The 82,058-nt window shown below is 40.7% G+C and carries 67 protein-coding genes and 1 pseudogene; 36 read left to right on the forward strand and 32 right to left on the reverse strand.

The features are described 5' to 3' along the window. Nucleotides 1-182: pseudogene (locus R2R28_RS25880) on the forward strand (type I methionyl aminopeptidase); the annotation flags it as partial. Nucleotides 183-685: 503 nt separating this feature from the next. On the opposite strand, the gene R2R28_RS25885 reads toward R2R28_RS25880, so the two are convergent. Then, nucleotides 686-940: a hypothetical protein gene (locus R2R28_RS25885; protein WP_316828554.1), complete on the reverse strand. Its 255-nt coding sequence runs from the start codon at nt 938-940 to the stop codon at nt 686-688. 534 nt (nt 941-1,474) lie between these two features. Here R2R28_RS25885 and R2R28_RS25890 point away from each other — a divergent pair. The 6 genes from R2R28_RS25890 to R2R28_RS25915 all read left to right on the forward strand — a co-directional run bounded on the left by R2R28_RS25890 (nt 1,475) and on the right by R2R28_RS25915 (nt 10,608). Further along, nucleotides 1,475-1,708, forward strand: coding sequence for a hypothetical protein (locus R2R28_RS25890; protein WP_316828555.1), 234 nt, complete (start codon nt 1,475-1,477; stop codon nt 1,706-1,708). A 212-nt stretch (nt 1,709-1,920) separates the two neighbouring features. Continuing rightward, on the forward strand, nt 1,921-2,487 hold the full coding sequence (locus tag R2R28_RS25895) for an RNA polymerase sigma-70 factor (RefSeq protein WP_316828556.1): 567 nt from the start codon (nt 1,921-1,923) through the stop codon (nt 2,485-2,487). Between the two features lie 77 nt (nt 2,488-2,564). Beyond that, the gene (locus R2R28_RS25900) at nt 2,565-3,728 is read left to right on the forward strand and encodes a FecR family protein (protein ID WP_316828557.1); all 1,164 of its coding nucleotides are present in this window, start codon (nt 2,565-2,567) and stop codon (nt 3,726-3,728) included. A 206-nt stretch (nt 3,729-3,934) separates the two neighbouring features. Then, nucleotides 3,935-7,333 carry a TonB-dependent receptor gene (locus tag R2R28_RS25905; protein ID WP_316828558.1) on the forward strand — a complete coding sequence of 1,133 codons (3,399 nt, stop codon included), beginning with the start codon at nt 3,935-3,937 and terminating at the stop codon, nt 7,331-7,333. 11 nt (nt 7,334-7,344) lie between these two features. Continuing rightward, nucleotides 7,345-9,126 (forward strand): RagB/SusD family nutrient uptake outer membrane protein, encoded by a 1,782-nt coding sequence (locus R2R28_RS25910; protein WP_316828559.1) that lies wholly within the window; start codon nt 7,345-7,347, stop codon nt 9,124-9,126. 552 nt (nt 9,127-9,678) lie between these two features. Next, on the forward strand, nt 9,679-10,608 hold the full coding sequence (locus R2R28_RS25915; protein ID WP_316828560.1) for a metallophosphoesterase family protein: 930 nt from the start codon (nt 9,679-9,681) through the stop codon (nt 10,606-10,608). Between the two features lie 190 nt (nt 10,609-10,798). Here R2R28_RS25915 and R2R28_RS25920 read toward each other — a convergent pair whose 3' ends face one another. Together R2R28_RS25920 and R2R28_RS25925 are read right to left on the reverse strand one after the other, a co-directional pair. Continuing rightward, nucleotides 10,799-11,038: a hypothetical protein gene (locus R2R28_RS25920; protein ID WP_316828561.1), complete on the reverse strand. Its 240-nt coding sequence runs from the start codon at nt 11,036-11,038 to the stop codon at nt 10,799-10,801. A gap of 69 nt (nt 11,039-11,107) precedes the next feature. Beyond that, nucleotides 11,108-12,592: an alpha-amylase gene (locus tag R2R28_RS25925; RefSeq protein WP_316828562.1), complete on the reverse strand. Its 1,485-nt coding sequence runs from the start codon at nt 12,590-12,592 to the stop codon at nt 11,108-11,110. Nucleotides 12,593-12,954: 362 nt separating this feature from the next. Between R2R28_RS25925 and R2R28_RS25930 the strand changes: the two genes are divergently transcribed. The 7 genes from R2R28_RS25930 to R2R28_RS25960 all read left to right on the forward strand — a co-directional run bounded on the left by R2R28_RS25930 (nt 12,955) and on the right by R2R28_RS25960 (nt 18,618). Continuing rightward, a complete protein-coding gene (locus tag R2R28_RS25930; RefSeq protein ID WP_025143589.1) occupies nt 12,955-13,188 on the forward strand; it encodes a hypothetical protein in 234 nt (77 codons plus the stop codon). Between the two features lie 262 nt (nt 13,189-13,450). Beyond that, entirely contained in the window at nt 13,451-13,684 is a 234-nt protein-coding gene (locus R2R28_RS25935) for a hypothetical protein (RefSeq protein ID WP_316828563.1), read from the forward strand. A 74-nt stretch (nt 13,685-13,758) separates the two neighbouring features. Further along, nucleotides 13,759-13,974, forward strand: coding sequence for a hypothetical protein (locus R2R28_RS25940; protein WP_316828564.1), 216 nt, complete (start codon nt 13,759-13,761; stop codon nt 13,972-13,974). Nucleotides 13,975-14,057: 83 nt separating this feature from the next. Beyond that, nucleotides 14,058-15,263 carry an HlyD family secretion protein gene (locus R2R28_RS25945; RefSeq protein WP_316828565.1) on the forward strand — a complete coding sequence of 402 codons (1,206 nt, stop codon included), beginning with the start codon at nt 14,058-14,060 and terminating at the stop codon, nt 15,261-15,263. Next, nucleotides 15,260-17,467 carry a peptidase domain-containing ABC transporter gene (locus R2R28_RS25950; RefSeq protein ID WP_316828566.1) on the forward strand — a complete coding sequence of 736 codons (2,208 nt, stop codon included), beginning with the start codon at nt 15,260-15,262 and terminating at the stop codon, nt 17,465-17,467. Before R2R28_RS25945 ends, R2R28_RS25950 begins: the two co-directional genes overlap by 4 nt. 408 nt (nt 17,468-17,875) lie before the next feature. Next, nucleotides 17,876-18,136: a hypothetical protein gene (locus R2R28_RS25955; RefSeq protein ID WP_316828567.1), complete on the forward strand. Its 261-nt coding sequence runs from the start codon at nt 17,876-17,878 to the stop codon at nt 18,134-18,136. Between the two features lie 59 nt (nt 18,137-18,195). Further along, nucleotides 18,196-18,618: a hypothetical protein gene (locus R2R28_RS25960; RefSeq protein ID WP_316828568.1), complete on the forward strand. Its 423-nt coding sequence runs from the start codon at nt 18,196-18,198 to the stop codon at nt 18,616-18,618. Between the two features lie 181 nt (nt 18,619-18,799). On the opposite strand, the gene R2R28_RS25965 is transcribed toward R2R28_RS25960, so the two are convergent. The 3 genes from R2R28_RS25965 to R2R28_RS25975 are packed head-to-tail and all read right to left on the reverse strand — an operon-like array spanning nt 18,800 to nt 21,143. Then, a complete protein-coding gene (locus R2R28_RS25965) occupies nt 18,800-19,405 on the reverse strand; it encodes a ketopantoate reductase family protein (RefSeq protein WP_316828569.1) in 606 nt (201 codons plus the stop codon). Further along, nucleotides 19,327-19,719 carry a ketopantoate reductase family protein gene (locus R2R28_RS25970; protein WP_316828570.1) on the reverse strand — a complete coding sequence of 131 codons (393 nt, stop codon included), beginning with the start codon at nt 19,717-19,719 and terminating at the stop codon, nt 19,327-19,329. Before R2R28_RS25970 ends, R2R28_RS25965 begins: the two co-directional genes overlap by 79 nt. Before the next feature lie 20 nt (nt 19,720-19,739). Continuing rightward, nucleotides 19,740-21,143 (reverse strand): MFS transporter, encoded by a 1,404-nt coding sequence (locus tag R2R28_RS25975; protein ID WP_316828571.1) that lies wholly within the window; start codon nt 21,141-21,143, stop codon nt 19,740-19,742. A 195-nt stretch (nt 21,144-21,338) separates the two neighbouring features. Between R2R28_RS25975 and R2R28_RS25980 the strand changes: the two genes are divergently transcribed. Together R2R28_RS25980 and R2R28_RS25985 are read left to right on the forward strand one after the other, a co-directional pair. Beyond that, nucleotides 21,339-21,677 (forward strand): cupin domain-containing protein, encoded by a 339-nt coding sequence (locus R2R28_RS25980; protein ID WP_316828572.1) that lies wholly within the window; start codon nt 21,339-21,341, stop codon nt 21,675-21,677. A gap of 49 nt (nt 21,678-21,726) precedes the next feature. Beyond that, entirely contained in the window at nt 21,727-22,476 is a 750-nt protein-coding gene (locus R2R28_RS25985; RefSeq protein ID WP_316828573.1) for a sulfite exporter TauE/SafE family protein, read from the forward strand. A 42-nt stretch (nt 22,477-22,518) separates the two neighbouring features. On the opposite strand, the gene R2R28_RS25990 is transcribed toward R2R28_RS25985, so the two are convergent. Then, a complete protein-coding gene (locus R2R28_RS25990; protein ID WP_316828574.1) occupies nt 22,519-23,976 on the reverse strand; it encodes a PLP-dependent aminotransferase family protein in 1,458 nt (485 codons plus the stop codon). Between the two features lie 156 nt (nt 23,977-24,132). Here R2R28_RS25990 and R2R28_RS25995 point away from each other — a divergent pair, with 156 nt between their 5' ends. Further along, entirely contained in the window at nt 24,133-25,338 is a 1,206-nt protein-coding gene (locus tag R2R28_RS25995) for an aminotransferase class V-fold PLP-dependent enzyme (RefSeq protein WP_316828575.1), read from the forward strand. A 109-nt stretch (nt 25,339-25,447) separates the two neighbouring features. Beyond that, on the forward strand, nt 25,448-26,854 hold the full coding sequence (lpdA, locus tag R2R28_RS26000; RefSeq protein WP_316828576.1) for a dihydrolipoyl dehydrogenase: 1,407 nt from the start codon (nt 25,448-25,450) through the stop codon (nt 26,852-26,854). 124 nt (nt 26,855-26,978) lie between these two features. On the opposite strand, the gene R2R28_RS26005 is transcribed toward lpdA, so the two are convergent. From R2R28_RS26005 to R2R28_RS26020, 4 genes are all read right to left on the reverse strand, one after another. Next, complete coding sequence (locus R2R28_RS26005) at nt 26,979-27,449, reverse strand: PaaI family thioesterase (protein WP_316828577.1); 471 nt, start codon at nt 27,447-27,449, stop codon at nt 26,979-26,981. 100 nt (nt 27,450-27,549) lie between these two features. Continuing rightward, a complete protein-coding gene (locus R2R28_RS26010; protein WP_316828578.1) occupies nt 27,550-28,833 on the reverse strand; it encodes an MFS transporter in 1,284 nt (427 codons plus the stop codon). Nucleotides 28,834-28,903: 70 nt separating this feature from the next. Continuing rightward, nucleotides 28,904-29,410, reverse strand: coding sequence for an N-acetyltransferase (locus tag R2R28_RS26015; RefSeq protein WP_316828579.1), 507 nt, complete (start codon nt 29,408-29,410; stop codon nt 28,904-28,906). A 92-nt stretch (nt 29,411-29,502) separates the two neighbouring features. Further along, nucleotides 29,503-30,906 carry a PLP-dependent aminotransferase family protein gene (locus tag R2R28_RS26020; protein WP_316828580.1) on the reverse strand — a complete coding sequence of 468 codons (1,404 nt, stop codon included), beginning with the start codon at nt 30,904-30,906 and terminating at the stop codon, nt 29,503-29,505. Between the two features lie 79 nt (nt 30,907-30,985). Here R2R28_RS26020 and dxs point away from each other — a divergent pair, with 79 nt between their 5' ends. Beyond that, nucleotides 30,986-32,902 (forward strand): 1-deoxy-D-xylulose-5-phosphate synthase, encoded by a 1,917-nt coding sequence (gene dxs / locus R2R28_RS26025; RefSeq protein WP_316828581.1) that lies wholly within the window; start codon nt 30,986-30,988, stop codon nt 32,900-32,902. A 227-nt stretch (nt 32,903-33,129) separates the two neighbouring features. Here dxs and R2R28_RS26030 read toward each other — a convergent pair whose 3' ends face one another. The 3 genes from R2R28_RS26030 to R2R28_RS26040 all read right to left on the reverse strand — a co-directional run bounded on the left by R2R28_RS26030 (nt 33,130) and on the right by R2R28_RS26040 (nt 36,128). Beyond that, nucleotides 33,130-34,281, reverse strand: coding sequence for an NAD(P)/FAD-dependent oxidoreductase (locus R2R28_RS26030; protein WP_316828582.1), 1,152 nt, complete (start codon nt 34,279-34,281; stop codon nt 33,130-33,132). A 76-nt stretch (nt 34,282-34,357) separates the two neighbouring features. Beyond that, entirely contained in the window at nt 34,358-35,215 is an 858-nt protein-coding gene (locus tag R2R28_RS26035; protein ID WP_316828583.1) for an AraC family transcriptional regulator, read from the reverse strand. Between the two features lie 301 nt (nt 35,216-35,516). Then, nucleotides 35,517-36,128 carry a metallophosphoesterase family protein gene (locus tag R2R28_RS26040; RefSeq protein WP_410479198.1) on the reverse strand — a complete coding sequence of 204 codons (612 nt, stop codon included), beginning with the start codon at nt 36,126-36,128 and terminating at the stop codon, nt 35,517-35,519. A 216-nt stretch (nt 36,129-36,344) separates the two neighbouring features. Here R2R28_RS26040 and R2R28_RS26045 point away from each other — a divergent pair, with 216 nt between their 5' ends. Both R2R28_RS26045 and R2R28_RS26050 read left to right on the forward strand, forming a co-directional pair. Then, a complete protein-coding gene (locus tag R2R28_RS26045; protein WP_316828584.1) occupies nt 36,345-36,632 on the forward strand; it encodes a helix-turn-helix domain-containing protein in 288 nt (95 codons plus the stop codon). A 5-nt stretch (nt 36,633-36,637) separates the two neighbouring features. Then, a complete protein-coding gene (locus tag R2R28_RS26050) occupies nt 36,638-36,844 on the forward strand; it encodes a hypothetical protein (protein ID WP_316828585.1) in 207 nt (68 codons plus the stop codon). 106 nt (nt 36,845-36,950) lie between these two features. On the opposite strand, the gene R2R28_RS26055 is transcribed toward R2R28_RS26050, so the two are convergent. Both R2R28_RS26055 and R2R28_RS26060 read right to left on the reverse strand, forming a co-directional pair. After that, nucleotides 36,951-38,246: a site-specific integrase gene (locus R2R28_RS26055; protein WP_316828586.1), complete on the reverse strand. Its 1,296-nt coding sequence runs from the start codon at nt 38,244-38,246 to the stop codon at nt 36,951-36,953. 984 nt (nt 38,247-39,230) lie between these two features. Then, nucleotides 39,231-39,974 (reverse strand): hypothetical protein, encoded by a 744-nt coding sequence (locus R2R28_RS26060; protein WP_316828587.1) that lies wholly within the window; start codon nt 39,972-39,974, stop codon nt 39,231-39,233. 233 nt (nt 39,975-40,207) lie between these two features. On the opposite strand from R2R28_RS26060, the gene R2R28_RS26065 reads away from it, so the two are divergent. Next, a complete protein-coding gene (locus R2R28_RS26065) occupies nt 40,208-40,840 on the forward strand; it encodes a DUF6680 family protein (protein ID WP_316828588.1) in 633 nt (210 codons plus the stop codon). Between the two features lie 316 nt (nt 40,841-41,156). Here R2R28_RS26065 and R2R28_RS26070 read toward each other — a convergent pair whose 3' ends face one another. The 13 genes from R2R28_RS26070 to R2R28_RS26130 all read right to left on the reverse strand — a co-directional run bounded on the left by R2R28_RS26070 (nt 41,157) and on the right by R2R28_RS26130 (nt 57,435). Continuing rightward, nucleotides 41,157-43,295, reverse strand: a complete 2,139-nt coding sequence (locus tag R2R28_RS26070; protein ID WP_316828589.1) for a DEAD/DEAH box helicase — start codon at nt 43,293-43,295, stop codon at nt 41,157-41,159. Continuing rightward, on the reverse strand, nt 43,292-44,605 hold the full coding sequence (locus R2R28_RS26075) for an ATP-binding protein (RefSeq protein WP_316828590.1): 1,314 nt from the start codon (nt 44,603-44,605) through the stop codon (nt 43,292-43,294). Before R2R28_RS26075 ends, R2R28_RS26070 begins: the two co-directional genes overlap by 4 nt. Further along, nucleotides 44,602-46,344, reverse strand: a complete 1,743-nt coding sequence (locus R2R28_RS26080) for a tellurite resistance TerB C-terminal domain-containing protein (RefSeq protein WP_316828591.1) — start codon at nt 46,342-46,344, stop codon at nt 44,602-44,604. The genes R2R28_RS26075 and R2R28_RS26080 overlap by 4 nt, the downstream gene beginning before the upstream one ends. 351 nt (nt 46,345-46,695) lie before the next feature. Further along, nucleotides 46,696-47,040, reverse strand: a complete 345-nt coding sequence (locus tag R2R28_RS26085) for a hypothetical protein (protein ID WP_316828592.1) — start codon at nt 47,038-47,040, stop codon at nt 46,696-46,698. A 284-nt stretch (nt 47,041-47,324) separates the two neighbouring features. Further along, nucleotides 47,325-48,344: an ATP-binding protein gene (locus R2R28_RS26090; protein WP_316828593.1), complete on the reverse strand. Its 1,020-nt coding sequence runs from the start codon at nt 48,342-48,344 to the stop codon at nt 47,325-47,327. 80 nt (nt 48,345-48,424) lie between these two features. Next, on the reverse strand, nt 48,425-49,297 hold the full coding sequence (locus R2R28_RS26095) for an HNH endonuclease (RefSeq protein WP_316828594.1): 873 nt from the start codon (nt 49,295-49,297) through the stop codon (nt 48,425-48,427). Then, complete coding sequence (locus R2R28_RS26100) at nt 49,290-49,766, reverse strand: group I intron-associated PD-(D/E)XK endonuclease (RefSeq protein ID WP_316828595.1); 477 nt, start codon at nt 49,764-49,766, stop codon at nt 49,290-49,292. The genes R2R28_RS26095 and R2R28_RS26100 overlap by 8 nt, the downstream gene beginning before the upstream one ends. A gap of 102 nt (nt 49,767-49,868) precedes the next feature. Further along, nucleotides 49,869-50,465, reverse strand: coding sequence for a hypothetical protein (locus R2R28_RS26105; protein WP_316828596.1), 597 nt, complete (start codon nt 50,463-50,465; stop codon nt 49,869-49,871). A gap of 30 nt (nt 50,466-50,495) precedes the next feature. Beyond that, nucleotides 50,496-51,341: an AbiJ-NTD4 domain-containing protein gene (locus R2R28_RS26110; RefSeq protein WP_316828597.1), complete on the reverse strand. Its 846-nt coding sequence runs from the start codon at nt 51,339-51,341 to the stop codon at nt 50,496-50,498. Between the two features lie 216 nt (nt 51,342-51,557). Then, a complete protein-coding gene (locus R2R28_RS26115) occupies nt 51,558-51,878 on the reverse strand; it encodes a hypothetical protein (RefSeq protein ID WP_316828598.1) in 321 nt (106 codons plus the stop codon). Between the two features lie 281 nt (nt 51,879-52,159). Then, nucleotides 52,160-53,077 carry a DUF4238 domain-containing protein gene (locus R2R28_RS26120; RefSeq protein ID WP_316828599.1) on the reverse strand — a complete coding sequence of 306 codons (918 nt, stop codon included), beginning with the start codon at nt 53,075-53,077 and terminating at the stop codon, nt 52,160-52,162. 9 nt (nt 53,078-53,086) lie between these two features. Next, the gene (locus tag R2R28_RS26125) at nt 53,087-54,937 is read right to left on the reverse strand and encodes a hypothetical protein (protein WP_316828600.1); all 1,851 of its coding nucleotides are present in this window, start codon (nt 54,935-54,937) and stop codon (nt 53,087-53,089) included. 182 nt (nt 54,938-55,119) lie between these two features. Next, nucleotides 55,120-57,435, reverse strand: coding sequence for a restriction endonuclease (locus tag R2R28_RS26130; RefSeq protein ID WP_316828601.1), 2,316 nt, complete (start codon nt 57,433-57,435; stop codon nt 55,120-55,122). 187 nt (nt 57,436-57,622) lie between these two features. On the opposite strand from R2R28_RS26130, the gene R2R28_RS26135 reads away from it, so the two are divergent. The 9 genes from R2R28_RS26135 (at nt 57,623) to R2R28_RS26175 (ending at nt 70,139) form a co-directional block, all read left to right on the forward strand. Beyond that, on the forward strand, nt 57,623-58,942 hold the full coding sequence (locus tag R2R28_RS26135) for a hypothetical protein (RefSeq protein WP_316828602.1): 1,320 nt from the start codon (nt 57,623-57,625) through the stop codon (nt 58,940-58,942). 189 nt (nt 58,943-59,131) lie between these two features. Further along, on the forward strand, nt 59,132-60,151 hold the full coding sequence (locus R2R28_RS26140) for an FRG domain-containing protein (protein ID WP_316828603.1): 1,020 nt from the start codon (nt 59,132-59,134) through the stop codon (nt 60,149-60,151). 253 nt (nt 60,152-60,404) lie between these two features. Next, nucleotides 60,405-61,016, forward strand: a complete 612-nt coding sequence (locus tag R2R28_RS26145) for a hypothetical protein (RefSeq protein ID WP_316828604.1) — start codon at nt 60,405-60,407, stop codon at nt 61,014-61,016. 45 nt (nt 61,017-61,061) lie between these two features. Next, the gene (locus tag R2R28_RS26150; protein ID WP_316828605.1) at nt 61,062-61,688 is read left to right on the forward strand and encodes a hypothetical protein; all 627 of its coding nucleotides are present in this window, start codon (nt 61,062-61,064) and stop codon (nt 61,686-61,688) included. A gap of 15 nt (nt 61,689-61,703) precedes the next feature. Next, nucleotides 61,704-62,510 carry a hypothetical protein gene (locus tag R2R28_RS26155; RefSeq protein WP_316828606.1) on the forward strand — a complete coding sequence of 269 codons (807 nt, stop codon included), beginning with the start codon at nt 61,704-61,706 and terminating at the stop codon, nt 62,508-62,510. Between the two features lie 252 nt (nt 62,511-62,762). Beyond that, entirely contained in the window at nt 62,763-65,396 is a 2,634-nt protein-coding gene (locus R2R28_RS26160) for an AAA family ATPase (RefSeq protein WP_316828607.1), read from the forward strand. Beyond that, complete coding sequence (locus R2R28_RS26165; protein ID WP_316828608.1) at nt 65,380-66,453, forward strand: hypothetical protein; 1,074 nt, start codon at nt 65,380-65,382, stop codon at nt 66,451-66,453. Before R2R28_RS26160 ends, R2R28_RS26165 begins: the two co-directional genes overlap by 17 nt. Before the next feature lie 687 nt (nt 66,454-67,140). Further along, complete coding sequence (locus R2R28_RS26170) at nt 67,141-67,674, forward strand: hypothetical protein (RefSeq protein WP_316828609.1); 534 nt, start codon at nt 67,141-67,143, stop codon at nt 67,672-67,674. Between the two features lie 383 nt (nt 67,675-68,057). Beyond that, nucleotides 68,058-70,139 (forward strand): hypothetical protein, encoded by a 2,082-nt coding sequence (locus tag R2R28_RS26175; RefSeq protein ID WP_316828610.1) that lies wholly within the window; start codon nt 68,058-68,060, stop codon nt 70,137-70,139. A gap of 290 nt (nt 70,140-70,429) precedes the next feature. Here the strand turns inward: R2R28_RS26175 and R2R28_RS26180 are convergent, their stop codons facing one another. Continuing rightward, a complete protein-coding gene (locus tag R2R28_RS26180; RefSeq protein ID WP_316828611.1) occupies nt 70,430-71,611 on the reverse strand; it encodes a hypothetical protein in 1,182 nt (393 codons plus the stop codon). A gap of 228 nt (nt 71,612-71,839) precedes the next feature. On the opposite strand from R2R28_RS26180, the gene R2R28_RS26185 reads away from it, so the two are divergent. Continuing rightward, nucleotides 71,840-72,346 carry a MauE/DoxX family redox-associated membrane protein gene (locus R2R28_RS26185; protein ID WP_316828612.1) on the forward strand — a complete coding sequence of 169 codons (507 nt, stop codon included), beginning with the start codon at nt 71,840-71,842 and terminating at the stop codon, nt 72,344-72,346. Between the two features lie 203 nt (nt 72,347-72,549). Here the strand turns inward: R2R28_RS26185 and R2R28_RS26190 are convergent, their stop codons facing one another. After that, nucleotides 72,550-73,902, reverse strand: coding sequence for a serine/threonine-protein kinase (locus tag R2R28_RS26190; protein ID WP_316828613.1), 1,353 nt, complete (start codon nt 73,900-73,902; stop codon nt 72,550-72,552). 302 nt (nt 73,903-74,204) lie between these two features. On the opposite strand from R2R28_RS26190, the gene R2R28_RS26195 reads away from it, so the two are divergent. The 3 genes from R2R28_RS26195 to R2R28_RS26205 all read left to right on the forward strand — a co-directional run bounded on the left by R2R28_RS26195 (nt 74,205) and on the right by R2R28_RS26205 (nt 79,395). Beyond that, nucleotides 74,205-74,708: a MauE/DoxX family redox-associated membrane protein gene (locus tag R2R28_RS26195; RefSeq protein ID WP_316828614.1), complete on the forward strand. Its 504-nt coding sequence runs from the start codon at nt 74,205-74,207 to the stop codon at nt 74,706-74,708. A 132-nt stretch (nt 74,709-74,840) separates the two neighbouring features. Further along, the gene (locus R2R28_RS26200; RefSeq protein WP_316828615.1) at nt 74,841-75,158 is read left to right on the forward strand and encodes a hypothetical protein; all 318 of its coding nucleotides are present in this window, start codon (nt 74,841-74,843) and stop codon (nt 75,156-75,158) included. A gap of 421 nt (nt 75,159-75,579) precedes the next feature. Further along, nucleotides 75,580-79,395 carry a hypothetical protein gene (locus R2R28_RS26205; protein ID WP_316828616.1) on the forward strand — a complete coding sequence of 1,272 codons (3,816 nt, stop codon included), beginning with the start codon at nt 75,580-75,582 and terminating at the stop codon, nt 79,393-79,395. 288 nt (nt 79,396-79,683) lie between these two features. On the opposite strand, the gene R2R28_RS26210 is transcribed toward R2R28_RS26205, so the two are convergent. Further along, nucleotides 79,684-81,054, reverse strand: a complete 1,371-nt coding sequence (locus R2R28_RS26210; protein ID WP_316828617.1) for a RagB/SusD family nutrient uptake outer membrane protein — start codon at nt 81,052-81,054, stop codon at nt 79,684-79,686. 235 nt (nt 81,055-81,289) lie between these two features. Between R2R28_RS26210 and R2R28_RS26215 the strand changes: the two genes are divergently transcribed. Next, the gene (locus R2R28_RS26215; RefSeq protein ID WP_316828618.1) at nt 81,290-81,544 is read left to right on the forward strand and encodes a hypothetical protein; all 255 of its coding nucleotides are present in this window, start codon (nt 81,290-81,292) and stop codon (nt 81,542-81,544) included. Nucleotides 81,545-82,058 lie beyond the last annotated feature (514 nt).

The following is an 82,058-nucleotide window of genomic DNA, read 5'->3' on the forward strand; positions in this document are numbered from 1 at the left end:
AGAATTCGGTTGTGGCAATAGAAACATTTATCTCTACGCGTTCTACAATTGCCGATACACAAGCCGATGGCTGGACACTGTGTGGCAATAAAGGTGGTTTTGTTGCTCAACACGAACATACCATAATGGTAACTGATGGGTTATCCGTAATATTTACCACAAAAAACGGTATTTGGGATTAATTTAAAATTGGTTCGTGGAGACACGAACCAAGGCGACAAAGGATGCAGAGAGATATAAATGCGTGTTTATCTGCATTCATCTGTGGTTAAAATGCTTAATTTAATGGCTAGGCCGTGGAGTCGCGAACCAGGGCACATAATCTTTCAGCGCCTTGGTTCGTGGAGACACGAACTAAGGCGACAAAAAGGATGCGAGATATAAATGCGTGTTTATCTGCGTTCATATGTGGTTAAAACACTTAATTTAATGGCTATGCCCGTGCGGTCGCGAACCAGGGCACATGATCTTTCAGCGCCTTGGTTCGTGTCCTCACGAACCAAAAGAAGGAGCTAGAAATGATGTAACAAGTTACTCAAATTATAAAAATGCACATAGAAATAAATGCGTGTTTACCGGCGTTCATCTGTGGTTAAAACGCTTAATTTAATGGCATTGCCCAATCTTTTGGCTATGTTAAAAGATCACGCTATTCCATTAAAATACACGCAAAATGATGAATTTCTTATTGAAATCCGTCAATTTTTGCAGAAATTTCGTTTAAAATATTTAGACTAAAAGTATGCCTGCCTGAGAGCCATCTTTCAATTTCTACGGGATTAATATCAACCCATACAGCAAGATCTTTTTTGGTAAACCCTTTATTTATTAATGCTTTTACCGCATTCGCAGCCACTTCAAAATTAGCACGTGTAAGTTCCTCAATAGCTGGATTTCCATTTTCTTCCAGCCAGATAGACACAAAATCGTTCTCTTCCATTCAATTTATTCCTTGATGTTCGCTTAAGCTAAACGTATTTAGCCTGTTAAATCTATTTATAGTCAATGTTTATTAAGTAATGCGCTTTGCACTGGTAAACCTAATTAGCAACACTTGCCCGGATTATCACGAGATAAAAATCCGTATTTATCTGTATGCATTTGTAGTTAAAAACCTTTTAACCTAACTACATTGATTTTCGGGCGAAAATAACAATATTCATTTTGAATAGCTAAAAAGCTGCAGATTTTTACAAGGAATTGTGATATGGTGGAAAATAACAAAGTCCGGAAACCACCCCGGACTTTACACTTCAACTAAATTGCTAACCAAATATATGATGCCGCAAAAGTAAACCTCTAATGTTATGGAATTGTTATTTGGCTATGAATTAATATGGATATTCAAATGTATAATTCCATTAAAAACCGAATTTATTTTTTACCATGCAGGGTGTTATTTCATAACATAAACTGACCAATAAGTTTAAATGGGTTGCCTTGCTTTGCGCTCAATAATAAGATTAGATTCTACATGGAAAAAACACAGACAAAGATCAGTTCAGATCTGCAGAAATTCATTGATAAATTTGAACCGAATAAATTTAAAATGATGGCAAATGGAATCGAAATCAGAGGGGTTAACGACATACACAGGGGGATTACCGGCGCAAAAGAACTCATTAAAAGATTACAGCTCAATCTTATTGTGGCTCACAATGCAGAAATGCTGAGCTACCGTGGATTTGAGGTTAATAACCTCGTATAAGTAATTATAAAATGAAGGCTATAATGTAGCTAATAACTTTATGTTTACGGTATAGCCTTTTTTATCATCCAAAAAATAGAAATAGCTATTTTGGATTAACTATTTTTTTATAAAATTCTCATCTCGATTTTCGCCTTAACAAATTGATAATATTAGAAGAATTGTATCTTTAATATCTAAATGGTTTTTTTGTATTGAAAATATGTTAGGTAATGGGCAATTATAATATGCATACCGATGATGAACTTTTTCTTCTGTTGAAGAAAGGAAATCACCGTGCTTATGCCGTACTTTATGAGCGTTACTGGGCAATATTATTTAGGTATGCCCGGAAGATTATCCAAAACGATGAAGAAGCCAGGGATGTGGTACAGGATGTTTTTGTAATGCTTTGGTCGAAAGCCGAAACCCTTGAAATACAAATTTCCCTCTCCTCATTTTTATATACTTCTACGCGTAACAGCATTTTAAAAATTTTCCAACGTGGAAAAGTAAAAAACAATTACCTCAGTTCTCTTGCAGAGTTTATCGAACAGGAGAATAATACCACTGACCATCTTGTACGCGACCGGGAACTGGCCAACCGTATTGAAACAGAAGTAGCTTTATTGCCACCAAAAATGAGGGAAGTTTTCCAGCTTAGCCGAAGGTTTTACCTGTCCCACCGGGAAATTGCTACTCAAATGGAAATATCAGATCAAACAGTAAAAAAACAGATGGCAAATGCCTTAAAAATTCTCCGTTTAAAGCTGGGAACGTTTTTCTTTTTATTTTTTTAATTTTTTTTCATTTCGTCTACTCCCTCAGGGCGGGCAAACGTTCATAGCCATACATTCACCAATTGAGGAAAAATAGTATGGAGCATAAACGGGCAAAAGAGTTGCTTGATAAATATCTGGAAGGGAGGTGCAGCCCTGCAGAGGCTGATCTGGTCGAATCCTGGTATTTACAGGAAACCGAAAATCCAGAAGCACTTCAGTTTGAGCCTGATTATGATGGCTTGAGAAAATCGATGTGGCGTAACATACAACAGCAGAACAACAAGACTAAAAAACTTACACCTTATTATAGATGGGCTGCCGCCGCCATATTTGTTGTATTGGGAATTGGCTTATATCATTTTGCCAATACGCCTGATTTTACGGCTCAATCAGCAGAAAATTTAATCATTCATGATATTGCACCAGGGGGAAATAAAGCATTTTTAACCCTTTCGGATGGTAAACGTATTGCTTTGGACGATCTAAAGAATGGAAAAATAGCAGAGCAAGCTGGCGTAATCATATCTAAAACTGCAAACGGACAGCTGGCATACACTGTTTCTGGTATCGGTAAATCATCTACAGCCGATTTTAATACCATCGAAACCCCAAGGGGAGGACAATACCAGGTTAATCTTCCAGACGGAACTAAGGTGTGGCTAAATGCGGGTTCATCTTTACGTTATCCGGCTCAGTTTGCTGCTGCCAAACGGGAGGTTCAGCTTCAGGGTGAGGCCTATTTTGAAGTGGCTAAAAAAACAATACACGAAAAGGAGGCCTCAAGGCGATCACCTTTTATTGTAAAAACCAGTTCACAGGAGGTGGAAGTGTTGGGCACCCACTTTAATATCAGCAGCTATCAGGAGGAAGATAATACCAAAACCACTCTCCTGGAAGGTATGGTTGCCGTACATCCGCTTTCTAATGGAACATCGGGCACAGATAAAATACTTAAACCTGGCGAACAAGCTGTTTTAAATGGCGAATCAATTAAAGTGGCTGCTGTTGATACCGAACAGGTAATGGCCTGGAAAGAAGGTTTTTTTATGTTCGATGATGAAGATCTGCAAAGCATTATGCATAAGGTTGCCAGGTGGTATGATGTAGAAGTAGATTTTAAAGATGCCGGTTTAAAAACCAAAGGATTTAGCGGTACCGTTTCCAGGTTTTCCAATGTATCTCAGCTACTTAAAAAAATAGAATTAACCGGTTCTGTACACTTTAAGATTGAAGGAAGGAGGATTGTAGTTATGAGATAAAAACCCATCACTGCAGTCAAAAAAAAAGTCAGCAATGCTACGAACATTACTGACCCTTAACCGGCATAACCGGGAATGTTTGGGCTTCAGTTGAATACCCTATTTGCGATAGAATAATTTAAACCAAAACAAACAAACAAATGTATACAAATTCTGCTAATATTCTTTGCAGGTATCGACCCTGCATGGCCAAATTTTTGCTAGTAATGAAACTCATAATAGTTTTGATGGTTACTTGCCTGCTGCAAGTACACGCCACAACAAGCAATGCCCAGAGCCTCTCTTTGGTCCAAAAAAATATAACCATCAAGCAGGTTTTCAGGGCCATCCGAAAACAAACCGGTTATAACGTGCTTTGGGAAGCCGATAAACTCCAAATCAATAAAACCATTAATGCCAGATTTGAAAATGCTTCTTTAAATGAAGTAATGGATAAATGCCTGGAAGGCAGGAACCTTACTTATGCCATTGATGAGAAAACGGTTATTATTAAAACCAAACCATTGTCTTTATTGGATAAACTGATCAATATTTTATCAGCGGTAGAAATTACCGGAAAGGTGCTCGACGAAAAAGGCGGTACACTACCAAATGCCTCTATCCTGATCAAAGGAACTAAAACTTATTACAAAACCGACGAAAACGGAAATTTTAAATTCAGCATTCCTGATGAAGGTGTGATACTGGTAGTTTCTTATTTAGGTTATAAAACCCAGGAAGTACCTGCAACAAAGGCTACCGCGATGACGATTACCTTACAGCCCGATCTGGCCGACCTTGAGGATGTAGTAGTGGTGGGTTATGGAACGCAGAAAAGGGCCAATCTTACTGGCGCTGTAGATGCAATCACAGCTAAACAACTCGAAAACCGCCCCATTGCAAACCTGGGGCAGGGTTTACAGGGATTAATTCCCAACCTGAATATTTCCATTGCCAATGGCAGGCCAAATACCGCACCTGATTTTAACGTGAGGGGATTTGCTTCCATTAATGGTAGTGGTGCACCACTTATCCTGGTTGATAATGTTCCTTTCAGCGCCTCCGAACTTTTAACCCTTAATCCTGCCGATATAGAAAGTGTAACCGTACTTAAAGATGCGGCTGCTTCGGCCATTTATGGTGCCAGGGCACCTTTTGGTGTTGTGTTAATGGTAACCAAATCGGCCAAAAGCAATAAACTCAATGTAAGTGTAAACAGTTATATGGCTTACCGCACGGTTGGTAAACTGCCCGAAGTAGTTACCGACCCTTACCAGGTATTGATGGCAAAAAACGAAGCCGCATTTCCACTGTATAACCCCGCATACAGCGCCGCGCTTGTAGAAGCCGCCAGGTTACGTTCGCTCGATCCTTCACGACCAGATGTTATTGCAGACCCAACCGATCCAAATAAATGGTTTTATATCGGCTCTACAAACTGGTTAAAAGAAGCTTACGAGCAATCGGCACCAACCTATAATGTAGGTGTTAACATCTCTAAAAAAGCCGATCAGCTAAGCTATTACCTTTCTGCAAATTATTACAAACAAAAAGGGATGATCCGCGGGGCCGACGAAAACAATAATATCTATAATTTAAGGGGAAAGGTTGATTTTAACGTGACCAAGTGGCTTACCGTTTCGAATAACACCATGTTAACCTCTACAACTTACGAAGCACCAACGTTTATTGATGGCAATTATTTTTGGAACATTAACCGTACCAATGTAACCGATATTCCACGTAACCCTGATGGCTCATGGACTTCTGCCGGGGCATCACTATTAGGTGCCGTTCAGGAAGGGGGAAGAAAAACCATGACCGCAAATACGGTTCAGACTACCTTTTCTTTCGATGCTTCACTGATCAAAAATATCTGGACTTTAAAGGGGGATGCAACCTTTAGAAGGGTAGATAGTTTGGGTAAATCTTTTGAGATTCCGGTTCCTTATAAAACAGGACCAAACCTGGCACCGCCACTAACCAGCTCTACCTCTGCAACAGATCAGAATGGAAATGTAAAATACAACGTTATTAACCTGTACACCCAAACACAAAAACAACTGGGAAATCATTATATCTCAGGCCTTGTGGGTTACAACCAGGAGCAGTTCAGAAATGCCAGATTTTTAGCCTCACGCAAACAATTAATTTCTACCAGTCTTCCTTCTGTTAATTTGGCCACGGGCGATCAAACCATAACAGAAAATATTGCTGAATGGGCAGTTCAAGGGCTTTTTTACCGCGTTAATTATAATTTCAAGGAACGTTACCTGCTAGAACTTAATGGCCGTTATGATGGATCTTCGCGTTTTGCTCCTGGCAAACGCTGGTCATTCGTACCATCGGCCTCTGCAGGCTGGATGATTTCGCAAGAAAAGTTTTTTGCGCCTGTAAAAGAATCATTATCCATGGATATGTTTAAGGTGAGGGCATCTTATGGCGTTTTGGGTAATCAGGCTTCTGCCAATGAATATGATTACCTGGCCAAAATGACCAGTGGAAAAACGAGTCAGATATTAGGCGGATCTCAACCTACTTATGTGAATCCACCGTTGGCAATATCCAATAATTTCACATGGGAAAAGGTTTCGACCATTAATCTTGGTGTTGATATGAGTTTCTTTAAAAACAGACTGGAACTGAATTTCGACCGTTATACCCGTTTTACCAAGAATATGCTGGTACCCGGAAAACCGCTTCCTGGAGTTTTTGGTACCGGATCTCCAAAGGCAAATGCTGCCGACCTGAAAACGAAAGGCTGGGAACTGAAAGCAGGATGGAAAGATCAGCTGATGCTGGGTGGTTCGCCACTTACCTACAATTTTGTAGTTGCCGTTAGCGATAGCCGATCGTACATCACACGTTTTGATAACCCGAATAAATTGCTGAGTGATTATTACGAAGGAATGGAAATAGGTGAAATCTGGGGCTTAGAGTCAGAAGGTTTTTTCCAGAATGCAGATGAACTGAAAAATCATGCCAATCAAACTGCAGTAGGAACCGACGATCAGCGCTATCAGTATTTTGTTGGCGATATGAAGTTTAAAGACCGGAATAATGATGGAAAAGTTGATTTTGGTGATAAAACAGCAGGAAATCCAGGTGATTACTATAAAATTGGCAATAAACTTAATCGCTTGCCATACAGTATTGATTTATCTGGCGCCTGGAAAGGTTTTGATTTAAGGGTATTTATCCAGGGAGTGGGTAAAAGAGATTGGTACGCAGCAGGAAGCAACATTTATTTCTGGGGCATTTACGCGCAACCCTGGACCAACGTAACCGTACAAAACCTCGATCACTGGAGTCCGGAAAATCCTAATGCCTATTTTCCGAGGATAAAAGCTTATGCGGCTGAAGATACAGGCGAAGAACTGGGCATACCCAATACCCGTTTTTTACAGGATGCATCTTACTTAAGGGTAAAAAACATCACCCTGGGCTATACTTTACCTAAAAGTTTGCTCAAAAAATTAAAGCTGGAAAATGTACATTTTTATGTAAGTGGCGAAAACCTATTCGAATATTCCAACCTTAAAGTAAAACTCGATCCTGAAGGACTTGATGGGAATATCTATCCTTTTCAACGAACATATTCATTCGGTTTGAACTTTAATTTCTAATACTAAAACAGATGAAAACAAAATATTACATTCATATCTTCCTGATTGTATTGATGATAGTAGCTTTGGCAGGTTGCAAGAAAGATTTCCTCGACCGGATTCCGGAAACCACTATTACACCCAATCAGTTTTTTAAAACCACTGCCGATCTTGAAACTTATACCAACGGATTCTACGGCATGTTTGGCCCCAGCACAGATGATCTTTTTTCTGATAATATCTCCGTAAACCTTGGTGGGAGCGAGCTGGATAATATGATTAGGGGGAAAATCAGTCCAACAAATGTTGGAGGATGGAGCTGGGCGAACCTTCGTACCATTAATTATATGCTTACTAACCTGCAACAGGTTCAGGGAGATGTGGCTACCATTAAACATTTTGTTGGTATTGCCCGCTTTTACCGGGGGATATTTTATTTTAATATGATCCGTAGATATGGCGATGTGCCATATTACAATACGGTGTTAAACCCTGATGACCAGGCGCAGCTGTACAAAGCCAAAGATCCACGTACTTTAGTCGCAGATTCTGTTAAAGCTGATCTGGAATATGCAGCTGCCAATGTATTGGCTACAGGAACCAATACCCGTATTACCAAATGGGCAGCTTTAACTGTACTGGCCAGATTTTGTTTGTTTGAGGGCACATTCAGGAAATACCATGATGAACTTGGATTCCAGGCCACAGCTAATACTTTTTTACAAAGGGCCGAATCGGCCAGTAAAGAAGTAATGAGTGGAGGTTTTAGCATTTACAATACCGGTAAAAAAGGAGAAGATTATCAAAAACTTTTTACCAGCACAGATTTGAGCGGGAATAAGGAAATGATCTTTTATGATGATTATGATAAAGCGCTGAACCGCGCTAACAGCACGCATTATGTGTTCGATTGGCAGTGGGCATTAAGCAAAAGCCTGATCGATACTTATTTGATGACAGATGGCACGCCATTTACATCAACCGCTAATTTTGACAAGAAAACCTATGCAGAAATTTTCAATAACCGCGATCCCCGGATGGCGGTAACCGTAATGCCGCCAGGTTTTTCTACTACTCTTGGCGGTATTCCCAATAAAACAAGGCCAACTTTTGGGGGGTATCCTCAAATTAAATTTTATGCAATAGATCCAGCCACTAAAGTTTATACCGAATTTACGGATTTGCCGATCTTGCGTTATGCTGAGGTTTTATTGATCCAGGCTGAGACCAGGGCCGAATTGGGAGTACTTAACCAAACGGATGTTGATAATACCATTAATGTTTTACGTAACCGTGCTGGCGTAGCAGGTCTAAATATGGCTGTAGCAAATGCTGCACCTGACGCCGTTTTAGCAGCCATGTATCCACAGGTTAACAATGCCAATAAAGGAGTGCTTTTGGAAATCCGCAGAGAGCGTAATGTAGAACTGGCGTGCGAAGGTTTCAGGTTTGCAGATTTATTGCGCTGGAAAGCCGGGAAACTGCTCGAAAAACCAACACAAGGGATGTACTTAGCCAAACTTGGCGCTTATGACGTAACAGGAGATGGGATAGAAGACATTGCTATTTTACAGGCGCCAAACCAGGAAACACCGCTTGATGGTCTGCCTGCTGATGTTAAATCGAAATTGGTTAAATATTACCTTAGCGATAATAGTTTTTATTTAAGCAACGGGAGTTCCGGGTTCATTATGTTCCCTGAAAACCTGAGTGCGCCAAGATCATTTATCGATCCGAAGTATTATTATTTCCCGATACCCATGCAACAGATTTTGCTTAACCCACAGCTTAAACAACCAACAGGCTGGCAATAACAGATTAGAGAATTTAAAAACAAACTTGTCATTCTAAGGAATAGTTATGGTATAAAAACCAAGATAAATCGTCAAATGCGAGAAGGCTTTTTCAGCCGGCGAAGCAATCTTTGTTACAAAGATCGCTTTCCCGAAAATTCGGGATTCCTTCTCGCAATGACGATCTTATTGTTTAATCTGTCATCCTGAGGGATAATCTATGGTATAAAATCAATATTAATGACAGATGGGTAAAAAGGTAAATGGCTTCGTGGTATCGTCATTTCGATCGCAGTGGAAATGACGACCTTACTATGGTGTCTGTCATTGATAGAGCTTAGAATTTTGCAAATACATTGGAGGTTTAATGATAGTGCGTAGAATCGTCATTGCCAGCCCGACTGGCAATCGTAATGCCTTGGTAGGGGTTGCAGGTTGCATTAGATTCCCGCCTGCGCGGGAATGACGACCTTACTATGGTGTCTGTCAATGGCAGCCTGTCGAAGGACTTAATTAGATTCTGATAAGCAATGCTTTTATGAAAAATCCTCAATTAAAACAAATAACACACATATGAAAAGAAGAAATTTATTAAAGTCGATTCCGCTGGCTACGGCAGCACTCGTACTTGGTGATTTAAAAAATATAGCTTTAGCAGCCCCGGCAGCAGAAAAAAGCAACAACCGTAAACCTGTATTAACAATTGCACACGTTACTGATGTACACATTAGAAGTGGCGATGATGCACCTGCAAGGTTTGAAAAAAGCCTGAAAGAAATTAAAAAGTTGAAAGTTGATTTCTTTTTAAATGGTGGCGATAGCATTCATGCGGCTGATTACAAAGATATTAAACGTGAAAGCGTAACCGAACAATGGTCAATCTGGGATAACTGCATCAAGCAAATTGACGGGTATGAAGTGCACAGTTGTATTGGTAATCACGACATTTGGTGGGCAGCACCTTCTACCGCCGATGAAATGTATGGTAAAGATTACGTGGTTAAAAGGTTAAAAATTCCTAACCGCTATTATAGTTTTTCTAAAAAAGGCTGGCACTTTATTATTCTGGATGGCAACAATAAAAACACCAGTTTAGATACCGAACAGTACAAATGGCTTGAAAATGAACTGGAACGTTTACCAGCCAATACCCCGGTGCTGCTGATGTCGCATTACCCGATCTTAACCGTTACCGGCACATGGGAGGGTGGCCAGCACGGCGACCATAAAGAATTAAAACAGTTGTTCTACAAACATAAAGATAAAGTGAAGGTTTGCCTCAGCGGTCACCAGCATTTGTTGGATCGGGCCTGGTATAACGGCGTAGAATATTATTGCAATGGCGCCATGAGTGGATTTTGGTGGGGTAAAGGAGATAAAAAATCTGCAGCACCCTATTATTATCAGGAAACTGCTCCGGGTTATGCTATTTTAAAGCTTTATAGCGATGGTACTTTGGAGAATAGATACATTGAAACTGAGCAACCCGAAACAAAGGGATAAGGTTAAATAAAAAATTGTCATTCCCGTGCAAGCGGGAATCTTAATGTTTATTGCATTAAGTAAATCCCCATAGAAAGTTCGTCATCTCGACTGAAACGCCGCGCAATGGAGAGATCTACTATAGATTTCCCGACTGCGTTGCACTCCGCTCGAAATGACGACTTCTAGTTTTCAACAGTATCTGAGCTTATTAACTATGGCCAGCCTCAGCAATATATTCAGGATCAACAGATGAAGAATTATCTGCAGGTGCATTCTCCAGATAAGACTGCTCAACATCGTTAAGATAAGCCTTGAGCTGCGTAATCCTGGTTATTATGCCTGCTTTTTCCTCTTCATTGTGCTCTGGTGCACCATCCATTGCTTTAACCGTATCTATGGCGTAATCCATAAAAATTTTAACGTTCTCTGATAAAAGTTCTTTTTTCATGATCTATTCTTTTAGTTCTTTTAATAAAATAATTCCTTTTTATGCTACGCTGATTTAATAGAATGGCTCTTAATCTGCTGTCCAGGCCGAAACCGATCCGGCACTTACCAGAAAATCTCCCCAGCCATTTTCATCAATCACCACTTCTGTATCCACATTATTTAGCCTGTCGCGGAAAACCCTGCCTGCAAAATGCTGACCTATTTCCATCGCTTTATAACCTTCATCACCATTAGAAATTAAGACTGCAATCCCTGAATTCGCATGTTCCTCATCGCCCGATAAGGTCCAGCCAATACAATTTGGATGATCAAAATAATCACGCTGTATGCCATGTACTTCATGTTTTCTTAGTCCGAGCATGGTTTGTATTTCATTTACGGGTTCAAGCACAATTTCATGTTCATTGCCATCATTTCCCATGTCGCTATATTTGGCACCATAAAGGTCAGGGTAAAAAATGCATGGATAGCCTGTATTGCGCAACAAGATCAGCGCATAAGCCAAGGGACGAAACCAATGGTCTACCGTTTGTTCAAGCGATTGCAGCGGTTGGGTATCGTGGTTTTCAACCAGGGTTACTGCAAGTTCCGGTTTAACCTCTACCAAAGTGTTTTGAAAAATTTCACTCATATTAAAGGCATTACCTTCTTTAGATGCGCGTGAAAAGTTCCCTTGCAAAGGAGCATCAAAAAGCGACATGCGACCTTCGGTAATGTCGATATATTCAAGCAATGAGCCTAAATCATAAGGCGACCAATATTCGCCTACAGTAAACAATTCTTTCCCTGTTTTCTCCCTGATATGATCCAGCCATTCATTATAAAACTGCGGGTCCATATGTTTAATGGCATCAAGCCTGAAACCATCAAATTTAATGGTTTCGTGGAGCCACTCGCCCCAGTTTTTAACCTCCGCCCGCACATGTGGATTTCGGTAATCAATATCCGTAAGCATCAGGTAATCATAATTTCCGTTCTCTTTGTCCAGTACATTCTGCCAGCCTTCTCCATATTGGTTCTGGATGCTGAATATTGCTGTTTCACCCGTTTTGTTATCAAAATCGACACCTGCAAAACATTGAAAATCCCATTCAAAGGCCGAATGTTTTTTCGCCCTGCCCGGATAGGTAAAACGGGTATAAGCCTCAATTTCATAAGGTTCAGAGATAAAGTTATTCCTGTTTTCCGGATCAACTTTTCTAACGGTTACGGTCTCCGTTTCATCTGCACCACCAAGGTGATTTAGCACAATATCCATATATACCTGCAATCCGGCATCCTGTGCAGCGCGTACCGCTTCAAGTAATTCGGCCTTGGTGCCATATTTTGTCCTCACACTTCCTTTCTGGTCAAATTCACCAAGATCGTACAGATCATAAGAATCGTAACCTGTTGAGGTGTTACCTTCCATGCCTTTATGTGCCGGAGGAAGCCACAACGTATCAATCCCAAAAGCTTTTAATTCTGTCGCCTCATCCTTTAATTTTTTCCAGAGTGAGCCATCCGAAGGATAATACCACTGAAAATACTGGAGCATCGTAAAATTTTCCATATGTTATAGTAAGTTTCTGCGGATACAACACGATCAATGGAGTATGGTTTGCGCATTTTAGAGATAGTTTTAAAATCGGGCATATAAAAAAGCTTACATCAAGCTAAAAAAATGTTTTCCCATTTATTAAAATCGCATGCTTATATGTTCGCGCGAAACGGCGCAGTGTTAAAATTGTTATATCAAAAATAACAACTCAATGGTTTAATATATTCTTTTTGCGAGTTGCTAATCAGGGTTTTATAAAAACTTTAAGCTACTTAGCTTCGTTTCTTAAATAACCCCGGCAATTAACGCCGGTTTATAAAAGGAGTAGCCGAAAACCTCAAATAGAGTAGGCATTATTAAAATTAGAAAACGTTATGAAACTTCAAGAGTTAAATTTAAACGAAATGAAAGAAATCAACGGTGGTGGTTTATTTGGTGGTAATGATTCGTCAAATTCAGGCGGTCTGTTAGGATCAATCGGAATTGGTAATTTGTTATCATTCTCAAATGAAACCCAAGACGGAGATGAATCGAGTAAAACCTCGTTCTCTTTAGGGAATAACATTGGTGGAAGCCTAGAAGGTTTATTTAAAAGCTTAACCAGCTAATTTGACTTAAAACTCAATTTATAAAAAAGGACTTCTTCGGAGGTCCTTTTTTTTATGCATTTACGCGTAACATCAAGGGCTATAAAATTGTTTTAATAAACTGACAACCAGATAGTTTATTGTATTCTGCGTTGTTGTTTGAAACACTGGTTTCATAAAATCCAATCACTAAACTAATGCGTTTATCAATTAAACGGCTATGAAAGCCAACTAGGGGATGCTGAAAACCTATAACAGTGTAGGCTTATTAAATCTATTTATTATGAAAATGCAAGAATTGAATTTAACAGAAATGAAAGAGATTAATGGTGGTGGTTTATTTGGTAACAATGATTCATCAAACAAAGGTGGTTTATTAGGATCAATCGGAATTGGTAACTTATTATCGTTCCAAACCGCAAGTAAAGATGGTGATGAAGCCAGTGCGAGTTCGTTCTCCATTGGTAACAACATCGGTGGTAGCTTAAGTGGCTTATTCGATAGTTTAAGCAAATAATAACTAATTAGTAGTGAAAAAGGAGGATAAAAGCGATTATCCTCCTTTTTCCATTCAATTTAAATCGGAATATCATGAAAAATTTATCAGAAAAAGAACTTGTAACCATTAATGGTGGAGGGATATTTGATGGCAGCCAGGGCACCATGGGCTTATCACTTACATCTACAACGGATAGTTTACTAAGCATTTCCTTTACCAGGAGCCATGGTGATTATAAAAGCACTACCACACTATCCATAGGAAATAACATTGGGTTAAACCTTGGTTTATTGGGTCAAAAACAATAATAATCAAGTATGAAAAGGCTTTTTATCAGCTTTTCTATTATTAAGAAAACTAAACAGGCTTAAATGCGTATATAATTTTAGATATGGATAGCGATAAATATATATTTCCGAAAGAAGTAATTGAAAATACGGCCGAATACCATTTTCATAGCCATAATTCCTACACTAAAATCATATACCAGGTAATGCTGACAGTATTAATCGTTGCCTTTTTAGCCATCTTCCTGATCAGGGTAGATGTTAATGTTAAAAGTACAGGTTTGTTCAGGCCAACTGCCGAACGCAATGAAATTAAACCCTTAGTGGCCGGGCGTATCGATTCGCTTTTTATCAAAGAGAATATGCATGTTAAAGCCGGCCAGGTTTTACTCACCATCAAAAAAGAAAATATCGAAAGTCAGGATGCCCTGAACCAGTTTCAACAAACTGATGTGGAAGACCAGTTATATGATTTAGGCTTATTGATTAATGCCTATAAAAGGAATGACTGGTCGAAAAAATTACCTTTAAAATCTGGTGTTTACGGACAGCAATACAGTTTATTTATGCAACGGGTTACCGAGGCCAAAGCACGGTATCAGCTTGCCTATAAAAATTACGACCGTTATGCTTATCTATATAAAAGAAGGGCCGTTTCTGCATTAGAATATGATGAAGTTAAACTCAAAAAAGATAATGTATTTAATGAGTTATCCCTAATCGGCGAGGAGCAGGGAAGCAAATGGCAAACCGAATTGAACCAGTTGAATATCCAAAGCCAGCAACTGGGCTCCAGAGACCGCCAGTACGAAGAAGAAAAGGAATTTTATACCATTAAAGCCCCGCTAACCGGTACTGTACAGCAACTCAAGGGAATTCAGCCGGGTAGTTCGATTTCGGCAAACGAAATTTTGGGCGAGATATCACCAGATTCGGGTTTAATTGCTGAAACTTACGTACAGCCAAAAGATATTGGTTTGTTGCGTGTGGGTACCAAAGCCCGGTTTCAGATTGATGCCTATAATTATAATGAATGGGGAATGGCCACCGGTAAAGTAATATCCATTTCGAGCGACGTTTTTATGCAGAACGGCGCACAGCCTTTTTTTAAAGTAAGGTGCCTGCTGGATAAAAACAGTTTAAAACTACGGAATGGTTATATCGGCACGATAAAAAAGGGGATGACCTTACAGGCTCGTTTTTTTGTTACCCGCAGAACACTTTTTCAATTGCTTTATGATAAAGCGGACGATTGGTTAAACCCGAATGTAATTCCTCAAAGTAAAGAAACCCAGGTAACAGGCCTATGAGCAGCATCAAACAATTTTTTAAGGCTTTAAGATCAGATAAAAAAGCCAAAAAGACCATTATCAAACAGCATGATGTTACCGATTGTGGTGCGGCATGCCTGGCCTCTATTGCTATTCACTACGGATTGGATATGCCCATTGCGCGAATTCGCCAGTATGCTTCTACGGATAAAAAAGGGACCAATGTATTGGGTTTGATTGAAGCATCTGCAAGACTTGGTTTTTCTGCAAAAGGTGTAAAAGCCAGTTACGATAATCTTTTTACCATTCCACTGCCCGTTATTGCCCACGTAAACCACAATAACATAGCACATTATATCGTGCTTTACAGCATTTCCGAATCTTATGTAGAGGTAATGGATCCTGCTTACGGAGAAATGCAAAGGTTAACTCCTGACGAGTTCAGGCAAAAATGGACCGGTGTTTTGATCATGCTTTTACCCGGAGATGATTTTACAGCAGGTACCGAACGGATCTCTCTCGAAAAACGTTTTCTTTATCTGTTAATGCCCCATAAATCGGTTCTGATTCAGGTTTTGGTCGGTGCTATTTTTTATACCATTCTGGGTTTATCTACCTCCATATTTCTTCAGAAAATTGTAGATAATGTGCTGCCCGAAGGAAATACCAATCTCCTTAATTTAATGGGTACAGTGATGATCATCATCATTTTGGTGCAGATTTTTATCAACTACGCTAAAACCCTGTTAACCATTAAAACCGGACAGCAGATTGATGCGAGGTTGATTTTGGGCTATTATAAACATTTGCTAAAACTTCCTCAGGTTTTTTTTGATACCATGCGTGTAGGGGAGATCATTTCACGGATGAATGACGCGGTTAAAATCAGGGCTTTTATAAATGATGTATTGGTTGGCTTTGCGGTAAATATTTTTATCCTGATTTTTTCTTTCGCACTAATGTTTACCTATTATTGGAAACTGGCGCTGATTATGCTTACCGTAGTGCCGTTGTATGCCCTGGTTTATTATATATCTAACCGCTTAAATAAAACCACACAGCGCCAGTTGATGGAAAAAAGCGCTGAACTGGAGAACCAACTGGTAGAATCGGTAAATTCGGTAAGTACGATTAAACGTTTCGGGCTAGAAAATTTTTCGAACCTTAAAACCGAAATCAGGTTTATTAACCTGTTAAAAACAGTTTATACTTCGGGTACAAATTCGCTGCTGGTAGGCAATGCAAGTGGTTTTATTTCCAGCATTTTTGCTGTGATTTTGTTATGGGCAGGTGCAAGTTTTGTGCTTCAGAATATGATTACCCCCGGCGAGCTTTTATCATTTTATGCCATTATAGGTTATTTTACTGGTCCGGTAATTAGTTTAATCGGCATGAATAAGGTTTTTCAGGATGCACGCATTGCTGCCGACAGGTTATTCGAAATTATGGACCTGGAGCGCGAAAAAACGGAAAACAGAACGGATTTAACACCCGATATGATAGGAGACATTGAATTCAGGAATGTAAATTTCAGGTATGGTACCCGTGTAACCGTATTTGATGGTTTTAACCTGCATGTACCAAAGGGGAAAATTACTGCTGTGGTAGGCGAAAGCGGATCGGGGAAAACCACTTTACTTTCGCTGCTTCAGAATATATATCCGCTTCAATCGGGCAACATCATGATGGGTGAGTTTGATATCAATTACCTTACCAATGAAAGTTTGAGGAAACTGGTTGCCGTGGTTCCGCAGGATGTGCATCTTTTTGCCGGCAATGTAATTGATAATATTGCTGTGGGGGAGATGGAGCCGGATATGAAAAAAATTATCCGGATTTGTGCGCAATTGCATATCATGGATTTTATTGAGCGGTTGCCAAATGGATTTGATACCTATCTGGGCGAAAATGCAACCAACCTGTCTGGTGGACAGCGACAACGTTTGGCGATTGCCAGGGCTTTGTACCGTGATCCTGAAATTCTGATTCTGGATGAAGCCACCTCTTCGCTCGATTCTTCTTCAGAAGAACACATCCATCATGCAATTTCTTTACTCAGGGAAAATGGAAAAACCATTATTTTAATTGCACACCGCTTAAGTACGGTGGTAAATGCAGATAAAATTGTAGTGTTAAAAGAAGGAAAGTTAATAGAGGAAGGAACGCATCAAGAACTCCTAAAATTAAAGGGGATGTACACGAGTATGTGGCAGAAACAATTCCCTGCACCTGAAAAAGTTTAATTAATTTTAACAAAAAAGCCCCACATTTCTGTGAGGCTTTTCGTGATCCCGCTGGGACTCGAACCTGATATGTTTAAAGCGTCTTCAAGGCTGTTTTTTGTAGGTTTCTCAAAACAGGGCTATGATTTGGGCAATGCTCGTTTTGACTTGATTTGATTCGTTTTAACGAATTTTAATGTACTGCAAATGTACGGGTCCTGTTGAACTTAGCAAATATTTCGAGGTGTTTTTTGATTTATTTTGTATTTGTTACAATCATGCAAAACAGTTAGGTGCTCATTTAGCAATATTATTTTCACAATAAAAATGTCAGCAGCTCAAACTAGATAATTGAAGATGAATTACGAGAATCCGTATCTCATTCTGATTTTTATCGCTTAATTTGAGACAGAAAAAACCAACTATACCATGAAACTGACTAAGAACAATTCCATAAATAGGCTACTTATTTTTGTCCTTCTGATTTCATTTGGTTTAAGCTGTACAAATCCGAAACCAGAGGAAAATAATACCGAAGAAACTGAACAAAGATCAGAAGCAAAAGCATTGCCGGTTCATTTCGAAATGATCAACGAGGTTAAGACAGAAACGCCTGGCAAGGAGCAACTCGATGAATATGCGGTGTACACGGACTCTGTGTATACAGAGGAAGCATTGAAAATACAGTAACGGATATCTATAATCGCAATAAGGACAAGGGTATTTTTTCTGACCATGACCGTGTCACAGTGATAGGCATATATCTATTTACATCAAAGGAAGCTTATAAGGATAAGGCTGATTGGATAGCCATGCTGATCAAAGGTCCTATGGATTCGGTGCCCATGGTGTGCTTCAACAGTTTTAAAATTACCGCGCTTAATAACATAGGCGATAAGGTAAAAAGCAAAGATGAAATTGAACATGAAATACTGAAAAGCTACCTAAAAACAAGAGGGCTTGAACTTTGCAGCCTTTTCGAACTTTTAAAAAAGATAGAACTCGATAACATTCACAGAGCAGACGCGGCACATCCCGATTTCGGCCCCGAACACCAAGCGATGGTCAACCGCTTGGACAATCATTCATACGCCGAGCTGAAGAGAAAATATAATCTATCAGAAGATAAGCTCACTGAGGTTTCCGTGTTTGCGATGTCGTACCGTAAATAAAACTTACAAACGAGGCTTTAATGATTCGAGTCCTGATAGGTTCACAAATGTACCGTGAACCCTTGGGTAAAAACTCGAACCAATTGATATATGATTTGAAACTTTTGAGTGATATGCTCATCTAAATTTTTCATAAACCTATAGAAGTAGCGATACTAAATTTAAAATCAAATCATCTCTTTTATATATTCAATTGCGATTTTATTTTAACAAGTTCTCCCAATAAACGTGTTTCCTGAACTGAATCTTCTTTGTTTAATGTTTTTGCTATCTCAACGATCTGGAAATTCAACGTGTCAATTTCGGTTCTTCGTTTATTATTGATGTCCTGCAAAGTTGATATGAATTGACCGTTAGACAGCCTGCTAATTAATAAAAGGCTATCGGTAACTTCTTCATCTGTTAATGTAATGCCTTTTGCTTGTGCAATCCCAACACATTCTTTAATGACCCGTTTAGCAATTACCATTGCGGCCGCGTTGCGCAGGAAGATCCCGTTATCAATATTTAGCAAGGGACACACAGAGTTGAACACGCTATTAACGATTGCCTTTTTCCAAATGATAGCATCAACAGCGACTTCTGCTTTGAAAGGAAATAAACTAGTATTCAATGCTTCGACAACTTCGTTTAATTTTGAAGCTACAGGGCTAACGTTACCTATAGGTGAAACGGCAACGGGTTTATAACTTACATTGTTAACAGAAACTACCTGACTGGTAATAAAGAGGACACAACGATAAACTTCTGCAAAACCACTTTGTACAAATACCTTTTCAACACCCAACCCATTTTGTAAAGCACGATCGGAGAATTTCCAGTCTTACCTTTTAATAGATCAGCTAACTGTTCGTTCCCGTGTGACTTATTGGCCAGAACAATAATACCATCCAATTGCTGGAAATGATGAAGCTTACTAATCTCTATTTGAGCTTCCAATAAAGGCTGATCAGGCATGGTTAACCGGATACTTTCGAAATGGGTGAGACTATTGTCGGTTCTTCCACGAAGGATGACAACATCTTTTCCACTAAGTTTAAGGCAAACAGCCAACGCCTTGCCAACAGCGCCGTAACCGATAATGTAAATGGTATTTTTCATAAAGTTGATAAATTATAAAATTAGTCTTCCTTGTCCGGGATCAACCAAAGAAAAAATGCAACAGCCATTAAAAATAAAATGTTACAAGCCGTTGCCAGCCGATAGGCATGCAGATATCCGGATAAGGATTTGTGCCCAGACAATACATACAAAAACAACCCAACTACTACAACAACGCCTAAGGCAATGGCTGTTTGCTGAACGGTTGAGTAAGTGCCTGAAGCTGCGCCGGCAAAATGAGTGGGAATTCTTCTTAGAGTAATGGTTAGTAACGATGGCAATACAGAACCGCAGCCAATGCCATAACCAAATAAAACAATCATTAACGCCAACTGATTAACAGCTTTAGCTTCTAACACAATTACATGGAAAACTAATGCTACAATCATCAGTAAGACTCCAGATTGTAATACCCGCTTTCCAAAAACACCAACAAGCCGGATTGATAACAACGAGGCGACAACATAGCCAATGCCCTGGCAGGCGAATAAAATCCCGGTTTGTGATGAGCTAATGCCAAGTCCATTTTGAAATAATAAGGTATTGACAAAAAAGTATGACTCCTGGACCAGATAATAAAAGAAAACAGCAAGAAGACCAATATTAAAATCCTTGTAATTGAACAGTTCCACATTGATAAGCGGATCGTTACCGGATGCCAATTTTTTCTTTTGATCGCTGATAAAAAACCAGATCATCAAAAGTGCGCCGATCATCAGTAAAATGCTCCAAAGTGGCCATCCCAGTTCGCGTCCGCGGATCAGCAAATAAGTAAAACTTACCAACGCAATACTTAAAATGGCAATACCTGAATAATCAAATTTGACCGCTTTTTTCTGGTTACTTTCTTTTAGGAACCTTGCGGATAAAGCTATTGCCAAAAGTCCAATAGGAAGATTAATCAGGAAGATCAACCGCCACCCGGCAGCAATGAAATGTATATCAGGTAGCAAGCCACCTAAAAATTGTCCTATAACAGATGCAGTACCGGCAATACTACCATAAACGCCCAAAGCTTTTATTCTTTCGTTATGTTCGGGAAAAAGGATCTGTATCAAAGCAATACCCTGGGGAACCATAAACGCAGAACCAATACCCTGAATAAAACGGGCCGTAATTAGCTCCGTTGGCGTTTGTGCCACTCCGCAAACAACAGAAGCGCTAGTAAATACCAGCATCGCGATTATAAACACTTTTTTTCTGCCGAAATGATCGCCCATTCGCCCTCCAGTTATCAGGAACGATGCATAGCCAATGAGGTATAGGGCAATAAATAATTGGCTGTCACCATCAGTTCCATGGATACCTTTTTTGATAGATGGGATAGCCACATTTACAATGAAAATATCGATAACCGATAAGAAAACCCCTGAAGAGATGAGGAGAAGCGCCCACCACCTGTAATTTTTACTAAAACCCAACATGCCAGTTTATTTCTTGGCGAAGATCGGGACGCTGTTTAAATAAAAACCGGTACAGCATTTGGATATTTCACTGTAACAGTTTAAATCTGTTATGGTAAAGTATCTGGCATCTGTATTTGTCTTCGTCTTTAACGAATGATGATCTTTGTTAAGCCCTAGTATGGAAATTAAATTATTGGCACTAAAACTAGATTTATGATCACCTCTACTAAAAACGCAGAACATTACATTTGGGGAGATAATTGCGAGGGCTGGCATTTGCTTAAATCTGATAGCTTAAGTATAATTCAAGAGCGCATGCCGCCGGGAACTGCCGAGCAACTGCATTATCATCATCATGCCCAACAGGTTTTTTACATCCTTTCTGGCAAGGCGGGGTTTGTTGTAGATAATACAACAGCGTTTGTGAGTGCGGGCCAGTCGATTCATATTGCGAGGGGAATTAAACACCATATATTTAATAAGGGAACGGACGATTTGCATATACTTGTTATTTCAGAACCGAAAGCCCATGGAGACAGAACAGATTTATAATAGTTTGTACTTGTACCAGTAATGTAAATTCAATAAGAAACCACGTACCTTGAATCACTTTTTTCTAATTATCATAACAGGTTTTGCTGCGGGGGCAATAAATGCTATAGCAGGAGGCGGATCTTTCATCACGTTCCCGGCATTGGTTTACGCTGGTTTGCCACCTATAAATGCCAACGCATCAAGTACCGTGGCACTAATACCAGGTGCTGCGGCAGGCACCATAGTTTATAAGGAACATTTAAAGCCATTTGCAAAAGTATCATGGTTAGCTATGATACTTTTGACATTACTGGGTGGGGCAACAGGTTCATGGTTATTATTGTACACACCATCATCTGCTTTCAATGCTATCGTTCCGTGGTTGTTACTCACCAGTGCCATTACGTTTGCTTTTGGCGCACGTGCAGGCAATCTTCTTCGCAAAAGAGTTAATATCGGACCTGAAATGGTTTATGTTGGGCAACTTTTACTGGGTGTTTATGGTGGTTATTTTGGTGGTGCAGTAGGTATTATGATGATGGCCGTATGGACTATTTTTGGCATTACTGATATAAAGTTAATGACTGCCAACAGAACATTTTTTGTATTCCTGGCAAACGGGGTGGCGGTTTTATTATTTATGATCAGTGGAAAAGTTATCTGGCCGCAAACCCTAGCAATGATGTTTTCAAGTATTGCAGGTGGTTATCTAGGAGCGCTGTTTTCAAAAAAGTTAGACCCGGTAAAGCTCAGGTATGGTATCGTTGTTTTCAATTTTCTAATTACCGCTCTGTTTTTTTACCGGATGTTTTGGTAAGCCAAATTACATATTTCTCATGGTATGAAAATTTTGAATATGTTAGCATAAGCTGGCAACGCCCACGCTTTTTTCAGAGGATGTTTGAGGTACGCTAAATAACGCTCCCAACTTTATCAACGCTGTTTCTGTTTTAGGCTCCCAAAGGTTACAAAAACTTAAACGGAGATAATGCTTATAATCTCCTTTTGCAGAAAACAATTCACCCGGTGCATAGCTGATACCATAGTCAAATACGGTGTTTTGTAACGCTGCTGTATTTATTGTTTCCGGCAATTCCACCCACAAAACAAGCCCACCTTTAGGCCTGCTGATTTTTGTGCCGTGCGGAAAATGGTGCTCAATAAGCGTTCTGGTTCGGATCAGATTTTTCTGTAGAGCAATTCTGATTTGTTTTAAATGACGGTCATAAATTCCCCCGCTTAGCAATTGCTCGGCAATATGTTGTGTAAATGTGGAAGTTGAGCCGTTATACATTGATTTGATGCGCCCGACTTCGTATCTGAACCGTCCGGCTATGCACCAACCTAAGCGAAAGCCTGGTAAAAGCGATTTGGTGAACGAGCTGCAATACATCACCCAGCCCTCATTGTCATACGCCTTTATCGTATCTGGTCGGCTTCCTTCAAAAAACAAGTCCCCATAAAGGTCATCTTCAATAACCGGGATCTGTTGGCTGTTGGCAAAAGCCGCAATCTCTCTCTTTTTATTGCTATCCAAACATGCCCCATCAGGGTTATTAAAATTGCTGACCAAAATACATGCTTTAATATTTAATTGTTCGCAGGCTGTTTTAAGCTGAGCTATATCAATGCCTGTTTCGGGATGCGATGGAATAGTGGCGACCTTTAGATTTAAACATTCCAGCGCCTGCATAATCCCAAAATAGCATGGGTCCTGAATCAGTACAGTATCGCCTTCGTGGGTTACTGCCCTTAGGCAGCATACTATGGCTTCGAGGGCGCCGTTAGTGATCAGTAAATCATCTGCATGCACATTGCCCTGCCATAAAAACGACCTTTTGGCAATCTCCTGCCGTAGGGCTGCATTACCTCTGCGGTCCTCCAGCATTAAATAGCTGCCGCTACTGTCCCGCGATACCTGTTGAATAGCTCTTTTGATACTGTTAAACGGTAAGAGCCGGTTGTCGGGAAGTGCATTGGCGAATGATACAAATGTTCTTTTATTGCCGTCGCGATAAAGGTTTTGTAACAACTTGTCGATTTTGCACGTCCGTTCAGATAAGGTCATGGGCATAGGCATTGGTAAGGGAAGTTCTTTCCCAGAACGGTGATTAACAAAATAGCCTGACTTTTCCTCAGAATGAATCAGGTCCTTATCCATCAAGTGGTTAAAAGCTTGCAAGATAGTTCCTATACTTAAACCATTCTCCTTATGTAAACTTCGGAGAGAGGGTAGCTTTTCTTCAGCTTTATAGATGCCTTCATCAATCAGCCTCTCAATTTGATTGGCCAGGGTTAGGTATGCATGTTCTTTCATTTTTCAATCAAAACATTAGGGATATTCAGAAGTAAAAGTAGTCTGTTATAGTTGGATTATAAAATAATAAAATCTGTTACTGTTAAAAATGTAATTTCTGTGCCTGTCATCAACTATAAATTAACACTTTCTTTGTTCCGTAAAACGATATCAAGAATGCAACAAATTAACATAATTACAGAGCAGGAGCTGTCAAAATTCAGGGAAGAAACCAGTGGAACATCAGAAAATATCCACCTTAACAACGCAGGATCATCTTTAAATCCAAATATTGTTGTCGATACAGTTATTAATTATCTCCGCGAAGAAGCAATTGTCGGCGGTTATGAAGCAGAATTTAAATACAAACAAGAATTAGATTACACATACGACCTGATTGCCCGGCTGATTAATTCGGAACGTGACGAAATTGCTATCGTTGAAAATGCCAGTACTGCCTCGGGGTTAGCTTATAACGGCATTAGGTTTAAAGCAGGTGATGTAATTATCACCTCAGAGATGGAATATGTTACCAATTTGATCGGCTTTATTCACCTTAAAAAAATCAAGGGCATAAAGATGCATGTGATACCAAATGACGAGCACGGTAATTTCCAGTTGCAGGCATTGGAAGATGCCATTGCCGCTGACACTAAATTGATTGCGATTACACACATTCCATCTACATCCGGAACGGTATTGCCGATAATTGAAATTGGTAAGATTGCGCGTAAATATGGAGTATTGTATATGGTTGATGCCTGCCAAACTGTAGGCCAGATGCCGATTGATGTTAAAGAGATTGGCTGTGATATTTTATCGGTTACCGGCCGTAAGTACCTTAGGGCGCCTCGTGGAACGGGGTTTTTATTTGTTAAAAAAGAAATTCAGGATCAGCTGGAACTGCTGTTAATTGACGGTCATACGGCTGAATTGACGAGCGAAGACAGTTACCAGATCAGAGCCGATGGCAGAAGATTTGAATTATATGAAAAAAGCCGTGCATTAACCCTCGGATTAGGGAAAGCTGTTGAATACGCATTAACCATAGGCGTAGACCGGATTTGGCAGCGGATACATCTGCTGGCAGAAGAAATGAGAAGCCAGTTAAAAAAGATTGAAGGCGTAACCATTCACGATAGCGGAACATTGCAATGTGGAATTGTAACCTTCTCGGTAAATGGTTTAGCAAGCCAGGTAATCAAAGCAGAACTTTCCGAAAAAAACATCAATGTTTCTGTAGGACTGGCTAGGTCAACATTTTTTTACATGAATAAGAACGAACTGGTTGATGTAGTAAGAGCATCAGTTCATTACTATAATACTAATGACGAAATAGAATTACTATGCAAAGCGTTAACTGCTATTACAGGGAATTATTAAGGTTGAGAACCTGAGCAACTGATCCTGATCTGAATATCAACCGACTCGTGACCGGCTTCTATTCAAATTATTTGACGCCGTAATTTCAATAACAATAACAACTCAATTTATGGAAAATCAATATGATGTGATCTTTATAGGATCAGGCCCCGGTGGTTATAGCGGCGCTATCCGTGCATCACAACTGGGCTATAAAGTAGCCATTGTAGAAAAGTATACTACGCTGGGCGGAACTTGTACCAATGTGGGCTGTATCCCGGCAAAAGCGCTGCTGGATAGTACCGAGCATTACCACCAGGCCAAAGAACAGTTTAAAACACATGGGATTAACCTTAATGGTGAACTCGCTTTAGATTTTACACAATTCATCAGACGAAAAGCCGGCGTGATCAGCCAAAATACTTCGGGCTTGATTTACCTGATGAAAAAAAACAAGATTGATGTGCACCAGGGCTTGGGCAGCTTTCTAGACAGCACCCATTTAACGGTTAGTTCCGGTGATAAGCAGGCTATACTTACCTCCAAATATTTTGTAATTGCAACGGGATCAAAACCATCATCAATACCCGGTGTAATCATCGACAAGAAACGGATTATCACCTCTACTGAAAGTTTATCCTTAACAGCGCAACCTAAATCGATGATCATTATCGGAGGGGGTGTTATTGGGGTAGAACTGGCCTCTGTTTACGCGCGTATTGGTACAGAAGTAACCATTATTGAATATACAGACTCGCTTATTCCAACAATGGACAGAGAGCTGGGAAAAGCTCTATACAAATCTTTGGTGAAGCTTAACATCAAAATACTATTAAGTAGTAAAGTGCAATCTGCTTCTAATCTAGGTGAGGCGGCATCTGTAAAGCTTTTGGATAAAACGGGTAAGGAAGGTATAATTACCGCAGAGTATTGTTTGGTTGCGGTTGGCCGCAGCGCTTATACAGACGGCTTGAATCTTGACAAAGCAGGCATACAAATGGAGAAAAACGGTAAAGTATTTGTAAATAACCAACTGCAGACCAATGTATCAAATATCTATGCTGTTGGTGATGTTGTCCATGGTCCAATGCTGGCTCATAAAGCTGAGGATGAAGGCACTTTTGTTGCCGAAGTAATCAACGGACAAAAGCCACATATCAATTATAACCTAATTCCCGGGGTTGTTTATACCTGGCCTGAGGTTGCATCAGTTGGTGCTACAGAAGAACAATTAAGAGCACAGGGAGTGGAGTACAGAACCGGCAAGTTCCCTTATTCGGCAAGTGCCCGCGCAAGGGCTTCTATGGATACCGACGGTTTTGTGAAGGTATTGGTGTCACCAAAATACGGTGAGATACTTGGTGTACATATTATCGGGCCCCGTGCAGCGGATGTGATTGCCCAATCTGTTGTGGCTATGGAGTATGAGGTTACTGCCAAGGATATGTTCCGCATCAGTTACGCCCATCCTACTTATTCGGAAGCTTTAAAAGACGCCTACCTGATCGCTTCAGGTCAGGGAGCTATTAATATCTAAAAGCCTTATTATATTTGATGATAAACGCATGAATTTCGAAAGCAATCATTGACACAAACAGCTTTAAAATAATACAGCAGTAAACATCACTATTTAAAAGGCAGATGAAATTGAATCATCAATTTCATCTGCCTTTTGCCTTGTCTCCTTTTAAGGTCATTACCGTACTGGTAACTGTTGCCACTACTTTATCTTCATCATTGATGATCTCGCAAAAGTAGTGGGTAAGTGTGCTGCCACTTTGTAAAGGTTTTGCAATGGCCCTGAGCTTCGATTTCCACACAGGACGGTAGAAATTAATTTTCAATTCAATAGACGTGAAAGATTGTCCTTCCCCCATTAGGGTTGAGTGTGCTGTTCCGATGGCTGCATCTGCCAATTCACAAATTAATCCTCCATGTATGGTACCTTGTTGGTTACCATGAATATTGTTATCGGCATTAATCGCTACTGTGGCCGTTCCTAAATCTACAGCAACAATAGTCATTAACAATGTTTTCGATATGGCGGTCGGATAGTTCATATAAGTGACCATATCAGGGCTAAGTGTGCCGGCCACCTGGTGCTTAAGGTAATCTAATATAGAAATTTTCATTATCATACGGGGTTTTAAAAGCTAAGATTGTTTAATGATAGCAATGCTGTTAATCGCTATACGGTATCCATCATATTCAATAGCTCAAAATCGAGCATCCTTATTTTTCCTCTTTAAAGTTTTTAGTTGCAACGTAGGCAACAAAAGCAGCAACTGCTCCAAATAACATAAAGGTTTGATTCAATCCGATATTTACGATCAGGCTAAACACCAGGCTCCCCAATCCGTATCCCATGAAAAGGAAAAAAGCAAACAAGCCTGTCGCTGCTCCTTTTTTCGGGGAAAGGGTTGTAATAATTGCCGCGTATAAAGGTTGGGTTAAATCAAAGCCCAAAGATAAAGTTCCAATAGCAATGCAGGAGATAAACAAGGAGTAATCCATGCCCAATATAATGGCAGATAATGCCCCTACAAAAATTCCGATCGGGATAATTTTATGGCGGCCAAATTTATCGGCAAGCTTTCCTAGTAATGGTCCAAATAATAGTCCCGGTATGCCATATGCTAGTAACGCGAAGCCAATTTCTTTTTGATTAAGATGATAGTTTTTGTAAAAAAAGTATCCTGTCCAGGCGAAAACACCACTGTGGAACATGCCGTTGAAAAATACAAAAAGATAAGTCCGCCAACCCCGCGGTAAGTACAAGATCTCTTTAAGCGAACGGTACATAGCACGGAAACCATCGGCATGTATAACTATCTTTTGCCGGAAGTTTTTACGATAAATCACCAACACCAATAAAATTCCCACACCAATTATTGCAACAATCCAAAACATCATCTGCCAACCTAACCTGGCCGTTAAAAGCGCTCCGGCACTGGAACCAAAAGCCATACCACCAGCCATGCATCCAAAAAAAATGCCTAAGGCATGGCCGCGCTTTTGATAAGGGAAGCTATCACCAATCCAACCGATGGTAGTCGGAGCCACGCCTCCAGCACCGAAACCGGTAAGTAATCGCAAAACGATCATTTGCGTAATGGAATGGCAAAAGCCTGTACAGGCAGTTAATGTAATAAAACAAACTAATGAAAACACGATAATTGGAAAACGTCCGTATTTGTCTGATAGCGGTGCATAAACTAGTGTTACCAAACCATACCCTAATAAATAAGCCGGCTCAATAAAACTTACATGCTGTACAGATACATGAAAGAGTGAAGCCAAACCCGCCAAAATGGGCGCCACCATAAATCCCTGGAAGAAAATAATAAAAGTTGCCAATGATAAAATAACTACCAGGAACATGGAGGGCGCAGTAGGGTTGGTGACAGACGGTTGGTTAACAGGTCGGTGTCGATCTAATTTCATTTTGATGTAATATAAAACAACTAAGCAGAAGTTTGCCTTGCGCCTGATTTTGCGATTAAATACAGGGAACATGGAACAACTAATTATTTTAGGGGAAGAATATATTTATAACAGATTTGGTATGATCTGTAGATAGGACTGGTTAAGCGATCAAACACGCTGATGTCAGAGCTAATTCATCGAGTTGCCAGGATTCTTTTTGTTTAATAAACCCCTTGTTTGCAAAAAGCTTTATAACGGGGTTTTGAACATATTCATTTATCCAGATGCTTTCATAAGGTTTGCAAACGTTTAAGCATTTTTCGAGTAAAGAATTGCTTACAGCAGGATCAGTGTATTTTTTTAATATCCCGAAATCCGCTATTCGGATAGCCCTCTTTCCATCCAAAGTTGAAGGCCTTCTGCCTTTTGATGTAATTCTGGCATATCCTGCTGGGTTATCATCTACATAAGTTACCAGCCATTGGTTGGACATGCTGTTCAGCTCATTGATAAGCGTTTGGTCATTAAATTTTTCGGAAATGTAGTTGTCAATTATTTTTTGTTCGATAAGGGATGAAAATTTTTCCATCGCCAATTCTCGAGTTAGCATCAAAAGAACGTTCATTCCCTGTTCTGTAGCCACTGTAAATTTTGTAATTATATTCATATCTTGAAGTAGAAGTATAAGAGCAAAATTGCGGGCTTTTTCAGAATAGTATGCTGTACACATTTTAGAAATAAAACCAGTACAGATTGAACTTAAAAATGCTTCCCGGCAAGTTTAAGCGCCTCTATTCTTTTGGGAGAAAACTGATCAGCGAAAACCACCCTGAAGTACTTATCAAATGCTCCCGAAAATGAAAAAGTGTAGCCAGGTGTAAATCTTACTCCAATCTTATCGCATTGATTATAAAACTGGGCCATATCAGTATCATCTGGCATTTTTGCCCAGATATTGTATCCACCGGCAGGTGTTAAAAAAGAGGTTTTTTCAGGGAAGGAATTGGATAATAAATTAAAAGTGAAGTAGGCATTTTTCGCCAGCTGCATTCTGAAGGCGCGAACATGCCTGTCATACCTGCTGCCGGTTAATAACCGGTTTACGGTTTCCTGATACAAGGGAGAAACAGTGCTCCCTAATGCAAATTTGATTTGTTCTGCCCGCTGCATGAACCTCCCGGCGGCTAACCAGCCAAGGCGTATTCCCGGAGCCAATGTTTTTGCATAAGACGAGTAAGTTAGCACAAGACCACTGTCATCGAAACTTTTTATGGTTGAAGGTCTTTGCCCGTGAAAGTTAAGGTCTCCATAAATATCGTTTTCAATAACAGCTACATTGTATTGATGTGCTACAGACAAGAGCTCCCGCTTTTGTTCGTTTGAAAGCAACAATCCCGTGGGGTTATGAAAGTTTGGTGTTACGATTACTGCTTTAACAGTATTGTTTTGGCAGGCTTTTCTAAAAAAGTCGATATCAAACCCAGTATGCAGATCAACCGGGATTTCAATAACCTTAAGCTGGAGTACCCTTATAACTTCCAAAACTGAAAACACACAGGGGCTTTCAACAGCTATCACATCGCCCGTATGACAAGTAGCGGACAAGGCAATATATAATGCCTGCAATGCACCATCGGTAATCAGCAGTTCATCAGGATTAATAATGGTTTGATAAATAGCTGCGCGATTAACGATATTGTTTTTTAGTTCTGTTGAGCCATTTGAAGGATAATATCGTAATAAGCCTGCGCCTTGCTCTCTGATTACCTCTTGCATCGTACGGAGCAATAATTTTTGTGGTATTAACAGATCTCCAGGGGCGGCTACATTAAATTCAGACAATTTTCGCCCAGCCCTAAGCGAGGTTGTAAGTTCAAGATGATGTTTGAAAACAGCGTCCCTAATCACGGGTTGATGATTGATTTTCTTCTGAGGATTAGATACCCTCGGCTTGTTGCTGACATAATAGCCCGATTTTGGTACACTCTCCACCAATCCGCTAATGATCAAATAGTCATAACCGTTCTGAATGGTACTAATGCTAATGTAATATTGTTCCTTCAACTCCCGAACGGAAGGTAATTTGTGCCCGGGTTTAAAAATGCCTTCCCTGATGTTTTTTTCAAAGACAGCTGTAAACGCCTCAAATTTATACGTCCTCATATCTGTGCTGGTAATTTTTATAAATCCTGTATCTGTATTGCAAATTTAAGTGTTTTAATTTTGAAAAAAAGATTGTTGAATGCCAAGTAGCTATAATATTAATATGCCAGATGATTTACGCGCACTCCCGGTTTCGTCTTTACCAAACATTTGTGAAGAGTTAAGGACATTTTTAATTGATCATGTAGCCTTAAATGGCGGTCACTTCAGTTCCAGTCTCGGCGTTGTTGAATTAACAGTTGCGCTGCACTATGTTTTTAACACACCTGAAGATAAGTTGATATGGGATGTTGGCCATCAGGCCTATCCACATAAACTTTTAACAGGAAGAAAGGGCCGCTTTCATTCCAATAGGTTGTTGGGCGGAATCAGCGGTTTCCCTAACATAGAAGAAAGCGAATTTGATGCTTTCGGGACAGGACATTCTTCTACGTCCATTTCCGCCATACTGGGTATGGCTATCGCAGCTAAATACAGGGGAGAAAACACGCGCCAGCATATAGCGGTTATTGGAGATGGCGCCATGACTGCGGGGCAAGCCTTTGAGGCATTAAACAATGCCGGGCACGAAAAGCCAAATATGCTGATTGTATTAAACGACAATAACATGTCTATCGACGCCAATACAGGAGCATTACAAAACTATCTTAAGCAGCTAAGCACCGACAAGTATTATAATGCAATAAGGTTACGTATCAAAAAGCTATTATCGTTAGGAAATAATTCTGACACATGGTCTATGGATACGGTGCGAAAATTTGAAAAGATTTTGAAAGGCGGACTGTTGCGTTATAGCAATCTTTTTGAAGCCCTGAACATACGGTATTTTGGACCGGTTGACGGGCATGATTTAAAAAAGCTGGTCACTGTATTGGAAAGGTTGAAGCATATACCAGGTCCAAAGTTATTGCATTGTGTAACCCATAAGGGACAAGGTTTTGCCCCCGCAATAAGCGATAAAGCGAAATGGCATGCAACCGGAGCGTTTGATAAGCTTACAGGTGTATTATCAACAAAAAAAATTATGTCCGCTGATCAAACTGTAACTTTCCAGGAAGTATTTGGCAACACCTTGATTGAATTGGCAAAAGAGAATCCGCGTATTATGGCAATAACACCTGCTATGTTATCTGGAAGCGCGCTAACTAAAATGAAAAAGGAAATGCCCGAACGTGTTTTTGATGTAGGGATTACTGAACAACATGCGGTTACTTTTTCAGCTGGCCTTGCGGCGGATGGAATGATCCCTTTTTGCACTATATACTCCACCTTTTTACAACGTGCCTACGACCAGGTTATCCACGATGTGGCCTTGCAAAAGCTTGGGGTTGTGTTTTGCATTGACCGGGCTGGTGTTGTAGGTGCGGATGGCCCGACCCATCATGGCGCATTCGACATTGCTTTCCTTAGATGTGTGCCTAATATAACTTGTGCTTCCCCAATGGATATGGGAGATTTCAGGAACCTCCTTTTTACAGCTCAGGCAAGTGTAGGAAGCGGGCCATTTGCCATTCGTTATCCTAAGGCGGCGGGAATCCGCAATTGGGTCGCTTCTGATTTCAGAAAATTAGAAATAGGAAAAGGCAGAAAAATAAGGTCTGGTAAGGATATCGCTATTCTTTCACTCGGCCCTGTTGGTGAATATGTAAAAGAAGCCTGTAACGAGATGGAACTGGATCAACTGGATGTAGCCCATTATGACTTACGATTCTTTAAGCCGCTCGATGAGGCATTGCTGCATGAGGTTTTTGGTCAATTCTCAAAAGTGATTACTATCGAAGATGGTTGTATTTCAGGTGGCATTGGGAGTGGCGTAATGGAATTTATGGTGGACCAAGGTTACCATTCAACTTTAAAGCGCCTGGGATTACCGGATGCCTTTGCCGTTCAGGGAACGCAGCAGCAACTACACGAATTATACGGTTATGACAAAAGGGCAATCGTGTCATTGGTCAAGGGGCTTTCAATGCCGTGTGATAATATTGATGCCATTTAAATAATTACTTATTATATCTCCATTAAACAGAAAAAGCGCACCTAAGTGCGCTTTAATTACCCATATAAATGGTCCTTATGTGAGCCCACTGGTACAAAACTCGAACCATTTGATAGTAGATTTGAGGCTGTTAGCGGAGATAATATCAAAGATCTAGCATTGAATCAATCGAGGTCTATTAAGTCCGGCTCATAATATATAAGCATAGCTAAAACGATGTCCATAAATCAGCTGAGCATTTTGATCAGTTCCTGTACAGATGCCTCGTTCGGCGCGGCAAAGTCGCTGATCCCTTCAACCGATTCTTTACATAATGGTGCAGCCCGGTCAAACATGAGCTTTTCGTAAGCAGAAATCGCATCATGAATATTCCCAAAATCTGCATTGGTCAGGCATTCACACAGATTCAGGGCATCCTGCATGGCCAAGTTAACGCCTTCGCCATTGGGCGGCATCAAATGGGCGGCGTCACCAATAAGAGTGATGTTGTTTTGGGTAACCCAGCGGTTTTCTAAAGGAAAGTATAGGAGTGGCCGGGGAACAAAATGCGTACATGCCTCAAATAGTGTGTGGAAAATATGATCCCAGCCTGCGTAATGTTCCTTTAAAAAAAATCTTACTTCTTGAGGGTTATTAAAATCTATACCGCTGGTTTGTACCCAATTTTCCGGGTATAACGATGCTGCGTAAAAAGTGAGGCCACCATCGCCTCGCGGCTGTGCCGCAATGGTTGCCCCTGCACCCATGGCCATCAAATTCGCTTTATTAACCAATTGGAAAAACTCCGGGCAAGCGGTCTCCGGATAATCTAACTCTCCCTGAATGATCGTCGCCCCGGAATAAAGTGCCTTTATATCGGTCAGATAGGGACGGACCTGTGAGCGATAACCATCCGAACCGATAACCAGATCTGCCATAGCAGTCATTCCATTCTTAAATTTCAGTCCCCATTGATCACCCACCTGCTGCATACTGATCAATTGGCTGTCCCAAACCACGGTGCCGGGCTGCAATCCATCGATCAGCAGGTCTCTCAATGCCCCCCGGTCGATTTCCGGCCGGAAACGGGGATCACCAAATTTTGCCTCACCCGCCTGGTTCCCATCATCCAACAAAATATTGCCTTTAGGATCGAGCAGGCGGTACTTATCTGCGCCTGCCATGTAGCTGGCTTTAAATGCCTCCATTAATCCGGTCGCTTCCATCACTTTGAGACCCGAATCGAAATGCAGATCAACGATCGCACCTTGTACACGTGCTTCCTGACTGCGATCCCGTTCGAAAACTTTGACCCAGACACCTTTTTGCTGTAAGAGTCTCGCCAGTGTTAAACCACCCGGACCACCGCCCACAATGGCTATATTTTTATGCTGTAACATTTTTATTTTTTTTTAGCAGCACAAAGGAACAGCAGAAATCGAGGTAATACAATAACAGAAAATCGTAAGTATAGGACTATTCGCGGTTTTTATTGCGAAAGGCAACCGGCGTCATGCCAACGACTTTGGTGAACAGCCGAATGAAATAGGAATAGTCATCATAGCCCAGCTCACCGGCGATCTCTTTCACGGACCTGACGGAATGATAAAGCAGGCGTTTAGCTTCGAGCATCAACCTTTGTTGGATATGGGAAGTTACAGACCTTCCGGTGATGGCCTTCACACATTCGTTAAGATACGATGTGGAAATATGTAGCTGACCGGAATAATCCGCAGGATTCTTAACAGCCTTGAATTGTTTTTCCAGGAGGTTTTTAAATTCTTTTGTAATGACATAAAAGCGGGTATGATGCTCGGCAGGTTTGGTGGAAGCCAAGTATTTCGAAATGATCAAAGCGACAAGGGTATTTACACTCTCCTTGAGGATCGCATGATAAAGCAGCTCCGTTCTGTCCTCGGATAGCTTTATACTCAGGGCGACCATTTCCTGGAGTAAAGCAAGGGTCTCGGGCTTAACAGACAATGGGTGAACCGGCGCAAGGTCTTCCAGTAAGCTTAAATACTCCGGTCTAAGATTTTCATCGGTAATGATCCAGGTGCTTATCATCGCGTTTTCAAAAGCGATCACTCGGTGTACTTGATGCGGATGTATAAAGATAAGGGCAGGCGCGACTATCGCATACTTTTGGAAATCAATTTCGATTTGGGTGACGCCCCTCTCCTGAATGATGAAGGTATAGCCTCCGTCACGGTGAGCACGTTCGACCTGTTCAGAACCTGGTGAGCCGTCAAAGAATTCGCGCATCAGCATAATGCCCTGGCAAGTTCCTTCAGGAAGCCTGTTGACAGGAATATGATCAGCTTTCTTACGCATTGCTGTAAAGGTCGCCTTTTATTTAGTTTATTTTGGGAATATGTACTGTAAATAATTTAAACAAAAAAACACTTCCGAAGAAGTGCTTTTTTGTGATTCCGCTGGGGTCACTTTTGTATCTTAAAAATCGCGTTTTTAGCGTTATTTAGCAGATTTTACAAAATGGGAAACCGAAATGGTAACCATTTTTTTTAACTCGTTTTGATATGATTTAAAGAGCAATTACTATGTACAAAGATAAAAAATATTCCTAAATAAGAAGGACTAGTTGCAAAACGATCTGCACGTGAGGATACGTTCATTAAAAAGCATCTCTAAGCATGTCTGCAAATTCAGAAGGCAAGAGGCTGTTCTCTATGGCTGTGGCAGCTTTCTCTACATCATAAGATATACGTCTGAATTCTACTTTTATACTTACCGATTCCTTAACTGAACTATTCTCCTCTAGGGTAAGTATTACATAACATCCCCTGGGATCGCCATCTTTTGGTTTCCCTACAGATCCGGTATTAATTACATGTTTTTGCAAGCCACCATTGTTTATTATTCTATGATAAGGCTTATGGGAATGCCCGACAAACAGTATGTCCGCACCGGCTTCATCCATCATCTCGATTACGTATTGCTCATCTGTGTCAACCAGGATATACTCGTCTACTTTTCTTGTACTGCCATGAGCCAATACCACATTGAGCTTACTGTTACCCAATTGAAATTCCAGTTTAATGTGTGCTGGTAATGTCTTTAGATAGTCCCGACCACCTTCATCGATAATATGATAAGCATATTTTTTGCCTTGCTCCGAAAGACTTTCCGGGGTTGTATTCAGATTCAAAACTTTCAGGTCATGGTTACCGGCAATTGTTGCTATACCACGTCTCCTTATTTCCCCGATTACTTCGTTCGGCCAGATATGGTAACCTACGAGATCGCCAAGACAACTTTGCCAGTGAGGTTATGCCGGAGGCTAAGATATCAAGCCGTATGACGTACAGGAAAGTGATTTTTGATTTGAGCCAGCACGGATATATAGAGTACGAGCCATCGTTTGATAAAAACAAGGCAAGCAGGATCAGTTTAAAAATATAATAATTGCATCAAGAGTGCAGGAAAAGGGAGGGAAGGAAAGATGGATGAGGGAAAACAAATAGTAACGGTTGCTCATTTGAACGCATTTAAGGCCGACTTGCTAGCTGAAATTAATCTAATATTTAAAAAGACAAACACCACTGCTAATAAAAAGTGGCTAAAAACAAGGGAAGTGAAAAAGTTCCTTGAATTATCATCTGGAACGTTACAGTCAATGCGTAAATCAGGAGCTATATCATTTACCAAGATTGGCGGTTCCCTTTATTATGATCCCGATGACATTCAAGTCATGTTGGAGGAAAATAAAACAAGAAGTAAAAAACTTTAAAAAGAATGGATGAAAATCAGAGAAAAGGGTTTGGATGTGAAGTACCGCCGCTGCAAAAACATGTTGTAATATGGTTTTCACACAACGGGGCAGATGTATCAATTGCTCTAAATTTCTATTCTCTTTATGAATCCATCCAATGGAAAAACTCCAGGGGTAATATCATTGGTAACTGGAAAGTACATGCCTGGAAGTGGCTTTGGGATAAATAGTCACTTAGTATGGACTCATCAGATCTAATGTATTTTAAAGGTCAAGTATATTTCCCTAAAAGATAAATGCCGTATCAGATTAAGATGATACGGCATTTTTGTATGTTCAAGACACCTTTTTTAGTACACCACCTTGGGTGAACAATATTTTCCTAACCTTACCTACATTTTCGCTTATTCGTTTCATACTAACCCTGCAATACCTTTGGGTAGTTCTAATACTTTTATGTCCTAGCATTTTACTCACGTCTTCCAATGGTACACCGCTATTAAGCATAATGTGGGCAAATGTGTGTCTGGCACGGTGTGTATTTAGTTCCAGTAAAATCCCACAGATGTCACCAATCTCCTTCAGATAGCCATTGTACTTCGTGTTACTATTTATTGGCATAAGCCGGTTATATTTTACACAATAAGGGTGAGCGGCATATTTTTGAATTAATTCTTCAACAATTGGTAGTATTGGCACCCGTTCAGAAACTTCCGTTTTACCCCTGTCTTTTATAAGCCAACGTTCTCCTTTATTGCCAACGATTACAATATTCTCTTTAGAAAGCGCATAAATATCCTGATAGGCAAAGCCTGTAAAACATTGAAAAATAAACGCATCCTTTACTTCTGTTAGCCTTTGGATTGCAAAATCTTTTTGGATTATCCTTTGTACCTGCTCTAATTCGAGAGGCTCCACGTCCTTTTCGCCACCACTGCATACGAATGATTCGATTGGATTCTTTTGAAGAAAATCATTGGTGACGCACCCTTTTAATATTTGAATGGTCTTTTTAATATGTCCTTTTGCTGTAATTTCAGCGAGCGGCTTATCTATTTCGAATGTGAAGTAGTCATAAAGTTTTTCGGCAAAAGAGTATCGTATATCCGCCAATTCCATGTCTTGAATGCCGTATTGGAAAGCGATAAAGGCTTGGATTTTAGTTCTTCTGCTTTTCCAATGTCTCAACGTTTCGTCTGATCGTATGCCTTTATCAACCATCTTTCGAAACCGAACTATAAAGTTATCAAATGCGGTAAGTAGTGTGGGAATCGGAACAATGGGTTGTTTTACCTCATATTTCTTCATTAGAACAGGCAATCCGTTGTACGCATTTTTAAGCATTAGCGGGGTAATCACTTCATATTGGGATTGAAGCACAGTGAAGTGCCGGTCCAAATCAACCTGTACCTCCAATATTTTTTTATTCGTCAACTTAGCATCAGAACTATTTTCGGTTGACTTTTTTTTCTCTGTATCCCAGAAATCAGGATGTACCTTTCTACTAAGGGATATCTCTTCGTCCTTACCATCGATGGTAATACGTACATACAATGGCGCTTTGCCATCTTTTTTTGTAGCCTTGGCTCTAAATAGCCAAAACATAAGCAAAAGTTTTTGATTGCTTTTCATACTTCACACTTTTAAGTTATCAAAAAGGTTAACCCGGCTATGCCGGAACGCAATTGATCTCCTTAAAACTCTATCTCACAAGCTTTATCGAAAATCGGTTACCCAATTTAGGATATAAAATGGGTAACTGAATGGGTAACCATTTTCGTTGATTCCATTTGATTTAATCTGTTTCAGTTATTACTAAAAAGTGCGGATTTTGTATGATTTGAAACAAAAAAAGCGCACTATTGTGCGCTTTTTTTGATACTCTGTGATCCCGCTGGGATTTACACCTAGTGTAAAAATCAACGTTTGCAATATCTTTGAGTGGCTTTGAAATTCGAACTCCCCGAATAACGCACCTTTTTTTTAAAACTTTTTGTATGCAAATACTATGATTTAAATATAAGAATTATCCAAGTATTCTCAAAATATTCAACGCCAATTTCGGTTATTCGTCTTATTCAAATGATTAGTGTGCTAAGCGAGATAAAAGCCTTCAAGGCTATATGTAGTCTATATAGTGCTATTTTGGAGAGGGAACTATGACCTGGTTAATTACTGAATATTTTATCAAACTTGCCACATCAGCACCATTATTGTTCCACACACATTCGCCCGAACCCCAGTAAAAGTTGTGAATATATCATTCCCCATCGATTATTTTAGTCGTTGAATAACTACCATTTCCGGTATATAGACATACCCAATCCTCTTTTGCTATTGCTAGGTTTGGGAAAATAAATATGTGCCTGAATTCATTCGATACTTTACCATTCACATCAAATGTACGGTCTACAACCGCGTATCCAGTTAGATTAACAGCTGTCGAGGGTTTAAGCCAAACATGTTCGCCAGAAGCCAGATTACTATTTACAACACTATGTATTTTTAAGCTCATAATAAACGGTTATATTTTAATAAAAATAATTAAAATATATGAAAAAGGGCACATTTAAAATAACCGCTCAGTAAAATTATAATTTACTGAATGACAAATATTTAATGACCTTTTATTGAAATAGTAATCGATCTACCTGAAACATCCACCTTTAGTAATAACCAGTCATTTAGATACCCAGACTTTATGTACAAAGTCTCAAAGTCAAGTTTCTTTGATACCCTGATGGTAAAGCACATTGGTGCTGGGAAGGTTAAATAAATGTTTTTAAGTACTTCTTTGGGTGTTAAATTCGGATAGGCTTTTATCGGGTCAATGGTATCAACCAGGCCGAGCAAAAACAAGAGCGGGGCTTCCGTGAATTTGATGGGCGCCCTTCCTATCAGCTCAGATAGTCCTGCATCGGAATACATTTGGTAATCCTGTTTTTTAGGAAGCCATATATTATGAACCGCTACGGTAGCAGCTGCATAGGCATAATGATCATCGAGGTATTCTTCCCACAGTAAGGTATTATCATTGGCTGCTTTTTTAGCAAGCCTGTTTTTTACCAAGCGGTCATACATCAATAGCCCCGCATAAATGCCGTGATCCACACAATGATGGCTGAGGTGACCATGCCTAAACTTGTAGTACGCACTAGAAAGACGGAACATATCTTCAGGGACATCTGCCACCTTCCGAAACGTAAGATCATATTCTATATTAAGATGTCGTTTAAGGCTGGAAATATCAGGGTTTGCGTCGATCAGATCGGAATCATGTTCACTGTAGAAAGCTGCATCATGGGATAGGCAGGTTACGAACCAAATAAACTGGAAAAATTCGTAATTTTTGGAAACCACGCCGTTAAAGAAGATCTTACCCTTTAGTGGATAAACCGTAATAGATTGCCCCCGTCCGGCCGGGAATAAATTTATTGTAAATATTTGCTTGTCTTGGTGTTACTGTTTTGGCAGAGTGGGGTCAATCGGATTGGTATTTTCACTTCAGATGTTAAAGTTATCTTAACTGTTCCGGTTTTAGCAGATGGATAATTAGTGTTATTTCGTATATTTGGTTTTAACCAATTTCGAAGATGAGCGCTTTGACCACGAATGAATATCTACAGATTCTTGCCGTAATTTCAAGTCCTATTATAGCTATACAGGTAGATAAAATACTTGATACCAGGCGGTCTAGCAAAAATAGGAAAATTGAAATATTTAAGACATTAATGGCAACACGGGGCTCTAGTTTATCTTTTGAGCACGTTGGGGCACTGAACCGGATAGATCTCGAATTCTCAGGTAATAGATACAAGAAGGTTATAGATGCTTGGAAAGAATATTTTGACCTGTTAAGCCAGCAGGTTACTCCGGAGAATTTGGCTGCCTGGAGCGAAAAAACAGGAGATTACCTTACGACATTACTCTATGAGATGGCACTGTCTTTAAACTATCAAAACTTTGATAGAGTAACAATAAAAAGAAATGTATATGCCCCTAGTGGCCATAAGCAGGACGAAGCACAAAATAAACTGATAAAAGATTTACTGGTTAAAGTTTTAAGCGGCCAGGGGTCTTTATCTATGGAGATAGATAATGACGATGAGACTATTGAGAAAAATCAGGAGTATATGAAAAATCAAATAGAAATTCAACAGCTGACCAAGGAACATTATCTAAATGAAAAGCCTTGGAACATCAGAGTTGTAAAGGATAAAGACTAGGGCCATAATAAAACTAAAGTCTGGTTTTTAATATGGAGTGCAAAATGGCAATCGATATTTGTCTTGATGTTAGTTTGTAATCTTTTGATAGCTTTAAAATCCTGTGCGATTACTTTCGAAATCAGACAATCACAATACTCACAAAAATATTAAAGTTCTGCTGGTCGTGGTAATGGGGAATAATATCAGGTACATGAATGTGATCGGGGCAGGGGAGCGCATAGCGGCCTTAGTGGTCATGTCCTTATCTCTTTTCTGTTATAAAGAAGCCAAAGGATGGAGTCCATGTGTTGGGTTTATCGGTAGCTGCCTTTTACTACTGTTTTTCCGTGGCAATGATCAGGCTGCAGCTCTGTAGGAAATTTTGTGCCCCCTCGAAGTCATACACCTTAGATTTGAGCAGGAAGCGCTGATAATCTAAGGGTAGATATTTTCCCCATTTGGAAAATTCCATTACCGTTGGGTTATTCTGCAGCAGCCTATCGATCTGGCAGTCGATTTCTTCTGGCGTGGCTGATAGCGTTTTGATGATGGTAATGACCTGCGATGGTGAGGTTTTAAAGATGAAGCTGCTATCATGTTCATGGTACTCTACCTCAATATTTTTTAGGCTCAATAGGAAATTTATGCTTCTATTGATCTTTGTTCCCTGGAAGGCGTAAAATATGCTTTCCAGGTGTTTGGCCATGAGCGGTCTGTCTATACGGATATCCTGAATAGAAAAGCTTCTGAATTCCAGCTGGAGCAGCCGGAGTGCTTCCTGGGCTTCCTCGCTCAACTCGGGGTAGTTATTATATCGCCCAACGCAAAGTATTTCAAGCATCTTTTCGCGTATCTTGGGGTGTACCTCTCCGCCGGTTCCAAAGAATATTGGCTTCTTTCCGTCTTTTGCAGGGATAACGAACACTTTGCTTGCCCTGTAGTCGATTTCCTGGATTTTCCAGATTTTTGCTGCCAAGAGTATATTTTCATCGATTTGCAGGGAAGACATCAGGGGGAGTTCTCCAATGGTTTTGTCCTGGTGGATGATCTTAAAGCTAGGGTCTGTGCGGAATACGCTGTAAAAATCCTTAGTATTGACCGTACGTTCACCCTCAACACCGATAATAAGCTCTAATCCGATCTGCTCCAATTGTTCGTGTTCAAGCAAGCCTTTGATGATGTAGTGAATTTCCTCTGGAGAGATGTTTGCAAAAGCAAAGTTAACTGCGACAAGGTCTTTCAGCTGGTCTATTGTCCTGCCATTATACTGTTTGACGATCGAGAGTATCTGATGGAGAAGCAGGTCATATGGCTTTTCTGCTGCATGCATGGGCTCGATGAAGTCTTCTCTAAACAGCTCTATGCATGCCAGCGACTGGGTGAGGTTCCACTCGTCGGTGGCATAGCTAATTAAGCTGCTTTTTTCCCCATCTCTTCGGCCGCTCCTTCCTACACGCTGGATCAGCGATGCAATCGAATGGGCTGCATCGATCTGAACTACTTTTTCGACGGACCCGATATCAATGCCCAGCTCCAGCGTAGAAGTACAGGAGATGGCAAACGGATAACGTGTATTTGTTTTGGCAAATTGTTCAATATATTCCCTAAGTTCTCTGTCCACTGAGGAATGGTGGGAGAAGTAATTAGTATGGCCCTTGACCCGGCCTGAAATCTTTTTGAGCTTAACGGCGACCTCTTCGGCTCTGCCACGGCTATTGGGGAAGATGAGGACTTTGGAATCCTTAACTTCTAAATACAGATCCTTTAGTAGATCCAGAGGAAGTTCCACGCCTTCTATTTTGTAGTATTTGAAGGAAATATCCATTTCGCGCTTTGCTTTGTCTTTTAGCAAAGTTGTATGCTCGGGATGGCCGGTCAGTTTTTTTGCTTCTGCTACTGCTCCTATCGTGGCGGAAAGTCCGATGACGCGGAATCCGGTTTTGTTGATTTGGCCGAGCCTGGAAATCAGGGAGGCCAGCTGCGTCCCCCGGTCTGTACCGATGAAGGAATGTATCTCGTCTATGACCAGGTACTGGAGTTCTCCGAAAAGCTCGGCTGCATTTTGTGGGGCATTGACCAGCATGGCTTCTATGGACTCTGGGGTGATCAACACAACACCGTCAGGTGATTTCAGTAGGGCTTCTTTAGCGGAGCGTTTGGCCTCACCATGCCATTTGGTTACGGGTACTTCCAGGTATTCGCAGAGTTCTTCAATCCGATTGAATTGATCATTGATCAGAGCGATGAGCGGTGATACATAAAGTATTTTAACGCCTCTTCTCGTGTAGTCCAACTTAGAGAGCATAGGCAGAAAAGCCGCCTCTGTTTTACCTGATGCAGTTTTGGAGGAAAGGATTATATGTTTGTCGCTCTGTATAATATGGGCGATGGCATGGCTTTGTATCGGGCGTAAACTTTCCCATCTTTTATCCCTAATGTATCTCCGTATTGGAGCTGAGAGTAACTCGATCATAATTCCTCTATATCATCCAAACTCATTTCTACAGGTCGCTCATCGCTGATTTTGATCTCGCCGAAGAGTTGCTGTTTGTCTAGGCCTGGGTTTTGCCTAAGAATACTCAGTATATTCAAGAAGTCCCTGATCACCTCCCTGGGGGTGAGGAATTCTGATGCCCCGGGCTGGTTGAAGAGCTCTTCCATGAACTGCTGGATATCTGCATCGCTGATATTGATTTCGCTCTGGTAATTGAAATCGAAGATGGATTTAAGGTTTTTAAGCAATACAAATATCTCGTTATGATCTAGTGGAAGAAGCCGGATAACCGGCTGGGCAAAGTCCCTAATTGCTGTGGATTCGAATTTATTGGTCTCCAAACGGGATTTGAGCGCATGGTAGCTAAAGAGTCCGCGTCGATGGTTTTCGAGGAATTCTTTTGTGCCGGCAATATTGAAAAATAGGTGGTTAACCTTTCCCTGGAAACAGTCATTGTAGATAGTGAGGATCTTTTCGTAGTTTTTCTCTCTCATTTGGGCGGTGGAGATTTTGTATAAGTTGATGGCTTCATCGAGATTAATCATAAAACCACTGTATCCCATGCTAACAAATAACTTGCAGAAGTTTTTGAGCATGTCGTAATAGTTTAGATCACCGATGATATCCCTTACACCCAAGTCTATTCTGGCTTCGGTTTTTGTCTTGTACTCTCCTTTGAGCCATTTTAAGGCTGATCTTTTTAAAGTTTCATCGCCGCTGATATACCCATTGTAGTATTTGAGGATAACAAAACCAAAGTCAAAGCCACCCACTTCAGTTATGGTATTGACCGTTTGCATGATCTTTTGCTCCACCAAGGGGAGATGTTCTTCTTTGCGGATATCAACAAGTGATATCTTTTGTTCCACAGAGACCTCACTGAGCATTTGTTCAATCCATTTTTCCAGTAGTGTTGGCAGTGCGCCACCCTCTGGCATCGTTTGGATAGCAATGTTATCCATGATGGCGGCATATAATGCCAGGCCTTTGCCGTCGTTGGAGTACAGCCTGTTATCGGGAGTGAAATCTGCATTGGTGACAACAAACTTTTGCTTCAGTGCTACCGTGTTGAGTAAATGGAGCATAAAGGATTTTCCAGAGCCGAAATCGCCGATCCAAAACTTGAACATGCTATGCCCGTTTTTCACGTCTGCTAGTGCTTGTAGGAAAGCATCCACTTCTGCTGTCCTGCCCACATTGATATGTTGCAGTCCGATTTTAGGTACTACGCCTCCCAGAAGGGAATTGATTATTGCTGTTGCCTCTTTTGGTTTTACTCCTGTAATCATATCTTTTCTATCTGTTTATAATATTCGCTATTAATGGTGTAGGTATCTGCCTGTTTTTCTATCAGCAGGTCGTCGAGCAGCTCATAGCTCTGCTCATTGATATTATTGACCAATACTCCTGTAGATGCCCCCATGGATTGGCAGAATGAATCGATTTCAGCTTGTCCTAAGCTAAACGTTCTGTTTTGGAATAACTGTAGTAATTGGACTTCTATCCCGCTAAAGTCAATTTGGTAGGCACTTTGGTGCGCAATTCCGATAGTGGTCGTCGTAACCCGGGCTATGGCACTGCTTTCAGTTTTTACGGGCTCCTCCTCATCTGAAAGCAGCACGGAAAGTACATCTGCAGTAGCTGAGAAATCGTGCTGTATTTTTTTTATGCTGTTGATGTCCAAACTGATCTTTTTTCTGACCGGCTCGTAGAATCCTTTGATTTCCTCCAGGGCGCTCTCGAGTGTTTGCTCTCTTTTGAGCAAACTGGTCATCACTTTAAGGAACTTGATATGGCTTTCTGGACTGCTGAAGAGTTTTTTTGCCATCGCCTTGGACATATCCTTCAATGTCAGGGTACGCTGTTTCAGGTTTTGATCAATGTATCTTAAAAAGTATTCGATGCTTTTCTGCTTGCCCAGGTTGCTTAAGAACTTAGCCAATTCCAGAAGGATGTTTTCCAGAGATGGATTGCTTTTGTTAAATAGGATCAGGTGCTCAGCGTTTCGGAGGTATTCATTTGTACCGACTTGCTTGTAATAGCTTTCATCCAGGTTTAATATTGTCTTCCACCTGGTGGTGTGAAGGACATTTAATGCCATTTCTGTCTGCTCATCGGGCATCGCGGCATTGTCTAACAGCTCCGGGATATACTCTTCTATATGGGTGAGCATGTGTTCCCTAATGGCCTCATTGACCATGGGGTGGCTATAATGTTTATCAAACCCAGAGAGTTTTTTGAATTGGTATTTTTTTCTCAGTAACTGCTCGCAGTATTTAACCAGGTATTCATACAATGCATTTTCGCCATTTTTGATATGGTAGTTGTAATTGGAACTATTGAGGTGGAAACGGTATTCTTTTCTAGCAATCAGATCGAGTATGGCGTGAAACTCCTCGCTTTTTTTTAATCGTTTGGCGTGGTAGGCATCTTCGAGTTTTTTCGCGGTATTGATGTACAGCTTCACCAATTCCGTTCCGCAGAAGGCTATGCTCACGAAGTTGTTGCTAGATAGGTATATCTTTTCGAGAATATCCATTTCTTTTTTGCCCAGATTCAGCTTATCCTTATAACGGCCTTTCCAGTCCCAGGACAAGTACGTGTTTTCCTCTACCATTCGCCGCTCCAAACGTGTTATGCCCTCTGTATAGTTCGCACTATACATTTTCTCCAAGAGAAATCTCCTGCCATATCCTTTGGTACGGGGATAGGCTGCAGCTAGTCTATCGAGGTATTCTTCAAGCCTTTGCAGGTTTTTATGCTTTTCGTATTGTTCAAGTAAATCAAAGAGGAGCAGGAAGTAGTAGTTGTTATTGCCCAATACATCAAGGCATTTGCCCTGGAAAAAAGTATCCCTGAATTTATAGTAGAATTCTTTTTGTTGCTTATTCGCATAATCTAGGTCGGATAGGGCGTAGATATAGCGATGTGGCCAGTGTGGTACTAAAGTAGTTAGTTCAAAGTTAAGTTTTTCCTGATCTATCGGCTGGTCATCTTCTTCGATATCGATAAAATCGTCTATTTTCATATCTGCTTCTATTGCTTTTTCAAAGTATTCATCTTCCTGTTGTATATCTTCTCTCTGTAGTTTTCCCGGTTCTGAACCTAATGCTGGCTCCTGGAATTGGGCTACGTCATTTTCATTTGGTTGATCATTTGGAATTTCAATCCATTCATTTTCTTTATTATAATTCTGTTGCTCCCTTTTTGTCTCTGGGTATGCATCATCCAGGCTAATGTGCCTTTGTAGCTGTTGCGCAGAAATAGCTTCCTTTTCGCTTGCATTTGCAAATAAGGTGGTTATAGTATTGCTGTTATGGCTATTGATGGATTCGATAAGAGTTGCAGCACCATTCGCAATTGTTGTACTTACCGTTTCTTATTTTACGGGTGCCGAAGCATGGGCGGGACTTGCTATTTTAGGTGTATAGGAGGGAATATTTGTATTTTTTTCAACCTCGATATCCACTGCGGATGGACTATCTATATTTTCTGGCTTAGCCGGCGAATTGCAGTCCTCATTTTCGATGCCAGCCCCATATCTTATGGTAATTCTGGGTTGAGAATTGTGTTTGTCTTTGGTGATGGTTTTTTTGAACTTGGTTTGCACATAAGCCAATTGGCTGGATATGGCGAGGCGTTTCTTTCTGAATTTTTTTCTGTTTTTCGGCGTGGTGAGATAGATGATTACCAGGCCGATCAATATTAGGTATAGTCCAATCATCTTCGAGCATTTAGAATATGGCAATATATTGATTGTTTGTGATATTAGGGGATTTTTTTTATTTGGATCATTTTGATACTTAACTAGGGTTTAACTAAATTAGTTCAGAACTATAACGCAGAGCTAAATCAGATCTGTTTTTCAGTTGGGCCTGGACAGCTTTGGTTCTTATTTATCGGCAGTTTTTGGTCAGTGGCGTCAAGCTACGGGAATACTTAAGGTTCTGATAAAGATAGCGACTATTTGCACTTTTGATACTTCAAGAATTCTTCATGTACATTCTACTAGGTTAGCGTAATGGGGATATCGAGATTAAGAATGAAGGGGCTACCACTGAAGTCATCACTTCTTAAGGTAAGTGTTCCCTTTAAACGATCGGTATCCCGCCCAATAACGATCAGGTCATTAAGGAAGATTTCATTGTCCGTGTCGTGCTGGGCAATGGTGAGTGCTCCAGCGATATTCCGTTTCCTGTCGCGTTTCACTGTGATAAAATCTTCGTCCTGTTTTAAAGTGATATGTTGATTTGGAACGTAGACCCTTGGAAGGTCGGTAAATCCGAACATGCTGGATTGGCGTTTACGTTCTCGTTCTTTGTTAAAGAGTTTATCGATGAGTTCATCTGCAATCATTACCCCCGCTCCGGCATTATCAAGTTTCAGTTCAACGTCGAGGTGGATCTGTGCTGAAGATCGGTTGCTAACCCTGAAATCGAGAAAGAGTGCTCCTTTAAGTTCATTCTGCTGGCTCTTGGCTAAATACGGTTCTACCGAAATGAACCGCTTTTTGTCTATTTTGCTAAACCTTGTTTTGTATATCAGTTCAAGATCATTGCGGTCAAGTCTTTTGGTACTGCTGCCAAGCCGGATGAAACCGTCACCAATATGAAAGTCTTGCGCTTTTGGACTAATTCCGGGAACATCTTTTTTGAAGAGATAGGGGCGTTGTTCATTGTCAAAGATCCTGAAATAGGCCAAATGTTTGCCTTGATATGCAAAAGATCGGTATTCAAAATTAATTTTGGGTTCAATGTTCTGCAATACGAATTGCTGGTAGATAGCCTCGTCAGTCAGTTCTTCGACCGATAACAGTCCGTTGGCTCTACCGGCCTTTTCCTTTACGCCGATAATGATGAATTTGTCCTCATTAGAAGGCCCGTTTGCCATCGAGGAAATATCCTTAAGCAGTTCAGCCTTGTTGGCGGCTGTTTTGCCCATTGGATATTGTATCTGCTTGAAATCCAGTAAAGAATTTTCGGATTCGTAGGAGATGAGCTGAGTCAGCTTTTCGGTGATGTCAGACATTGATGTTAAACTTAAATCGGTTCAAATATAATAATATACTAGTTCAGGTTCTGCCATGGTTCCTAAGGCAATACGAACCTCTATTCTAGTTTGAGTGATTTTCTTAGCGAGCTTACTGTGTGGTAATTGCCGTTTTCGAGTTGTTTGTGCAACATCCTATGGCAGTTTGAGCAGACCATATGTAAATCGCTCACCTTAGTTTTTCTAACACCGCCAGTGCTGATGTGCAGTGCGTGGTGGCACTCGATGAAGCCATAACCCAGTTCCCCATATCTTTTTCGAAAATCAAAACCGCAACATTCGCACAGAACATATCCATTGCCTTTTTTCATAGCGCGCTGTTTGGCGATACCGACAATTACCCGGTTACGTTCCCTTGTTTTATGGACTTTGAGATTTTGAGCTTCAGCACCTTCCTGGACGGTGAAGTCCTCATCCAGGCTATCGATCGGAAGATCAAGGCTTAGGAGATAATCTTCAATGTGTGGATTGAGATTTCCAATGAAGTGATTCCAGACCTCGTTTTGCAATTGGACGGTATCCTTGGTATAGCTGAGCAGTTCGATGGGACAGATTTTGCCGAACTGCGGACGTTTGAAGTTGAGTTGGTTTGCGGTGGTATAAATGGAATCCCTTGGATCGGCCCTTGCAATCACCGCGACCTTGCGCTCCCATTTGAAGCAGTGGTCAAGCGCTGGATTTTCCCGTAGCAAAGTATCCACTGGGGTAACCAGATGGGTCAGATAGGTATGTGTTGCTGTGCCGGGAACTTTGTCCACCCGCTGAAATAGCAATATAACTTCACCTGGCATGATCTTGGCCGCGCCCTTTTTTTGGTCCTTAGAAAAATTGAGGTGGAAACTGTTTTCGGTACCATCTTCAAAATATGCCCAGTCTCGCCCTTCATCGCGTCTGACATTTTTTACCCATAAAAGTTCCCCGGCGCTAAACATGTTGTTGTGGCTTTAAGGTTTCCATAACATACGCCTCTTCAACATTAAACGGGCTTCCAAAGATATGCCACCGGTCCCGATAGATTTTCTGTTTAAAGATGCTTTTATAGTCCAGGTAGGTGCGCTTGGTTCCGCCCCTCGGGGTATCTTTGAATAGCAGTAATGCATCATTTCCTGTAAGGACAAAGAATTCGGGTTTTAAGGCAGGTTGGTCGACATGCAGGTTGACCAGTACATAATAAATATCTGAAGTGACCTTGGTTTTATCCAGGTTCCAGCAGATGGAGCTGGTTGCCTGGATGCCTTTCACTTGCACCTTGAAAATATCCTTGTCCATTTGGATTAAAAGATCTATGGATTTGGTGTTGCCGAAGGTTACCGTTACGTTGTAGCCCAGGCGGGAGAGCTCGCCTGCTGCATAGAATTCAGCGGCGATGCCGGTCTGGCTTTTTTCGAGTTTGATGGACATTTGGAGAACGAAATTTAAATTTTAATTGGTGTATTATAAAATAATACATCATTAGAAGTGGGCGGTTGATTTAATGATCTATAACGAAAAGATTCTGGCAGATTAAGGTTTTGTGTCTGTTTGGCTAATGGGCTCATTTTCTCTGGAAGCTGCTTTTTCCACCGCAAGAGCCAAATTGCTTCTCACGTGCCGGACATCGGCATAAACAGAGATAATCTGAAAAAGGACGATTGCAGCGATAGCACTGGTGAGCAGAAAAATAATGAGAATGATGTATGGACTCATTACGAAATAGATTTTGGGAACAATTTTTAGTATGCCATGGTCTTTAGGCATTGTCTGGGTAAATTGAAAGAGCGAGGCGAGTAGAAAACCTATTCCGCCAAGAATAGAAAATTCGCCGATCTCATTGATATGCTGGCTTTCATAAGGGTAGTCTTTGGCATCCAGGCTCCTGGACCAGTTGAACATTAATGTGGCAAGACCTGCAAAGAGTGCGAAACCAATGTTGGTAAGATACAGGTATTTTCCTGTAGTGTTTTCTGAAAGCAGCTCTGCAACGGAGTATATAGAGACCACAATCAGTGGAGCCAGGATCAATATGCAGAGGATCAATATGCCGCCCTGAATGAGTATTTTCCTGCTTTCACGTTGTTGTTTTTGGGAAGTTGGTTTGGCTGCTTCTGGTGTAGTTTCCATCTATATGTAAATGCTGTGTTTTGTATGGTGCTAAGGGTTGATAAGTTCATTCTGGGAGTGTTTTTTGTCCAGGTAATTAATAAATGCAGTGGAAAATACCAGTATGAACTTAGCATCTTCGGGTCCAAATTCTTCGCTGTCTTGTTGGAGCGCATGCCTGATCCCGCCTGCATCGCTCGCAAATCCATATAATTTTGAAATGGATTCCTTGAGTGAGGGGTGAAGGCCACAGTTTCTTTCCAGTATGGCCAGTAATTTTCCAAGCGTTCCTTTTTGTTCGCCGAGAACAGCTCCACAATAGGATTCGATAGCAGAAACAGATTCCTTGATCGAATTGCGGTAATCCGGACGCGCTCGGTCGGAAAGCATGGCCAGGGACTGGCCAAGATGGGTATTTACAGCAGGAAACTTTGCACTTGCCAACATGGCTTCATTGATTGATTCAACCTCTGTTTCCAGGGTTACAGGGACGATCTGTCCATTGATAAGCCGGTAGGCAGCATTGTTTTTATTAAAAGCAGCGTTTACCTGGATCGAAAAGGTCTCGGGGTTTTTCAGCGACGAATGTAAGGTGGTAAGATATTCGATAAAATCAAAGATTTCATACCAGAGTGCTGTCTTAAAGTACCAATTGGAAATAAACCACCGCAAACCTACCTCAAGCGCGTTTTTGGTGTGGTAGTCATGGAGATCCTCAACGCTTTTCTCAAAAAAGTCAAGGAAAATTTGCCTGAGCAGATCGTGTTCGTAATATTGTTTGATTTCACAACTAAAGCCATCGATATAGGCATTCCAGAGCGCGTTGCGCAGCGGTAAATCGATGCCTTCACGCTGTAGCGGGCGGGCTTTGTATCCAGACCTTTTAGAGAACGTCATGGTTAGAAAATTGAGTGGTTAACGATGCGGACAAATATAACAGATTGACTGATAATATTCTGATAGGCTTTTAATTTCCGGAAGAATAATTTTAGGGCCTTTATTGAAAGGAGGCAAAAAGAGATTATTGTTTTTTTAGGATTCTTCCCCGGGAATCAGCGGGATTGCTGTTATCCTGCTATTTTTTTGTTCTTGTTCACTGACAGATGTTGACCCTTATGGTGTCTGATCAAAGATATTTAGCGTAAAATGCTGGTTCATATTGATGCGGATTGTTCTGTTTCGCAACCGTGCCATTGCATCCGTATTTTCTGCGATAACACTTGCCAGGTCCCGGGCAACAGCACTGCCTGAGATATCATTTACGGCCTGCCCATTTACCAGTATAAGATTAAATGAATAATCCCTGCGGTTTCCTACTTCATCGAAGTGGCTTTGAGATAGCTGAATCGAGCTTGCGGAGGAGTAATGTTCACTTAAATCAAGTATATCTCCCAGTCGTTTTTTCCAGATTGGAAAGTATAATTGTTCACCCATACTGTGTTTTTTATTTTATGCTAATTTACGTTTATCTATTTAACAAACAAATAGTTATGTTTTTGCTGAATGGTGCAGGTTTGCGGGTGCAGTGGAGTTTTTCATCAGTTATTACAGCAGGAGGATCTCAGGGTATATATGTTATTAAACAATTTGTACATTTTTTTGCACCCACGGTAATTTGAGTTAAGCATGATAAAACATATTTAGCGGAAACTGTTGTATCAGGGTGACCGCTTTTAGATATTTAGGACCGCAAGAATACAATACCCTATAAATGCTCAACCTATTCCGTAACGTTTGCGGTCCACCAGTCCCAGGTCAGGATCATGGGTAATCATTTCCCTGGCCAGTTCAAAATCAGCACTTTTTGAAAACAGGCGACGATACGAACCTTTGACCTGAAAGGAATTATAGTGGATGATGTGCTGTGGGTCTTTGAGCACTAAGACTTCATTTTCGTACTGTTCCAGGTCTTTGAAATGGGTTCGTTCCAGAAAAGCAATCAGATATCCGGGGGATAAGGGGAACATGATTTCGATGCCTTTTGAGCGAAAACCGAAATTAGAACGCACCTCATTATTGAGGTTGCTTTTTTTAGCAACCGGATTATCCGAGGTGATTAAGGGCATATCGCTAATATTTTTAAAAATCAAACAGATGTGGGACATCAGGATACCGGTAAGGTCAGCGGCGAATTTATTATCTGGTAAAAGCTGACTGTTGTGGATAAACCTGGTTTCATCCGGTCCGATATTGAAGCCCAATTGATCAATCTGTTCATCACTGAGCCAACCGCTGTGCTGAAATTTTTGCTTCATCATCCCAAATAACTGTTCCATACTTTGGCGCTGTTCCTTGGTGCGTATCGCTTGTAATGCTACGTACCTGCAGATCTGAAGTTTGGTATCTTCATTGATCGCCCGGATTTTTCTGCTTTCTATCCCTTCAATAAGGTTTTGGAGCAGGATGGAGAAGCTGGTCTCGATGTCTCCAAGGGTCTTTTCGATAAACTGTTTCCCGAATTTGTGGTCAATGTGCTTCTGATCGTAAAACTGGCCCTCGACACCAATGTTTATTGGGTTGGTGCTGTAGGTGTGAAAATCGGTCTTATCAAATACGTAGACCTGTGACTGCTCATTACTGAAGCCCTTCAAATAAAACAGGGGCACATAATGCTGTCTTTTAACTCTGGACATGATCAATCATTATTTGCTGAATTTGCGAAAGGCACTTACCATCTGGAAGATAAAATAGGAGATAATGACCCTGCTCAGGAGGTCAAAAACATAGATGATAGAAGGAAAATCATCGATATTATCGCTTAAGTCCTTGATGCGGTGGGTAGGATTCAATAGCACAACCCACATTTTTAAGTTTTGTCCCAATATGGCAATATTAACTCCAAGCTCGTCCCATGAGGTCGCAAAATGATGGTAATCTAGCTTAGAGGAGGCGTAAAATCCCACCGGAATATAACTGAGCGCGGAAAAAACCAACAGTCCGGTCATTGCGCGGAGCCAGCTCTGCCCATAATTATTGCTGCCACTGCTCCAGAGAATGAGGTACTCACTCCATTGCCTCGGTCGTTGTACGGCAACAGCCTGTTTATAATAGTGCATTTCATGGCGTTGGAATTCAAGAGACAAGGGCATGTCGCCCTGTTTTTGGGAGGCGAATTTCAACTGACGGTAGATTTCCCGAACCGAGCTGAGTGCCCGGTAAAGGCTATGACGTGCATACTCGATTTCATAGTGTTTACGCTGCTTTTTTGCCTTTTTAAGTTCCAGTCTATTGGTTATTATCCGGCGGTTCTCCAGCTGAAGTGGACTGAACCAGGTGACGTTCGAACTGGAGATATCTGTCAGTATCACATTATGCAGATCGATGAGATCAAAACTGCTGAAATCACACTGAAAAAACAAGGCTTTACCCAGGTTGGTGTTGGACATCACAATGGCTGAACTTCTGGTGAGGATAGGTGCCTGGTCATCCTGCCATTGCAAACGGGATGCCCTCAGTCCTGAAAAAATAATCCCGCCCTGATTGGTTGTCTCACAGATGGTCAGCTCGTTTACAGCTACATTGGTAAAACTGATATTGGCGCTGTTGTTATAACCCTGCATGAATACCTTGCCCACATCCAGGTCGCTGAAATTGATATTGCCAGAAAGATTGGGGGTTAGTTCAATGATGATCATTCTGACTGGTGAAACCCGTCGTTTATCACCCTGGGTACCTTTGATAAAAAGTCCGGAGAAAAATTTACAGCTGTCAATGGAATATTGAAAGATCCCTTGTTGGAAAGCGGCCCCTCTGGTGCTGTAATCAATGAAAAAGCCCTTCTCAAATTGGCTGCCGATTAGGCGTAAACCTCCTTTGGTGGTTTCCACTGCCGTGAAATGAACCTCTCCACGAATCAAGCCGTCCAGAAAGATGATATTCATCCTTGCAATATTATAATCCAGTTCCACCCCCATAGAGAAAACATTTGAACCACTGAACATCAGGTTTTCGGCGCTACAGTATTCAATTAGCACAGCACGTTGCAAGTTTGATGAGATCAGATGTATATCGCCCTGGCTCTGGCATTCAGAAATCCTGAGATGATCTTCTAGCGTACATTTTTCAAGCTTGATTCCTTCATGGCTGGTATGGCTTTTTTTGACCGTCAGCTCTTTTGTAAATTTACAGCCGTAAAATACCAGTGCCTGCCGTAAACTACATCCGTCTATTTCCACCCGTCCGTGAAACGTGCAATTCTTGAACAGGATACTGGTATTCTCCGGCCAGAAGGTATCATCGAAGTGTTTGACCGCTACGGCTTCCAGATGTACGCCCTCCAAAAAGTTGCATTCCTCGAATAGTATGCCTATGCCGAGATCTGCCCTGTTAAAATGGACCAGGCTGGTGAATTCCCCTCGTCTGATGTGGACGTATTTGGCCTTGTAGTCACCTGGATTGATTTCTAAAAAATCAACACGGATGTCCTCGATCAGTGGGCTAGTGCCGGATTGTAAGAATTGTGCTTTTAAGTCAAAAAAAGTATCAGCAGGCATGAGCGTTGGTTATGAAGCTAAGTTATTCAAAATTGAGCTGAAGTTGAAACAGGTAGCAGATCGATTTGTGATGATAGTAATTTGATAGCTGGCTATATGTTAAAAATAATGCGATACCGTTTGATCTTGAATTACATTAAGGATAATGACATTCTTTAAACGACATCCCTTAAATCCAAAATCTATTCCAATGAGCGGAACATATTCTCGATCTGATCGGACTCGCTCATGCCCCTTACAGGGAATGCTGAAACATCTCTGCGGGCTGCGTAGGTTTTGAAATCAGCATAATTATATTTATAGTCAAATCCCTCTGGATAATCATCATAATATTCATCATCTTTTCTCAGGTCTTGCTGGTACTGTAGTTTTTCGATCCGCTTTTCCAGTTCGTATACAGCTTCGCCAACATAGACTTCATAGGAATTTTCAAGTTCATGGAGTTCAGCTATCTTATCCTTCAAAAACTCGATATCCTCTGATGAGGTATCTGTTTTTTCTTCAATAATGGGTGCAAAAATCTGCTGATAGGCATCCTCATCCGCTTCGCGGAATTTGGCGAATGCATCTGGAAATGTCTCTTCCAGGTTTTTCAGCACGGCCAGATCGTCTTCATAGCTGATCAACGGGGTGAGGTTGTCCAGAACGAGGGCAAGATCAATTGCATCATGCTCATCAAAAACGTCGCTGATTACCCTGGCAAACTCATTCAGGGAATCGTTATGGATGTGTTTTGAATACAAAAGTGGCTTGATCGTTTCCCTAATAAAGTGGTAAACCCGGTCTCCCTTTTCATATTTCAGGTGGAGGTTCATCCAGTTGAGTTTGGACGCCACAAAATTGTCTGCATGGATTTCCTTGTCAAAATAGAACCTCCTAGGCGCGAGCAGAGTATCAAAATCACGAATGATACGTGTTTCCAGTACAGCTTTAACTCTATCAGATACATTGAGGCTGTTTTTGGAAAAACTACCTTTTGTTGAAAAGAATTCTACCATTGCCCTGAGCTGTTGTCCGGCACTGATCAGTTGGATCTGAATATGTTCATCAGCCTGGAGGTAAGCTACCAGGAAGTCTTTGATGGATGGGTTATGGAAGCGCAGGAAGACGGTTTCTTTGTGCCTGTGGACCATGATAAAAGAATTGTCTAGTTCTTTAAGAGCGCGTTTAAACTCCGAACGGCTTATCTCCCCGTTTTTGGAAAACTGGGCTGTGTAGATTTGCGCCTGTGAGAAAACGTGTTCATATTCGGGACTGGCATCAGCGATGAGCAGGCACAAAAGCACAGCCCGGCATTCTTCACTGATCTGATATTCAAATGCATGTTCCCAGACTTTGAACGGGCTTTCAAAAATCTCCAGCATAGCCATGGGAAACTCCTTTGGCGAATACTTTTCCCAAAGCCGGCTATTGGCGATGTACTCGATGATCCGGGGATTATAATTGTCGTGGTTAATAAAACTCATCAGAGAATCCTGGCGGATGATCTCTGAAATATACGGGTAAGGAATCTGATTAAAGAACAGGTGATTATACAGGATGCGTGCCCGGACCATTGTGGTATATTTGGAAAGGTCCAGTATGGTTTTGACAAAGGCCATCTGGTCAAACTTTTCGAAGATCACGCTTGCCTGCATGAGGATATATTCCCTGGTGGTAAAGATCAGCAGTTTATCCGGTGCCTGCTGGATACGGGCAATGAACTTCAGGATCTGTTTTTCCTCATTGGTGCCGATATTTCGCTCCAGAAAGTTGCTGCCCAAAAAGTCGTCAAAAAGAAAAATCTGTTTCCGGCCTTCCTGGTAGCTGCGGTAACCTTCGGCGATCCCTTCTGAGAGATAAATAAACTCTTCATAACCCCTGGCCAGCGCATCGAATACCAGTACTTCTGCCAAGGTGGTTTTTCCGATCCCCGGTATGCCCGAGATAATCACATACCGGTTTTCGGCAAGGATTTTACTGGCTTCCGGAAAACTGTCGTTCTGCACATAGATATTGACTTTTGAGCGGATATCTTCCAGGGCAAAGGTGGATTGGTTGATGATCTGGCTGCCCAGGATCTTTTCCAGTACAGTGGTGCTGGAAAGCCAGAGTTTGAAATTGGCTTTTTCGACCTGTGGATATTGTGTTAACAGGTTGTTCAGGTCTTCACGGCCAAAGATATCTTCAGGTCCAAGGATATAAGGATAAAAAAGCTCGGCGATCTTCCGCTTTCTTTCGGGCAACATCGAGACAGAGGTTACCAGTATATATCGTTTAGGGGCGAGTTTTTCTACAGTTTTGATTTCTTTTTTCAGCGCCTGCAAAAGCACGGAAAAATCAGAGTATCGCTTGCACTGAATGACAAGTCCGCTTACTCTAGCGTACCTAAGATCAATCCCATTATCTTTTCCCTGTCCGAATGATTCCAGTTGTACCCCAAGGTGGAGCTGCAGGACATCTCTGGTAAGTACTTCAAATTCAATGGGGGATAAATTAAGGAAATCGTAGTCGAGCATTATTAAATTTTTTTATCTCTGGAAACTGTCTTTGGTTAAGCCACTAATCTAAGCATTTTTGATTGCTAACCAGTAGAAGGGAATGATGTTTAAACCCTTTGGATAGACCTTTATGTTTTTTAATTATCTTAGAGGACTAAATTTTAGATGTATCCCGGAATGGGAAACTAGTCCACAAACGCTCTATATGTCTATCAACACAACAAGGATATGCCTCCTGCGGGAAAATACACTCAACGGAAACCTCGCGGTACAATTTGTACCTATACCAAATCCACTGGAACAGGCCTGGAAGGCTTTTGAACCTTTATTTAAGTCTGCTATTAAGGGACCTGAACTTTTTAGAAAGATTGCCGAGCACCAGGAGCTTAAAGTGATTTTCAACAATGTAAACTATTGCCGTTATATGAACGCGCCGGAGGGAAACCTCCATTATGGCCTTGAGGGGATAAAAAAATACTATGAACACCAGCCCAACAGCGTGCTCGAGAGTTATACCAAAGAACGGATTACGGCCTATTGCCTGGGCCTAAAGCAAAACGAGCTAAAGTTGGATCCGGCTATCCTCGCTATATCTCACCGCAGGATGGGATGGGAGTATCCGGTGCATAAGTTGAATGATAACTTTACCGTGTTTTTTAAAACCAATTTTGGTTATGGCAACTCGAGTTATTTCTATAGTATTATACAGTACAAGGGGATACTTGTCGTGCCTTATTCCGATTGGATTAAATACCGCTTTGTAAATAAATACGAAATTATAAGGTACTCTGCTAATCATTTTGTGAGCAATGAAAGCTGGGAATGGGCAATGGAATATGCAAAAGACGCCTGGAACCTGGCCAATCTGAGTGAAAGTGCTTTCGTGAACAGATATCTTTTGGGGCAATGTGAGGAAATGGTCAGTGGACTGGCCAGTTTCCTCAACGGAAGTAAATTTAAGGTTTTTACCAAAAGCTGGGGCATTTTAGCTGGCCCAAGCCAGATTAGGGAAGAAATACAGCTCTCGGGACATGACTTGATGATATATAGGGCAGAGAAGATTTCCGGGGCGTTAACCTTTATTGAATCAATCAATGCCCTTTCGGGCACAGTGGCTATCGGTGGTATCATTGATAAGATTGAAAGCTTCAATCTCCGCATGAGGCCGATCCTTGAAACAGAGATCCCGAAAGTAGAAGATAACATATCCACGGAAACTGCTGTATTTGAAAGATGTAAGCAGGAGCATGATGTTTCCTATGAAGAAAAGAATGCCCGTGCAATTCGCTATAGGGAACTTCGGGAAGAATTTCCGGATGAGGACTTTGCGGATTTCGATGGGCGGTTTAATCTGAGGCATCCTGAATATATAAATGCAGTTAAAAAATGCGACGATGCTTATAAACAGTACTGTGTTGCGCTAGATAAACTATCAGAATCGGAGCGTATTGTGGAAGAACTTAAGAAATCGCTCAACAATATTCGCGTTTATTTCGATCGGAAAGCTGAAATTCCAGTGATTTAGTGGCATCAGATATTTTTATTGAGAAAACTTGGTACATATTATAGATTAACTGAAGGGATAATCATAAAAGTTATTGAGGAGGGACCTGTACCAGCTAAAAAACCATTAATAAACGATACCATTTTGGAGCAGGTTTTCGATACCTATTGTTGAATTAACTGTACATAGCAACCATAATTAGATAAAAGGATGATTGAAAATAATAATGAACTTTTAAAGGAACTTTTGACGAAAGAATGGAACCGGCCCAGGACCGATCATCTGGATATCTATAGCTCCTTTGAGGAGAAGAAAAGTGTGTTCGACAAACATTACATCGTTCGCAGCTCCACGGAATTCTTGAACTTTATCAAGCATGAACTTCCTGAACAGCTGAAAGATAAAAAGGTAGCATTTAGAGGGGTGAATCAAGCCAAATTCCGGATGTTCAGCTCTGCGCAAAGAGCCTTTAGAACAAACACTTCAGTATTGCCGACCGATGGTGAAATCTATCACAGCACCATTGTTCAAATGATTAGAAATGCAAGGACGGCGAACAGAGGTGTGCTATCCAATTTTTTAAAATCTACCGGGATGCAGGATTCTGATGTCTCAGTACTCAGTTTTTTACAGCACCACCGTGCGCCAACGCCGTTTACAGATTGGACAACCGACATCAATGCTGCACTTTTTTTTGCTACTGATGGAATCACGAAACAAGAAGTTGATTATTATCACCAGACTTCTGGAGCAGATGAAATTGAAGATTATATTAGCCTGTATATACTCATTGAAGACCATATCCTCAACCAGATCGGTGATTTCAAACAGTTAAGTTTGACCAGTAAAAAAGCTGTTGAATATAATACTTTGAAGAAAAAAAGGTTTCAATATATTCGAGAAACACTCAGATCTGGCAAGCCGGCCTTTTCCTTGTACAATAATTTGAGGATAACTACTCAAAGTGGCCTTTTTATCTTTAATAATTCACCTAACTTGCCTTTAGAGGAGATTTTTCTGGAGAAATTCATGATGCATTGGCTAATCAATAACGCCAAAGGACTTGAGGCCCCCAGATCACCTATAATCTGTATAAATGTTCATAAATCAATCGTTTATTGGCTCCAGCGGGAAATTCTTTCCAAACAGGGCTATACAAAAAGAGCAATTTATCCCAACCCAGAGCATATTGCAAGAATGTCCGTACCCAGGACTTTCAAAACGAAATAGTTGGATAGAAGGGATGTTGAAGGAGTGACCATTAGTAAATACCCTTAACGTTTACTCTCTTTTTTCGTTTTGGCTTGCCCCTAAACGGTCGAGTCTTCCGCTGCATCTTCCTGGTGGGAGGATGCCGCAGCGATCGCTCACGCGGCGGTTGATAAACTTATCGCAGGTGGATTTTATTAAGTTAACAAAATTTGATGGCCTGCTTTCCGAATTATTAATCTTTCCTTATTTTTAAGCGAATTAACAATCATAAATGACCAATCGGGAACTGATCAACAAAGCCAACGAAATAATAGGATATTACAGGGAGGAAAGTGATGCACATGCTTTCACTGCCGAAGCCTTGGAATTCCTCAGGGTGTATGGAGGTAGAAACAACACTTTCTATACCGCCATAAAAGATTTTAGGTTCATCAGTACCAGCGCACGGTTAAATGGAACAAGGCGTTTAATGCAGGGCTATGTGCGGTATCTGGAAAAAGGATTGTCTTCAACAATGTCTCCCGAACGGCAGATTCAGATAGAAACTGTGGGTGATTATCTGGAACAGGCGGAAGAAATACTTTCCCATGCCAAATTTCATAATGCGGCTGCAGTTGTTCTTGTCGGAGCTTCGTTGGAGGAGTTTTTGAGGGGGTGGTGCGATATGGAGGGCTTACAGCCACAGCAGTTTACTATTGACGGGTACACCAAAGCTTTGAAAGAAAAAGAATTAATAAATAAGCAGGACTTAAAAGATATTACGGCTTGGGCAGGAATGCGAAATGATGCCGCCCATGGTCATTGGGAAAAGGTTAGCGATTATAACCGTTGCGATATCATGCTAAAAGGGGTAAGGCTTTTTATCCGGACTTATAGCAGTTAATAATTAATGAAGCACGATGCCGCTCAGTCAACCTGTTATATATGCATGGAACCTGCCACATCTGTGGAGCATGTTCCGGCAAAGTGCTTTTTTCCAAAAGGCCACAGGGTTAATCTGATTACAGTACCATCGTGTTCGGTCCATAATAATGATACCGCCAAAGATGATGAATATGTCAGGGGTATTTTGGTTTGTAGTTCTCGGAATAATCAGGTTGCGCTCGGTCATTGGAAAGGTGATGTCCGCAGGACATTTATGCACAGTCCCAAACTTTTTCTCAAAACTTTCAAGACCCAGATTGGCAATTCATTTTTTCATGACCGTCAGCGGATAGATAACTTGATGATCAAAATCGCATACGGGGTATATTTTCATACTTACAAAATGTGCTGGCATTCTTACCCTTCGCCTTATTATAAACAGTTCTTCGATGAGTATGGTAAAACAGATATTGAATTAAGGCTCCCAAATCATTCGTCCTTACCTGAATGGCATATTTATGTAGGAGAGAACCAATCGTTTTTCAAGTATCAGTTTTTTGATGGGACAGTGAATGGCAAAACCGATTGTATCTTACGTATGGTATTCTACGGGGGATTTGAGGTAATCATTGTCCCTCATGATGAAAAAGTAAACCTCCCTTATGATTGCCAATCGGGGGAACCAAAATGATCAATTTTTTAACTTATGACGACTAAACTTCGAGCCTTTCTAAGGGCACTGTGGATTCAGCTAAAGCCGATGCATTTTATTTTCTTAGGTGCTATCCTGGCGGCGATAGGCTCCATTTCATCACCTTTTGTATTCACCATCCCTATAGGGGATTTAGGGTTTTACAAATTTTCGCTCAACCCGCTGACGCTTCTGGGGGCTATTGTCGTTTCCTTCGCCACTTTGTATCAAAATTGGAAGTCTTCTTTGAAAACCAATAACATTCTTGACAACACCAAGTTGCAGCTTGAAAAACTCGAATCCCTGACAACGAAAAATGAGCAGCTTGCAGAGCAGTTGAATGATGCGGCACAACACATAGTTTTAAACATTACCGGCGGCGATGGTTATGCATCTGTGCTCCCTGTGGTGAACAGTGACTTAGGTAATGTGACACTTGCTATCGAAAATAAAGGGAATTACCCGCTACGGAACCTCTCTGTCAGGATATTCAACGCAACTGATTATAATAAAGCCAAAGCGTTGGATGAAAAAGTTGATGTGCTGTCGAAACGATTTAATTTGTACGTTGAAGAACCCGTTATAGGTACAAGAATGGCCGTCATGCTTAAAATTGAAAATCTGAAAATATTACCCGGTGTCACCAATTGGAATATTTTCAGTACTTCTTTATCTAGCTCTACAGTTCAGAAATTGATTATCTCACGCATTTCAGGGGAGATCAAAACCGCGACAAAAATTTATTCTGCCGACCCAAAACGTGAAATTTTGTTCGAGTCTGTAAGTGACGGATTCCCTGATGAATATTTAAATTTACTTTAAAGAAAATCAAGTACTACCTATATTTAAACTATTAACATTCGTGCAGAACAATCAAACATTGATCTGACTATTAAAAAGCGCTATCGCAGATTGCTCAATATCTAAGTAAGATAATATCCCGTGGTCAGAAGAATTTTTTCTGATTTTGTCGCCCAGTTCCATTTAACGACTTATTCTATATGATTGTTTTGAAGTTCCTTATCTTTAGCAATTGTTAACGAATAATTAAGCTTAATTTATCAAGCGCTCTCTATGGCTATAAAATGGAATATAATTTATCATGAACTGGCTCATGCTTTCCTGGTATACAGGAATCAATATGGAAAAGAAGCAGGAGCGGAAATCTACCGTACACTGGATGAGGATGACCGCTTCAGGGCAAGCAATCAGTGGTTCTATAAATACAGCAATTTAACTGATCAGTATATTGATCCGTTGATTTTGTTCTCCAGTCTCAACTCATCCAGATCTAAACCTGAAAACCGGCTTTTAAGATTGAATCATCTTTCCAGGATTTTTCTGAATACGCAACATGATGAGGTTGATTTTTCAGGATGTCCTACACCGATAACTATAGACCTCATGTCGGTACGGAATAAGTCTACGCAAGAAACGATCTGGTGGATTTTTGAGAATATCATGAAGTTCGGCGTATCTTTCTTAGAACAAGAGATATTTGATAAACTTAAATATATTCGGGGACTGGATACGGTATCTTTTACCATATTTTTGTTTTGGATCGATTCTGAGAATTTTTTACCGCTGGATAAACATACAGTGGGTTATTTGATCCAAACAGGAAAAATCGATAAAATTCCAAACAACTATGAGGAGTACAGGAGGATATTATCGAGTCCAGGATTATCGTTTACGGAAACAGCCACTATAGCTTACAACTTTTCTACTGGTGAAAACATCCAAACAGAATTTTCGCTAACAGGTGCGGATAAGGAGAAAGTACCAGTAGGAGCAGGTAATTTCCGGCTTCTTGGTTTGCGTCCGATGAGTGGCTTAAGTAAAGATGTATTTAAGGTTCTTGAAATTGGATATGCATATACATTTTATCAGGCATTTGATCTCAATAATTTCCAGTCAATTGGCTATAATCCTGAGATGGATATACTACTATATTCTGTCAAAGAGCTAAAAATCAGTATATCTTCAATAGTAGGCAAAAATGGAAAAGGTAAGAGTACGCTCACTGAACTTATTTATATGGCGGTGAATGTGCTCGCTAGGGCACATGGTAATATTTCAACAGTGCTGAGAAAAATAAATGGATTTAATCTTGAGCTGTATTACATAGCCGATTTTTTGCATTGTATCCGTTTTACGGATAGTGAAGTTGTGATTTATAGGTATGAAAGGATTGCAAATAGTTACGTAAACCCTACGATAATACCTTTGGATCAGTTTGATTTAAACCAGTTCTTTTATACTATTGCAGTAAACTATTCGCTTTATGGACTTAACAGTGCGATCACAGGTAAGTGGATAGACTATCTTTTTGTGAAAAACGACGGATATCAGGTTCCTATCGCCATTAATCCCTATCGGAAACGTGGCAATATTGATGTTAACATCGAGCAGGTTCTTACCCGGCAGAGGTTAATGGTTAATTTATTGTTGCCGTATGCTGAAGAGGATGGGCTGTTTGATCTCAGGAAGCTTACAGATAAATCTTCTGCGGTATCAGTCTCGTATCAGCTTAACGGCTCGAAATTCAAATCTTTATATTCATACAAAAAAGACAGGACCGATACAAATGATGTGATTGTCCCGTTTCAACATGCTGCCAGATTTTATCACGAGGTACTGGCTTATCTGTGTAAAAAGTTTGATCTGGATGAAAAGCTTATTCCAGCAGATGTAAAGCAGCGTAACACACTTATTGATTATGCGTTTTGGTATATCTTACAAAAATTGATCAGTATTTCAAGAAGTTATGATCTTGGGTATTTTGATGTTGAGGCTGGCTTATTCTTGGACCATAGGGCATTGATTGACTTCCTTTCAGGAAATTACAGCCATATCACAAACAAACTCAGACAGGCAATAAATTTTATCAAGTATAGCGGTGTGAGAGTTGTGTTATCAAGACTTGATTTGTCAGCGCCTGTTCCACTTTCAATCGCAGAGCTGTCTAATGAAATCGCAAAAACGATTACAGAATCAGATGAGTCGGAACTGGATACTGTTCACATGATTCCACCCGCATTCCTCATTCCCACAATAATACTTGATGATGGTAGTAGTCTGGATGACCTAAGCTCAGGTGAAAAGCAACGCATTTATGCAGTGAATTCGCTGATATATCATCTCTATAATCTCAATTCTGTTAGTAACCATGATGATCTTGTCAGCTATCGTTATGTGAACATTATATTCGATGAGATCGAACTCTATTTTCACCCTGAGATGCAGCAGGATTTTATCAATTACTTACTGTTGTACCTGGAGCGTATCAATCTAGACAGGATAGCTGCCATCAATATCCTTATCGTCACCCATTCCCCCTTTATCCTGTCAGATATTCCAAGTACAAATATTCTCTTTCTTGGTAAAACAGATCAGGATATCAGAACTTTTGGGTCAAATATACACGATTTGTTGGCCAACAGTTTTTTTATGGAAGCTTTTATGGGAAATTACGTTAAGAAAGTTATCGGCGAATTAGTGGATTATCTTAATCCAATGGTTGAAGATCCGCTAGGATGGTCCGAGGAACGGTCGATCGGTGTCATTGAACAGATTGGCGAGCCCCTGATCCGCAGAAGGCTTAAGGAAATGTATTTGACAAGATTCAAGAAAGAAATAAGCTTACAAGCAAAAATTGCTCAGATGAAACAAGAACTCCAAAGATTAGAAGATGAGGCGAATTCTTAATAATCAAAAACTTAGAGATAGCGTAATTGAATTCAATAAAAAGCTTTTCACTTCCAGGTCTGATGATTTTGAAATGCCTTACCAACGCTTGCGCTTCCTCAATAAACATGTGGTGCACCATGCCCCAGAATATGGTGATGGAGCGGCAGAGAAGCTAAACAGGTATGTGAAAAAAATCCGGAGGCAATATAGTAGGATCCTGAATGCGGATGACGTTGAGATACTTAAGCTCATAGCCGAATTCGAAGAGATCATACCGCACGCTCAAATTAAGGAAAAATTCTGGAAGGCAGTGGTGTGGGCTATGCGCTATGACGCAATCAGGGATCAGGAATTTTTAAAAATACTCAATCCTTTGGGTATTAAGACCTGCGTGTACTGCCATTCACAGCTAACACTGGTCATTAAGAAGAAGATTGCGAAAAATAAAGTTGTTGCAAAGGGGATAGTTCTTGGCGATGTGCTTAAATGGAAAGGACTTTTAGAGCTGGATCACCGGCACCCCAAATCTAAATACCCTTTTCTATGTACCTCTTTTTTTAATCTTTATCCGATATGTGGCAGTTGCAATAAGGCCAAAAACGATAACCACTCTGATTTCAGTCTTTATCACGAAGGGCCGGATTTAAATCTTTTCCATTTCTCACTGCCGGATAATGCAGTAGTAGAATACCTGAAAAATAAAAACAGGGAGGCGATTGTGATCAATTTTACGCACATCAATCAAGGTATTGCTGAAAATGATAAACTTGCTGCGGATTATGATAAAATGTTCAGTATATCAGGTATTTATGGTACCCAAAAGGATATTATTGAAGAGCTGATCCACAAACAGCAAGTCTACACCAAGGATTATAATAAGGCATTGATCAAGGACTTCACGGCACTATTTCCTGATAAAGGTCTTTTTACAAGGCTGGTGATAGGTACCTATGAAAATGAAAACGATGTTTTTCGTCGGCCAATGTCTAAATTTATACAGGATATTTCCAGGAATATCCAGTTGATTGATGAACATGGCAATCTTTGCCAGTTACCGGAGGAAGATCCGGGGTGATCACACATGGAATAGTCACCCGGTACTTTTCAATGGGCGCTCTGCCAATTTTTTTGCGGCCTGTCGGCTCTGGCCGAAAAATAATTATTCTTGCTACTACCCGCTAGGAAATGTAGTGGGTAGCGTGGCACAGCGCTACAGGTTGAAAGGGGAGTACAATCTACCTCTTTTTTCCCAACACACAATATTGGCTTATCGGCTTCGCCCGAAAGGTGCTTTTTTTGCTTCTACCCGTGAGGGAATTTTGTGGGATGATGTAGGGCTGTGCTGCAAGTGGATGGGACAGTGCAATTTGTTGCTTTTTTTTACCACACTTTAGTGGCTTACCCGTTTCGCCCGAAAGATGCATTTATTGCTTCTACCCGTGACGGGATATTGTGGTGTGGCAGAGGACAGTGCTACAAGTGGAAGGGGCTATGCAATTTGTTGCTTTTTTTTTACCACACTTTAGTGGCTTACCCGTTTCGCCCGAAAAGTGCTTTTTTGCTTCTACCCGTTGGAGGATATTGTGGGTTGCCGCAGGGCTGTGCTACAAGTGGAACGGATTTGCAATTTGTTGCTGTTTTTTGCCTGTTTGTGGCTCGGTGGCCAATGTCGGAAAGATTGGTTTAGACAGTTGCTGTCCAGCCCGACAATTGCCGCCATTAAATCCGCCGATTTCCTATATTAGTGGCACAAACGCTTCCCATGAGATTTACCGTGCTTTTTTTACTGTCCTTTTTATGCCTTTGTGCTTTCGGCCAAAGAAACGGCGGTTATTATGTTACCCATGCCGGTGACACGGCCTATTGCGATATCAGAGCTTACAGCAATCTTCGTGGCAAAATGGAACTGTCGGACTTTTCCAGATCAATTACAGTTGAGGGAGATGGTGGCAGCAAAAAGCTGAAGCCTAGAGATATCAGGGCCTTTGTTTTTGTGGATGTGGATACCACCTATAAGTTTGTGACCCTGCCGGGCGATGAGTCCCGTTTTTTCCATGAGGTGGTTAAGGGAAACCTTTCGTTCTATAAACTGTATGTGCCGGGGAATACGTTACCGGTTATGGTAAAGGGGGATAAGGTGATATACCTGAATGTGATCGGGACAAAGAAACGCATAGCGGAACTGATCGAGGACTGTCAGGGGCTGTTGAGCGAATGGGAGGTGGGGGAAAGGTATACGGTCCGGGACAGGGAGGAGATTGTGCGGGCTTATAATGCGTGTGGAGGCTTAAAGTAGTGGGGTTAATTGGAGCTTTACTGGTGAATGCTATATTAGGTAGGAGGGATTATGTTGTTTTTTGATGGTATTTCATTGCTGTTAGTCAAACTTTTGTTTTATTTTTTTTGGCGTGCCCCTAAAGGGTCGCGTCTTCCGCTGTATCTCCCTTCGGGAGGATGCCGCTGCAACCGCTCACGCAGCTGTGATAAAGATCAATGGGATAGCTTTTGGTTTTTTATTTGTAATTAATTAATGAGGTTTTTTGAATCACACGTTTGCACTTTAGGGGCTTTCCTCAGAATTTATTGTATTTACTCATTAGAAAATGTTCCAGTTTTCTTAAGTCTTGAAATGCTTATGTTAAAAACTTTATATAGATTTGATTTTGCTCACAATAAATTATGCTCGACAATAAACAGAAAGAAGTTTTTAGACTTGCTGCGGTACTTTATGCAGAAAACAATTACGAGGTTACACCGAAAACCATCCACAGAAAAATAATAGAATCTGTTTTTCTTGATAGTGATAATGTTGAATTGACCATTCACGCGATTATCGAAAGTATCGAATCTAATCTCGGATTTATATTCGATTTCGAAGAAGTTGCAGATATAGTAAAGAAAGATGAGGATAAACATTTCAGGTTAGGTAAAAACGGTGATCAGGAACTGCTTGTGAGCTTAACACCTTCAAGACTGGAAAATATTAAATTGAAGATCAATACTAATAATATTGATTATTTCATACATCAGTTTTTGGAAGAGAATCCTGCGCTTGTAGGTGCATTGGATGGGAAGGCCGTTATATATAAGTTTCTTTATGAGATCTTCAATAATAATATCTCAAGTTTCTCGAAATTGATTGATTATAAAAAGGACCTTACTGGTGCAATCAACATAGATGAATCTTTTAATGGAGTTGAAAAAACTATAATAAATTCATTCCTGCAATGGGATAATGATCTGAAAAATAAGGCAGTATTTGATATATCGAGCTATGCTTTGGAATATTGTATGATAACCAATAAAGAAACGAAGCAAACGTTTCATTTGAAGAACCTGAAAAATAAAGATTTTTATTTGGATACCAATGTGCTTTTTAGGGCAATCGGAATAAACGGCGAAAGTAGGCAAGCGAGAACTGTTACTTTTCTAGATAAATTTATCGAAGCTGGTGAGAAGTTATATTTATCTAAATTCACAGAACAAGAGTACAAATCAACGCTTAAATATTACTGTGAGCAAATCGGTAGAAAATCTTACGCGAAGGTAGATCCGAGAGTTTTCTCAAGATTTAGAAAAAACTCTGATTTTTTTGATTATTACCACAGGTGGAGATCGAAAAGAGTGAATGATAGCCTTAGCTTATTTGAAGCGCACCTTATCGCGGAATACGAAACGTTCAAAGTAAGATTTAAGGTAATTGAGGAATACAATGTAGGCTTTGATGAAAAAGAAGAGCAAACAGAAAAAATTATAAATAGCTTAGCCAGCGACATTTTCTCATTTAAGAATAAGGAAAACAGTTATTTCAATCGATTTGAAACATCGGTTACTGACGCCAAAAACATACTTATGATAAAAGAGAAACGAAATGGGCAATATAGAAACATATTTGAAACCAAATTTTTCTTTATCTCATCAGATCAAGAACTTAGGCGATGGGATTTTGACAGAAAGGATTCAACACCAGCAGTTTTGTTACCTTCTCAATGGATGAGCATCCTTTTGAGGTATGTTACCAGGACCAACGATGATTTTAAAAGTTTTGTAAGTTTTTTAAATCTTTCTCAAAACGAGTCAAGTATTAGTAGCGAAAATTTGCAGTTGATTTTACTTGGGATTGGTGAAATGACAACTGATTTTCAGCGGCAGTCACTAATTGTAGAGAGTATGATTGAAACCAAGTTCAGAGGAGTGATTGACAAAAACTTTTCTGAAGAAGAAATAATAGAAAACGCAAGGAATTTTGCAAAAACTGAATTGGATCGTAATTTGGATTTGATTATCAAAGATAAAGAATCGCTTGAATTTAGTTTACAGGCTCACCAAGAGGGAGCGCGTGCAGCGATTAATGAAGAAGTTGAAAAGCAACAATTGACTAAAACAAAGGCGAAAGAACTTGAACTGGCTAATTTGCGTCTACGAAACACCTTAGTGAAGAAGTTTGTTGACAAGCACATGTCATTGTGGCAACTTCCTGCATTTCTAGCTGTATTGATGAGCTTATGTATATCTAGTTTCTACATCTCGCTTTTTTGCTATAAAGCAGAACCATGGAATTTGTCTGTACAAATAGCAAATTGGATCGATAGTCTTCCTGCTGAGTCCACCAGTCGTACCGTTGCATCAGGTATTTATCTTTTGCCTGCTGGAGCCATCTTATCGCTGTTAGCTTTTTCTTATAATAGATTATTGAATTCAGCTAAGCTAAATGACAAAAAAGAGGAATTGGAAGCTGAAGCTTTTGAACGTTATAAATAGATCCTACAGTGATATTTCATCATCATTGCCCTTTCATGGGTAGTGATGATATTCCTATATTCATAATCAATACATTGCGGCGATAGGTCAGAATTGTTGAGTGATTTATTATTAATGATTAGTTGGCTTCTGTTATAACCGTCTTAAATTTTTTTCTTTTGTCAATTATTGAGTGTTCAGTGGCAAGGCAGAGCTGAGCACTAAAGTAAACTTATTCAATTTTTTTATCACATTGACTTAGTGTCATTAAATCAATGTGATAGGTGTTAATGTATTTTAGAAAGTATGCCTTAAGGGTTGAATAAGATTGTTTCCTCTGGATTAGCAATAGCGGAAAGTATATTTTCAGCAACTTTTTCAATTAGTTTATTACCCCAAAAAGGATCGTGCATATCATAATAAATTACTCGGATATGTTTTAGGTCAAAAGGAACATCTTCTTGGTTTGAAGATACCAAAACAACAGGTTTTTTTAGCGCGTGCGCTAAGCCTAGTTCGTAGAATACATTTGCATTTCTGGATGTTAATTCAGCAATCAAAACTTTAGCACTCGTAATGCCAGACCATATCTGATCAATTATTTTACCAGTTCCGAAAATCTCATTATCAGCTCGAATAGGGGTTAATCCCGCCTTTCTAATCGCTGGTTCGTAAATTTTGCTGTAGTAATCTCCAAGTGGAGGTGCAAAAGGCATCATCACAAAACAACTATCTCCTGAATTAATTCCTGCAGATTTAGATAGTTTTTTTAGCTCTACAGCGGTATCTATTGCTACGTTCCCTTTTTCTGAGGAAATATCAAGTACCCTAATTTTATCTCCTTTTTTTTCTGCCAGTTTAGAAATAAATAAAGAGTCTATTAGAATATCCATAAACTCTGGGATTTTTTCAGCGGGTACCTTAAAAGTTTCGGTTAACGCATTGGAGAAGAATTTTGTGTCGGGAAGATTCTCACCTCTGTAGTGCTTGTAAACGTCGGATACAACTGGAGCATTTAATAAAGCCTGGCGATAACCGTTAAGCTCATCGTCCGGAGATTGAGGACGAAGAATTTGCTTTGCAAGTTCAGTGGGAGCCAGTTGATTTGGGTTTGGACGATATAAAAAACCGTACTTTACTGCTGAACTAACTTCCAGCATAAATACACCATTTACACCACTATATCCAACAAATTTTGCTGCTTCAACATTTGAACATTCCTTCCCCGCATTTTGATCGATAATCGCTTTTGGTATTCGTAAAGATTTTTCTATTGAATTCCTAGGATAATTCGATGTTGATGCTCGACTAGTACCACTTGTTTTGGCCCCTTTTCCATTTACTTTGCTAGTTTTTTTTGTATCAGTCTTTTTCGCCTTGTTATTAGGTTTTGACTGTGGTTTACTTTTGTTTTCCTTTTTGATGGTTTGGTTTGCTGAAACGGTTGGTTTTACCTCCGTTTCATTTTTGACATTTTCGTTTTCAGTTGACATCGTTATTCTAGATTAATTTAGTGGTATGGTAAATATATAAAATTTGATAAAGTAATTGAAAGTCGCTTGCCAATAGTTAGTATCATTACTAAGAAATACGTATCGATTACTTAAAATTCGGTAGTAACTCTTTTCATTTCCCGACATTTGTCGGAAAATTCCCGATTTCTTCCACGCAGATTTGTAATCAAGAAACCAGCGCAGGTTTCCCTAACCAAATCTGATACTATGAAAAATACGATTCTGCTATTCGGGGAAGATGCCGGGTTTGTTCCCGGAACCAGCCCCAAAACCAAAAAGCTCAGACCGTTCACGCTTGAAGTTATCATCACAATCCTGGTCTTGCTCTGGATTTATACGGCCGGAGACAAGCTTTCGGATTACCAAAGCTACCGCCACAGCATGTACCTGCAAGTCTTTAACGAAAAGATATTACACATCTTAATACCCTCACTTCCGTTTGCTGAACTCGTGGCAGCTGGCCTGCTCATGAGTGCCGGTCACCTTGGTTACGGACTATGGTTTTCTGCCTTACTAATGGCTCTTTTCACAGGATATGTCGCTCTGGTTTATTTCGGGTATTTTCCGGAGCGGCCCTGTAGCTGTGCAGGACTGTTTGAAAAAATGAGCTGGGGTGGGCACTTGCTCATGAACAGCGCGCTCTTGATTATCACCTTGGTTGGTCTATTGTTGAACTCCAAAAGAAAGGAGGCAAGCGTCACGGCTTGGAGGTAGATATCTTCCTTAGACATTACTTATGTTTCTTTCTGTGCATGTTCTTATGAAAACTAATTATTTTTTTTTGGCGTGCCCCTGAAGGGTCGCGTCTTCCGCTGTATCTTTTGTTCCAAAAGGATGGCGCTGCAACCGCTCACGCAGCTGTTGATAAAGACGTAGCAAAATACAGCGATCTTTTTTAAATCTACACGGTGGTAAATTTAACTTAGTTCATCTATTGCCTGGAGATAATGGTTTTTAAGCGCATTTCTAATTATCGCCCAGTCAATATCTGCTTTGATTGGCGTTCGATGGATTTCGGTTGTAACAGGGGCAGGAAATTGGGTAGAGAAGTCTCTGTTAAACAAGGATTGGTGTCGCAAGTCCTTGTACGGATCCTCGGTAACCTGAATGACTAGCTCATTTCCTGTAGGGTATGCCTTAATTGTTGTATGGGTTCTGAATCTTCTATCAACCGAATTTACAAGTGAAAGAGAGTTATGGTAATTTACACCCCCTGAGTGATTTATGCCTCCGCTTTGTTCTACGCCCCAATCACCAGCACCAAGATCTTTCCTGAGTTCATTTAGTGCTTCTCTAGCGCTAATATCCACACTTTTGAGTAAAGTGATTACATACTTGGTTCCCTCGTAATTTGGATTTGCAGCAAGGTTTTTCACCCTTTCAACAATCTCGGCGCTTTCACGTGGATCCTTTTTTTGCTCCACATTCTTTAATGAATGAAGCTGTTCTATTAAGCTTTGAGCACTCTGCCACCGGTCAGAGATAATATCATTAAAACCAATATCAAATATTTTGTTTAAGATGTTCCTTTGATAATCAGGTAAGCTTTGTAGTTTAGCTTTAGCATCAGCTCGCTGATGTGGTTTGGCACCATTCTCATCAATTGAAATCGTTGGTTGAATTTTTGTTAACATGAAGAATAGCAGGCCAAGAATAGAGCTGACATCGGACCTAAAGTCTCGCTTGCCTGCTTCTCCCACTTTTTGTTCAGGTAAGATAAGAAAGCGGTTACCAATATGTTGTCCGTCTGGAGTAAGGTTATCATTATCCAGATCATTTGAATTGAATGAAATTCCAAAATCAATAATGACAGGATCCAGGATGTTATTGTCTCTAATGATAATGTTATCGGGTTTTATGTCTCTATGAATGAATCCCTGTTTATGAATATCGTTTACCACTTCAGCTATCTTAATAGCCAAATCAATGATATCCAGAAAGCTGTATGTAGAAAAATCGAAATCTGAGAGGGTGTTTCCATTTATAAACTCACTAGCGAAAAATAATTTATAACTGTGGTCTTCATAAAATTCGGTATTTCCTTCAATTAGTTTAGGAATATTTGGATGGGAAAGGGTCGCCAATGCTGTGGTTTCCCGATGCATTCTGGCCCTTCTTTCAGGATCATTTTGTTTATTGAGGGTTTTAATTGCAACAACAGATTTATTGGTTTGTTCAGCACCATGAGCTTTTATGGTAGTGCCTTGCCCACCAGCGGCTAAATCTTCAATACGTACCCATTTTTCTTTGTAATGTTTATTATCTGCCATTTAGCTAAGATATCTAAAATAGCAATTCAAAAAGAAATCAAATTTTAAAATCAAATCTTTCCTTGATAATGTCACAGTCCTAGTGCTGCGTTTTTTTTACCGCAGGTTTTTTACACAGCGATCTGTAGCGGATATGAATACAATATTGACAAAGTTGCCACAAGCTTAACTAATATCAGTATACTTACTTTTCGTTACCACCTTTTTTCATTTCCCGACATTTGTCGGAAAATCCCCCGTTTCTTCCCCGCAGATTTGCATTAGGAAACCATCGTAGGTTTCCCTAACCAAATCTAAAACTAATGAAAAACATACTGAAGGTTACCAATAGCGACTCGCAGGCCTATAGTGAAAATACCGATACCGCGCTATCGCCATTTCGGAGAATGACGCTCGAAGTACTGGCCTGCATACTGGTGCTGTTATGGCTATATACCGGACTGGACAAGCTGGCCGATTACAACAAATACTGGCACAGCATGTACCTGCAGGTCTTTCCCCGTTCAGTGCTGAAAATCATGGTGCCTGCGGTTCCGGTCATGGAACTTGGAACTGCGATACTATTTTTTATTTACAGATACCGTACACTGGCCTACGTCCTGTCGCTGACATTGCTAACCGGCTTTACCACTTATGTCGCCCTTATCTACCTTGGCTATTTCCCTAAACGCCCCTGTGCCTGTGCGGGACTCTTCGAGCACATGGGGTGGGGAGGCCATCTCTTAGTCAATGGTGCACTTACCCTCGTTGCGGCAGTTGCACTGATTATTCACTTAAAGGGAAAGGGGGTAAAGGGCACAGTATGAAATGCAAAAGCGTGGGCACCAGAAGCTGGCAGCAGGCAATCAATCCTGCCGTAGAGGCAAAATAAGTCACCTTAATTCTTAAACCAGAACTTTTTCGTCCGCTTTTTCAAAAGCAAACAAGCGGTCAGTATTATGAAATTTTCAAAAATCAAATCATTAGTGTTTACTGCCTTAGTTGCAGTGGTATTGGTAGTTGGTGGCAGTGCTTTCAAACCTGTGACCGGTGGAAATTATGGCCAACAATCGAATGGTACCTGGGTGCCTATCGATAATCTCACACCTGTAGGACCGCTTGATGATCCTCAGGAAGGCGAATACAAATGTGAAACCACCGGCGACCTTTGCCGTGCACATTTCGATTACGACAATCCTGCCCAGAATGCCGACGATTACACTGAAAACAGTGAAGTTGCCGGAACCTTTATCTTGGGGGAAGATAATGCAAAATAAAATGGAGCGGTAGTTTTGGTGCTACCTTCTAGGTTTGTTTTTATCTTTTGGCGCCCTGTCTTCGGATGAAGACGGGGCCTTTTTCGTTAGTGGCGGCTTTCATTTCAAGAAAATGTGCTGCATTATTTCCTTTGTGGTTCTTTTATCTTTCCATTTACTGGAATTTTATTTTTTTCTGCCCGGTCGGACTTGGATCTTTGAGGATAGCAGGAGTGTATGGTATCAGGTGGATCAGTAATGGGTTTATTTTTGTTAAATGGAAGCTGGGGTTCTGAATGAAGCCGATTATTGTTTTTACACTTTGATGAATCGAAAAAAATGATGTTTTGAATAAACGGCTTGCCGTTAGGTTTTTATAACGGGCTTATCTATATTCGTAAATTAAGAAGCAGCTAAAAGTAAACCTCTCAATTAATCCTAAATGAAGCTAAAAATCTTTTTCTCCTGGCAATCCGCAGATACCAAGCATAACAAGAATTTTATTTCCGACTGCATCGCAGGTGCCGTTAAAAAAATCAAGCAAACACCTGATTTTAAAAACATCGAATTTATAATAACCGATGCTCTTAGGCACCAGGTAGGGCAAGTTGCTGTCGCGGATACAATTATTGATACGGTTATACCTGCCTGTGATATTTTTGTTGCAGATTTAACAGCGACTAGGGTAAGTGGCCTGGTTCGTTTTTTTACGGGTAGTAAACCTATACCAAATCCTAACGTAATGACCGAATATGGGGTGGCATTAAAATCATTGGGCAAGGAACGTATTATCAGTTTAATTAATACCAGTACAAATGGTTCACCAAGGAACAATGCGGAAATTATTCCGTTTGACGTAAGACAGGATAGATTCCCCACTGAGTTTAACTATTCAAAGAAAAGCGAAAACCGAAAGGCGGAGATAAAAAAGACACTTATCGACGATCTGGCTTCCACCTTGAAACCAACGATCAAACATGTATTGGAAACCCAAAAAAGCAGATTTCGCCCGTTTGTAGGCTGGAACGAGTTAAATGAATCTTTAAAAAAACCTCAGGCTTCGAAATTTGTTGAGAGCGATAAGTTTAAAGAAATTAAGGTAAACGTTACTAGCTCAGTTAGTACTGATCCTATCAGGATATTAGGGCTTTCCGGTCTGGGTAAGACGAGAATAATTTTCGAGTTGTTCCGCCCGCAAAATGATGATAACAACTCACTGCTGTTTTCCAACAGGCTACTTTATGTCAATTGCAACGATTATCAGGATAAGATCAATTTTACTGAACTGATTTCGAAAATCGCCGAGGAAAAGAAAGATGCGATACTGCTCGTAGATAACTGTGATCTGGAAACCCACAGAATAATCTCGAGAAATAGGAAGGATTTGTCGTTTATTTCAATAGATTCAAATCCAGAAGAAAATTCCAGAATCGAAGGGACGAACTACATAGTCATAAACAAAACCGACTTAACCAACGTAGTGACCCAGTTAGTCGATAGTGACTTTCATAACGTAGGCGAGGAAAATATCAAACGGATCAAGGACTTTTCTCAGGGTATCCCATTGATGGCGGTATTACTGGCTGAAAGCGTCACAAAGGGTGAAAGGTTCCTGGGCAAATTAGATGATAAGGAGCTGTTGGATAAGTTACTGGGAGCTAAAGGAAAGGAGCATGAATGGCGCTCTATCTTAAAGTCCTGCTCTATGTTCAGTTATATCGGTTATGAGAAGGAGGCAGAGGTTCAATACCAGTTTATAGCAACGAATGAAAATATTACGATTTCAAATAACAGCCCCCAAGTTCGGCTTAGCACTTTTTTAGAGGTAATCAATCACTTTAAGGAGAGGGAAATTTTTGAGCCACAGGGCCGCTTTATCAGTATCAGGCCGTTTCCCTTAGCCATGGCCCTTGCCGTGGAATGGCTTGATACCTGCACATCTGAAAGAATCCTACAAGTTATCACCGACATTGCGAATTTAGGTGAGCCGCATAGAAAGCAGCTGATAGATTCGCTTTCTGAACAAATGAAATATCTTGGATATAACGATAAAGCAGTAGAGATTGTTGAAAAAATAGTTGGGCCTGGAAGCCCTTTCGATAGCGCGGAAGTTTTAAATACAGAGTTGGGTTCACGCCTCTTCCGCTCGTTTGTTGAAGTGAATCCAGTTGCTGTATCTGAGAATTTCAAAAGGATATTTTCAAACAGTACTGTAGAACAATTATTGCGGATACAAGAAGGAAGACGGAATCTGGTTTGGGTGCTGGAAAAACTATGCTTTGACAAAAGAACTTTTGCAGATAGTGCTAAGATACTTTTAAAATTTGCCATTGCGGAAAATGAAACATGGTCAAATAACGCTACCGGCCAGTTTTTGCATCTATTCAACACCCATTTATCAGGTACTGAGGCGACCTTACAAGAACGTTGGTCAATAATCGAATGGTTATTGAACGAAGGTGGGCCGGCGTATATTGATTTTGCCATTAGGGCCATGAAGATCGGATTAAATTTCGGGCATTTTAGCAGAATGGGCGGTGCCGAACAACAGGGGAACAAGCGTCTTGTGGACAATGACCCTACTTGGGCAGAAATAGAAGAGTATTGGGGTCGCATCTTTAATAAGCTGTTAGAGATTGTAAAGGCCAATAATCGATATTCCGAGCCTGCAAGCGAGAAGATCGCCGACAGCATCAGGGGATTATTCCGTGTGCGAATGGGCGACCTCATATTGCCGTACCTAAAGGAAATCGCAGCGCTGAAAGGCCATGATTGGGAAAAGGGGTTAGTCGGGTTGAAGCAGGCGAGACGATTTGAAAAGGATGTAATCGGTGAGAAAATGATGCAAGAGCTCGAAAAACTTATCAACTCCCTGACTAAAACGGATTTCTCGACCAGATATTTAAGGTTAGCAAACTCATACTATCTGGACTATGATAGATCCTTTTCCAGTGAAAAAGTAATCGAGGCGATCAGGGACCTAGCGGATGAATTTATAAGCACGAAGGTGCCATGGGAGGAGACCTTTCCGTCGTTTTACAGCAAGCAGCAGGTCTTTTCGTATCATTTTGGTAGAAGAATCTCGGAGATATTGCACGAGGATGGCGCAAAGGCCAGGAGTTTTATACAAAGTTCTTTAGAGGCTATCAAAACGTTGCCACCAGCGGATCGGAATTTTACTGTGCTCGCTGGCTTTGTCGGTAATTCGAAAGAAGAGATTAAGGAGGAATTTTACTCGGGCCTTGCTCTCTCAGATGAGTTTTGCTGTCAACTGTTTTACTTCCTTGCCAATGACCAGTCTGGAAGCAAATACTTTGACCTGTTATTTGGGTTGATTGACAATAACCGATGTGTATTAGCAAATTTTAATTCGTTCAATTATGCTTTTTCATTGTCCCAGCTGAATCTGGATGAGTTAAATACCTTTGCGGAAAAACTGTTTGCTTATGGTCCTGAAGGCTACGCTATAGTCTTTGACCTGTTTTTTGATGTCGGATATAACGATGAGGCAAAAAAGATTTCCCTAATGTCCGTTATTAAAAAATGCATTTTAAAATTAGGTTTTAACAGGAAATTCAACAGGCAACTGGATGATTATAAATGGTCGGAGGCAATCAGGCGTATTCTTACTGATGAAAAGGAAACAGAATTTGCTGAGTTCATCAATATATCAGTTATACAGTCCATCACTTGGGAAAATTCATATCACCTCGACAACTATGTTCAGCAAGTTTATGAGACATTAATGTCGGTGCATTTCAATGCTATCTGGCCTGAACTTGCTAAGGCGCTGCTATCAAAAGAGGAAGATTATTTTAAGTTCTATGGTTTGAAACATATTTTAGGTTCTAATATAGGTGGGGTTGGTAGGAGCACCGGTGTGTTATTTGATGGGGACGTTGATCTGATATTCAAATGGTGCGAAAATAACAGACAGCTCGCTCCTGCAAGACTTGCGGAATTGATACCAATATATGATGGGAATAACAAACTTTATACAAGCTGGAACCCGATTGCGCTGCGGCTGATCGATGAATTTGGAGATATAAAAGAGGTTTTGAGCAATATGAGCTCCAATATGGGAAGTTACTCTTGGGTAGGCTCTTTAGTACCATATTTGACGGCAAAAAAGGAGCTGTTTAAGCAACTCCTCGGGCATAAAATAGTGTTGGTCAAAGAGTGGGCGGCTTCACAGATTAATTACCTGGAAAAAGATATTGAGCGCGAAAGGTATAGGGACGAGGAGCGGTTTTTATAATTGGTTAGATGCCTGCTAGAAAATCAAATGCTTAAAATGTTATTTATCGATTGCGGTGTTCGGTTTATGATCTAAATTTTAGTTTTCCGATGGACTTGAAGACCGAAATGCGCATTGCTAAATCTGATGCTAATAACAACTTTCTTCATAAAGATGTCTGTAATTTAATTGATAATATGGGAAGAATTTGTTTGGCTAAGCTAATCCGATCCCTGCAGTCTCGATGCTGCTACTACATTAGTACAATTATATAATAACGGAAGCCATAATAGGCCTCCGTTGGTTTTGTTAATTACTGCGGGTTCTGTTCAATCCCGCTGCCGGCGATTTCATTGTCCGGTATGGGGAAGATGTACCGCGGGTAGTTTGGTGGGAGCAGGTAAACCTGGCTGCCCAGACCCTTTTGAGCGTAACGGCAAACCGGGGATCCAGGTTCAGCCTTTTCAAGTCAGTCCATCGTGTGCCACGCCTGACCAGGGATTTGCGGCGTTCGGCCAGGACCAGCGTCAGGGCGTTCACCGGGTCAGGCGCCGTAAGCGGCACATAGCTGCCGGTCTTAAATCGGCTACGCAGCATGGTATTTAGGTCTGCCATCGCCAGGACAGTCTCGCCGCGCCTGGCCAGGCATTCCGCACGGATCAGGTAGAGTTCATCATTGGCAAATCCGAAGAAGCCGCCCGAACTGCCGCCCATGAAACCTTTCAGGTTCACCACGCCTTTGCCACGGTCTACATAGTGTACCGTTTTGCGCAGGTCATTTGCCGCATAACTGCGGTAAAGCACCGAATCCACGATCAGGCTGCGGTTGAAGAAAGAATAGACATAAAGCGTCTGCCAGAACTGCATTTCCTCATCACCTTTGGGCAGGCCCGGCTGAAAAGGGTTCGCTGTAGAAGTAACTGTCTCGCTTAAGGTGTTGTAATCGAGCAGCGTGCTGTTTATCTTTAGGGACTCACCGGCATAATATTCCGCCTGCTGGTAGTTTTCCATCGTCTGGTAGACCCTCGCCAGAAATGACAGGCAAGCAGTCCTCGAAGGGCGGTTTTTGTAACTGACGGTCAAAGGCACCAGTTCCAGTGCCTGCCCCAGGTCTGAAAGGACGTGTGCATAGGTATCCTGCAGGCTGCTGCGCACCACCTTTTCATTGATGTCCGCATGTAGCTTTAGGGGAAGGCCCTGCGCACTAGCTGCGGTCGCGGACTGATAAGGGCCGCAGAAAATCTGCGCCAGCTGGTAGTAGGCAAAGGCGCGGTAGAACAGTGCCGATCCCTTTAGGGCTTTGCCGCTGGCAGAGCTCTGCTCGCTGGCTGGCAATTTTTCCAGTCCTTCCAGCACCACATTGCAGTAAAAGATCTGGTTGTAGGGCACGCTCCAGTCCGGTACAGGCTGGCCCTCATAGCGGTCTTTTTCCCAGGTATAACTCCCGCGTTCCATTGGAGTGGTGAATGCGTTCACGCTCCCGGCATCACTGTAGAATTCATCACCCGCCAGCACCGTCAGCGTCGGGCTGATGTTCATCACATAGGTATTGTCCAGCAGTTTTTGAAAGTCTGACAACGTTTCGGGGATCAGCTTGGCCTTATTGGGCTTTTCCTCGAGGAAGCCTTTTTCGCAGGAGGCGAGCAGGAGACAGGCGGTCAGGCAGCATAGCCATAACATGATATGTTTGCGCTTGGTTTTGGGCCGGGGTTCCTGACATGAGCATAATATTATGTTATTGTTTTTACGCTTGGTTTTGTACCCGGGTTCATGTCCTGAACGTAAGATTATTTTACTGTTTTTATACTTGGACCATTTAGCAAAGCGATTTCAGGTGAGTAAAACCGCTGCCATTCTAAAGTTCGTGAAGGCCGGAAACCAGCCAATATGCATAGTATTCTGTAAGGGAAATAAAATGAAATGGTTCAAGCCATCACATGATTTCCGATATTTCCTAGAGTTTCAACGGGATTTTCCGCCACCGACAGGATCTGTCGCTTACGAGCTGTGTACTACAAAAAAAGTGTACACTGGTAACGAATCGAAACAGGATATTTGGAAATCAGATTGGTTGAGAATGAACGATGATGAACCAGACAGCCGTTTTTTTGAGTACTGTTTGTTCGCCAAATCTTACGATTACACGATTAGTGTGATCTGGGAGAAATAAGAAATAGTTACTAGCATAGAGTTTTTTCATTCAATTTTGGGGTTTAACAATACTTTACACTGAATAATAACTTTTAGAAAAAGAAATCAAAACCACTACCCGAAGGCATAAAATTTGAGTTTACCAACCTTGCAAATCCGGACACCATTGAGATGCAGTTCGATCTGAATGTCTATATGGGCGATGAGGACATTTTTGATGAGCCAGTACTTTATAGAGTGGTAATAGCTTTCGAAAAGTTAGACTCTGACGATTATGTATTTTCAACAATTGATTTATATGACAACCACGACATCAATCCATACGACCATAGGGAATTGGAAATAAAATTGAAAAATCGGCTTGAGGAAATTTTAGAAAATTGTACATTAAACAATAGAGTTCCACTCAATCTTCAACTTAAGAACCTGAGTTCGATAATTAATCGTTGAAAAATTTGTAACCATGGCAGTAAAATAGTATATTTAAGTATCTGACATTCAAACATTTAACTACATACTAAGCCATGATTACA

Source organism: Pedobacter miscanthi (assembly GCF_032678605.1).
In the GTDB taxonomy this organism is placed as follows: Bacteria; Bacteroidota; Bacteroidia; order Sphingobacteriales; family Sphingobacteriaceae; genus Pedobacter; species Pedobacter miscanthi_A.

Coding starts and splice junctions, on each gene's coding strand:
- R2R28_RS25885 (WP_316828554.1), bottom strand. CDS start 940: ATGGAAGAGAACGATTTTGTGTCTATCTGGCTGGAAGAAAATGGAAAT.
- R2R28_RS25890 (WP_316828555.1), top strand. CDS start 1,475: ATGGAAAAAACACAGACAAAGATCAGTTCAGATCTGCAGAAATTCATT.
- R2R28_RS25895 (WP_316828556.1), top strand. CDS start 1,921: ATGGGCAATTATAATATGCATACCGATGATGAACTTTTTCTTCTGTTG.
- R2R28_RS25900 (WP_316828557.1), top strand. CDS start 2,565: ATGGAGCATAAACGGGCAAAAGAGTTGCTTGATAAATATCTGGAAGGG.
- R2R28_RS25905 (WP_316828558.1), top strand. CDS start 3,935: ATGAAACTCATAATAGTTTTGATGGTTACTTGCCTGCTGCAAGTACAC.
- R2R28_RS25910 (WP_316828559.1), top strand. CDS start 7,345: ATGAAAACAAAATATTACATTCATATCTTCCTGATTGTATTGATGATA.
- R2R28_RS25915 (WP_316828560.1), top strand. CDS start 9,679: ATGAAAAGAAGAAATTTATTAAAGTCGATTCCGCTGGCTACGGCAGCA.
- R2R28_RS25920 (WP_316828561.1), bottom strand. CDS start 11,038: ATGAAAAAAGAACTTTTATCAGAGAACGTTAAAATTTTTATGGATTAC.
- R2R28_RS25925 (WP_316828562.1), bottom strand. CDS start 12,592: ATGGAAAATTTTACGATGCTCCAGTATTTTCAGTGGTATTATCCTTCG.
- R2R28_RS25930 (WP_025143589.1), top strand. CDS start 12,955: ATGAAACTTCAAGAGTTAAATTTAAACGAAATGAAAGAAATCAACGGT.
- R2R28_RS25935 (WP_316828563.1), top strand. CDS start 13,451: ATGAAAATGCAAGAATTGAATTTAACAGAAATGAAAGAGATTAATGGT.
- R2R28_RS25940 (WP_316828564.1), top strand. CDS start 13,759: ATGAAAAATTTATCAGAAAAAGAACTTGTAACCATTAATGGTGGAGGG.
- R2R28_RS25945 (WP_316828565.1), top strand. CDS start 14,058: ATGGATAGCGATAAATATATATTTCCGAAAGAAGTAATTGAAAATACG.
- R2R28_RS25950 (WP_316828566.1), top strand. CDS start 15,260: ATGAGCAGCATCAAACAATTTTTTAAGGCTTTAAGATCAGATAAAAAA.
- R2R28_RS25955 (WP_316828567.1), top strand. CDS start 17,876: ATGAAACTGACTAAGAACAATTCCATAAATAGGCTACTTATTTTTGTC.
- R2R28_RS25970 (WP_316828570.1), bottom strand. CDS start 19,719: ATGAAAAATACCATTTACATTATCGGTTACGGCGCTGTTGGCAAGGCG.
- R2R28_RS25975 (WP_316828571.1), bottom strand. CDS start 21,143: ATGTTGGGTTTTAGTAAAAATTACAGGTGGTGGGCGCTTCTCCTCATC.
- R2R28_RS25980 (WP_316828572.1), top strand. CDS start 21,339: ATGATCACCTCTACTAAAAACGCAGAACATTACATTTGGGGAGATAAT.
- R2R28_RS25990 (WP_316828574.1), bottom strand. CDS start 23,976: ATGAAAGAACATGCATACCTAACCCTGGCCAATCAAATTGAGAGGCTG.
- R2R28_RS25995 (WP_316828575.1), top strand. CDS start 24,133: ATGCAACAAATTAACATAATTACAGAGCAGGAGCTGTCAAAATTCAGG.
- lpdA (WP_316828576.1), top strand. CDS start 25,448: ATGGAAAATCAATATGATGTGATCTTTATAGGATCAGGCCCCGGTGGT.
- R2R28_RS26005 (WP_316828577.1), bottom strand. CDS start 27,449: ATGAAAATTTCTATATTAGATTACCTTAAGCACCAGGTGGCCGGCACA.
- R2R28_RS26010 (WP_316828578.1), bottom strand. CDS start 28,833: ATGTTCCCTGTATTTAATCGCAAAATCAGGCGCAAGGCAAACTTCTGC.
- R2R28_RS26015 (WP_316828579.1), bottom strand. CDS start 29,410: ATGAATATAATTACAAAATTTACAGTGGCTACAGAACAGGGAATGAAC.
- R2R28_RS26020 (WP_316828580.1), bottom strand. CDS start 30,906: ATGAGGACGTATAAATTTGAGGCGTTTACAGCTGTCTTTGAAAAAAAC.
- dxs (WP_316828581.1), top strand. CDS start 30,986: ATGCCAAGTAGCTATAATATTAATATGCCAGATGATTTACGCGCACTC.
- R2R28_RS26030 (WP_316828582.1), bottom strand. CDS start 34,281: ATGTTACAGCATAAAAATATAGCCATTGTGGGCGGTGGTCCGGGTGGT.
- R2R28_RS26035 (WP_316828583.1), bottom strand. CDS start 35,215: ATGCGTAAGAAAGCTGATCATATTCCTGTCAACAGGCTTCCTGAAGGA.
- R2R28_RS26045 (WP_316828584.1), top strand. CDS start 36,345: ATGGATGAGGGAAAACAAATAGTAACGGTTGCTCATTTGAACGCATTT.
- R2R28_RS26050 (WP_316828585.1), top strand. CDS start 36,638: ATGGATGAAAATCAGAGAAAAGGGTTTGGATGTGAAGTACCGCCGCTG.
- R2R28_RS26055 (WP_316828586.1), bottom strand. CDS start 38,246: ATGAAAAGCAATCAAAAACTTTTGCTTATGTTTTGGCTATTTAGAGCC.
- R2R28_RS26065 (WP_316828588.1), top strand. CDS start 40,208: ATGAGCGCTTTGACCACGAATGAATATCTACAGATTCTTGCCGTAATT.
- R2R28_RS26070 (WP_316828589.1), bottom strand. CDS start 43,295: ATGATCGAGTTACTCTCAGCTCCAATACGGAGATACATTAGGGATAAA.
- R2R28_RS26075 (WP_316828590.1), bottom strand. CDS start 44,605: ATGATTACAGGAGTAAAACCAAAAGAGGCAACAGCAATAATCAATTCC.
- R2R28_RS26080 (WP_316828591.1), bottom strand. CDS start 46,344: ATGAAAATAGACGATTTTATCGATATCGAAGAAGATGACCAGCCGATA.
- R2R28_RS26085 (WP_316828592.1), bottom strand. CDS start 47,040: ATGATTGGACTATACCTAATATTGATCGGCCTGGTAATCATCTATCTC.
- R2R28_RS26090 (WP_316828593.1), bottom strand. CDS start 48,344: ATGTCTGACATCACCGAAAAGCTGACTCAGCTCATCTCCTACGAATCC.
- R2R28_RS26095 (WP_316828594.1), bottom strand. CDS start 49,297: ATGTTTAGCGCCGGGGAACTTTTATGGGTAAAAAATGTCAGACGCGAT.
- R2R28_RS26100 (WP_316828595.1), bottom strand. CDS start 49,766: ATGTCCATCAAACTCGAAAAAAGCCAGACCGGCATCGCCGCTGAATTC.
- R2R28_RS26105 (WP_316828596.1), bottom strand. CDS start 50,465: ATGGAAACTACACCAGAAGCAGCCAAACCAACTTCCCAAAAACAACAA.
- R2R28_RS26110 (WP_316828597.1), bottom strand. CDS start 51,341: ATGACGTTCTCTAAAAGGTCTGGATACAAAGCCCGCCCGCTACAGCGT.
- R2R28_RS26115 (WP_316828598.1), bottom strand. CDS start 51,878: ATGGGTGAACAATTATACTTTCCAATCTGGAAAAAACGACTGGGAGAT.
- R2R28_RS26120 (WP_316828599.1), bottom strand. CDS start 53,077: ATGTCCAGAGTTAAAAGACAGCATTATGTGCCCCTGTTTTATTTGAAG.
- R2R28_RS26125 (WP_316828600.1), bottom strand. CDS start 54,937: ATGCCTGCTGATACTTTTTTTGACTTAAAAGCACAATTCTTACAATCC.
- R2R28_RS26130 (WP_316828601.1), bottom strand. CDS start 57,435: ATGCTCGACTACGATTTCCTTAATTTATCCCCCATTGAATTTGAAGTA.
- R2R28_RS26135 (WP_316828602.1), top strand. CDS start 57,623: ATGTCTATCAACACAACAAGGATATGCCTCCTGCGGGAAAATACACTC.
- R2R28_RS26140 (WP_316828603.1), top strand. CDS start 59,132: ATGATTGAAAATAATAATGAACTTTTAAAGGAACTTTTGACGAAAGAA.
- R2R28_RS26145 (WP_316828604.1), top strand. CDS start 60,405: ATGACCAATCGGGAACTGATCAACAAAGCCAACGAAATAATAGGATAT.
- R2R28_RS26150 (WP_316828605.1), top strand. CDS start 61,062: ATGGAACCTGCCACATCTGTGGAGCATGTTCCGGCAAAGTGCTTTTTT.
- R2R28_RS26155 (WP_316828606.1), top strand. CDS start 61,704: ATGACGACTAAACTTCGAGCCTTTCTAAGGGCACTGTGGATTCAGCTA.
- R2R28_RS26160 (WP_316828607.1), top strand. CDS start 62,763: ATGGCTATAAAATGGAATATAATTTATCATGAACTGGCTCATGCTTTC.
- R2R28_RS26165 (WP_316828608.1), top strand. CDS start 65,380: ATGAGGCGAATTCTTAATAATCAAAAACTTAGAGATAGCGTAATTGAA.
- R2R28_RS26170 (WP_316828609.1), top strand. CDS start 67,141: ATGAGATTTACCGTGCTTTTTTTACTGTCCTTTTTATGCCTTTGTGCT.
- R2R28_RS26175 (WP_316828610.1), top strand. CDS start 68,058: ATGCTCGACAATAAACAGAAAGAAGTTTTTAGACTTGCTGCGGTACTT.
- R2R28_RS26180 (WP_316828611.1), bottom strand. CDS start 71,611: ATGTCAACTGAAAACGAAAATGTCAAAAATGAAACGGAGGTAAAACCA.
- R2R28_RS26185 (WP_316828612.1), top strand. CDS start 71,840: ATGAAAAATACGATTCTGCTATTCGGGGAAGATGCCGGGTTTGTTCCC.
- R2R28_RS26190 (WP_316828613.1), bottom strand. CDS start 73,902: ATGGCAGATAATAAACATTACAAAGAAAAATGGGTACGTATTGAAGAT.
- R2R28_RS26195 (WP_316828614.1), top strand. CDS start 74,205: ATGAAAAACATACTGAAGGTTACCAATAGCGACTCGCAGGCCTATAGT.
- R2R28_RS26200 (WP_316828615.1), top strand. CDS start 74,841: ATGAAATTTTCAAAAATCAAATCATTAGTGTTTACTGCCTTAGTTGCA.
- R2R28_RS26205 (WP_316828616.1), top strand. CDS start 75,580: ATGAAGCTAAAAATCTTTTTCTCCTGGCAATCCGCAGATACCAAGCAT.
- R2R28_RS26210 (WP_316828617.1), bottom strand. CDS start 81,054: ATGTTATGGCTATGCTGCCTGACCGCCTGTCTCCTGCTCGCCTCCTGC.
- R2R28_RS26215 (WP_316828618.1), top strand. CDS start 81,290: ATGAAATGGTTCAAGCCATCACATGATTTCCGATATTTCCTAGAGTTT.